Source organism: Pseudomonas sp. R25(2017) (genome assembly GCF_002112565.1).
GTDB lineage: Bacteria > Pseudomonadota > Gammaproteobacteria > Pseudomonadales > Pseudomonadaceae > Aquipseudomonas > Aquipseudomonas ekonensis.
Map to the genome: position 1 here is coordinate 54,997 of NZ_NEHZ01000011.1, position 115,343 is coordinate 170,339.

Consider the following 115,343-nt stretch of genomic DNA (forward strand, 5'->3'; position numbering starts at 1 on the left):
AGCCTTGGCCGAGTAGAGGGCCGAAGTACAACTTAGGAAATGACCTACGTGAAAAGCAGACCGCTTCACTTTGTCGGTCTAGGCAGCGAACTGTTTCACGCGGAAATTGAGAAAAGCCCTACCGGGCCATCCGAATTTTCCACAACGTCAGGAAAACATTCAGATGGCCCGGCAGGGCTGTGCCGTGTCTCAGGAAGACAGGTAGGAGGAGCGGGTCAGGCCCAGGCGCAGGGCATCGAGGAACTGGGTGCGCTCGTTGGCGCTGATGCGGGCACTGGCGCACTTGTCGCGGTAGTGGGTCATCAGTTCCTCCGGCGACAGGTGCACATAGCGCAGCATGTCTTCGATGGTGTCGTGGGTTTCGATGCCGGCGTGGTACACGCTGCCGTCGGCGTTCTGGTAGATGTTCACCGAGTCGGTGTCGCCGAACAGGTTGTGCATGTCGCCGAGGATTTCCTGGTAGGCGCCGACCAGGAACACGCCCAGCAGATAATCCTCGCCGTCGTTCAGTGCGTGCACCGGCAGGCTGGTCTCGATGCTCTGCTCGTCGACGTACTGGTTGATCTTGCCGTCGGAGTCGCAGGTCAGGTCCTGCAGCACGGCGCGGCGCAGCGGCTCTTCATCCAGGCGGTGCAGCGGGATGATCGGCAGCACCTGGTCGATCGCCCAGGTGTCCGGCAGGCTCTGGAACACCGAGAAGTTGCAGATGTACTTGTCGGCCAGCTTGTCGTTGAGTTCGTCCAGCACCTGACGGTGCGAACGCTGACGCGCCTTCAGCGAGTTGTGCAGGCGACGGCACACGGCGAAGTAGCACTGCTCGGCCAGGGCCTTTTCGGCCAGGGTCAGCTTGCCGTCGGCGTACTGGGCCGCCACGTCGCTCATGTAGTGGGTGGCGCGCCAGTAGGTTTCGGTGACCATCTCGATGTCGGTCGGGCCGAGCAGGTCCACCAGCCACTGCACGGTTTCCGGCAGCGCTTCCTTGTTTTCGATCTGCGGCACGTCGTCGTTGTGTTTCTCGACGTCGGTCACCTGCACCACCAGCATGGCGTGGTGGGCGGTCAGCGAACGGCCGCTCTCGGAGAAGATGTGCGGGTGCGGCAGGCTCTGCGCGTCGCAGAACTCCTTGAGCATGCCCACCACCACGCCGGCGTAGTCGTCCATGTCGTAGTTGATCGAGCTGGCGTTGCGCGAGTGGGTGCCGTCGTAGTCCACGCCCAGGCCGCCGCCGACGTCGATGTGATCGACCGGCAGGCCGAGGTTGCGCAGCTCGCCGTAGTAGCGGATCGCTTCCTTGAAGCCGTGCTGGTAGTCGGCCAGGTTGGCGATCTGCGAACCCATGTGAAAGTGCAGCAGGCGGATGCCCTGATCCAGGCCCGCCGCGCGGAAACGCTCGACCACCGACAGCAGCTGCGCCGCCGACAGGCCGAACTTGGACTTCTCACCGCCGGTGTCCGCCCACTTCGACGAGGCCAGCGACGACAGGCGCACGCGCAGGCCGACCTGCGGCTTCACACGCAGGGAGGCGGCCTCTTCGATCACCAGGCCGACTTCCGATTCCTTCTCGATCACGATGAACACGTTGTGGCCGAGCTTCTGGCCCATCAGCGCCAGGCGGATGAACTCGCGGTCCTTGTAGCCGTTGCAGACGATGGTGCCGCCCTTCGGCGCCAGCGCCAGCACCGCCAGCAGCTCAGGCTTGGAGCCGGCCTCAAGGCCGATGGACACGTTCTGGGTGGCGATGATGTTCTCGATCACCGCTTCTTGCTGGTTGACCTTGATCGGGTACAGCGCGGTGTACTTGCTCTGGTATTCCAGACGCTCGATGTTCGCGTCGAAGGCGCCGGTCAGCTGACGGACGCGGTCTTGCAGGATGTCGGGGAAGCGCACCAGCAACGGCAGGGACAAGCCGCTCTTGCGCAGCTGGTCGACCTGTTCGAACAGGTCGATGGGCGAACTGCTCGGGCCGTTCGGACGAACTTCGACGCGACCGGCGTCATTGATCGCGAAATACCCGGCCCCCCAATGGCGGATCCCGTAAACACTGCGGCTGTCCGCAACTGTCCATTGGCTGCCATCGTCTTTGCGTGTGCGTCGTACGGACATCGAAGTCCCCTATAAAGAAGTCATGAAGCGTCGCCTGACAGTCAGGCCGGCGCAGTCTAAAGAATGAAAATGACGGTTCGTCAGCGGGCGGTAGACCGCGCCCGCTGTCACGAGTTTAGAGACCGGTCATGAACAGGCTCTGTGAAAACCAATGAGACGACGCCGGACCTGAAGGGATTCAGGGCCGGATCAAGCCGCGAGTGGCTTTCACAGAGGCTGCTAGCCGCCGGACTTCTTCGCCTTGAAACCTTGCTTGATCAGCTCGGCCAAGAGTAGCTCGACATGATCGCCCTGGATTTCGATGACCCCGTCCTTCAGCGCACCGCCGGTGCCGCAACGTTTCTTCAACGTCGCCGCCAGCTCCTTGAGCGCGTCGATGGCCAGCGGCACGCCGGTGATGGTGGTCACCGTCTTGCCGCCACGGCCCTTGCTCTCGCGTCGCACGCGGGCAATGCCGTCGCCGGCCGGGATTTGCGTCTGTCTGCAGATGCAGGCGTCCACCGGTTTACTGCATTCCGGGCAATGACGACCTGCGTCGGTGGAAAACACCAGGCCGCCCAGGGCGGCGAAGGATGCGGCTTTTTTGGCCACCGGCAATCCTCTCGGGAGGACAAAAGACTGGCCGCCGCCTTGGGCAAGGCGATCGACCGCGAAGCCCCACTCAGGCAGGGGCAGCGCTACTGCATCGACGCTTTCGGGAAAGCGGGCCGGCGCAGCTTGAAAAGGTCGCGCAGTGTAACGGCAAAAAGCCGACTTGCTAAGAGCCAATCGGCGCCAATTTACACCTTCTTTGCGACGTCGTTGCCCCGGGCCTTCAGATAGCGTTCCAACGCCGCCAAGGAGTCCGGGCAGTAAGGCTTTTGCGTGATTTCCAGCATGACCTGTCCGACGGGCATGAAGCATGCCTCCAGCACTTCTTCGGGCTGCAGCTTCAGGGGGCCGTCCCACACCGCCGAGAACGCCGAGCACCACAGGCGGCTTTCGCTGTCCTCGAAGAAGAAATGGTCGTGGGCGGTCAGTTCGACGCCGCTCACGCCCAGCTCCTCTTCCAGCTCGCGGGCCGCCGATTCGGCGTAGGTTTCGCTGGCCAGCACCATGCCGCCGGCCGCCACGTCCCAATACCCGGGATAGATCGCCTTGCTCAAGGTGCGCCGGTGCACGCACAGCTCGCCGGCAGAGTTGAACAGCATGATGTAGGTGCCGCGGCCGATCAGCCCGCGCTCACGCAGCTCGGCCCGCGCCAGGGAGCCGAGCAGGTTGTCCCGCTCGTCGACCCAGGCGATGCGTTCGGCGTCCGAGGCGGCGCGGTGGGCCGCCTCGTCGGGAAGGTCGCTCATGGCTCAACCCTGGTTGAGCAGTTGGCGCAGGTCGATCACGGCGGCGTTGGCCCGGGAGATGTAATTGGCCATCACCAGCGAGTGGTTGGCCAGCACCCCGAAACCGCTGCCGTTGAGGATCATCGGGCTCCACACCGGCTCCTGCGAGGCTTCCAGCTCGCGGATGATCTGGCGCACGCTGACCGTGGCGTTCTTCTTGGCCAGCACGTCGGCGAAGTCCACTTCGATGGCGCGCAGCAGGTGCGACAGCGCCCAGGCCTGGCCGCGGGCTTCATAGAAGACGTTGTCGATCTGCATCCACGGGGTCTCGACCACTTCCTCGTCGACCTGCGGCACTTCGCCCACGGCCGGCACTTCGGTCTTCAGCGCAGTGTTGAGCTTGACCCGGCCGACGCTGGCCGACAGCCGCTGCGACAGCGAACCCAGACGGGTGCCGACATCGCCCAGCCAGTTGTTCAGGTTGTCGGCGCGGGCGTAGAACAGCGCGCTCTTCTGGTCGGGGCTCGCCAGGCGCGCCTGGTAACGGGTCAGGGAATTGATGCCTTCCTGATACTCCGACTCGCTGGACGGCAGGATCCAGCTCTTGTTGTCGAAGTTGAAGCGCGGCTCGGCCTTGGCCAGGTCGGCGTCTTCGGCCGACTGCGACTGCGAACGGGCGAAGTCCTTGCGCAGGGCCCGGGTCAGGTCGCGCACCTGCACCAGCACGCCGTATTCCCAACTCGGCATGTTGTCCATCCACAGGCCCGGCGGGAAGCGGTCGTTGGAAATGTAGCCGCCCGGCTTGGTCAGCAACGTGCCGGCCACGGTCTTGAGGGTCTCGACGGTGGTGTAGCCGACCACCATCTGCTTGCCTTCCTTCTCGGCGGCGACCTGCGCGTTCTGCGCCACGGGAAACAGCGCCGGCTCCTGGCTCCAGTACCAGCCAAGGCCAATGGTCACCAACAGGTAAATGCCCACCAGGGTGGCCAGCGCACGGCTGAACAGCAGGCCGCCCAGATAGCTGCGGGTGGCCGACTTGGGTTCGGCGGCACGTTCAGGCGCGCTGCCCGCGCGGTTCTTCCAGTCCAGCATGGCGATATCCTTTCAGACTTGGGTTCAACGGTTCGACAGCAACCATACAGCAACGTGCCTTGCCCCGGCACCCGCCGTTGCGGGCATCCGGGAAAAACAGCGCTGCCGCGTCCCGAAAAAGGAAGGCTGGGCTGGGATTGGCATGGCGCCGCTCCTTGTTCGTTGAAACATGGGGTCATGACCGGGCAAACGTCTTCTAGGGGTTTCCCTGACCCTATCAACGATAAACGCCCTGAAAACCGATGCTGGAGAAAAGTAGAACGCCCTGTAGGACAACATCCGAAACGCGTCGGGAAATCTCTTCAACCATGAGAGGAAACTTCCTGTAAGCCCAGCCTACGGGCACTTTTCGCAAGCGCATGTCCCGGCCGAAACCGCCAAGTCGAAAACTGAATGGTGCTGCGCCGCAGATTATTGACGTACGACACTCATGTAAGGGAAAAGAGGTGCTAGCATAGAGCCACCAGTCGATCTCAGCATGCACCCTAACTAGTAGTCAGGATATGACCGAGCCAGAAGACCCCAGCCGTGAGCGCCTCAAGCACCACTTTGCCCAGCGGGTAATTCATCAGGCACGTCAGATTCTTGAGATATGGCAGCGCCTGCAACGCAGCGAATGGTCCACCGCCGACCTCGCCGAGCTGAGCGAGGCCAACCTGCGCCTGCTGCGTTTCGCCGAGCGCTTCGAACAGCCTGAGCACACGCAGCTGGCCCGCCACATCAGCCAGTCGCTGGAAGCCGTCGACGCCAACCGCGGCCGGCTGAGCAGCGGCCTGATCACCGACCTCAACCGCTTGATGCAGCGCCTGTCGCGCACTGGCCTGCGCCACGGCGACCAGCTCGACCAGACGTTCCTGCCGCCGCTGCGCAAACCGATCTACGTGCTGCTGCAAGACCATGACCGCGCCGAGCGGCTGGCCAAGCAACTGGAGTTCTTCGGCCTCACCGCCCAGGCGCTGGACAGCGTGTCGGCGTTCCGTTCCTCGATGGTCGAGCGCCTGCCCGCCGCCATCGTCATGGACGTGGACTTCAGCGCCCCCGGCGTCGGCCTGACCCTGGCCGCCGAAGCCCAGCAGGGCCTGGAGGAGCCGCTGCCGCTGCTGTTCTTCAGCCTGCACGAAACCGACACCCCGACCCGCCTGGCCGCCGTGCGCGCCGGCGGCCGGGAGTTCCTCACCGGCACCCTCGAAGCGTCGAGCCTGCTGGAGAAGATCGAGGTGCTGACCTGCGTCGCCCAGTACGAACCCTATAAAGTGCTGATCATCGACGACTCCCGCGCCCAGGCCCTGCACACCGAACGCCTGCTCAACAGCGCGGGCATCGTCACCCGCACCCTGATCGAGCCGATCCAGGCCATGGCCGAACTGGCGGATTTCCAGCCGGACCTGATCATCCTCGACATGTACATGCCGGCCTGCACCGGCACCGAACTGGCCAAAGTCATCCGCCACAATGACCGCTACGTCAGCGTGCCGATCATTTACCTGTCGGCCGAGGACGACCTGGACAAGCAGCTCGACGCCATGAGCGAGGGCGGCGACGACTTCCTGACCAAACCGATCAAACCGCGCCACCTGATCACCACCGTGCGCAACCGCGCCGCCCGGGCGCGCAACCTCAAGGCGCGGATGGTGCGCGACAGTCTCACCGGCCTGTACAACCACACCCACATCCTGCAACTGCTGGAGGACTGCTCGTTCCGCGCCCGCCGCGAGGGCAAGCCGCTGAGCTTCGCCATGCTCGACATCGACCACTTCAAGCGGGTCAACGACAGCCACGGCCACCCGATGGGCGACCGGGTGATCAAGAGCCTGGCGCTGTTCCTCAAGCAGCGCCTGCGCAAGACCGACTTCATCGGCCGCTACGGCGGCGAGGAATTCGCCATCGTCATGCCCGACACCGACCTGACCGCCGCGCACAACGTGCTCGACGAGATCCGCCAGCGCTTCGCCGAGATCCACTACCCGGCGCAGCCGCAGGATCTGTGGTGCACCTTCAGCGCCGGTGTCGTGGAGATGAGCGAGGACTCCGACAGCCTGATGATGGCCACCCAGGCCGACGAGGCCCTGTACCGCGCCAAGGGCGAAGGGCGCAACCGGGTGCAGGTCGCCCGGGACTCAAAGCAAAGTGCCACTTTTTCATCGGAATCCACCGATTCGGTCATAACCCTGTAACAGAACCGCAATAAATTCAGGCGCTTACCATTTCTGCCGTTGGTAGCCGTCATGCGCCTGAAGTTGCTCACCAATCTCAACACGCTGTTGCTGGTCGCCGTGTGCGTGGCCCTCGGCGCCACGCTGTGGTGGTCGCAGAGAGCCCTGGAGCGCCCTTACCTGCTGATGGAGCGCTACCTGGGTCTGTCGCAGCGCTTTCAGAACGATGCGGCACGCAACGTCGAAGACTACCTCGCCAGCGGCGACGCCCTGCGCCTGAGCGGCGCCACCGCCGCCCTCGACGACCTGCAAAAGGAACTCGGCGAACTGCCGCCCGCCCTGGCCGACACCCTGCGGCCGAGCCTTTCGGACCTGGACGATTTCAGCAAGACCGACCTGCTGGCGGCCGGCAAGCTGGCCGGCGACCCGCAAGCGCTGCTGGTGCAGGCCGAACGGGAGCTGAGCGCCAGCCTCGACCAGCTCAGCACCTACGCCAACGGCAATGCGGCGTACCTGGCGCCGCTGCTCAACGCGGCGCAGCACCTGGGCAAGCTGACGCTGGCCCGGGACAAACTGGTCAGCAGCGGCCGCAGCGAACTGGCCGCCGACGTCGAACGGGAAGTCGCCAACCTGCGTGCCCAGGCCCAGGCCATCGATGCCCTGCCGTTGCTCGGCGTGATCAGCCAGAGCGAATCCGGCAGCGACGACTTCGCCGCGATGATGGGCATCGAAAGCACCGAAAAGGCCGCCGCCGAAGACGCCGGCGTCGGCCTCAAGCGTGAACTCAACAGCCTGCTCGGCCGCTACCCGGCGGAGCTTTCGCGCACCCGCGAGCAGATCCAGAAGCGAACCGACCTTGCCGCCGCCACCCACCGGAAGATCGCCGCCGTGCAGCAGGCCATCGCCGGGCTGGAGCCGGCCGTGCGCGCCCAGCACGGCCAGATCCAGGGCGAGGTGCGGCTGATGCAGGGCGTGATGATCGGCCTGATCCTGTTGATCGCGCTGCTGATCGACACCTTGCAGCGGCGCCTGGCCCGCACGCTCACCAACCTCGCGCCGGCGCTGTCGACCTGGGCCGAGGGCGACTTCAGCCGCGACATCCGGCTGGGCAAGACCAACCGCGAACTGCACGACATCGAAGCCTCGCTCAACCGCTTGCGCGCCTACCTGGTGGATCTGGTCGGCACCATCCGCGGCAACGCCGAGCAGGTGGCCGGCAGCAGTCGCACCCTGGCCGAGCTGAGCAACGACCTGCACAGCGGCGCCGAACACCAGGCCGGGGACACCGCGCTGATCCGCGACTCCCTCAGCGAACTGGAAGCGACCATCCAGCAAGTGGCCGGCGACGCCCGCCAGGCCGCCGACGCCAGCCGCCATGCCGGGCAGGCCGTCGAGCACGGCCAGCAGGTGATCGGCCAGAGCCTCACCGGGCTGCATGCGCTGGTCGGCGAGGTGCAGGGCAACGCGCAGATGATCGAACACCTGGCGGAGGAGTCCGCCACCATCGGCGGCGTGCTGACGGTGATCCGCTCGATCGCCGACCAGACCAACCTGCTGGCGCTCAACGCCGCCATCGAAGCGGCCCGGGCCGGCGAGATGGGCCGCGGCTTCGCCGTGGTGGCCGAGGAAGTCCGCTCGCTGGCGCAACGCACCGCCGGGGCCACCGCCGAGATCCAGACGCTGATCGCCGGCCTGCAGACCGCCGCCCGTCAATCGGTCGAAGGCATGCGCACCCAGGTCGAACACGCCGAAGCCACGGCCAACCAGGCCCAGGCGGCGGACGGGGCGCTGGACAAGATCGTCGGCGCGATCCAGACCATCGCCGCCACCGCCGTACGCATCGCCGACGTCACCGCCCAGCAGAGCGGCGCGGTCAGCGAGATCCGCGACCACAGCGAGCGGATCCACCAGTTGGGCGGGGACAACCTGCTGCGCATCGGCCAAGGGCGCGAGCAAGGCGAAAACCTGCTGGAGCTGGGCGGGCAACTGCACACGGCGGTGCAGGCTTTCCGCGTCTGACCGGCGGCATGGGCGGGCTGGGCCTGCGGGAGCAACCGTCTTGCGCTGCCGGGCCCCATCGCCGGCAGGCCGGCGCCCCCAGGCACGATATCGCACACACCATTGCGCTGCGTCAGGCCAATCGCCGCAGCGCGTCCTGCAGTCCCCGGCACCGTCCGCTATCATGCCCTCAATTCCGATACGCGAGATTGTCATGCGCCGCCTGCTTTGCCTCCTGCTCTTGATCCTTGCCCTGCCGGCCGGCGCCGCCGGGCTGTTCGACAGCAAACCCAGCGCCTCCCTGGGCTCGATCAACAACAGCGCCGACTTCCTGCCGGTGCGCGAAGCCTTCCGGCTGAGCCTGGTCGAAACCACGCCGCAGTCGGTCAAGCTGCGCTTCGTCGCCACCGAGGGCTATTACCTCTACCGCCACCGCTTCCAGTTCCGCGCCGACCCGTCCGACGTGACGCTGGGCGCCGCGCAACTGCAGCCGGGCGAGCAGAAGCACGACGAGTTCTTCGGTGACGTGGAGGTCTACCACGGCATCACCGATGTCGAACTGCCGCGCAACGATGCCCGCCCCTTCACGCTCGCCGTCACCTATCAGGGCTGCGCCGACAAGGGCTTGTGCTATCCGCCGGAGACCGAACGGCTGAACATCGAAGGCAGCGCTTCGGCCGGCACGGCGCCGCCCGCCTGGGACTGGCGCGACCTGGCGCTGTTCTTCCTTGCGGGCCTGGGCCTGACGTTCACGCCCTGCGTGCTGCCGATGCTGCCGATCCTTTCCGGCGTGGTGCTGCGCGGCCAGGTCGGCGGGTTACGCGGCTTCAACCTGTCGCTCGCCTATGTGCTGCCGATGGCGGCGTGCTTTGCCCTGCTGGGGGCGCTGATGGGACTGTTCGGTGCGCAGCTCAACCTGCAGGCGCGGCTGCAGTCGGCGTGGGTGCTGGTGCCGTTCGCCCTGTTCTTTGCGGTGTTCGCCCTGGCGATGTTCGGCGTGTTCGAGCTCAAGCTGCCGCACGTCATCAGCAGCCGCCTCGACCGTATCGCCGGACGCACCGAAGGCGGCTCGTTGTGGGGCGCGGCGGTGCTGGGCGTGGTCTCCAGTTTGCTGGTGTCGCCGTGCGTCTCGGCGCCGCTGGCCGGTGCGCTGCTATATATAAGCGCCAGTGGCGATGCGCTGGGCGGCGGGCTGAAGCTGTTCATGCTCGGTCTGGGCATGGGCGCGCCGCTGTTGCTGGTGGCCACCGGCGGCGCCGCATGGCTGCCCAAGAGCGGGCCATGGATGATGTACGTGAAGAACGGCATCGGCGTGCTGTTGCTGGGGCTGTCGATCGGTTTGCTCAGCCGCGTGCTGCCGGGCCAGGTCACGTTGCTGCTGATCGGGCTGCTGGCCGGCGGCGTGGGCCTGTTCCTCGGTGCGCTGGAGTTCGTCTACAAGCCGCCGCGCAAACGCCTCGGCCAGTTGCTGGGGATGTTCCTGCTGTTCTATGCGCTGGCCTGCTGGTACGGCGCGTTCAGCGGCCAGACCGACCCGCTGAACCCCATTGCTCCGCGCATGGCCCAACATGACGCACCGGCCCAGGACAGCGGTCGGTGGCAGACCGTCAGCACCCCGGTGGAACTGGACCGCGTGCTGCTGGAGGCGAAGGCCGCCGGCACCCCGCTGCTGCTCGACTGGTACGCCGACTGGTGCATCAGCTGCAAGGTCATCGAGCACGAAGTGCTCAACGACGCCACGGTCATGGAGCGGCTCAAGGGCTACCGGCTGATCCGCTTCGATATCACCGCAAGCACCGCCGAACAGCGCTCCCTGCTCGACCGCTACACCCTGTTCGGCCCGCCGGCGCTGATGTTCTTCGGCAAGGACGGTAACGAACGCCTTGATGTGCGGGTGATCGGCGAGATCGGCGCGGCCGGCTTCCTTGAGCGGATCCGCCAGGCGAATGACCGGATTTAATCACTCGGTCACATACTTTGCGCAAACATCGGGCATCGTGCTGGCTATTGCAGAGAACTGGACAGTCACAAAGTCTTTGCGGCATAGTCGCCGGGTTCCGACGAAGGCTCACCCCAAACAAGGTACACGCAGATGGCAACGCTATTGGTGCTGCACGGCCCCAACCTGAACCTGCTCGGCACCCGGGAACCGGGCACCTACGGCTCGACCACCCTGGCGCAGATCAACCAGGACCTGGAGCGCCGCGCCCGCGAAGCCGGCCATCACCTGCTGTACCTGCAGAGCAACGCCGAGTACGAACTGATCGACCGGATCCATGCCGCCCGCGACGAGGGCGTGGACTTCATCCTGATCAATCCGGCGGCTTTTACGCACACAAGTGTCGCATTACGTGACGCGCTGCTGGCGGTGAGCATCCCATTCATCGAAGTGCATCTGTCCAACGTGCACAAACGCGAACCTTTCCGCCATCACTCCTACTTCTCCGATGTTGCGGTGGGAGTGATCTGCGGCCTTGGCGCCAGCGGTTACCGACTGGCCCTGGAGGCCGCCCTGGAACAGCTTGAACGACAGGCAACGGCTTGAACAACAAGCGTTAAACGCCCCTGACCGACCCTTGGGAGTTGATGATTCATGGATATCCGTAAAGTTAAGAAACTGATCGAATTGCTGGAAGAGTCCGGCATCGACGAGCTCGAGATCAAGGAAGGCGAAGAGTCCGTACGCATCAGCCGCAACAGCAAAGTTGCGCCGCAGCAGTACTACGCGCCGGCGCCTGCTCCGGTCGCCGCCCCAGCCGCACCGGCCGCCGCCCCAGTGGCTGCAGCCGCCCCGGCCGCCGCTGCCGCTCCAGCGCTGAACGGCACCGTCGCCCGTTCGCCGATGGTCGGCACTTTCTACCGCAAGGCATCGCCGACCTCGCCGGCCTTCGTTGAAGTTGGCCAGACCGTGAAGAAAGGCGACACCCTGTGCATCGTCGAAGCCATGAAGATGATGAACCACATCGAGGCGGAAGCCAGCGGCGTGATCGAATCCATCCTCGTCGAAGACGGTCAGCCGGTTGAGTTCGACCAACCGCTGTTCACCATCGTTTGAACTGCGGAGAGCCTTTGATGACTGCGAAGTTGGAAAAAGTTCTGATCGCTAACCGCGGTGAGATCGCCCTGCGGATTCTGCGTGCCTGCAAAGAGATGGGCATCAAGACCGTCGCCGTTTACTCCAAGGCCGACAAAGAGCTGATGCACCTGGGCCTGGCGGACGAATCCGTCTGCATCGGCCCGGCTTCCGCCGCGCACTCCTACCTGCACATCCCGGCGATCATCGCCGCCGCCGAAGTGACCGGCGCCACCGCCATTCACCCAGGCTACGGCTTCCTCGCGGAAAACGCGGACTTCGCCGAGCAGGTCGAGAACTCCGGCTTCGCCTTCATCGGCCCGAAGGCCGACACCATTCGCCTGATGGGCGACAAGGTCTCGGCCAAGCACGCGATGATCACCGCCGGCGTTCCGACCGTACCGGGCTCCGACGGCCCGCTGCCGGAAGACGAAGAGACGGCGCTGCGCATCGGCCGTGAAGTCGGCTACCCGGTGATCATCAAGGCTGCCGGCGGCGGTGGCGGTCGCGGCATGCGCGTGGTGCACAAGGAAGAAGACCTGATCGCCTCGGCGAAACTGACCCGTTCCGAAGCGGGCGCAGCGTTCGGCAACCCGATGGTCTATCTGGAGAAGTTCCTGACCAACCCGCGCCACGTCGAAGTGCAAGTGCTCTCCGACGGCCAAGGCAACGCCATCCACCTGGGCGACCGCGACTGCTCGCTGCAGCGCCGTCACCAGAAGGTCCTCGAAGAAGCGCCGGCACCGGGCATCGACGAGCAGGCCCGCAAGGAAGTCCTCGCCCGCTGCGTCCAGGCGTGCATCGACATCGGCTACCGCGGTGCCGGCACCTTCGAGTTCCTGTACGAGAACGGCCGGTTCTACTTCATCGAAATGAACACCCGCGTTCAGGTGGAGCACCCGGTTTCGGAGATGGTCACCGGCATCGACATCGTCAAGGAGATGCTCAGCATCGCCGCCGGCAACAAGCTGTCGTTCACCCAGGACGACGTGGTCATCCGCGGCCACTCGCTGGAGTGCCGGATCAACGCCGAAGACCCGAAGACCTTCATGCCGAGCCCTGGCACGGTCAAGCATTTCCATGCACCGGGCGGCAACGGCGTTCGCGTCGATTCGCACCTGTACAGCGGTTATGCGGTTCCGCCGAACTACGACTCGCTGATCGGCAAGCTGATCACCTACGGCGCCACCCGCGACGAGGCCATGGCACGCATGCGCAACGCCCTGGACGAAATCGTGGTGGACGGGATCAAGACCAACATCCCGCTGCACCGTGACCTGACCCGCGACGAAGGCTTCTGCAAAGGGGGCGTGAACATTCACTACCTCGAGCACAAGCTGGCCGGCGACAAGCACTAAACTTCAGCCTGCGCACGACAAGGCCGCCTCCGGGCGGCCTTGTCGTATCCGCACCTCCGCTTCCTTGTGGAAGCGAGCCTGCTCGCGATGACGTCGGCACATTCAACACATACGGTGAATGGCACACCGCCTTCGCGAGCAGGCTCGCTCCTACAGGGGAAAGGCTGCGGTCAACACTGCTCCCACAAACGCCGTGCGCTCGCGTAAACTTGCGCGCTTCGCGCAGACCGCTAGGCTGCACATCAATCTTTTTCACAGGTGCCCGCCATGCCTTGGCTGCAAGTCCGTCTCGCCATCAGCCCAGAACAAGCCGAAACCTACGAAGACGCTTTCCTTGAAGTGGGCGCCGTTTCGGTGACCTTCATGGACGCCGAAGACCAACCGATCTTCGAGCCTGAACTCAACACCACCCCGCTGTGGTCGCACACCCATCTGCTGGCCCTGTTCGAGGGCGGCACCGAAGCCGCCGCCGTGCTGGCCCACCTTGAGCTGCTGACCGGCAGCCCGCTGCCCGAGCACCACAGCGAAGTGATCGAAGACCAGGACTGGGAACGCAGCTGGATGGACAACTTCCAGCCGATGCGCTTCGGCCAGCGCCTGTGGATCGTGCCGAGCTGGCACGCCGCACCCGAGCCCGGCGCGGTCAACCTGCTGCTGGATCCGGGCCTGGCGTTCGGCACCGGCACCCACCCGACCACCGCCCTGTGCCTGGAATGGCTCGACGGCCAGGACCTCAAAGGCTGCAACGTGCTGGACTTCGGCTGCGGCTCGGGGATCCTGGCCATCGCCGCCCTGCTGCTGGGCGCCAAGGAAGCGGTCGGCACCGACATCGACGTGCAGGCGCTGGAAGCCTCCCGCGACAACGCCGGGCGCAACGGCATCGCCGACGAACTGTTCCCGCTCTACCTGCCCCAGGATCTGCCGCAGGAAAAGGCCGACGTGCTGGTGGCCAACATCCTGGCAGGCCCCTTGGTCTCCCTCGCTGCGCAACTGTCCGGCCTGGTCAAGCCCGGCGGACGCCTGGCGTTGTCCGGCATCCTCGCCGAACAGGGCGATGAGGTCGCCGCCGCCTACGCCCAGGACTTCGACCTGGATCCGATCGCCAACCGTGACGGCTGGGTGCGCATCACCGGCCGTCGGCGCTAGAATGGCCGCCTGCACAATCCGGATCCTCGCATGACCGACAGCTTCGTCACCCAGTGCCCGCATTGCCAAACCAGCTTTCGCGTCAGCCACGCCCAATTGAGCGTGGCCCGCGGAGTGGTTCGTTGCGGCTCGTGCCTGCAAGTGTTCAACGCCGCCAAACAGCTGCTTGAACAGCGGGCCGGCAGGGAAACGGCCGTGCAGGCCGCGCCAGCGCCGAGCGAGCCGCCGCGCCCCGCGGAGCCGGCAGCCGCCGTACCGCAGCCTGCCGCCCCTGTCGAACCGGCACCGCCGCGCGCCATCAGCCAGAAGCAATGGAGCGCCGCCGAGCTGGACCTCGACAGCCTGGACCTGGACGAAGAGCTCGCCCGTCTCGAACAGCGGGAAATCCAGCCGATCACCGAGTCCGGCCGGCCCCGCGAAGAGTCCCTGAGCGCCCGCCGCGACAGCCACGAGCCGGACGACGGGGCCTGGCCCGACAGCCTGTTCAGCGAACCGGCGGACGAACGGATGGCCGCGCCGGCGCCGGACGACGAGCCACCGGCCGTCGAGCCGGAGCCGGCCAGGCCGCAGCGCACGGAGCCGTCGCTGTCGCTGGAACCTGTTGATCTGGACGACGAGCCGCCGATCCCGCAACTGCGGCTGCACGACCCGATCGACCCCGCCGCCCGCCAGGAGCGCCTGTCCGCGGACGACGAGCCCGAAGGCGAACTGCCGTCGGTCGAGCCCCTGCGCAAGAAACGCGAACGCGGCGAGCGCGCAGCCCCCGGCGTACGCGCCGAAGTGCTGCAGGACCTGACCGACGACCCGCTGCAGCTGGACTGGCAGAAACGCCGCTCCCCTTGGGGCCGGCGCTTTCTCTGGCTGCTGCTGATCATCCTCGCCGCCGCCGGTTTGGCCGGCCAGTACGTGGCCTACCATTTCGACGAACTGGCCCGCCAGGACCAGTACCGCCCGTGGTTCCAGCAACTGTGCCCGCAGATCGGCTGCACGGTGCCGTCGAAGGTCGACATCGCCAAGATCAAGAGCAGCAACCTGGTGGTGCGCAGCCATCCGGAGTTCAGCGGCGCGCTGGTGGTCGATGCGATCATCTACAACCGCGCTCCGTTCTCCCAACCGTTCCCGTTGCTGGAACTGCGCTTCGCCGACCTCAACGGGCACCTGATCGCCAGCCGTCGCTTCAAGCCCGGCGAGTACCTCAACGGCGACCTCGAAGGCATGGCGGAAATGCCGCCGCAGACGCCGATCCACATCGCGCTGGACATCCTCGACCCCGGGGCCAAAGCGGTGAACTACAGTCTGAGTTTCCACTCCCCCGAGTGAAACGCCCGGCCGCTGCGCGATTGGCGGCGGTTTTCTGACTTTGCCCGGCTCGACCAAACCGCTGGCGATAACAGAATAACTGTTCAGATTTTGTTCAATTCAGCCTTTATCCAGTCATCGAGAGCGGGTATCATGCCAACCCTTTTTCGAACTCTCATGATCCGGCCCCACTTCAGGGAAGTCCTATGTCGGCGGTACGCATCGGCCCATACACATTGCAGAACGGCTTGGTCCTCGCCCCGATGGCGGGGGTCACCGACCAGCCCTTCCGGCAGCTTTGCAAGCGTCTGGGCGCCGGGCTCGTGGTCTCGGAGATGGTCACCAGCGACATGAGCTTGTGGAACACCCGCAAGTCGCGCATGCGCATGATCCACGAAGGCGATCCCGAGCCGCGCTCGGTGCAGATCGCCGGCGGCGATGCGCAGATGCTGGCGGACGCGGCCCGGGCCAACGTCGGGCTGGGCGCGCAGATCATCGACATCAACATGGGTTGCCCGGCCAAGAAGGTCTGCAACAAGGCCGCCGGCTCCGCGTTGCTGAAGGATGAGGCGCTGGTCACCGAGATCCTGCACGCCGTGGTGGCGGCGGTCGATGTGCCGGTGACCCTGAAGATCCGCACCGGATGGGATCGCGAGAACAAGAACGGCCTGACCGTGGCGAAGATCGCCGAACAGGCCGGGATCACGGCGCTGGCGGTGCATGGCCGCACCCGCGCCGACCTGTACACCGGTGAGGCCGAGTACGACACGATCGCCGCGATCAAGCAGGCGGTGTCGATCCCGGTCTTCGCCAACGGCGACATCGATTCGCCGGAAAAGGCCCGGCACGTGCTCGACGCGACCGGCGCCGACGGCCTGCTGATCGGCCGGGCCGCCCAGGGGCGGCCGTGGATTTTCCGTGAGATCGAGCATTTCCTGCGCACCGGCGAAAAGCTGCCGGCGCCGGAGCTGATCGAGGTGGAACGCATTCTGCTTGAGCATCTGGCCGCCCTCCACGCGTTCTATGGGGACGTGATGGGCGTGCGCATCGCCCGCAAGCATGTGGGCTGGTATCTCGCAACCCTGCCGGGCGCCAGGGAGTTCCGCGCCCGCTTCAATCGTTTGGATGGTACGGAAACACAATGCGCCAACGTTCGGGAGTTCTTCGCCGAACGTTACAAGAGCCTGACAGGGGACGGAGAAGGGGTGGCCGCATGACGATGATGACCGAGACTTTAGTGAGTGGAACAACACCCGTGAGCGACAACGTGAATTTGAAACAGCACCTCAATACGCCGAGCGAAGAAGGCCAGACCCTTCGCGGGAGTGTCGAGAAGGCGCTGCACAATTATTTCGCCCACCTCGAGGGCGCAACCGTCACGGACGTGTACAACCTGGTGCTCTCCGAAGTCGAGGCTCCCCTGCTCGAAAGCGTGATGAACTACGTCAAGGGCAACCAGACCAAGGCCAGCGAGCTGCTCGGACTGAACCGCGGCACGCTGCGCAAGAAACTCAAGCAGTACGATTTGCTGTAAGCATTCAATACCAACCAGAAAGGCGCCCGCGTGAAACCGGTCGCCTTTTTTGCTGACTTCCCTTGCTTTTGATGGAAATTGAGATGACCGACCAGACTACCCGCCTGCCGATCCGCCGCGCCTTGATCAGCGTTTCCGACAAGACCGGGATCCTCGAATTCGCCAGGGAGCTGGAAGCCCTGGGCGTGGAAATCCTTTCCACCGGCGGGACCTTCAAGCTGCTGCAGGACAATGGCGTGTCCGCAGTGGAAGTCGCGGACTACACCGGTTTCGCCGAAATGATGGACGGCCGGGTCAAGACCCTGCACCCGAAAATCCACGGCGGCATCCTCGGCCGCCGCGGCACCGACGACGCCATCATGAACGAGCACGGCATCAAGCCGATCGATCTGGTCGCGGTCAACCTCTACCCGTTCGAAGCCACCATCAGCAAGCCCGGCTGCGACCTGCCGACCGCCATCGAGAACATCGACATCGGCGGGCCGACCATGGTGCGTTCGGCGGCGAAAAACCATAAAGACGTCGCCATCGTGGTGAACGCCAGCGACTACGCCAACGTGCTGCAGAACCTCAAGGCCGGCGGCCTGACCTACGCACAGCGCTTCGACCTGATGCTCAAGGCCTTCGAGCACACCGCCGCCTACGACGGCATGATCGCCAACTACATGGGCACCGTGAACCAGGCCACCGACGTGCTGAGCACCGAAGGCCGCAGCGAATTCCCGCGCACCTTCAACAGCCAGTTCATCAAGGCCCAGGAAATGCGCTACGGCGAGAACCCGCACCAGAGCGCGGCGTTCTACGTGGAAGCCAAACCGGCCGAAGCCGGCATCGCCACCGCCACCCAGCTGCAAGGCAAGGAACTGTCGTACAACAACGTGGCCGACACCGACGCCGCGCTGGAATGCGTGAAGAGCTTCGTCAAGCCGGCCTGCGTCATCGTCAAGCACGCCAACCCGTGCGGCGTTGCCGTGAGCCCGGACGCCGAAGGCGGCATCCGCCAGGCCTATGAGCTGGCCTACGCCACCGACACCGAGTCGGCGTTCGGCGGCATCATCGCCTTCAACCGCGAACTCGACGCCGAGACCGCCAAGGCCATCGTCGAGCGTCAGTTCGTCGAAGTGATCATCGCCCCGAGCGTCAGCGAAGAAGCCCGCGCCGTGGTGGCCGCCAAGGCCAACGTGCGCCTGCTGGCCTGCGGCGAGTGGTCGGCCGACCGCAGCCCGGCCTGGGACTACAAGCGCGTCAACGGCGGCCTGCTGGTGCAGAGCCGCGACATCGGCATGATCAGCGCCGACGACCTGAAGGTCGTGACCAAGCGCGCGCCGACCGAGCAGGAAATCAACGACCTGATCTTCGCCTGGAAAGTGGCCAAGTTCGTCAAGTCCAACGCCATCGTCTACGCCAAGAACCGTCAGACCATCGGTGTCGGCGCCGGCCAGATGAGCCGCGTGAACTCCGCCCGCATCGCCGCGATCAAGGCCGAGCACGCCGGTCTGCAGGTGGCCGGCTCGGTCATGGCGTCCGACGCGTTCTTCCCGTTCCGCGACGGCCTGGACAACGCGGCCAAGGTCGGCATCACCGCAGTGATCCAGCCGGGCGGCTCGATGCGTGACGCTGAAGTGATTGCCGCTGCCGATGAAGCCGGCATCGCCATGGTCTTCACCGGCATGCGCCACTTCCGTCACTAAGTACACGACCCACTGTAGGAGCGAGCCCGCTCGCGATAGCAATAGACCAGTCAACGCAGTATTGACTGATACACCGCCATCGCGAGCAGGCTCGCTCCTACAGAAAAGCATCCCAGCGGTGCTCCATAGAATTAGCGTCATCCGAGGTTTCTGAAATGAATGTTTTGATCATCGGCAGCGGTGGCCGTGAACACGCCCTGGCCTGGAAAGTGGCTCAGGATCCGCGCGTGCAGAAGGTTTTCGTGGCGCCGGGCAACGCCGGCACCGCCATTGAGGCCAAGTGCGAAAACGTCGCCATCGACGTGCTGGCCCTGGAGCAACTGGCCGACTTCGCCCAGAAGAACGTTTCCCTGACCATCGTCGGCCCGGAAGTGCCGCTGGTGGCCGGCGTCGTCGACCTGTTCCGCGCCCGTGGCCTGGACTGCTTCGGCCCGACCCAGGGTGCCGCGCAGCTCGAAGGTTCGAAGGCCTTCACCAAGGACTTCCTGGCCCGCCACAAGATCCCGACCGCCGACTATCAGAACTTCACCGAGATCGAGCCGGCCCTGGCCTACCTGCGTGAAAAAGGCGCGCCGATCGTGATCAAGGCCGACGGCCTGGCCGCCGGCAAAGGCGTGATCGTCGCCATGACCCTGGCCGAAGCCGAAGACGCCGTGCGCGACATGCTCGCCGGCAACGCCTTCGGCGACGCCGGTTCGCGCGTGGTCATCGAAGAATTCCTCGACGGCGAGGAAGCCAGCTTCATCGTCATGGTCGACGGCAAGAACGTCCTGCCGATGGCCACCAGCCAAGACCACAAGCGCGTCGGCGACGGCGACAGCGGCCCGAACACCGGCGGCATGGGCGCCTACTCCCCGGCCCCGGTGGTCACCGCCGACGTGCACCAGCGCGTGATGGATCAGGTGATCTGGCCGACCGTGCGCGGCATGGCCGCCGAAGGCAACGTCTACACCGGCTTCCTGTACGCGGGGCTGATGATCGACAAGGCCGGCAACCCCAAGGTCATCGAGTTCAACTGCCGCTTCGGCGACCCGGAGACCCAACCGGTGATGCTGCGCCTGCAGTCGAGCCTGGTGCTGCTGGTCGAGGCCGCCCTGGCCCAGGCGCTGGACAAGGTCGAAGCGCAGTGGGATCCGCGCCCGAGCGTCGGCATCGTGCTGGCCGCCGGCGGCTATCCGGGCGACTACGCCAAGGGCGCCGCGATCAACGGCCTGGACGCCGCCGCCGCGTTGGAAGGCAAGGTCTTCCACGCCGGCACCGCGCAAAAGGATGGCCAGATCGTGACCGCCGGCGGCCGGGTGCTCTGCGCCACCGCCATGGGCGACAGCGTCGGCGCAGCCCAGCAGCAGGCCTACCGCCTGGCGGCGGCGATCGACTGGGAAGGCTGCTTCTACCGCAAGGACATCGGCTACCGCGCCATCGCCCGTGAGCGTGGCGAATCCCGCTGATCGGTTGTCCGTGACGCCCGGCCGGGGGGCCATCCCCCGGTCGGGCTGTTCCGACGCTGCGCATCGTTATATTCTGGCATCAACCTACGAAGGGATTTCGCCGTGCGCTGGCTCAGGATCGCCATAGGCTTCACCGTCACGCTGTTGACCCTGCTCTGCATGCTGCCGGCCCAGGCCGGACAAGGCAGTGGCTGGGCGGTATTGCTCGACGAACAGGGCAACCTGCAACTGAGCGACATCCGCTCGCCCCGCTACACCAACCAATTCAGCCCCATCGACCTCGACCGCCTCACGGCGGCGGAGCCCGATGGTGCACTGTGGCTGCGCTTCAGGCTGGCCGCCGGCAAGCACGAGCAAGTGCTGCGGATCTTCGCCCCTGACCTGTCGCGCCTCAATCTCTACGTGCTGGACGGCGACACGCTGATCGACCAGCGCGAAAGCGGCACCGGCCAACCCCAGGTCGACCGGCCGCTGCCCAGCAGCGACTTCCTGGTGCCGCTGCCCCAGCGCGACAAACCCCTTGAGGTCTACCTGCGGCTGGTCTCCGACCACCAGTTGCGCCCGCACATCACCCTGCAGTCGGCGGTGATGTCGGCGGCCAACCAGAACCAGACCCTGCTCTACGGCCTGCTGTTCGGCTGCCTGGGCATGCTGATCCTGCACAACCTGATCCGCTACGGCTACACCCGCTCGCGCAGTTGCCTGTGGCTGGCGGTCTGCGAGGGCCTGCTGGGGCTCAGCCTGTTGCTGCTGCTCAACCTCGCCGGGCCCTGGCTGCCGGACTGGCACGCGATCCAGACCCCGGGCGCCTATCTGGCCCTGCTGCTGACCGCACCGGCCGGCCTGATGTTCGCCTTCCGGTTCTTCGCCCCGATCGGCCCGCACCCGCTCAACAAGCTGCTGCTGGCCGACATCCTGATCACCGTGATCTGCGGCCTGCTGCTGTTGTTCGTCAACACCCTGCCGCTGAACATCATCACCTACGCCCTGGTGGCCCTGGCCGGCCTGAGCATGCTGCTGGTCGGCGGCTACCACTGGCAGAAGGGCTACCGTCCGGCGCGGCTGTTCGTCGCCGCCATGGTGGTGTTCAACATCGGCACGCTGATCATCCTGCCGGCCCTGCTGGGCCTGACCCTGGTCGCGCCGCAGGGCCTGATCATGACCCTGATGGGGTTCATCTGCATCAGCGGCCTGCTGATGAGCATCGCCCTGGGCGAGCGTCAGCGCAGCATCACCGAAAGCCGGTTCAGCATCAGCCGCGACCTGGCGGCGAGCAACGCCGAGATCAACGCCAAGGCCGAGTTCCTGGCCAAGATCAGTCACGAGATCCGCACGCCGATGAACGGCGTGCTGGGCATGACCGAACTGCTGCTGGGCACGCCGCTGTCGGTCAAGCAGCGCGACTACGTGCAGACCATCCACAGCGCCGGCAACGAACTGCTGACCCTGATCAACGAGATCCTCGACATTTCCCGCCTCGAATCCGGGCAGATCGAGCTCGACGACGTGCAGTTCGACCTCAACGCCCTGATCGAAGACTGCCTGAGCATCTACCGCGCCAAGGCCGAACAGCAGAACGTCGAGCTGATCAGCTTCATCCAGCCCCAGGTGCCGCGGGTCATCAGCGGCGACCCGACCCGCCTGCGCCAGACCCTGCTGAGCCTTCTGGAAAACGCCCTGAAGAAAACCGACGAAGGCGAAGTGCTGATCGTCGTCGCCCTCGACGACCGCAGCGTCAAGCCGCGCCTGCGCATCGCCGTGCAGGACAGCGGCCAGCCGATGGAGCAGGAAGAGCGCGACGCGCTGCTGCACGCGGAACTGCACAGCAAGCACTTCCTGTCGGCCAACCGCCTGGGCGGCAACCTGGGGCTGGTGATCGCACGGCAACTGATCCGGCTCATGCAGGGCGAGTTCGGCATCAAGAGCGGCGCAAGCCAGGGCAGCACCCTGTGGCTGACCCTGCCGCTGGATCCTGACCGCCTCGAACACCCGACCTCCGACCTCGACAGCCCGCTGCAAGGCGCGCGGGTGCTGGTGGTGGACGACAACGACACCTGCCGCAAAGTGCTGGTGCAGCAGTGCAGCGCCTGGGGCCTGAACGTCAGCGCCGTGCCGTCGGGCAAGGAGGCGTTGGCCCTGCTGCGCACCAAGGCGCACCTGCGCGACTACTTCGACGTGGTGCTGCTGGACCAGAACATGCCGGGCATGACCGGCATGCAGCTGGCGGCCAAGATCAAGGAAGACCCGAGCCTGAACCACGACATCCTGCTGATCATGCTCACCGGCATCAGCAATGCGCCGAGCAAGATCATCGCGCGCAATTCCGGGGTCAAGCGCATCCTGGCCAAGCCGGTGGCCGGCTACACCCTCAAGACCACCCTGGCCGACGAGCTGAACCAGCGCAACAAGGGGCAGGCCGTGTTCCAGCCGCAGCCGGCCGTCCCCGGCGCGGCGGTCAAGGTGCCGAGCGACTTCCGCATCCTGGTGGCCGAAGACAACACGATCTCCACCAAGGTGATCCGCGGCATGCTCGGCAAGCTCAACCTGCAGCCGGACACCGCCAGCAACGGCGAGGAAGCCTTGCAGGCCATGAAGGCCCAGCGCTACGACCTGGTGCTGATGGACTGCGAAATGCCGATCCTCGACGGTTTCTCCGCCACCCAGCAACTGCGGGCGTGGGAAGTCGGCAACCAGCGCATCCGCACGCCGATCGTGGCCCTGACCGCGCACATCCTCGCCGAACACAAGGAACGCGCGCGCCAGGCCGGCATGGACGGCCACATGGCCAAGCCGGTGGAACTGTCGCAACTGCGCGAACTGATCGAACACTGGGTGGCCCAGCGCGATCAGCAGAACCGCAACACGGTGCGAACGCCCTGATCAACCGGCCGGTTCGCAGCGAACACTGTCCGGCGGGCTGAAGTCGATCTCCCTGATGAGATCGACATGCGGCTCCAACCGCTTGGCCAGCGTGTCACGGACGGGATCGAACAGCGGCGCGGCGAGGTCAGCCTGAAAGAAGCGTTGCTCCAGCGGCCCATGGAGCGTGTCCGCGGAGAAGACCCAGGCGTACGGATTGCCCTCGGCGGCGGCCGAAGACTTCAGCGTCACATAGGCGGCGTTCAGGCGAGGGCCGGGTTGCGCCACAACCACCATGAAGCGGTAGCGGTCACTTGCGGCTACCTGATCCTCCCCTTCGGCACCCACCGCTTGCCGGATCCTCCCTTGCAGAAACGCGACGGCAGGATCCGAGACCGGCAATGCCGCGATGGCCTGCAGGACCGGCACCCAGTCCCCTGCCTCGGCCAGCGACGGCTGCAGAACGTCGATCATCCCGCCCATCGCCTTGAACCCGACGCCCTGAGCCGGCGTGACCGTGCTCCACTCCACTTTCCTTTGCAGCCATTGGCCCTTCAGAACTTGCTGCCAGATGGAATACCAATCATCCGGATCGGCCGTGAGAGGAAACTTCTTGTTGGCCGCCAACTGCGCAAACAAGATTGAATGTTGAACATCTTGTATTTCTTGCTCAGCCATCCCGTACGGAAACAAAACGATGGCGCCTGAGTTGGCATAAACCGAGTATTGCTCTTTCATCTTTGCCTCCTGCACATGAAAAAGTGGCGACCACTGTGCGGTCGCCACTCAATGACGTCAAATCAGATTTCCCATTCGCTGATTTGCTTGACGGCACGGTCACCCAACTTGCCGGCAATGATGTCGCGGGTCTTTCCGATGATGGCCGGCACCATGGTCATGCTGGATTCGCCCTTGTACAGGTCCACCGAACTGCTGTCCCAATTCACGAAAAGAACCTTGGTCTGGTTGACCCGGTTGATGAAGCGCACCGCGCCCAGGGTCAGGATCACTTCCTGCCCCTCGGTCTCAAGGCAGGAACCTACCGCAAAACCGCCGGTGCCCTTGTTCTTGATGTTCTGGTCGAAGACCTGAAGCGGCTTGTCGCTGGCCTGCAGCGAAGCCATCGCATCGGTCGCCACCTTCAGCAGGAGCGCCGAGGTCGGCCCGGGGACCGCCGCAGCGGCCAGGGCGGAACCCAGGATGGTCAGCGCCAGTTGATCCATCTTGAAACTCTTGCCGGACGCCGAAGTGGAATCGTAGTACTTCTTCAGGATGATCCAGCCGGCGTCCTGCATGACGGTGAGAAAGGTCTGGTACCACTCCTTGCCCTGGCTTTCCAACGGGTACTTCTTGTTGGCGGCCAACGAGGCGAACAGATAGGTGTTCAGTACATCCGCACGGTTCTGCTCGGACATGCCCGACACGAACGCCAGAATGGCATCGCCCACGACAGAAGCGCGGTCAGGCACTTCGATATTGAAGGGCGTCAACCTGTTGAGGCTGCGCGGGGCCAGGGTGATGTCCTGCGGCGTCACATCATAGGCATTCAGTCGTTCCAGGCGGTCGGCTACGGTTACAACAGTGTTTACATTCATGTTTCGTCTTCCTTAGTTAATTAGTTCGACTCTTCCCGAGCCGACAGGACTAACTTACGAAACTCATCAAACCCCCACAAGCCAATGAGTATTTCCAATAAATAACAATAAAAACTTACAACCGCCGACAACTCCTAAATAACGCCAAAAACAACAAAGACAACTAACCAATAAACAAAACACCGAATGCGCCGACAGACCGTCCGGCGCCTGATAGACTCCGCTCAACTTTCGCCGACGCGGGTTTCCATCATGCTCCACGAGTTGTTCAGCGTTTACCTGAAGATGCTGGTGCTCTACAGCCCGTTCTTCGTGCTGTCCTGCTTCATCAGCCTGACCCGCGGCTACTCGCGCAAGGAGCAGCGGCGGCTGGCGTGGAAGGTGGCGATCGCCACGCTGGTCTCCAGCGTCCTGCTGTACCTGTTCGGGCGGGTGATCTTCGATGTGTTCGGCATCACCGTGGACGCGTTCCGCATCGGCGCCGGCAGCGTGCTGTTCATCTCGGCGCTGGGCATGGCCCAGGGCAAACCGGCGGTGCAGGCCGACAACGTGCAGCAGGACGTGACCATCGTGCCGCTGACCATTCCGCTGACCGTCGGTCCCGGCACCATCGGTGCGCTGCTGGTGATGGGCGTCAGCCAGCCGCACTGGGACGACAAGCTCGCGGCGATCATGAGCATCGCCATGGCCAGCTTCACGGTCGGCGTGGTGCTGTTCCTGTCGAACCGCATCGAGCGGATTCTCGGCGACCAGGGGTTGCAGATCGTCAGCCGGTTGATGGGGCTGTTCGTCTGCGCACTGGCGGCGCAGATCATCTTCACGGGGGTAAAGGGTTATCTGGTGCCTTGAGCCGGTCACGCAAAGAGCGCCGCAGGCAATCAGGCCTGCGGCGCTTTCCTTTCGGCGGACCGTCACTCGGGCCCAGCGCTTGCGAGGCGGCTGCGCGAAGGCGCCAGCAACGTCCCCAGCGCGGCACCGCCCGGCGCGCCCTGTGCAGTGCGCATCAGCTGGACAAGGCGCGAAGCCGACATGGTGGGATAGGCCCCGAACGCAAGAAACACTTCGCCGCGCAGCAGGGGATCGTCACTGCACACATCCCTGAGTATCAGGCAATGTTCGCTGTCGGGGTCGATCAGCACCAAATGGCCGTCAACGATCTGCAACTGCAGCCTCTGCGGATCGTCCAGCAGCCAGACCAGCTTCGCCGGAACCGTCACGGCGTCTGCCGGCACGGGCCGACAGTCGACGATGACTGAATCGCGCTCGAGCCAGAGCGCCGTCGGCAAAAAGTAGGTCACCGCGCCCTGCCCCGCCCGCAGAACCACGGTGCCGACGCCGTCAGGCACCAGCGCAGGCAGATCCGTCACCCGGTTCTGCCCTTCGACCACCATCACCTCGGCATCGCGCTGCACATGCGTGAACGGCCCGAGGCGTTTCGCGTCCGGGTAGACGAGCACACACCGGTCCTGCCGGTCATGCAGCAGCACTTGCTCGCGGCGTCGGGTGCCCAGCAGCTCGTCACCGTCGCGCAGGGCCGTGCCGACGACCCGGACCAGGCAAGCGTTCTCCACGTCGTACCATTGCCGCACACCGGGTTCCGCTTCGGTGGACACAAACCCGTCGTGCTCTACGGAGCGCAGCAGGGCTTGAAGGTTCGGGATCAGATGATCCCCTTGGGCAGTCACCCAGGCGTGGTTGACGCCGGTCACACGCTCAGTTTCCCCGAAGCGCAGAACCAGTTCCACACCGTCCACGGTGGTGCCTCTGAGCCCGGCGCCCTCGCGCCTGACGTCACTGAAACGCCAGTCATCCCACTCCTCCTGCGGTGCGGGCAGCAGGCCGCTGCGCAGCAACTGCGCACCGTTGGCGAACGCTTGTTCCAGAAGCCCGGGATCGACAAAGGCCTGAGAAAGAATCCTGCCGCCGGACGGATCGAACAGCCAGGCCTGGCGCCTGTCCGGCGCCAGACCGAGCAAGCGGACCCGATCACCGTTCGCCGACGCGCATAGCAGCAACCGCTGATCGATGTACCAGGCGCCCAGATGCCCATGCCCTCCATGTTCGAGCAAACCGATGAGGGCGAAGCGATCCACCGGATAACGTTGCGCGACCGCCTTGAGCGTCTCCCACCAGCGGGAGCGGCCCTGCAGCCAGTGCTCGGTCAGCCCGCCGAACTGCAGCCGGCCGTCGGTGTTCAGGTTGAAGAAGTGCCCGTCTTCGGTGATGGCGACATAGCCACCCGGCGTCGTGACCACCTGTTTGAGCCGATCAGGCTCGATCCACGCATGCGACCAGCGCCCCTCCCCCGGCATCCGCTGCAACCGGCAAAGGCGTTGGGCCGAGCGGTCGTAAACCACGTACACCTCTTCGTCATTCGCCGGAACCAGCAACGTCAACCGATCCAGGTTCCTGGTCGAGTCGTCCCAGCCCTGCGGTTGCCCCGGCGCCGGCAGAGGGTTGATCAGCAGACGGTCGCGACCGCGGATCCAGACCAGGTCCCGCCGCGCCTCATCCATCTGCCAACACACCGAAACGTAGGGTGCCGGCGCCCATCCGATCGTCGTGTCGCTTTCCTTCGCGGACGAGCCCGCTTGCGGCCAATGCTCCCCCAACACCGACGCCCAGCGCGCCAGCCTCTCCCCGGCAAAGGCCTGTGCCCGCAGCTTGGGGGTTGATCCGCAAGTCACCGAGCAAAGCAGCAATTGCCGGTCATGAATCAGGTAACCCAGTTCTTTGACACGCCCTCGGTCGACGGACATCTGCACCACGTGAATCATCCCTCGGGCATCGGCTTCGATGCGCTGGATCGAACTTTCGCCGGGCATCAGCAGCAATCGGTACTCCGCCTGGGGCAGGCCGCTGACGGCATCGACTTGCCAGACCAGAAAGGATGACGGCTCATAGAAATAGGCCGAGCCGCCGGACACCAGAGCCAACTGCGTCTTGTCGGAACCGCTGATTGCCAGGTCGCGCATGTACAGGAAACGGTCTTCGTGCGCGTCGTACCAAGCCTTGGTGTGACGCGGCGTCTGCGGTGGCTCGAACGGGATCAAGTAGTTGTCGACCGGCGTGTACGGCAGAACCAGGCGATGGTCGTGCGCAAGCGTTTTGTAGCGTTCAAGCAACGCCGTCTCATCGAGGCCGTCGGGTGCCGTGTCCTGCAGCAGATCCAGTTTCGCGGAAACCAGGTCGACGCTGAACACACGCCGGTCGGCCAGAGCCAGCGCGACGTCATGCCGGCCCTTGCCGATGAACTTGACGCGAATGCCGTCGATCAGCAGTCCCCCTTCCACTTTCTTGATCGCCTGCTCGCTGGCCCAATCGGCCCGCAGCACCCAACGGCAATGTGTGAAGCGGGTCGAATGCAATTCGACCGACACCCCCGGGTTGAGCAACAGCGTGCAGGTGCCGCCCGCGCCCTTGAGCGCGTAGGTCAGCAACCCGTGCCATGCCGGCGGCACAATCGGTACCGCCAGCTGCCGCTCGGCCGCATCCAGCCGCACCTCGACGGTCGTGGGGAGGTAGTTGGGGAACAGGCGATGCACGATGTAGTGACTGGGGAAGGAGTAGAAGGAGAACAGGAATTTCCATTGCCCGCTGCCATCCTTGCGCTCAAGACGGCGCGCCGCATCGAAACCGGCGTCATGACGCCATGACGCGAACGGCAAGGCCTGGTATTCATAGCTGTAGTTCGTGTTCGGCGTGCACGGCAGAACGACGCATTGCCCGGCGGGCAACGGTGCCTTGATCCGGCTGGAAATCCCCCACGTCTGACGGATACCGAAGGCTTCCTTGTCATCCGGGTTGATGCCCGGTACGCCGAAGTGGTCGCGCAGCCTGAACAGTTTCGGGCTGCCGAGCGTCAAGGTGCCGGTGCCCAGGTCGACGCACTCGATGATCAGGGAAGACGGATCCACCACCCACGCCTGCAACGCCTCGTCGAAGCGGTAGACGGCGCCGTTCCAGGCCTTTTCCAGATGGTCGAAAAACAGCCCGACGGTTTTCGCCTCTTCGGCGATGATGGCGAAGCCCTGGGCCAGCGCCGCCGCCCCGATCGCCAGGCCACCCAGGATGACGCCCGCCCCGCCGAGTACCGCAGCGGCCGTGCCGGCCCCCGTGGCGGCCGCCGCCAGCCCCCCCAACCCCGCGACGAGACCTGCCGAGTCGAACGCCAACTGCGTGCCGAAACGGGCCACCTCCACCTCGCGCTTCGCGGTCGCCAATTGGTAGATGTCAAAACCCACGTTGGCCAGCCCCAGCAGCGATCCCACCCCTTCATCGGCGACGTGGCCCAGCGCTTCGCCGACCAGCGGGGCACAGGTGCGGGCAATGACCGGCTCCTGGTTGATGGCAGTGGCATACAGTCTCATCAGTCCGGCCGCATCCACGGCCAGGCCATGGGCGAGCTGCGCATAATTCACGTAGCCGTGCAGGCGCACCGCCAAGGTCAGCGTGCGGTCATCCCCTTCACGCTCACGCAAGGCCATCATCAGCGACTGGAGCGCGAAGCCGGCGTTGAGCGTATGGACCGCCCCCGCCTCGACAGACCCCGACGGCAGCGCCGCCCCTTGGGGTTTGCGCACCAGCGTCGAGAATCGCTCGGTCAGCCACTGCCTGATGCGCAGCAACCGGTGATCCTTGCTGGCGACCTGCACCACATGGGTCGCGTCCAGAGGATCGACCAGGGTTATCCGGTAGGCGCTGTCAGGCGTGACTTCAAGCGTTTCGAACAACGGCACCCAAGGTCTGGGCGAGGCGTGCAACGCCTGCAGCCCCACCGTCGCATCGGCGATCTGCCGGGCCCACCAGCGGCTGTCCAGATCCAGCAGGCTACGTCCCAGATGGGCATTGTCGCTCAGTGACCGGCCACGGGCACTGGCCACCCGCCGGCGGATCGGAAGGGCCGAGGGCTGCCCCGGCAAAGTGTCGGACTCCAGCAGGTGCGCCAGCCGCAACCCGGCGGAGAGCGGCAAGGCGGACACCCGCTCGCCCTGAAGCTCGATCACATCGAACATCGGACGGCCGGGCTCACCGAATGCGGCGTAGTGGCCGGCCATGCCTGCGCCGACGAAGAAATCCTCCAGCGCCTGCTGGAACGCGGCGGGCTCCTTGAATCCGAACAGACCGAAGTTGGGATCGAAGAAATGCAGCGTGGCGCCGCCGGCATCCGCAGCCGTCTTCGCCACGAGCAGCACGTGATTGTCGGAGATGAGCATCAGGCCGAGGCGGTCGCCGGAGGCCTCCAGCCTGGTGCGGATCCCGCTCAGGTCCGTCCGCGCCGCAGGCCTGCCCACCTCGCTCAACGGTACATCGCGCAGCGTCTCCAGTCCGTTCAGAAAGGCGATGGAATCACTCTGCTCAGGCTCCAGGACCGCCAGGTAAAAACGCTCGCGCAGACGCCGGGAGGCCTGCTCACCCTGCGCCAAAGCGGCCCCCATCACCAAGGACAACGGATAGCAGCGCCCTGCGAGGTCGTCCCCCGAACCTTGCAGCAGCAGATCCTGCGGCACCAGCTTGACGCTGGCCGCGTCGAAGCGCTGCAGCACCTGTTCCACGCGCTCCTGCACCTGGATCCGGTGTTCCAGCGTGGCAAGCTGTCGGATCTGCGCCACATGACGCCCCCATTGGAACGGAGTGTGCGCATTGAGCATCACGCTCTTCATCAGGTCCAGCGCCCTGCCGGAGGAGAGCACCGGTTCATCAGCGACACTGGCCAGCCCCTCCAGGAAACCGGGTGGACGGCGCTTGAACAGATGCCGTTCGAGGGCGGCGTAACGATTGGAGCTTCCCCGTTCGCCGATGCTGTTGGCCAGGTTGTCCAGCTCGCTGTGCAACTGCACCAGACGCCGGTTGTCCAGCGAGTCCGCGCCCAGCAGAGCGCCCAACGCCAGACGCTGCACCGGGTCGGCCTGCACAACGTGCAGGGTGCCTTTGGCGAGCATGCCCAAGACTTCCTCCACCCCTGCGCCTGCGGTCCCGGTTTCACCCGCAAAGGCCGGCGGGAGGACATCCAGCGGCTGCGCCTTGATGGCCTGCCGATCCTCGAAGCGCAGCGGCAGCGGCTTGTCGAACCTGACCTCACCGTCCAGACCGCTGCGCATGGCCTGCACCAACGGTTCTCCCAAGGCGTCGACCAGCCGTTGCAGGACACCGCTCAGGAGCACAGCCCGTCCTTCGATCACGGGCCAGCCGGACTGGAACTCGACCGTCGAATGCTTGAGCAACTGGGCGATGTCGCCGCCGTAACGGATGGCATACCGACCGTCCCGCCAATGGGCCTGTTCGTCGCTGACCCACTTCAACGAATCGGTTCCGTTGTCCTTCCAGGAATGATCCTGTTCTTCTTCCGTCATGCGGTTGACCGTCGCCGAAGGGACGATGACCAGGTCGTTGCCCAGCGCCGCAGCGCCCTGCGGCGTGAAATGCCGCTTCTGGTAGTTGCGCATGCCGTCACGCATGGCGGCAGGCCCTGTCAGGTAGATGGTGCCCTCGCTTTGCGGGCGAATGCCGTCACGGAAGTAACCGGCAGCGGCGTCGGCCAGCAAACCGGCGAAGATTTCCTCTTCCATCGGCAGTTCGGGCAACGGCCCCAACGCCTGCTCAACGGTCTCGTGCGCAAGCGACACCATGCTCTCGTTGTCGCTGAACGCCACCCCTCGCTCCCGGGCCAGCTTCGCTGCGCCATCGACGACGGCATAGCTCAGGCGCATGCGTTCCAGCACCGCCTCGATCATCCCGGCACCGGGGTGAGCCATGAGGAAAGCATTGCTCAACGAATTGGACTCCGCGACAGCACGCAGTTCGAACGGTCTCGCCGACCGCTCTGCCGGTCGCCGGAAGATGTCTCCCAGCGACGGATGGCTGCTGGCGAACGCATCGAGGGCGGCCCTGGACTGTTCAGGGATACGTTCGAAGTAGGAGATGTAGCGGCCGCGAACGGCCTGCCGGCCCGGCATCCAGTCAGGGTTGCGGTCGAGCAACAGTTGCAAGGCCCCGAGCCGGGCATCGGCGCCCCAGCCGGTGATGTCGACCGCGCCAAGCCGCTCCGCCAGCGGCGGCAAGCCGTCCACATCCGCATAGCTGCCGCCCTCGCTGACCAGCGCATGCAGGCGCACGATGTCGGAGGCCGCCGCCAGGTTGCCGCGCAGGCGGATTTCCCGTTCGTAGAGGTGCTGCAGCGCCATCGGCGCCTCAAGGTCGCCAAGGTCGCGCAGCGTCAGGACGTCGTCCCCGAAGGCCGCGACGCTGAGCAGGTTTTGCGTGATCCGTTCCCGCAACGCATCGGCATCCTGGCCATAGGCACGCACCAGAAGATCGATCCTGGCGTCATCCGCCGACCGGCCGGCGGCGACGGCCGCCTCGATATGGGCCTGCATCTGCTGCTTGAGCACGATCGCCCGCGCTTCATACAGCGTCGCCAGTTCATCCGCTGTGACGCTTCGGCCGTCCACCTGCGCAAGGGCATCGGCCTTCGCGGCCTCGACGATCAGCTTGTTGGTGTGGTGGGCCAGCAGCGCATCGCTGTCGTACCAGAGATTGAGGACATGGCCGGTGCCGGCCATCACCCGTTTCCAGAGATTGAGGTAATCGCGCTGAATCTCGCCGACGCCCCCGCCGAGCCAGACGAAATGCATGATCTTCGGCACTTCGGTGGCTGGCGTTCGCAGTTGTTCTAGGCTGCGCTGCACGCGGGTTTCATAGTCGGCGATCTTTTCGCAGATCGGCGTCAATCCGTCCGCCGGCCCCTTTCCGGCACCGGTCTGACGCATCGGTTCCAGTGTTTGTCTCAGCAGCGCCAGCGGCTCCTGCAACCTGTGCAACTCAAGCTTTGCGATACAGGCGAAGTAGTAACGCAACACCGCGTCGTGTTCCTGACTGCCCTTGAATGGGCTCAATGCCTGTTCCAGCGCGCTCAACTTGAACAGTTCGATGAATTCACAGTACGCCTCATCCTTTTTGATTTTTGCATCCTGCATGGAATGTATGCCTCGACATCACTGATCATTTTTGAAGTACGCAGAATTGCGTCCAACAGGAAACTACTCAGCGCAGGCCCCCGGCTCCATTGACAACGAATGCAATTCTTTTCAAAAACAGAACAACGAAACATGCTCAAACCAAATGATGCCGACAATGTTTATCGGCACTTTTCGAGCCTGTTCCGAGCACTCCTGTTTGCACCACAAAAAAGGCCGTGAAACTTTCCGTTTCACGGCCTTAATTAATACAACGACACGTTTTTCACGTTGTCACGACGTTGGTTTTTCACCGTACCAACGCGGCGTGTAGACCCACTCCCCGCCTTCCGCACGGGGGAACGTGCACGTCGTTGAAGAGCCGATCAGCACCATGGTGCGCATGTCCACCTGATCCGGCGTCAGCGCACCCAGCGTGGTCGTGCGCAGGGTCTGGCCCGGACGGCCGATGTCGCGGCCCAGCACCACCGGCGTCTGCGGCGCGCGGTGCCGGGCGACGATCTCCAGCGCACGGCCCAGTTGCCAGGGACGTGCGCGGGAGATCGGGTTGTAGAACGCCAGGGCCAGGTCCGCTTCGGCGGCCAGATCCAGACGCTTCTCGATGATCGACCACGGTTTGAGGTTGTCCGACAGCGACATCACGCAGAAGTCATGCCCCAACGGCGCGCCGGCCTGGGCAGCCGTCGCGAGGGACGCAGACACCCCCGGCAGGATTTCCAGCTCGACGCTGTGCCACGCCGGATCGTCCGACTCGTGCAACGCCTCAAGCACCGCCGCCGCCATGGCGAACACGCCCGGGTCGCCGGACGACACCACGATCACCGAACGCCCCTCGGCCGCCAGCCGGAACGCATGGCGGGCGCGCTGCATCTCTTCGCGGTTGTCGGTGCAGTGCTGGATCTGATCGTCGCGGAACGGGCCGGCCATGCGCACGTAGGTTTCGTAGCCGAGCACGTCGGTGGCCCGGGCCAGTTCGGCCTTCACCGCCGGCACCATCAGTTCGGCGGCGCCGGGGCCGAGGCCGATCACGGCCAGGCGTCCGCGCGGGCGGCCGATCCTGTCGACCGAAAGCGGCTGATCGGCCACGGCGATGGCAATGCGCGAGGACACTTCGATGACCTTCGCGCCTGGGACGGCCGCGCGGGCCAGCCCGGCGATGTCATTCGCGGCGGCGGCAAAACGCAGCGGCACACCCAGCTCCAGCGCGGTTTCACGCAATGCCGGATCCGTCATTCGGGTGTCGGCGGCGACCAGGCAGGCCAGCGACGGCAACGCCACATCGGCCGCCTGCAGCGCGGCGCGAATGTGCTGCGCACCTTCGGCATTCACCGCCACCGCGACGTTGCGCGGGTAGATCCGCAACTCATCGGCGCTCACCGCCTGCGCATCGCTGCCGACATGGATCGAACGCTGCGCCTGGGGATCCTGCGGCAACTGCGCCTGGTCCAGCCACGGCGCAGCGCCTTCGATGCGCACACGGTGCCCGGCCAACAGATCGGCGACAAAACGTTTACCCGACTCCAGGTCGCTCAGCACGTAGCCTTCCGGCGGATTGAGCAGGCAGGTGCCGAAGCGCAGCTCGCCGCTGGTGGTGATCGCCGCCGTGACCTGCAGGCCGGCCGCGATCTCCCTGGCCATGACGTTGACGCCGCCCAGGCCGCCCAGCAGCGGCACCACGGCGCTGCCGTCCTCGGCGACGGCCAGCACCGCCGGCTCAGCGCCCTTTTCCAGAAGGAGCGGGGCCAGGGTGCGGATGACGATGCCCGCCGCGCACAGGGCGACGATCGGCGTCCCCTGCGCGTACAGCTCACGCAAGGCGGCGCCGAATTCGGCGTAGGTGCGGTCGGCGCCGTCGACCCGTCCGGCCAGGCCCAGGACCTGCGCCGTCGGGTAGACCTGCTGAATGCGGCGGGCCGTGGCCAGGCTGCCCTGGCCGAGGATGACGATGGCTGGAGGCATGGGAGTCATCAGCCTTGCCACCGTTCGCCGGGAACGATGATCAGCGAGAAGTACGGCGACGACATCGGCTCGACCTCATCCAGCGGCACGATCTTCTGGTTGGCCATGGTCGCGCGCTCGACGTAGAGCGCACGCCCGGCCAGGCCGAGCTCGTCCAGCACCTGGCGCACCTTGGGGAAATTGCGTCCCAGCTTCATGACCACCGCCGCGTCGGCATCCGCCAGGCGCCGCTTCAGCTCTTCGTGCGGCAATACGCCGGAGAGCACCGACAGGCTCTGGTTGCGGTACACCAGCGGCGCGCCCAGCACCGAGGCGCCGCCGAGCATCGAGCAGACGCCCGGCACCACTTCGGCTTCGTAGCGGGCGGCGAGGCGGTCGTGCAGGTACATGTAGGAGCCGTAGAAGAACGGATCGCCTTCGCAGATCACCGCCACGTCGCGGCCGGCGTCCAGATGCGCGGCCACCTCTTCGGCGGCGCCGTCGTAGAAGTCGCTGATCACCTGTTCATAGGACAGCGGCGCCGGCAGCGCTTCGGTGGTCACCGGGTAGACCAGCGGCAGCAGGTTCTGCGCGTCCTGCAGGTGCGCCTCGATGATGCCGAAGGCGTTGCCTTTCTTGCCCTTGGCCACGAAGTAGGCCACCACCGGCGACTCGCGCAGCAGGCGCAAGGCCTTCACGGTGATCAGCTCCGGGTCGCCGGGGCCCACGCCCAGGCCGATCAAGCGTCCTTTTGCCTGCATCATTCGATCTCCGTGGCGAGTGCGTTGACGGCGGCGGCGGCCATGGCGCTGCCGCCGAGGCGGCCCTGCATGATCACGAACGGCACGCCGCGGCTGTCGGCGGCCAGCGCGGCCTTGGATTCGGCAGCGCCGACGAAGCCCACCGGGAAGCCCAGGATCAACGCCGGTTTCGGGGCGCCGGCATCGATCATCTCCAGCAGGTAGAACAGGGCGGTCGGCGCGTTGCCGATCACCACCACGCTGCCTTCCAGGTGCTCGCGCCACAGCTCCAGCGCGACGGCGGAACGGGTGTTGCCCAGCTCGCGGGCCAGCGCCGGCACACGCTCGTCGCGCAGGGTGCAGATCACCGGGTTGTCCGCCGGCAGGCGTGCGCGGGTGATGCCCTCGGCCACCATGCGCGCATCGCACAGGATCGGCGCCCCGGCGGCCAGCGCATCGCGCCCGGCCTTGCCCGCGCCTTCGGAAAACTGCAGGCCGTCGACCGCCTCGACCATGCCGCAGGCGTGGATCACCCGCACCGCGAGTTTTTCGAGGTCGGCCGGAATGCGCGCCAGGTCGGCCTCGGCGCGGATGATCGCGAAGGAGTTGCGATAGATCTCCTGACCGTCGCGGATGTAATCAAGCATCAAGGGGGCTCCGTGAGCGGGCGGCGAGCAAGCTCGCGGCCGCGTCGATAGTGAGGTTTTGAGCGTGCAGCGCGCCGAAGCCGGGCAACGCCGCATCGCGCAGATAAAGGTCATAGTGGCCGGGGCCGACGGCCAGCAGCGTCGCCGGGGCACGGTGTGCGGCGGCGCAGGAACGCGGGCAGCCGGACAGGTGCACGGCCTGGGCCTGCGGCAGCAGCGCGGCCAGCCGGCGGGCGTCGGCCTTGGTGTCGGCCAGGCCTTTGCCGCAGCCGCTGGCGCCGGTGCAGGCGATCACGGCAGTGAGCGGATCGCGTGCCTGGGTGCGCAGACCCAATTGCTCAAGCCCGAGCAACACCTGCCCGGCGTCGGCCTCTTCGATGTTCGGCAGCAGCAGGCTTTGCCACGGGGTGAACCGCAGGCTGCCGTCGCCGAACCGTCGCGAAAGGTCCGCGACGCCACGCAGCATCGCCGGATCGAGACGCCCCAGCGGCGGCACCGCGCCGACGTAGACCCGTCCCGGCACGTGCTGCCGGTGAACGCCGATGTGCAGCGCACCGTCAGCCTGCGGGCGCTGCCAGCCGTCGAGGGCCATGAGCGGCACGCGCGCCCCGAGCCGTTCGAGGAAGGCCGGCAGCGGCAGTTCATCCAGCAGATGGCGCATCCGCGTCTGCTCCGGGCGCGCCGACTCGAGGAACAACTCCAGCACCGCGACAATCAACTCATGGCCGTCCTCCAGCGCCACCGCCGCCGACGCAGGTTCCGTCGGGCAACCGGCCAGGCCGAAGGCCAACAACGCCTGCCCGTCGCGATCCCAGGCCGACAGCCACAGGTCATGCGGATGTTCGAGCATCGCCAGGGCTTCGCCGCCGTCCAGCTGCACGGCGAACTTGGCGCTCAGTTCATGAAAGCGCGGATGGCATTGCAGGGTTTCGAGGATCTGCTGCGCCAGCGGACGGGTGTCGAAACGCATCTGCCGGTCGATCCCGGCAGACGGGCTGAGCATCAGGTTGCGCACATCGTCGCCGGCGGCGGTGCGCGGCCCGAGCCCTGCGGCCAGCAGCTGGTCGATCAGGGCTGCGGAGCGGTCGCCGATCCCGCGGATCTGCAGGTTGGCGCGGTTGGTCGCCTCGATGACGCCGCCGGCGAAACGCTCGGCAGCCTCGGCCACCGCCTCGGCCCGATCCGACGTGACCGCCCCCCCGTCGAGCTTGATCCGGCAGATGCCGCCGTCCAGCGCCTGGACAATGCGCAGCAATCCCGGACAGGCCGAGGGGCGAAGGGCGGTGGACATCGGACGTTCGTTCAAGGGTTGACCGGCTGGGTGGGCACGTGGGCGGGCGAAAGGCTGCCATTATGCCTGCTTTGCCCGAGGCCATGAAAAGCCTGACGGTCGGAAACCCTCCACAAGACTGCACGGCACGCCCGAGGAGCGGCTACAGCTCGTAATCCTTGAACCCGAACGACAGTTTTTCCATGGCCTTTGCCACGCTCGGCCGTCGGGCCTCCATGACCCTGCGCGAGATCACCACCCGCCGGGCCCGGATGTCCAGCTGGGTCATGGCCTGCGAGATGTCCCAGAACAGATAGCGGGTGTTCAGGCTGGATTTGATGAACCGCACATGGGTGACGACCAGTTCCATGTCGCCGGCCGCGTTGTAGCTGACCGGCACGATCTTCAGGTCGAAGGCCTTCCCGCTGAGCCCTTTGGTCGCCTCCAGCAGATCGGCCCTGCGCTCGAGCGAGGTCAGCCCGGCCTCCACGCCGGCCACCTGGGCACGGGACAGCAGCGCGGTGGCGACCCTGATCCACGCCTGCTTCACGCTGCCGGAAAACTGCGGCTGAACGTATTCCACGGACGGCTGGTCACGGTTCCAGCCATGGGACCACAAAAGATCGGCGCAATAGTCGATCCACCGACCCGGCTGGGTACTGCTGTTGTAGACGCGGTCGGCCTCTCTCTTGGCCAGATAGGTGCAATCGCGCGCAAAACCATAGTCCGCCATCGGCTGCCCCCGGACACCGGTGAGCAAGACATCGCCCACCAGCGTCGCTTCATGCCCGAACGACCCTGTTCCTTCATTCATTTCCCTATTCCTTGCTGCCAACCCTGGCATGCCTGTTTGTTTAGGCTGCACCCTAGCAAACGCCCCGGGCAGGACAACCGGCTTTCCACGACATGAAGTTTCAGCGGCAACCGGCCGGCGCCAGACGCCGTCAGCCGCGTTATCATGCCGCCTTGACCCATAACCCCGGATTGAGGAGCGGCATGGCGCCCTGGCTGACAGTGGTAGGTATCGGAGAGGACGGCTTCAAGGGACTGGGCAGGAATGCCCGGCGCGCCCTGATGGACGCCTCGCGGATCGTCGGCGGCCAGCGCCAGCTGGATCTGCTGCCGGTGTGCATCCGTGGCGAGCGCCAGCTGTGGCCGAGCCCGTTTTCGCTGGCGCCGGTGCTGGAGCGCCGGGGCGAGGCGGTGTGCGTGCTGGCCAGCGGCGATCCGATGTTCTACGGCGTCGGCGCCAGCCTGGCCCGTCAGGTGCCGGGCGACGAGATGAGCGTCCTGCCGGCGCCGTCCTCCTGCTCGCTGGCCGCCGCACGGCTCGGTTGGCCGTTGCAGGACGTGGTGACGCTGTCCCTGGTCGCCCGCCCCCTGGCGGCGCTCAACGCGCAGCTGTCCAATGGCGTGCGCCTGTTGCTGTTGAGCAACGACGCCCAGAGCCCGGCGGCGGTCGCGGCGCTGCTGCGCGAGCGCGGGTTCGGCCCGAGCCGCCTCACGGTGCTCGAACATCTGGGCGGCAACGCCGAGCGCCGCATCGACGGCACCGCCGACGACTGGAACGACCCGGTCGTCGCCGACCTCAACGTGATCGCCCTCCAATGCCTGGCCGACACCGGCACCCCGCGCCTGTCACGCCTGGCCGGGCTGCCGGACTCGGCGTTCCGCCACGACGGCCAGTTGACCAAGCGCGACGTGCGCGCCGTCACCCTCGCCCGCCTCGCGCCGTGCCCCGGCGAGCTGCTGTGGGACGTCGGCGCCGGCAGCGGCTCCATCGGCATCGAATGGATGCGCGCCCATCCCAGTTGCCGGGCGCTGGCCATCGAGGCCGACGAGGGCCGCCAGCAACTGATCGAACACAACCGCGACGCCTTGGGCGTGCCCGGCCTGCAACTGGTTCGCGGCCGCGCGCCCGAGGCGCTCGCTGGCCTTGAACGTCCGGACGCAGTGTTCATCGGCGGCGGCGTCACCCGCGAGAACGTCTTCGAAACCTGCTGGGCGCAGCTCAAGCCCGGCGGCCGGCTGGTGGCCAACGCGGTGACCCTGCAGAGCGAGACCGCGCTGATGCACTGGCGCGAACGCCACGGCGGCGAACTGACCCGCCTCCATGTCGCCCAGGCGCAGCCGCTGGGCGGTTTCGACACTTGGCGCCAGGCGCTGCCGATCACCCTGCTGGAACTGGTCAAACCCCTCGATGCGTGACGAAACCGCTGAACAACCCGCCCCCCTGCGCAGCGGCCTGACCACCGGCAGCTGCGCCACCGCCACCAGCCTCGCCGCCGCGCGGCTGCTGCTCGGCGGCGCCCCGGCGGACGCGGTGCAGATCACCCTGCCCAAGGGCAAGCAGGTGCAGATGCGCCTGGAGTTCTGCCGCTTGACCGGCGACGGCGCCGAGGCCGGCACGATCAAGGACGCCGGCGACGACCCCGACGTGACCCACGGCGCTCTGCTCTACTCGCAGGTGCGGCTGAGCGCTGAACCCGGGATCCGCTTCAACGCCGGCAAAGGGGTCGGCACCGTGACCCGGCCGGGGCTGGTGCTGGCCGTCGGCGAGCCGGCGATCAACCCGGTGCCGCGCAAGATGATCAGCGACCACCTGACCCTGCTCGCCGAAGAGACCGGCTATGGCGGCGGCTTCGACGTCACCGTCAACGTCGAGGGCGGCGAGGCCCTGGCGCTGAAGACCATGAACCCGCGCCTGGGCATCCTCGGCGGGCTGTCGATCCTCGGCACCAGCGGCATCGTCCGGCCGTTCTCCTGCGCGGCCTACATCGCCTCGATCCATCAGGGCATCGACGTCGCCAAGACCAACGGCTACCTGCACATCGCCGCCTGCACCGGCAACGCCAGCGAGGACACCATGCGCCGGGTCTACGGCCTGCCGGAAATCGCCCTGATCGAAATGGGCGACTTCGTCGGCGCGGTGCTCAAACACCTGCGCAAAGTGCCTGTGGACAAGCTCAGCCTGTGCGGCGGCTTCGGCAAGATCAGCAAACTGGCGGCCGGACACATGGACCTGCATTCGCGCCATTCGAGCATCGACCTGCCGCAACTGGCCGGTTGGGCGGCAGCGGTGGGCGCCGATGCGGCCTTGCAGCAACGCATCCGCGAAGCCAACACCAGCCAGCAGGCGCTGGCGATGGCCAGCGCGGCGGGCATCGCCCTCGGCGACGAGGTTTGCCGCCACGCGCTGGAGTTCGCCCGCAGCGTGGTGCCGGCGCAAGTGCAGGTCGAAGTATTCGCGATCGACCGCCAAGGCGGCATCGTCGGCCATGCGGGAGCGTTTCGATGAAGCGGATCCTGTTGCTCGGCGGCGTCACCGAAGCGCTGGCCATCGCCCGCACCCTGGGGCCGCAACATATCTACAGCCTGGCCGGCATCGGCCGGGTGCCAACCGACCTGACTTGCCGGGTGCGCACCGGCGGCTACGGCGGCGCCGAAGGCCTGGCGCAGTTCATCCGCGACGAGGGCATCGGCCTGCTGCTCGACGCCACCCACCCCTACGCCGCGCAGATCAGCCACAACGCGGCGAGCGCTGCGCAACGGACGGGCATCCCCTGCTGGGCCCTGCGTCGTCCCGCGTGGCAAGCCGAGCCCGGCGACGACTGGCGCGAAGTGGCCGACTGGGCCGAGCTGGTCAAGGCGCTCGAACCCTTCCGCCGCCCGCTGTTCACCCTGGGCCGCGAACCCTTGCAGCACCTGGACGAAATCCCAGCGCACCAGTTCTGGACCCTGCGCGCCCTCGACGTCTACCCCGGCAACGAACGCTGCGAAGTCATCGGCGCCCGTGGGCCGTTCCTGATCGAGGACGAACGGGCGCTGTTCGAGCGGCGGCGGATCGACGTGCTGATCAGCAAGAACAGCGGCAGCGCGGCGACCGAGCCGAAGCTGGCGGTGGCGCGGGAACGTGGGGTGCCGGTGATTGTGTTGGGGCGGCCGGTGTTGCCGGAGGTGGATCGGGTGTTTTTGACGCTTGAAGATACACTTGCCGCATTGGAGACAGGTCGCTGATGAGGCAAGATCCACGCCTTGCATGATAAGTAACCTATTTGTTACCTTCAGGGCCGTCTGTGATCTCACTCGAAGAATATCTACAAGAAAACGATTCAAGCCCTTTTGGCCGGTGGCTTGCCACTCTGAATGCGCAGGCCGCAGCCAAGGTCTCGACTGCCTTGGTTCGATTGGAGATGGGCAACACTTCCAATATCAAGTGGTTAGATGGTCTTGGCGAATACAGAATCAACTGGGGGCCGGGGTACAGGATCTATCTGACGCAAGAAGGAAAACGTCTGATCATTCTTTTCGGTGGAGGGGACAAGTCCACTCAGAAAAAGGACATCAAACAAGCGAAAGCGCTGATAGCGGAATTTCGAACCCGAAAGAAAGCTGAACAGAACCGGAGGTGATGTGATGGTTCTCACTCGAAGCTACAAACATTCAATTGCCGAACGCGCCCAGCGTGACCCGGAATTTGCTCAGGCACTGCTTGACGAGGCTGCGACGCTGTTCCTGAATGGCGAACCCGAAATGGCCAGAATCATACTGCGCGACCTCGTGAACGCGACCGTAGGTTTCGAAGAACTCGCAAGAGAGACTGAAAAGCCAAGTAAAAGCCTGCATCGCATGCTGTCCGCCAAAGGCAATCCGAGCATGGACAATCTGGCGAAAATCTTTTCAGTAATTCGCGCTACGCTTGGTGTAGATATGGAAGTTCATGCGGTACCGGCGAACTGAGCGAAAGACTGATGGATTTGCTGCGACACCAAACCGCACGACGCTTTTTTACTTATCGGCCCTGATCAGGCTAAATAGCCGCGCCTGATCGCCCACCCGACGGATCCGTCCCATGAACCGACACCGGCTTGCCATTGCCTGGATCGCCTGCTTCGCAGTGCTGTTCAACATGCTCGCCATGCCGTTGACGGGTTCGATGGCCCAGGCGGCGCAGTCGCCGGCCGAACAGTTGCTGTGGAGCAGTTTCTGCACCGGCAGCGGGACGAAGATGGTGGCGGTGTCCATCGGCACCGTCGACCAGAAGGCCCCCCAGGGCGGCGACGACCATTCCACCATGCAGCATTGCTGGTGCTGCTCAGGCGCAGCGCCGGTGCTGGCGTTGCCCGGGCATACGCCGCAGCTGTATTTCGCCCGTTACGAAAGCAACCGCAGCGTGGCGCCCGTCACCCTGCAGACGCCTTCACCGCGCCAGCAATGGCCCAACCTCAATCCCCGCGCCTCCCCTCTGGCTTGATTTGTTGCCGCATTTGACCTGCGTTTCAAATCGATCTGGAGAACCGTCATGCTGAACAAATTCATCGTCCTGGCCGCGCTGCTGTTGCCTGCGTGCTTCGCCCATGCCCACGACTACAAGGCCGGCGAGCTGGAAATCGCCCACCCATGGTCGCAGGAACTGCCGCCCAACGCCCCGACCGTCGCCGCCTATTTCGTGATCCACAATGCCGGCAAGACCGACGATCGCCTGCTCGGCGTCGATTCCCCGATCGCCCCCAAGGCCGAACTGCACGAGCATGTGATGCAGGGCGACCTGATGAAGATGCAGCAAGTGCCGAACGTGGCGATCCCGGCGGGCGGCAACGTGACCTTCGCGCCGATGGCGTACCACGTGATGCTGATGAACCCCAGCGACCGCAGCCTGCTCAGCGACGGCAAGCGCTTCCCGCTGACCCTGCACTTCGAGAAGGCCGGTGACGTGACCGTCGAAGTCGCCGTGCAGAAGGAAGCGCCGCAGGCCATGGCGGCCCACGCGCACGCCCAGTAACCGCAACGGCAGACGCCGGCCATGCGCCCGCTGAGCGCCAGGCCCTTCCAGCAACGCCGTCAGGCCAGAGACCTGACCCGCGGCAGCTGGATCGCCCTGTTCGCCATGTTGATGATCTTCATCGGCCCGCTGGTTTCCCAGTCGATGCCGATGGACTCGCACGCCTCCATGAACATGCCGATGAGCATAGACATGGACATGGACATGGACATGGACATGGACATGGACATGGGCATGCCGGGCATGGATCACGCCGCGCCGGACGCGCAACCGGCCGCCGAGCACTGCCCGCCGCAATCGTCCCGCCACGTGATGTGGGAGAAGTGCGGTTACTGCAGCCTGCTGTTCAACTGCCCGGCGCTGACCGGCGGCGGCAGCTTCGCCACGTTCAGCATCCCGCTGGTCAACACCTTCACGCCACCCTCCCCGCGCCTGGGCCATCCCCGGCAGACCTTCTTCCCCGGCGCCCGCACCCGCGCCCCGCCCGTCGCAGCGTAGACACCCACCTCTGATTGCACACGGTCAAGAAGACAGCCCCAGGCTGCCGCCCGTGTCGTTTACGACTGTTTGATGGAAATTGTCATGTCCAGGTTTTCCGCTGTCCCGCGTTTGAGCCCTGCCCGAACGTCCTTTGCCCTGACCGAATCCCGCGTTCGCTTCAGGCACGCCACCGCCGTCCTTTGCGGCGTCCTGCTGTCCCCGCTGGCATTGGCCGATGAACACGCCGGCCACAGCGCCGCCGGAAGTGAAGAACTGAGCCCGACGGTGATCACCGCCCTGGCCCCGAGCTCGCCGCTGACCGTCGTCACCAACCCCAAGGATCCGCGCCAGCCCGTACCCGCCAGCGACGGCGGCGACTACCTCAAGACCATCCCCGGCTTCGCCCTGGTGCGCAACGGCGGCACCAACGGCGACCCGGTGCTGCGCGGCATGTTCGGTTCGCGCCTGAACATCCTCACCAACGGCAGCGTGATGCTCGGCGCCTGCCCCGGCCGGATGGACGCACCGACCTCGTACATCTCCCCCGAGACCTACGACAAGCTCACCGTGATCAAGGGCCCGCAGACCGTGCTCTACGGCCCCGGCGCCTCGGCCGGCACGATCCTGTTCGACCGCGAGCCGGAGCGCTTCGGCGAGCTCGGCACCCGGGTCAACGCCAGTGTGCTGGCGGGCTCCAACGGGCGCTTCGACAAAGTGGTGGATGCCGCCGCCGGCGGCTCGCTGGGCTACGTGCGGGTGATCGGCAACACCGCCCACTCCGACGAATACCGCGACGGCAACAACGACACCGTCGCCTCGCGCTACGACAAGTGGAACGGCGATGTGGCGCTGGGCTGGACGCCGGACGCCGACACCCTGCTGGAACTGACCGCCGGCCGCGGCGACGGCGAAGCGCGCTACGCCGGGCGCGGCATGGACGGCTCGCAGTTCCTGCGCGAAAGCCTGGGCCTGCGTTTCGAGAAGTCCGACATCACCGACGTGCTGGAGAAACTGGAGGCGCAGGTCTACTACAACTACGCCGACCACGTGATGGACAACTACACCCTGCGCACGCCATCCGGCACCGGGATGATGGCCGGGCCGATGGCCTCCAACGTCGACCGGCGCACCCTCGGCGCACGGATCAAGGCGACCTGGCGCTGGGCCGACATCCAGTTGGTCACCGGCCTCGACGCGCAGACCGACGAGCACCGCCAGCGCGCCGCCATGGGCATCGACGCCTACAAGGACGTGCCGCGCAACAAGGACGCCGATTTCCACAACTACGGCGTGTTCAGCGAACTGACCTGGTACGCCGCCGACCGCGACCGACTGATCACCGGCGCCCGGGTGGACCGCGCCTCGGCCAAGGATTACCGCCAGCGCATCGGCTCGGGCATGATGTCCCGCCCCAACCCGACCGCCGACGACACCCGCGCCGACACCCTGCCCAGCGGCTTCGTGCGTTACGAGCATGACTTGGCCGACACCCCGGCCACGCTGTATGCGGGCCTGGGCCACGCCCAGCGCTTCCCGGACTACTGGGAGCTGTTTTCGCCCAAGTCCGGCCCGGCGGGTTCGCTGAACGCGTTCGATTCGATCAAGCCGGAAAAGACCACCCAGCTCGACTTCGGCGTGAACTACAAGAGCGCCGACCTCGACGCCTGGGCCTCGGGCTACATCGGCCAGGTGCGCGACTACATCCTGTTCGACTACACGGGCATGGCCTCCCGCGCCGAGAACATCGACGCCCGGATCATGGGCGGCGAGCTCGGGGCCGCCTACCGGCTCACCGAAAACTGGAAAGCCGACGCGACCCTGGCCTACGCCTGGGGCAAGAACAGCAGCGACGGCACGGCATTGCCGCAGATGCCGCCGCTGGACGCGCGGTTCGGCCTGACCTACAGCGAAGACGACTGGAGCGCCGGCGCCCTGTGGCGGGTGGTGGCCGCGCAGAACCGCATCGACCAGAACAAAGGCAACGTGGTCGGCAAGGACTACGACAAGAGTTCGGGCTTCGGCGTGTTCTCGCTCAACGGTGCCTATCGGATCAACCGGCACTGGAAGGTCAGCACCGGCGTCGACAACCTGTTCGGCAAGGCTTACGCCGAACACCTGAACCTGGCGGGCAACGCCGGGTTCGGCTACCCGGCCAACGACCCGCAAGCGATCAAGGAGCCGGGGCGCACGCTCTGGACCAAGGTGGACATGAGTTTCTAAAGCATCGCGGGTACGTCCGCCCTCCCTGTGGGAGCGGGCTTGCCCGCGAAAGCGGTGCATCAGCCGGCCACGATGCCGACTGTGCCGCCGTCTTCGCGGGCAAGCCCGCTCCCACAAGGGATGCGGCGGTCAAGCCTGAATGAACAACTAAAAGATCCAAGCCAAGCGGAGCACACGTGATGAAACAGCCCAAACCGAATTTCTACAACCTGGCCTGGCGCTGGCATTTCTATGCCGGTCTGTTCGTCGCGCCATTCATGGTGATGCTGGCCCTGACCGGCATCATCTATCTCTTCAAGCCGCAGCTCGACTCGCTGATGTACGGCAGCCTGCTCAACGTCCCGGCCGGGCACCACACCGTGCCGGCCGATGACCTGCTGCAAAGGGTCAAGGGCGCTTACCCGCAAGGCCAGGTCACCCAGTACCTGCCGCCGGCGGCCGCCGGACGCAGCGCGCAGTTCGTGGTCAAGGACGCCGGCCACGAACTGAACGTGTTCGTCGATCCGTACCACGGCGACATCCTCGGCGAGCAGGACGCCAAGCAGAACCTGCAGGCCGTCGCCCGGGCGATCCACGGCGAGCTGATGATCGGCACCGTCGGCGACCGGCTCATCGAGCTCGCCGCCGGCTGGGGCGTGGTGCTGGTGGTGTCCGGGGTGTTCCTGTGGTGGCCGCGGGGCCAGGCCGCCGGGATCCTGTGGCCGCGCCTGAGCAGCCGCGGCCGCGTGCTGTGGCGTGACCTGCACGCGGTCACCGGGTTCTGGGGCGCCGCGCTGCTGCTGGTGATGCTGCTCAGCGGCATGACCTGGACCGGTTTCTGGGGCAAGCAGTACGCCCAGGTGTGGAACGTGTTCCCGGCGGCGATGTGGGACAACGTGCCGACCTCCGACGTCGAGGCCCGCAGCCTCAACACGGCCGCCCGCCAGACCGTGCCGTGGGCCATGGAGAACACGCCGATGCCGATGTCCGGCGACCACGCCGAACACATGGCCCACGGCGGCATGCAGCACGGCCCGGCGGCCCCGGCCGTCAGCCTGCAAGCGGTGCAGGACATCGCCACGCAGCGCAACGTCGAGCCGGGCTACAGCATCACCCTGCCGACCACCGCCACCGGCGTGTTCACCGTCTCCGTGTTCGCCGACGACCCGCGCAACGACGCCACCCTGCACATCGACCAGTACACCGGCAAGGTGCTCGCCGACGTGCGCTTCGAGCACTACGGCGCCGTCGCCCGGGCCACGGAGATCGGCGTGATGCTGCACGAAGGCAAGATGTTCGGCACCTTCAACCAGATCGTCGTGCTGCTGATCTGCCTGATGATCCTGCTCAGCGCGGTCAGCGGCGTGGTGATCTGGTGGAAGCGCCGCCCGCAGGGCAAGTTCGGCGTCCCGCCGCTGCGCCACGACCTGCCGAAATGGAAGACCGGGGTGGCGATCATGCTGGCGCTGGGCGTGGCATTCCCGCTGGTGGGGGCTTCGCTGGTGGTGGTGGGGCTGCTGGACTGGCTGGTGCTGTCGCGGTTGGGGCGGCAAACTGAATCGGCTTCAACTTCATCATGAATCAGGCGAGATGCGTGATTTAGACGCTTCTATACACTTTCGGGGCTTAGCCCCCCGGACATTTTAGTGTTACTGTATAACGCTAAATGACCGCTTTGCCCGCCGTCGAAGGACGGCGGGCTTTCTTTTGAAGAAGCGATTTGAAGCTCAGATGAACAAGTACCTCCTGTCCGGCCTTTGCCTGTTCGCGGCGAACGGCGCCCATGCCGACGCCCCGCCGCTGACGCTGCCCACCGGCACCATCACCGCACCGGCGGTGGATGACGAGGCCGTCAGCCTCGCCACCCCGACCGGCGCCGGCTCGCGCCTGAACCTCAGCGCCCTGGAGACCCCGGCCAGCACCGAAAGCCTCACCGGCGAGCGGATCCGCACCCGGGGCGACCGCAGCGTGCAGGACGCCGTGTCGCGCAGCACCGGCATCAGCCGCACCGGCACCCCCGGCGACGGCGGCACCTCGTTGCAGGCCCGCGGCTTCACCGGGCAGAGCTCGGTGATGCAGTTGTATGACGGCAACCGTATGTACACCGGCATGGGCACCGTGACCTTCCCGGTCGACACCTGGTCGGTGGAGCGCGTCGACGTACTGCGCGGCCCGGCCTCGGTGCTGTACGGCGAAGGCGCCACGGGTGCGGTGGTCAACACGATCCCGAAAAAGCCCTTCGAAGGCGAGATCGAAAACCGCCTGCGCGTCGGCTACGGCTCCTTCGACACCCAGCAGCAGGCGCTCGACAGCGGCGGCTCGCTGAGCGACACCCTGAGCTACCGCCTGAACCTCAACCGCCTGCGCAGCAACGGCTGGATCGACCGCGGCGACTCGTCCGCCGACTTCGTCAGCGCCGCCCTGCGCTGGCAGGCCCGGGACGACCTGACCTTCACCCTGGCCCACGACTACGGCGACCAGCGTCCGCAGAACTATTTCGGCACCCCGCTGATCGGCGGCCGCCTGAAGGACAGCCTGCGCAACAAGAACTACAACGTGCGCGACGACAAGCAGCACTACAACGACCAGTGGACGCGCTTGACCAGCGACTGGCAGATCAACGACACGGTCAGCGCCAGCAACGAACTCTATTACCTCAAGGCCCGACGCCGCTGGCAGAACGCCGAGAACTACAACTTCGACCGCGACAGCCAGCAGTTGAGCCGCAGCGGCTACTTCGGCATCGGCCACAAGCAGGAGCAGGTCGGCGACCGCCAGACCTTCACCTTCAAGCACTCGCTGTTCGGCCTCGACAGCCAGACCGTCACCGGCGTCGACTACAACCGCATCCGCTTCCGCCTCGACAGCAACTCGCCGTTCAACGACGTGTTGCCGGACGGCCAGCCGCTGGACGTGTACCGTCCGCAGCCGGGCCATTTCGAGAGCGCCGATCCTTACCGCGGCCAGTTCCAGAGCACCACGAAGCAAATGTCGGCGTTCGCCGAAAACCGCACGCAACTGAGCGAGCGCTGGTCGCTGGTGACCGGCGTGCGCCGCGACTACGTGCACGTGGACCGCGACAACCTGGTCAACGACAGCCGCAGCGACAAGACCCTGACCGGCAACAACTGGAAGGCCGGACTGGTGTTCGCCCTGACGCCGCAGACGTCGTTCTACGGTCAGGTGGCCACCAGCACCGACGGCGTCGGCGGCCTGATTTCCCTGAGCCCGAGCCAGCAGCAGTACGACCTGGCCACCGCCCGGCAGACCGAGATCGGCATGAAGCAGCTGTTCTGGGACGACCGCGGCGAATTCACCCTGGCGGCCTACCGCATCGTGAAAAAGAAACTGCTGACCGACGATCCGGGCAATCCGACGCTCAAGCAGCAGGTCGGCCAGCAGTCGTCCAACGGCCTGGAAGCCAGCCTCGACCTGCAACTGCCGCACGCCTGGCGGATGCAGGCCAACGCGGCCATCGTCAAGGCCAAGTACGACGACTTCGAAGAGGTGGTCGCAGGCGTCCCGGTCTCGCGCAACGGCAACCGTCCGGTGGACGTTCCGCGGCGCACCGCCAACCTGTGGCTGGACAAGGCCCTCACCGACGATCTGAAGGCCGGCGCCGGCGTGCGTTATGTCGATGCGCGCTACGCCGACATGGCCAACCGCAACGAGCTGCCGAGCTACACCGTGGTCGATGCGACGCTGTCGTGGAAAGCGCTGCGCAACACCACGCTGGGTCTGCAGGTGAACAATCTGTTTGACCGGCAGTACGCGCAAAGCCAATACAATGAGGGCCAGCAGTGGATTCTGGGTGAGCCTCGTTCGTTCTTTGTCACGGCTGACTACACCTTCTAGAACAGGAACGAAATGACCTCACTGTCCCTCACCGATCTTGCCTGGACACCTCTGGGCCACGGCCACTGCCATCACCAGTTCCAGCTGCGTGACGCCTCGTTGCAAGTGGCCGCCGGTGAGTTCGTCGGTCTGATCGGGCCCAATGGCAGCGGCAAGACCAGCCTGTTGCGTTGCGCCTACCGTTTCAGTCAGCCGGAGCACGGTGAGGTCAAGCTCGATCACCACAACGTCTGGAAGCAATCCTCGCGCTGGTGCGCCCAACGCATCGCCGTGGTCTTGCAGGAATTCCCCGATGCCTTCGGCCTGACCGTCGAAGAAGTGGTCGCCATGGGCCGCACGCCGCACAAAGGCCTGTTCGACGGCGACACGCTGGAAGACCGTCACCTCGCCACTCGGGCGCTGCAATCGGTGGGGCTGCACGGCTTCGAAGATCACGCGTTCGCCACCCTTTCCGGCGGCGAAAAGCAACGGGTGATCCTGGCCCGCGCCCTGACCCAGCAACCGCAATTGCTGATCCTCGACGAGCCGACCAACCACCTCGACCCGCGTTATCAGTTGGAGCTGCTGCAACTGGTCAAGCGTTTGCGGATCGGCACCCTGGCGAGCATCCACGACCTGAACCTGGCCGCCGCGTTCTGCGACCGGTTGTATGTGATCAACCACGGCCGCATCGTCGCCAGCGGCACGCCGCAAGCAGTGCTCACCGTTGAATTGCTGCGCGACGTGTTCGGCGTCGAAGCATTGATCGATCCACACCCCCTCCACGGCTACCCGCGAATCACCTGGATTACCCGACCATGACTGTGCGCTCCCTGCTTTGCCTCGCCCTGTTGCTGGGCACCACCCAAGCCTTCGCCGAGGCCACGAAGTACCCGCTGATGATCCACAGCTGCAACCGCGAAGTCACCTTCAAGGAAGCGCCGAAACACGCGGTCAGCCACGACATCAACATGACCCAGATGATGCTCGCCCTCGGCCTCAAGTCGAAGATGGCCGGCTACAGCGGCATCAGTGGCTGGAAATCGGTAACGCCGCAGATGCGGTCGCTTTTGGATGGTTTGCCGGAACTGGCAGCCAAATACCCGTCGGTGGAAACGTTGCTCGACGCCAACGTCGATTTCTTCTTCGCCGGCTGGGATTACGGCATGCGCGTCGGTAGTGATCTCACGCCACAGACCCTGCAACCGCTGGGCATCAACGTCTATGAGCTGACCGAGTCCTGCGCCTTCGTGATGAAGCGCCCGGCCGCCTCGCTGGACGACACTTACAACGACCTGCGCAACCTCGGAAAGATCTTCGACGTGCAGGATCGCGCCAATGCGCTGATCACCGGCATGCAAAGCCAGGTCGCGGAAATCCGCAAAGACCTGCCCGCCGAAAAACCGCGCGTGTTCCTGTACGACAGCGGCGAAGACCGCGCCATGACCTCCGGCCGCCTCGGCATGCCGCAGGCGCTGATCGACGCCGCGGGAGGGCGCAACGTTCTCGACGACGTCGAAGCGAGCTGGACCCGGATCAACTGGGAAACCGTGGTCGAGCGCAATCCGCAGGTAATCGTCATCGTCGACTACAGCGAAATCACCGCCGAGCAGAAGATTGAATTCCTGCTGAAGAACAAGGCCCTGCAATCGGTGGACGCGATCAAGAACCAGCGCTTCATCGTCATCCCCTACGTGCAGGCCACGCCGGGGATCGACAACGTGCTCGCGGTTGAAACCCTGGCCAAAGGGTTCCACGGCGAATGATCAGTCGTCGTTACGGCTGGCTGCTGATCGCCCTCGGCGCGGCGCTGCTGGTGTCATGCGTGGTGTCACTGGGCTTCGGCCCTGCGCGGGTGCCGGTGGACGTGGTGTGGCGGATCCTGCTGCACAAGCTGTTCGCCGTCGGCGTGCCCGACTGGAGCGCCGGCCAGGAGCACATCGTCTGGCTGATCCGCGTGCCGCGCATGTTGCTCGGTGCGCTGGTCGGGGCCGGACTGGCATTGATCGGTGCGGTGCTGCAGGCGGTCACGCGCAATCCGCTGGCCGATCCGCACCTGCTCGGCGTCACTTCCGGTGCAACCCTCGGCGCAGTGATCGTGGTGCTGCACGTCGGTGAAATCGTCGGTCTGCTGACCTTGCCGATCGCCGCGTTCATCGGCGCGTTGTCGAGCATGTTTCTGGTACTGGGCATCGCCAACCGTCAGGGTCGGCTGGACAGTGATCGCCTGCTGCTGTGTGGCGTGGCGGTGTCGTTCGTGATGATGGCGATCGCCAATCTGCTGCTGTTCATGGGCGATCATCGAGCCAGTTCGGCAGTCATGTTCTGGATGCTCGGCGGCCTCGGTCTGGCGCGTTGGGATTTGTTGGCGGTGCCGGCGCTCAGCGCCCTGCTCGGGTTGATCCTGCTGCTGGGCATGGCCCGACCGCTGAACGCCTTGATGGCCGGCGAACAGACGGCCGTCACCCTCGGCCTGAACGCTCGGTCGGTGCGTCTTCGGGTGTTCGTGATTGCTTCGCTGATGACCGGGGTGCTGGTGTCGATCAGCGGCTCCATCGGCTTTGTCGGACTGATGGTGCCGCACATCGCCCGGCGTCTGATCGGTGCAGAACATCGGCGCCTGCTGCCGGTGTGCGTGTTGCTCGGCAGTGTGTTTCTGGTGTGGGTCGACGTCGCCGCACGCACGCTGATCGCCCCCGAAGACCTGCCCATCGGCATCGCCACCGCGGCCCTCGGCGGACTGTTCTTCATCGGCCTGATGCGCCGCCGCTGAGCCTGCCTTAGACTGCGCACCCGATTTTTCTCAGGATGAGCGTCATGTTGAAAACAGCTGTTGTCGCGTTGCTGTTTGTGGGATCCAGCGCGGTGCTGGCCGATACGACCGTCGATGTCTCGAAGGTCTACGGCAAGATCAAATTCGTCGACAGCTTCCCCGATTACAAGGTGAAGGTCGTGGACTCGTTTCCCGATCTCAAAGTGAAGAGAGTCGACTCGTTCCCGGACTCGGCCGGCAAATGGAAAACCGTCGACAGCTTTCCCGACTACAAAATCCAGATCGTTGATTCCTTCCCTGATTTCACCATCAAGTACGTCGATTCGTTCCCCGGCGTGAACTGAGTTGCAACCGACACCGCTGCCGCCTGGCGGCAGCACCACGATGAAGCACTTCCTTGCACCACACCCTGCCGCCTGTCCCCTCCTGGTGCGCCGCCTCTGCGCGCAACCGCTCTAGACCGACATTTTCCTGCCCGATCCAGACCGGGCACAGCCCTTGCAAAACACCCTTCAGTCGTCCGCATCTGCCAACCATAAAAAACTTTAACGTTCATGGAGATCGCACAATGAAGCGTCGCAGTTTGATCAAGGCTTTCACACTCTCGGCAAGCATTGCCGCGATGGGCATGACCTGGACGGCCCAGGCCGCCGAGACCATCAAGGTCGGGATTCTGCATTCGTTGTCCGGCACCATGGCGATCTCCGAGACGTCCCTCAAGGACATGGCGCTGATGACCATCGACGAGATCAACGCCAAGGGCGGCGTCAACGGCAAGCTGCTGGAGCCGGTGGTGGTGGACCCGGCGTCGAACTGGCCGCTGTTCGCCGAGAAGGGCCGGCAGTTGCTGACCCAGGACAAGGTGGCAGTGGTGTTCGGCTGCTGGACCTCGGTGTCGCGCAAATCGGTGCTGCCGGTGTTCGAGGAGCTCAACGGGCTGCTGTTCTACCCGGTGCAGTACGAAGGCGAGGAAATGTCGCCGAACGTGTTCTACACCGGCGCCGCGCCCAACCAACAGGCGATCCCGGCGGTCGAGTACCTGATGAGCGAGGACGGCGGCGGCGCCAAGCGCTTCTTCCTGCTCGGCACCGACTACGTCTACCCGCGCACCACCAACAAGATCCTGCGCGCGTTCCTGCATTCCAAGGGCGTGGCCGACAAGGACATCGAAGAGGTCTACACCCCGTTCGGCCACAGCGACTACCAGACCATCGTGGCCAACATCAAAAAGTTCTCGGCCGGCGGCAAGACCGCGGTCGTCTCCACGGTCAACGGCGACTCCAACGTGCCGTTCTACAAGGAACTGGCCAACCAGGGCCTGAAGGCCACCGACGTACCGGTGGTGGCGTTCTCGGTGGGCGAGGAAGAACTGCGCGGCATCGACACCAAGCCGCTGGTGGGCAACCTTGCGGCGTGGAACTACTTCGAGTCCGTCGAGAACCCGGTGAACAAGAAATTCGTCGATGACTGGAAAGCCTACGCGAAGAAACACAACCTGCCGGGCGCCGACAAGGCCGTGACCAACGACCCGATGGAAGCCACCTACGTCGGCATCCACCTGTGGGCCCAAGCGGTGGAGAAAGCCAAGTCCACCGACGTCGACAAGGTGCGCGAAGCCCTCGCCGGCCAGACCTTCGCCGCGCCGTCGGGCTACACCCTGACCATGGACAAGACCAACCATCACCTGCACAAGCCGGTGATGATCGGCGAGATCCAGCCGGACGGTCAGTTCAACGTGGTCTGGCAGACCGAAGGCCCGGTCCGCGCCCAGCCGTGGAGCCCGTTCATCCCGGGCAACGACAAGAAGCCGGAGTATGCGGTGAAGAGCAACTGACCCCTTGAACGTCAGGCTTGGGCACGACGCCTGAGCCTGACACCGATCCTGTGGGAGCTGGCTTGCCAGCGATGGCATCACCTCGGTTCGCCAGGTGCACCGAGTCGCCTGCATCGCCGGCAAGCCAGCTCCCACACAATCCAAGCAAGGCGCCTCTCTATGCCCACTGCCCTTATCCGCTTGATCCTGGCCGTCGCACTGTTGCTGCCGATGGCCACCCACGCCGGGGATGCCGAAGACTTCGTCGCCGCCAACCCCGCGCAACAGGCCAAACTGCTGGAAGCCTGGGCCGCGCAGCCCGATCCGGCGCGCATCGAACTGCTCGGCGCCCTGCAGCAAGGCGAACTGACCGTCGCCGGCCAGACCAAGACCCTGCGCCTGAACAACCGCCTGCGGGGCCTGACCGACACCGCCCTGGCCAGTCACCAGTTGCTCGCCGCCGACGCGAAGATCCGCCTGGGCGCTGCGCAGCAATTGCAGAAGAGCGCCAAGCCCGCCCAACTGAACTTCCTCGACCGGCAACTGGCCGGCGAAACCGATGAGCATGTCCACGCCGCCCTGAGCCTGGCGTTGGCCAACCTGCAACTGGCGGACGCCGACCCGGCGGTGCGCCTGGCCGCCGTGCGCCTGCTCGGCGAGACCGGCGACCCGCTGGCCCGCACCCGCCTCGAAGGCGTGCTCGAACCCGGCGCCGAAACCGACGCCGGCGTGCGCACGGCGGCCGAAACCAGCCTGGGCCAGGTCAAGCGCAAGCTGCTGGTGGGCGACCTGCTCGGCCAGGCGTTCAGCGGACTGTCCCTGGGCTCGATCCTGCTGCTGGCGGCGCTGGGCCTGGCGATCACCTTCGGCCTGCTCGGCGTGATCAACATGGCCCACGGCGAAATGCTGATGCTCGGCGCCTACTCGACCTACGTGGTGCAACTGCTGATCCAGCGCCACGCGCCGCAGGCCCTGGAGTTCTATCCGCTGATCGCGCTGCCGGTGGCGTTCTTCGTCACCGCCGCCATCGGCATGGCCCTGGAGCGCACGGTGATCCGCCACCTCTACGGCCGGCCGCTGGAAACCCTGCTCGCCACCTGGGGCATCAGCCTGATGCTGATCCAACTGGTGCGCCTGGCGTTCGGCGCGCAGAACGTCGAGGTGGCCAACCCGGCGTGGCTGTCCGGCGGGATCCAGGTGCTGCCGAACCTGGTGCTGCCCTACAGCCGCATCGTGATCATCGCCTTCGCGCTGTTCGTGGTGGCGCTGACCTGGCTGCTGCTGAACAAGACGCGCCTGGGCCTGAACGTGCGCGCCGTCACCCAGAACCGCAGCATGGCCGCCTGCTGCGGCGTGCCCACCGGACGGGTCGACATGCTCGCCTTCGGCCTCGGCTCGGGCATCGCCGGCCTCGGCGGCGTGGCGCTGAGCCAGATCGGCAACGTCGGGCCGGACCTGGGCCAGAGCTACATCATCGACTCGTTCCTGGTAGTGGTGCTCGGCGGCGTCGGCCAACTGGCCGGCAGCGTGTGCGCCGCCTTCGGCCTCGGTGTGGCCAACAAACTGCTCGAACCGCAGATCGGTGCGGTGCTCGGCAAGATCCTGATCCTCGCGCTGATCATTCTGTTCATTCAGAAGCGTCCGCAAGGCCTCTTCGCTCTCAAGGGACGGGTGATCGACTGATGAACCAGCCACTGTTGCTCACGGCCACGCAAAAGGCCGGCCCTACCATCACCCTCGCCGTCGGCGCCGCGGCGTTCGCCCTGCTGATCGCCCTGGCACTGCTGTCGCTGCTGCCGGCGGACAGCGCGCTGCACGTCTCGGCCTACACCCTGACGCTGGTCGGCAAGATCCTCTGCTACGCCATCGTCGCCCTGGCGCTGGACCTGGTCTGGGGCTACGCCGGCCTGCTGTCGTTGGGGCACGGCCTGTTCTTCGCCCTCGGCGGCTACGCCATGGGCATGTACCTGATGCGCCAGGCCGCCGGGGACGGCTTGCCGGCGTTCATGACGTTCCTGTCGTGGAACGAGTTGCCCTGGTACTGGAGCGGCACCGACCACTTCCTCTGGGCCCTGTGCCTGGTGGTGCTGGCGCCGGGGCTGCTGGCGCTGGCGTTCGGCTTCTTCGCCTTCCGTTCGCGGATCAAGGGCGTGTACTTCTCGATCATGACCCAGGCCCTGACCTTCGCCGGCATGCTCCTGTTCTTTCGCAACGAGACCGGGTTCGGCGGCAACAACGGCTTCACCAACTTCCGCACGATCCTGGGCTTCGGCATCACGGAACCCGGCACCCGCGCGGCGCTGTTCCTGGCTACGGTGCTGTTGCTGGCGGCGAGCCTGTTCATCGGCTGGAAGCTGGCCCGGAGCAAGTTCGGCCGGGTGCTGACCGCCCTGCGCGATGCGGAGAACCGCCTGATGTTCTGCGGCTACGACCCGCGCGGCTTCAAGCTGTTCGTCTGGGTGTTGAGCGCAGTGCTGTGCGGATTGGCCGGCGCCCTGTACGTGCCGCAGGTGGGGATCATCAACCCGAGCGAGATGTCGCCGACCAACTCCATCGAAGCCGCGGTGTGGGTCGCCCTCGGCGGGCGCGGCACCCTGATCGGCCCGCTGTTCGGCGCCGGCCTGGTCAACGGCATGAAGAGCTGGTTCACCGTGGCCTTCCCCGAATACTGGCTGTTCTTCCTCGGCGCGCTGTTCATCGGCGTGACCCTGTACCTGCCCAAAGGCGTGATCGGCCTGCTGAAAAAACGAGGTGAGCCATGAGAGTGACCGCCAGCGCCGAGTTCATGCTCGAACCGGCCTTCTTCCCGCCGCTGGATCCGAACCGCGACGCCGGCACCGGCCGCGATGCCCTGGGCCTCGGCCAGCGTGTCGGCCCGGGGCTCGACACCCGCCACGGCACGATCCTGACCCTGGAAGACATCAGCGTCAGCTTCGACGGCTTCAAGGCGCTGAACGACCTGAACCTGTACATCGGCGTCGGCGAGCTGCGCTGCATCATCGGCCCCAACGGCGCGGGCAAGACGACGCTGATGGACGTCATCACCGGCAAGACCCGCCCCACCCGCGGCAAGGCCTGGTTCGGCGAAACCCTGGACCTTGCGCAGATGAGCGAGGTGCGGATCGCCCAGGCCGGCATCGGCCGCAAGTTCCAGAAGCCCACGGTGTTCGAAGCCCTGAGCGTGTTCGAGAACCTGGAGCTGGCGCAGAAGACCGATAAGTCGGTGTGGGCCAGCCTGCGGGCGCGCCTGAGCGGCGAGCAGAAAGACCGCATCGCCGAGGTGCTGGAGACCATCCGCCTGAGCGCCTCGGTCAACCGGCCGGCGGGCCTGCTGTCCCACGGCCAGAAGCAGTTCCTGGAGATCGGCATGCTGCTGATGCAAGACCCGCAGTTGCTGTTGCTCGACGAACCGGTGGCAGGGATGACCGACGCCGAGACCGAGTTCACCGCCGAACTGTTCAAGTCGCTGGCGGGCAAGCATTCGCTGATGGTGGTGGAGCACGACATGGGCTTCGTCGGCGCCATCGCCGACCGCGTCACCGTGCTGCACCAGGGCAGCGTGCTGGCCGAAGGGTCGCTGGAGCAGGTGCAGGACAACGAGCGGGTGATCGAGGTGTACCTCGGTCGCTGAACCTTGCGAATACAAATCCTGTGGGAGCTGGCTTGCCGGCGATAGCGGTGGGTCAGGCACCCGCCATGTCGAATGTGCCGGCCCTATCGCTGGCAAGCCAGCTCCCACAGGGGCAGAGTGATACTCAAGGAACTTGAAGATGCTGCAAGTCGACAAGCTGCACCAGTACTACGGCGGTAGCCACATCCTGCGAGGCCTGAGCTTCGAGACGAAGGTCGGTGAAGTCACCTGCCTGCTCGGGCGCAACGGCGTGGGCAAGACCACGCTGCTCAAGTGCCTGATGGGCCTGTTGCCGGCCAAGGAAGGCACGGTGAGCTGGGAAGGCCGGGCGATCACCGCGCACAAGCCGCACCAGCGGGTGCACGCCGGCATCGCCTACGTGCCCCAGGGCCGGGAGATCTTCGCGCGGCTGACCGTGGAGGAGAACCTGCTGATGGGCCTGTCGCGCTTTCCCGGCCGCGAGGCCAAAGAGGTGCCGGCGTTCATCTACGAGCTGTTCCCGGTGCTGCAGCAGATGAAGCAGCGGCGCGGCGGCGACCTGTCCGGCGGCCAGCAGCAACAGCTGGCCATCGGCCGCGCCCTGGCCAGCCGCCCGCGCCTGCTGATCCTCGATGAGCCCACCGAAGGCATCCAGCCGTCGGTGATCAAGGAAATCGGCGCCGTCATCAAGCGGCTCGCCGCCCGCGGCGACATGGCGATCCTGCTGGTGGAGCAGTTCTACGACTTCGCCGCCGAACTGGCCGACCAGTACCTGGTGATGTCCCGCGGCGAGATCGTGCAGCAGGGCCGCGGAGAAAATATGGAGGCCGAGGGTGTGCGCGGGCTGGTAACGATCTAGTCTGTAGCGTCCCGGCGATCATCGAAGAACATGAACTCACCCGTCCCCACCGCCCTGTTCACCCCGAGCTGGCACGCCGAGCTGGAGCTGGCCTACGCCCGCTTCGGCGACTGCACCCGCCCCACACGGCGCCGCCACCTCGGCCCGCTGCGCGTGCAGAAGCACCTGTACGCCGAAGGGCCCGAGGTCTGCCAGCACATCATCGTGCACCCGCCGGGCGGCATCGCCGGCGGTGACCGGCTGAACATCGGCGCCCATGTCGAACGGGACGCCTGGGCCCAGATCACCAGCCCCGGCGCGGCCAAGTGGTACCGCGCGGCCGGGCCGGCCTTCCAGCGGCTCGACCTGCGCGTCGGCCCCGGGGCGACCCTGGAATGGCTGCCCCAGGAGACCATCGTCTACAGCGCCGCCCAGGCCGAACTCACCACCTCGATCGACCTTGAGGACGACGCCCGCCTGTTCTACTGGGACGTGGTGGCGCTGGGCCGCCCGGCCGCCGGGGAGCGCTTCGACCGCGGCCACTTCCAGGCGCACCTGGACATCCGCCGCGACGGTCGGCCGCTCTGGCACGAACGCCAGCGCATCGCCGGCGGCGACGGCCTGCTGGACTCGCCGATCGGGCTGGACGGCCATCCGGTGTTCGCCACATTGCTGGTCACCGGCGAGATCGACGCCGGGCTGCTGGAGCGCTGCCGCGCCCTGGACCCTGGCGTGCGCGGCGACCTGACCCAACTGCCGGGGTTGCTGGTGGCCCGCTGCCTGGCCGCCGAGGCGCTGCAGGCCCGCGCCTGGCTGATCGGCCTGTGGCGCCTGCTGCGCCCGGTGCTGCTGGGCCGCGAGGCCGTGCCGCCACGGATCTGGAACACCTGAATGAAGCTTTTGTGCGGGAACGGGCTCGCTCCCGCAAGGATCGGCATCCGCCGCTCCGACACCTTTTCGAACTGCCCTGACGGATGTCTACGATGGACCTGACCCCACGCGAAAAAGACAAGCTGCTGATCTTCACCGCCGGCCTCGTCGCCGAGCGGCGCCTGGCCCGCGGCGTGAAGCTCAACTACCCCGAAGCCATGGCCTACATCTCCGCCGCGCTGCTCGAAGGCGCCCGCGACGGCCAGACCGTGGCCGACCTGATGCACTACGGCACCACCCTGCTGACCCGCGAGCAGGTGATGGAAGGCATCCCGGAAATGATTCCGGAGATCCAGATCGAAGCGACATTCCCCGACGGCACCAAACTGGTCACCGTCCACCAACCGATCGCCTGAGGCCGCGCCATGACCTACACCCTGCGCGATGCGCTGCACGCCGACCTGCCGGCGATCCGCGACATCTACAACGACGCCGTGCTCAACACCACGGCGATCTGGAACGAACAGGCGGTGGACCTGGGCAACCGCCAGGCGTGGTTCAGCGCCCGCCAGGCCCAGGCCTACCCGATCCTGGTGATCACCGACGCCGACAACACCGTGCTCGGCTACGCTTCCTTCGGCGACTGGCGGCCGTTCGACGGTTTCCGCCACACCGTCGAGCATTCGGTCTATGTGCGCAGCGACCAGCGCGGCAACGGCCTGGGGCCGAAGTTGATGACGGCGCTGATCGAACGGGCGAAGGCCTGCGGCAAGCACGTGATGGTCGCCGCCATCGAAAGCGGCAACGCGGCGTCGATCCGCCTGCACGAGCGCGCCGGCTTCATCGTCACCGGGCAGATGCCGCAGGTGGGCACCAAGTTCGGCCGCTGGCTCGACCTGACGTTCATGCAACTGACCCTCAATCCCGGCGCGCAGCCACCGGCCGCCCACAAGGAGTGACACCGATGAACCCCGCCCAACTGCGACGCGTCAATGCCGAAAGTTTTGCGCACTACCGCCAGGGCCTGATCGACCTGCTGCTCGACGCGGTGGGTTACGGCGCCAGCGTCGGCTTCATGGCCGGCCTCGACGCCGCCCAGGCCCGTGCCTATTTCGACGATGTGCAGGACAGCGTGAACAAGGGCAGCGTCCTGCTGTGGGTGGTGGTCAAGGACGAGCAGGTGCAGGCCAGCGTGCAACTGAGCCTGTGCCAGAAGGCCAACGGCCTGAACCGCGCCGAGGTGCAGAAGCTGCTGGTGCGCGAAAACGCCCGCCGCCGCGGCCTCGGCCAGCAACTGATGGACGCGCTGGAGCAGACCGCGCGCCAGCACAGGCGCGGCATGCTGTACCTCGACACCGAGGCCGGCTCGCCGGCCGAAGACTTCTACCGGGCGCAGGGCTACACCAAGGCCGGGGAGATTCCCGACTACGCCTGCGGCCCGGACGGCACCTACCGCCCGACGGCCCTCTACTACAAGATCCTGCAAGGAGCGAACGGATGATTCCCGGCGAATACCAGATCCGGCCCGGCGACATCGAACTCAACGCCGGCCGCCGCACCCTCAGCCTGACGGTGGCCAACCGCGGCGACCGGCCGATCCAGGTCGGCTCGCACTACCACTTCTTCGAGACCAACGACGCCCTGGCCTTCGACCGCGCCGCCAGCCGCGGCATGCGCCTGAACATCCCGGCCGGCACCGCCGTGCGCTTCGAGCCTGGGCAGAGCCGCGAGGTGGAGCTCGTCGAGCTCGCCGGGCTGCGCCGGGTGTTCGGGTTCGCCGGCAAAGTCATGGGCGACCTCGACTGAGGCCCTGTGGCGAGGGAGCTTGCTCCCGCCCGGGTGCGCAGCGCCCGCAATCCGGGCAACGCGCAATGGGTGAAGACAATCATCGGCAGGTTTTGGGGCTGCTGCGCAGCCCGACGGGAGCGCGCTCCCTCGCCACAACACATTCGTGCAAGGAACTGGAATGAAGATCTCGCGTCAAGCCTACGCCGACATGTTCGGCCCCACCGTCGGCGACAAGGTGCGCCTGGCCGACACCGAGCTGTGGATCGAAGTCGAGCAGGACTTCACCACCTACGGCGAAGAAGTGAAGTTCGGCGGCGGCAAGGTGATCCGCGACGGCCAGGGCCAGAGCCAGCGGCTGGCCGCCGAGGTGGTCGACACCGTCATCACCAACGCGCTGATCGTCGACCACTGGGGCATCGTCAAGGCCGACGTCGGCCTCAAGGACGGGCGCGTCAACGCCATCGGCAAGGCCGGCAACCCGGACATCCAGCCCGGTGTCACCTTCGCCATCGGCGCCGGCACCGAAGTCATCGCCGGCGAAGGCATGATCCTCACGGCCGGCGGCATCGACACCCACATCCACTTCATCTGCCCGCAGCAGATCGAAGAGGCGCTGATGAGCGGCGTCACCACCATGATCGGCGGCGGCACGGGACCGGCCACCGGCACCAACGCCACCACCTGCACCTCGGGGCCGTGGCACCTGGCGCGGATGCTCCAGGCCGCCGACGCGTTCCCGATGAACATCGGCCTCACCGGCAAGGGCAACGCCAGCCTGCCGGAGCCGCTGATCGAGCAGGTCAGGGCCGGCGCCATCGGCCTCAAGCTGCACGAGGACTGGGGCACGACCCCGGCGAACATCGACAACTGCCTGAGCGTCGCCGACCGGTTCGATGTGCAGGTGGCGATCCACACCGACACCCTCAACGAGTCCGGCTTCGTCGAGACCACCCTCGGCGCGTTCAAGGGCCGCACCATCCACACCTACCACACCGAGGGCGCCGGCGGCGGCCATGCGCCGGACATCATCAAGGCCTGCGGCTTCCCCAACGTGCTGCCGAGCTCGACCAACCCGACCCGGCCGTTCACCCGCAACACCATCGACGAACACCTGGACATGCTGATGGTCTGCCATCACCTGGACCCGAGCATCGCCGAAGACGTGGCGTTCGCCGAAAGCCGCATCCGCCGCGAAACCATCGCCGCCGAAGACATCCTCCACGACCTCGGCGCGTTCTCCATGATCAGTTCCGACAGCCAGGCCATGGGCCGGGTCGGCGAGGTCATCACCCGCACCTGGCAGACCGCCGACAAGATGAAGCGCCAGCGCGGCCCGCTGCCCCAGGACGGCGAAGGCAACGACAACTTCCGCGCCAAGCGCTACATCGCCAAGTACACGATCAACCCGGCGATCACCCACGGCATCAGCCATGAGGTGGGTTCGGTGGAAGTGGGCAAATGGGCCGACCTGGTGCTGTGGCGTCCGGCGTTCTTCGGGGTCAAGCCGACGCTGATCCTCAAGGGCGGCGCCATCGCCGCCAGCCTGATGGGCGACGCCAACGCGTCGATCCCCACGCCGCAGCCGGTGCATTACCGGCCGATGTTCGCCAGCTATGGCGGCTCGCTGCACGCCACCAGCCTGACCTTCATCAGCCAGGCCGCCCACGAGGCCGGATTGCCCGAGGCCCTGGGCCTGAAAAAGGCCATCGGCGTGGTCAAGGGCTGCCGCGACGTGCAAAAGACCGACCTGATCCACAACGACTACCTGCCGGCCATCGACGTGGATCCGCAGACCTACCAGGTCAAGGCCGACGGCGTGCTGCTGTGGTGCGAACCGGCGGACACCCTGCCGATGGCGCAGCGGTATTTCCTGTTCTGATCCGGTGCTCCGCAGGGGCTGTGGCGAGGATCCCGGGGGACGGCTTTGCCGTCCAGCGGGAGCAAGCGCCCTCGCCACAGCAATTCATCCCGTTTTTCGCCAGACGGACTACGCTTCGAGACGCTCCCCTGTGAATCGCATCAGGTAACCGTTCATGCGTCTTTCCGAATTCATCGTGGCCAACGTCGATCCCATCGTCGAAGAGTGGGAGACCTTCGCCCGCACCATCACCCCGGCGGCCGACTACCTGGACAGCCCGGCCCTGCGCGACCACGCCCGCTCGCTCCTGCTGGCCGCCGCCCGGGACATGGACAAACCGCAGACCGCCGACGAACAGGCCGACAAGTCCAAGGGCGAAGGGCCGCCCAAGACCCCGAGCCTGGACCAGGCCGGCGCCAGCCATGGCGAAATGCGCCACTCGGTGGGCTTCGACCTGGTGCAGATGACCTCCGAGTTCCGCCACTTGCGCGCCTGCGTGATCCGCCTGTGGGTCGACAGCCTGCAGACGCCGGACCGCACCGGCCTGCGCGACATGATCCGTTTCAACGAAGCCATCGACGAAGCCCTGGCCGAGTCCACGGCGGCCTACGCCGAACAGGTCAACCGCTCGCGGGACATCTTCCTGGCCATTCTCGGCCACGACCTGCGCGCGCCGCTGCAGGCCGTGACCATCTCCACCGAAATGCTGCTGCGCAAGGCCGCGCTGCAGGACGACGCCCTGCCCTTCGTGCAGAACATCAAGGACGGTTCGCGGCACATGGCGGCCATGGTCAGCGACCTGCTGGAACTGGTGCGCAGCCGCCTGGGCAAGAGCCTGCCGATCGAACCGGCGCCGATGGACCTGGCGGACACCGCGCGGGCGGCCATCGCCGAGGCCTTCGCCGGCAATCCGGACAGCGACACGATCCTGAAGGTCGAGGGCGACACCCACGGGGTGTGGGACGCCGGACGGCTGGCCCAACTGCTGCAGAACCTGATCGGCAACGCCTTGCAGCACGGCACCGGCCCGCAGGGCGTGGTGGTGAGCCTGCACGGGGAAGCCGACAGCGTGCGCCTGACCGTGCACAACCACGGCGAGCCGATCTCAGAGGACGCCATCGGCACGATTTTCGACCCGCTGGTGCGCAGCGCCGACGAAGTGCTCGGCCAGACGTCCACCAGCCTCGGGTTGGGGCTGTTCATCGTCAAGGAAGTGGTGACCGCCCATGGCGGGACGATCGAGGTCAGTTCGAGCGGGGAGGAAGGGACGCTGTTCAGCGTGGTGTTGCCGAGGAAGGCTTAACCTGAGAGTCCGCGTGACCGTTCATCGCGGGCAAGCCCGCTCCCTCAGGGGAATGCGGTCAACAGTGGCATCGGGCTCGCTCAGGGCTGCGAGCCGACGAAGAGGCCGATTAAGTCCGCGCAAGGATCACTCGGCCACCAACCGCGCCAGGCGCTGGCGCAGCATCCGGTTCTCCGCCCGCAGCGCCTTCACCTCCTCCAGCAGCTCCATCGCCAGCGCCACCCCTTCCCACTCAAGCTCCAGGTCGCGCCGCAGCTTGGCCGCGCGCCGGGCCAGGGTCAGTTCGACATCGGTGAAGCGCCACTCCCGGGGCTGCGCGCCCTGAGGTTCGAGGATGCCGTGCTCGACGATCTCGATCACGTAGGCGTCCGTCAGGTCGGTCGCCTCACAGAATTCTGCCATGTCCAGTTGAACGATCAGGGGGCTGCTCATGCCGGGCTACTCCGTCGCTGGGTTCAGAAGTTCTCTCGCGGATTGAAGGCGGCTTTCTTGGCCAGTTCCTGCCACAGGGCCTTGACGTCGTCGCCCGTCGCCTTCGGCATCACGGCCTTGAGCTGGACGAACAGGTAACCGCGCTCGCCGGCCTTGTTCTTCAGGCCGTGGCCCTTGGCGCGCATGCGCTGGCCGTTCTGGCTGCCGGCCGGCACCTTGAGGTTGATCTTGCCGGTCAGGGTCGGCACCGCCACCTCGGCGCCCAGCGCCAGTTCCCACGGCGCCAGCGGCAGGGTGATGATCAGGTTGTCGCCTTCGACGTCGAACTTGGGGTGCGGCGCGAAGCGGATGGTCAGGTACAGGTCGCCGTTGGCCCCGCCGCCGACGCCCGGTGCGCCCTGGCCCTTGAGGCGGATGCGCTCGCCGTCGGTCACCCCCGCCGGGATCTTCACGTTCAGGCTCTTGCTGGTGTTGCTGACGTGCTGGCCCGCCGCGTTGTGCTGCGGCACCTGGAAGGTGACTTTCTTCGACTCGTTCGACAGGGTCTCCTCAAGGAAGATCGGCAGTTCCATTTCCACGTCCTGCCCCCGGCGCCCGGCGCTGCGCGATTGCCGGCCGCCACCGCCGAAGCCGGGGCCGCGGTTGCCGAAGATCGAGCTGAAGAAATCGGAAAAGTCGCCGCCGTCGGATCCGCCGCCGAAGCCGCCGCGGCTCTGCCAGCCCGGAGGGCCCTGGAACGGCTGGCCGTGCTGGCCGTAGCGGCGCAGGTCGTCGTACTCGGCGCGCTTGTCGGCGCTCTTGAGCGCCTCATAGGCTTCCGAGGCGTCCTTGAACTTGGCCTCGGCGTCCTTTTCCTTGCTGACATCGGGGTGGTACTTGCGCGCCAGCTTGCGATAGGCGGCCTTGATCGCCTTGTCGTCCGCCGTCGGCTCCACGCCGAGTATCTTGTAATAGTCTTTGAAGTCCATCTAAGGAGTCACCATCGTCATCGGTTTCGCGCCAGTGTCAGCTTGCGCCGATTCGCGCAGGCCGGTTTGACCGATCTCAACTTTGTGACCGATCGGCGCAGCAGAAGTTTATCGGCAGTGGACGGCGGTTCTTGCGACCGCCGGTGATCTGCCGGCCCATGCCAGCAAGTTTGGGGCGATGCGCAGGCTTTCAAGGCATCCGGGCGGCAAATTGCGGATGACCGGCCTTCGAATCTGCCGCGCACTGGCATACACTGCGCGGCCGTTTTTTTGACCGGAACCGAAAGACATGAAAGACGCCTCTCCAGCCCGTGCCTGCGGCATCGACTTCGGCACGTCCAACTCCACCGTCGGCTGGCTGCGCCCCGGCATGGAAACGATGATCGCGCTGGAAGACGACAAGATCACCCTGCCGTCGGTGGTCTTCTTCAATATCGAAGAACGCCGTCCGGTGTACGGGCGCCTGGCGCTGCACGAGTACCTGGAAGGCTACGAAGGCCGCCTGATGCGCTCGCTCAAGAGCCTGCTCGGTTCCAAGCTGATCAAGCACGACACCAGCGTGCTGGGCACGGCCATGCCGTTCAAGGACTTGCTCGGGCTGTTCATCGGCCAGCTCAAGGGCCGCGCCGAGGCCTCCGCCGGCCGCGAGTTCGAGCAGGTGGTGCTGGGCCGCCCGGTGTTTTTCGTCGACGACGATCCGCTGGCCGACCAGGAAGCCGAAGACACCCTGGCGGAGGTGGCGAAGAAGATCGGCTTCAAGGACGTGTCCTTCCAGTACGAGCCGATCGCGGCGGCGTTCGACTACGAGTCGACCCTGGAACGGGAAGAACTGGTGCTGATCGTCGACATCGGCGGCGGTACGTCGGACTTCTCCTTGGTGCGCCTGTCGCCCGAGCGCCGGGGTGTGGACAACCGTCACGACGACATCCTCGCCACCGGCGGCGTGCACATCGGCGGAACCGACTTCGACAAGCAGTTGAGCCTGCAGGGCCTGATGCCGCTGTTCGGCTACGGCAGCCGGATGAAGAGCGGCGCGTTCATGCCCACCAGCCACCACATGAACCTGGCGACCTGGCACACCATCAACTCGGTGTACTCGCAGAAATCGACCCTGGCCCTGGGCAGCATGCGCTACGACATCGAGGACACCGGCGGCATCGACCGCCTGTTCAAGCTGATCGAGCAGCGCGCCGGCCACTGGCTGGCGATGGAAGTGGAAGAGACCAAGATCCAGCTGACCCACAGCGACAGCCGCCAGGTGGCGCTGGACCGGATCGAGGCCGGGCTCAACGTGGAACTGACCCGGACGCTGTTCGAGTCGGCCATCGACCCCCAGCTTGAGCGCGTGCGCGCCAGCGTCACCCAACTGCTGGCCGACGCCGGCGTGGCGGTGGGCCAGGTCGACACGGTGTTCTTCACCGGCGGCTCCAGCGGCATCCCCGCGCTGCGCAACAGCGTCGCGGCGATGCTGCCCAACGCGCGGCATGTGGAAGGCAACATCTTCGGCAGCATCGGCAGCGGGCTGGCGATCGAGGCGATGAAGCGCTACGGCGCGATGAACTGACCCCACTGCCCTCGCCACAACTGACCGGGCAAGCCAGCCAGGCTCGCCCGGTCAGACCATCCCCGCGAGCTTCAGCTCGCTCTTCAGGTACGCATAGTAGATCGGCCCCGCCACCACCCCCGGCAAGCCGAACGCCGCCTCGAACACCAGCATCGCCAGCAGCAGTTCCCAGGACTTGGCGCTGATCTGCCCGCCGACGATGCGCGCGTTGAGGAAGTATTCCAGCTTGTGGATGAAGATCAGGTAGCCCAGCGCCGCGATCGCCACCCAGATCGACAGCGACAGGCCGACGATAGTGATCAGGGTGTTCGACATCAGGTTGCCGATCACCGGCAGCAGGCCGAGCAGGAAGGTCAGCACGATCAGGGTCTTGGTCAGCGGCAACTTGATGCCGAACAGCGGCAGGATCACCGCCAGGAAGATCCCGGTGAAGAAGGTGTTGAGCAGGGAAATCTTGATCTGCGCGAAGACGATGTTGCGAAACGCCTGGACCAGCAGGTGCAGGCGGTCGAACAGCGCGGCTGCCAGCGGCTTGCGCTTGGTGACGTCCGGCACCCGCTGCAGGGCGATGATCGCGCCGAGCACCATGCCGATCAGCAAGGTCACGAACATGTGCGCCGCGTCCTTGCCCACCAGTTGCAGATCGGCCAGGTGCTTGCTCATCCACTCGCCGATGGCCACCCGGAACTCAGCGGCGCTGGCCGGCAGGTAGGCGTCGACGAAGGGCGGCAACTGGCCCCGCGCGCGGTCGACCACGCCCATGAACTTGTCGAGGGAAGCGCCGGGGTTCTCCGCCTCATGCAGCAGGAAACTGATGGCGCCGGCGAAGATCAGCGCCAGCACGCTCACCACCAGCGTGCCGAGCAGCGCCACCGCCAGCCAGCGGGCGCGCCGGCCTTCGATCAGCCGCTGCAGTTGCGGGGTAAGCATGTTGACCAGTTCGAACACCAGCAGCCCGGCCAGCAGGCTGGGCAGCAGACGCAACGGCAACACCAGCAGCAACCCGCCGAAAATGATGATCCAACTGGCCCACAACACGACATGACGCTCAGAAAACGTTGGCATACAGCCTCAAAACGAACGGCGTAAAAGGATTGGCAGTCTGCCAGCGATCCGGGGTGAGCACTAGGGATATGCACATCGCCAGCAGGCTGGTTCCCACAGGGGGCGGTTGGATGCCAGCCTCTGCGTTCTCCTTGCCACGGGCGGCGATCCGATTAAGTCCGCACGCCCGCCGCAAGCCTCAGCCGATCATTTTTTCTTCAGGCAATCGCTCATGAAGGTCTTGCGCGCATCGCCGGTCAGGGCCTTGGTCGCCGCATCGGCGTTGCAGGTCTTCATCTTCTGCTGCTGCGGGGTCAGGGCCTTGGCGTCGTTGGCCGCCGGCGCCGCTTTCAGGCAGGTGCTCATGAAGGCCTTGCGCTCGTCGCCCTTGAGGCTCTTGGCCGTGGCGTCGGCGTTGCAAGTGGTCATCTTGTTCTGTTGCGCCGTGGCGGCGAACCCTTGGGAGCACAGCAGCAGGCCGATCATCAGCAAAGGGACACGCAACATCTTCATGGAGTTTTCTCCTGGTCGCCGCACCGACGGGTGCGGCCTCTCCGGCAGTGTAGTCAAAGCTTGTTACACCTTCCTGCCGTCCAGGTGGCTACGCCGGTACTGCTCCGGCGTGCACCCGGCCTGGCGGGCGAACATGGCGATGAACGCCGAGCCGCTGCTGTAGCCGAGGTCGAAGGCGATTTCCTGCACGCTGCGCGGGCTCTCCAGCGCTTCGATGGCCGCCAGGTAACGCAGGCGCTGGCGCCATTCGCCGAAACTCATCCCCAATTCGCGCACGAACTGCCGCGCCAGGGTGCGCTCGCTCACATGCACCTGCTGCGCCCAGTGCGCCAGGGTCTGGTTGTTGCCGGGCTCGGCCTGCAGCGCGTCGAGGATCGCCAGCAAGCCCGGGCTGCTGGCGTAGGGCAGGTAGCACTCGTGCACCGGCGCCTGGCGCAACTGGTCCACCAGCACCTGGGCCAGGCGCCGGTCGGCGTCGAGGTCGGGGATCTTCACGTCGCGGGCGGCGAAGTCCTTGAGGATCGCCTTGAGGATGTCGCTGATCGCCAGGGTGCAGGCCCGCGCCGGCAGGTCGGCGCACACCGAAGGGGCCAGGCACACCGCCCGGTAGTTGACCGGCTGATGGCTGTAGAAACTGTGCTCGACCTGCGGCGGCACCCACACCGCGTACTGCGGCGGAGACATGAAGCGGCTGCCGTCGACGTCCATGTGCAGCACGCCATGGGCCGCGTACTCCAGCGTGCCCCAAGGGTGGCGGTGCGGCGCGGCGTATTCGTGGGCGTTGAAGTCGGCGTAACGGAAGTACACCGCCGACGGCAGTTCGCTGAAATCCAGCAGGTCGATGTGTTTGCTGCTCATGCTGTCCGTCATCAGGGGCAGGTTGTCCGGTTCGCAGTATAGGGCTGGATCCGGACAGAGGATAATTGGCCATCCTTCAACGTTTCGGTTTTTCCCCATGCAATACGCGTTTCCCCTGCTGGCGATCTTCATCTGGGCCGGCAACACCGTGGTCAACAAGCTCGCGGTCGGTGCGATCTTCCCCGCCGAGATCGGCTTCTACCGCTGGCTGCTGGCCGGGCTGTTCTTCACGCCTTTCATGCTCAAGGGCGTGATCGCCCACTGGCCGCAGATCCGCCCGAACCTGGGCAAGATCTTCGTGCTCGGCGTGCTGGGCATGGCGGTCTACCAGAGCCTGGCCTACTTCGCCGCGACGATGACCAGCGCCACCAACATGGGCATCATCCTGTCGCTGATGCCGCTGATGTCGCTGGCCATGGCCATCGCCAGCCTCGGCCAGCGCCTGACCGCCGGGGCGCTGGTGGGTGCGGTGCTGTCGTTCGCCGGCGTGCTGGTGGTGGTGTCGTCGGGCAGCCTCGGCGCCCTGCTGCAGCACGGCGTGAACCTGGGCGACGCGATGATGCTGGTCGCCACCCTCGCCTACGCGGTCTACAGCACCTTGCTGAAGAAGTGGCAGCTGCGCCTGCCGCCGCTGGTGCTGCTGTACCTGCAAGTGCTGGTGGCGGTGGTGGTGCTGTTTCCGCTGTACGCCGCCTCGCCGAAGACCGGCCTGACCCTGCACAACCTGCCGCTGGTGCTGTACGCGTGCCTGCTGGCCTCGATGCTCGCGCCGCTTGCTTGGATGCAGGCCGTGCAGCGCCTGGGCCCGAGCCGCACGACCCTGTTCTTCAACCTGCTGCCGTTGATCACGGCCCTGATCGCCGCAGTGGTGCTCAAGGAGCAACTGGCGATGTACCACCTGGTGGGCGGGCTGCTGACGCTGGGCGGGGTGATTCTCTCCGAGCGCTGGACCACCGTGATCGGCAGCAGGGCGAGCCTGGCCTGATCCCTCACCACACATCAGAGCCCGGCGGCCTTCAGGCGCGCCGCATGCTCGACGAACAGCCGCACCGGATCCGCGCCCTTGCCCACCAGCCCCAGCGACTGGTTGACGATGTCGAAGTGATCCATCGGGTAGTCGTCGCCGATCACCGTGCCCAGGTGCGAGCTGCAACGCCCGACCATGCCGTCGCACTGCCCGGCCTCGCGCACGAAGGTTTTGGCGAACAGCCGGCAGCTGCGGTGGGTGCCGTCGAACAGGTTGCCGCCCCGGTCGGTCTTGCCCGGCTGCAAGGTGCCGGACCAGGAATAGTAGCGCACGCCGTCGACGACCTCCGGCCCCTGCCCGCCCCAGGTTTCGGGCAGCCCCTGTGGATAACTCCGGTTGAACAGCGCCACGCCCTCGGTCGTGAGCGACTGGTGCGACGCGTGGATGTCCACCGGCAGCTTCGGCCCGCGGTAGCCGGTCTCCAGCACACCCATCAACCAGCCGACGAACCGCAGCAGCACCTCCAGCAGTCGGCCCCGGGCGCTGTCCGCCGGGTAGTGGCGTTCGAGGTAGTCCGCCAGCTCCGAACCATGGTTGGGCCCGGCCACGGACGTCACCGACGCCACCCGGTCCGGCCGTTTGGCCGCCGCGTAGCGGGCGGTCAGCGAACCCTGGCTGTGGCCGATCAGATTGACCTTCTCGGCGCCGGTGTCGCGCAGGATCTCGTCGATCCGCGCCAGCAACTGCTCGCCGCGCACTTCGGTGGAGTTGAGCGGCGACACCTGCACGGCGATCACCGTGGCGCCGCCCCGGCGCAGCGCAGACACGATCCCGTACCAGTACGGGTACAGCACCAGGCGAATGAACCCGAGCATGCCCGGCACCAGCACCAGGGGATATCGGGTGGCCGAGGCTTGCGACATGGGCGGACTTCCTTGTGAAGGTTGAGGGGATGCGGGGCCAGCAAAACGCCCGCCCAGCATCCGCGCCGAAGATGACAACTCAACCGGCAGCCTACTTCAGCCCCGCCACCCCCGCCACAATCAGCCCCACCGACAGCAGCTTGACCAGGGTCAGGCTCTCGCCCAGCAGCACGACCCCGAGCAGCACCGTGCCCAGCGACCCGATGGCCGTCCAGACCGGGTAGGCGACGCTCACCGGCAGCTCGCGCATCGCCAGCGTCAGGAAATACACCCCGCCCACCGCCGCAGCCACCGTGATCAGCGACGGCCACAAACGGGTGAAGCCGTCGGCGTACTTCATGCCCATGGCGAACGTGACCTCGAACGCCGCCGCGACCGACAACAATAGCCAGGCCACCTAGAACGCCCGGGCCAGGCCGAGCAGGCGCTGCTCGGCCTCGGCCACCGACACCGCGAAGGTGCGTTCGGCGGATTCCTCGCCCTCGGCCGCCACCACCGTGACGTCGTTGATGCCGATGAAGCCCAGCGCTGTGCGCAGCCACGGATCGGCGTGGTTCAGGGCCTCCAGCTCGCCGCCCGGGCCGAAGCCGAAGCCGCCGCGGGTGGTGACGATCAGCGCTTTCTTGCCTTGCAGCAGCGGCGTGTACTGGGCGATGCCGTTGTCCAGCGTGTGGTCGAAGGTCAGGCCCAGCCGCACGATCTGGTCGACCCAGGCCTTGAGGCCGCTGGGCACGTTGAAGTTGTACATGGGCGTGGAGATCAGCAGCAGGTCATGGTCGAACAGCTCGCCGACCAGTTGGTCGCTGAGCGCAAGGTCCGCCTGCATCGTCAACGGCCGCGCCTCGGGCTCCGGATAGAACGCCGCCGCGACGAACGCCTCGTTGACCGCCGGGATCAGCGCCCGGCCGACTTCGCGGCGGGTCACCTGGGCCTGCGGGTGGCGCGCCTGCCAGGCACTGAGAAACCCCTCTGCCAAGCGCCGCGAATGGGAACGCTCGCCCCGTGGGCTGGCATGGATCGCAAGAATTTTGCTCATCTGTATATCCTCCGGACTAGAATCGAACTGCTTGTGGCTTGCAGCTTGAGGTTCGCAGCCGCCTCTCTTCAAATGAGCAAAAATCAGTCTGGATGAATCCATTTCATCCATGGAGTGTTCCCATGTTCGCCTCGTTGCCGTTGACCGCCCTGCGCGCGTTCGAATCCGCCTCGCGCCTGCTGAGCTTCAAGGCCGCCGCCGAAGAGCTGGCGGTGACGCCCACGGCGATCTCGCACCAGATCCGTTCCCTGGAGGACTGGCTGGGCGTCGCCCTGTTCGAGCGCCTGCCGCGCCAGGTGCGCCTGACCGAAGGCGGCGAGCGACTGTTCCGCAGCCTCCACGGCGCCCTGCTGGAGGTGGCGCAGAGCGTCGACACCCTGCGCCCGCAGCGCAGCGGCAGCAGCCTGACGCTGTCCACCACCGCCGCGTTCGCCGCGCTGTGGCTGGTGCCGCGCCTGGGCCGCTTCTATGCCCGCCACCCGAACATCAACGTGCGCCTGGACACTCACTGCGAAGTGATCGACCTGCACCAGGACGCCAGCGTCGACCTGGTGCTGCGCTACAGCCTGGACGACTACCCGAACCTGTACGGCCTGTGCCTGTTCGACGAGTCGTTCGGGGTGTACGGTTCGCCCGAGCAGGTGGCGCTGGCCGCCCGGCGCACCCCCGCGCTGATCAGCGTGCGCTGGCACAACTCGAAGCTGTACGCCCATGGCTGGGAGGCCTGGTGCGCGATGTCCGGCGAAAACTGGCTGAAGCAGCAGCCGGCGATCCGCGAATACGACGAAGAGCATTACGCCCTGCAAGCCGCCATCGCCGGGCAGGGGCTGGTGCTGGCGAGCAACATCCTGGTGTCGGAGAGCGTCGCCGGCGGCCTGCTGGTGCCGTACAAGGGCACCGTGCAGGTCGACGGCGCCGGCTACAGCGCCCTGTGCGTGCCGGGGCGCGAGCGGCATCCGCCGGTGAAGGCATTCTTCGCCTGGCTGCAGGAGGAGGCCCGATTGTCGGGACACCTGCCGCGCTGAAATCCGATAAAACTTTTTGCCTCGCCCGACACTCACAACCTGGGAAGCGACCGCGTCGGCAGAACGCGGCGCACAAACGGATTAGCCTCCAGGAGACCGACATGAGCGACCTGCATTTATCGGATGTGCAAACCCTGCGCGAACGCGCACGGCAACATGTGGAAAACGGCGCCGTCACCGAAACCTACAGCGCCGACCGCCAGGAAGTGCTGCGCCTGCTCAACGAATCGCTGGCCACCGAACTGGTCTGCGTGTTGCGCTACAAGCGCCATTACTTCATGGCCAACGGCCTGAAGGCCAATGTGGCCGCCGACGAATTCCTCGAACACGCCACCCAGGAAGCCGCCCACGCCGACCGCTTGGCCGAACGCATCGTGCAGTTGGGCGGCGAGCCGGAATTCAACCCCGACCTGCTGTCGAAGCTGTCCCACGCCCAGTACGTGGCCGGCAAGACCCTCAAGGAAATGGTCTACGAGGACCTTGTGGCCGAGCGGATCGCCATCGACAGCTACCGCGAAATCATCCAGTACCTGGGCGAGAAAGACCCCACCACCCGGCGCCTCTTCGAAGACATCCTGGCCCAGGAAGAAGAACATGCCGATGACATGGCCGACATCCTGAAAGACCTGTAGCGCCAGCACCGCACCCGAAGACCTGTAGGAGCCAGCCTGCTGGCGACGGCGTCACTCGCAGCACCGCAAGCCACTGTTTTGCCTGGCTATGCGCCGCGCTTGCTGACGTCATCGCCAGCAGGCTGGCTCCTACAGTTTTGAGCTGCAGGCCCTACGGCTTGGTGGGCTTGACGGTGACAGGCGCCTTGCCCGCCTTCATCTGCTCCAGCAACGGCGCGCACTGGTTCGGCTCCCCGCCGCTGGGCGCCACCAGCGCCAGCAGGCCCGCCGCCGGCGCCGCGATCACGCCCAGCGCCACCATCCCCGCCCCGCGCAGCATCAACGGCACGGCCTTGACCCCGGCGTCCGGCTTGATGAACTTGCCTCGCACGTACAGCGGCGAACGCAGCGAGATCAAGCGCCAACCCTTCGACTCCGGCGTGACGGTCAGGTCCAATTGCTCGGTGGCCATGTTCGCCGTGCCGTCGATGTAGACGATGGCGTTCTCGGTGTCGAACACAAACAGCCGCGTGGTGGCCAGGCCGGTCTTGATGTCGAAGTCCGCCGCCGCGCAGTTGATCTTCACTTCCTTGTCGCCGAACACCTTGCCGACCACATAGTTGCCGACGTTGAGTCCCGCCAGCTCCATCAGTTCGCGGCTGATGGCGCCGTCGTTGATCAGCATCTTCAGGTTGCCGTTGGCGCCGCCCAAGAGCTTGGCCACCGAGTTGCCGCGGCCGCTGAGGTCAGCGTCGCCGTTGAGTTCGCCGAAGCTGGTCTTCATCGGCTCGAAGGTCGGGAACAGCTGCTTGAGCTTGAACTTGCGCGCCGTCAGCTTGGCCCGGCCCTCCAGCGGCTCGCTGCGCCCGTTGAGGCGGATCTGCGCGTCCAGGTTGCCGCCGGCCACGCCGAAGCGCAGCGGTTCCAGGCTCAGTTCGCCGTCGTTGAGCTTGAGGTGGGTGTAGAGGTCGCTGAACGGCAGTTTCTCGCTGTGGACGATGCGCTTGCCGGTGAATTCGACGTCCGCGTCCATGTCGCGCCAGCGTTCGGTCTTGAATTCCTCGACCGGCAGCACCTTGTCCGCCGGCTGCTTGCTCTCGCCGCCCCGGGCCTTTTGCTTGGCGTTGGAGTCGGCGCCGATCAGCGGCGCCAGGTCGCTGAACAGCAGTTGATTGGACAGCAGCGCGCCGCTGAGCTTGGGACGCGGCTGGCTGGCGACGTAGGCCAGGTCGCCGTGGATGTCGCTGCTGCCGATCTTGCCGTTGAACTGCTCATAGCGGAACTGCGCGCCGCCGGGCTCGTGCAGCTTGGCGATGAGGTGGCCGTCGGTGGCATAGGGCGGGGTGTCCGGCAGGGTCACGCCGGTCAGCGGGTAAAGGTTGCCGAGGCTGGTGCCGGCCAGTTTCAGCCGCAGGTCCAGGGCGCCGAGGTTGAGCGGGTCGGTGAGGGTGCCCGCCAGCTCGACGCTGGTTTCGCCGATCTTCGCCTGGGCCTGCAGCGGGAACGGCTTGGCGGCGTCCTGCAGGGCCAGCAGTCCGCCGATCTTGCCTTGCCCGGCGAGCGCCTGGCCGTGGTACTGGCCGGTGACTTTCAGGCCGAACGCGTAGTCCTGCGGCGCGGCGCCCTTGTCCTGGGCGGTCTTCGCCGCTTTTTCGCCGACGATGTCGCTGAACGGGATCGGCTTGCCCAGCGGATCGATCAGCACATCCAGCCGGGTCTTCAAGTATTGGTCGTCGAGGGTGACGTGGCCCTTGTCGAAACCGATGGCGCCGATGTCCACCACCCAGTTCGACGGTTCGGCGTCCGGATCCTTCGGATCGAACGTGAATGTCCAGTTGGCGCGGCCGTCGGCCAGCCGCTGCAATTGGGCTTCGGGCTGGGTCAGGTCGATGCGCGGGATCACCACCCGCTGCGCCAGCAACGCCAACGGCGATAGGCGCAGCTCGACGCGCTTGAGGGTGACCATCTGCGGCTGCTTCGACCAGTCCGGGTTGCCCAGGCTCAGGTCCTCGGCCACCACGTGCGGCCACGGCACCCAGGCGCGCCAGCCGCCCTCGTCCGGCTCGCGCCGCCAGACCACCGACAGATCGCCGTTGATGGCGAACGTACGGTGCAGTTCCTCCGAGACCTTGGCGTTGAGCGGCGGCTTGATCCGGTTCCAGTCGAAAAACACGATGATCAGAACCAACACCGCCAGCAGCAAGGCAAGGGTGGCGAAGGTCCAAGTAACGATCTTTTGGGTGCGCGTCATTGCACAAAGCTCCTGAAGACGGCGGCGGGCCACAAGAGGCCCTACATGGAATCTACGACTGGCAAACCGGACGCAGGTTTAATCGAAAGGCTGTCGGCGGCGGAAAAAACGCGCCGATCCTGACCGATCGGTCGAGGAAGCGTTACCGCCCCCGCACTTTTGCGAGGCAAGAGTGGGTGGAAAATACCCACCGCGGTGCAAAACCGATCGGCTGAAAGGCCCGGGCTAGAGCCTCCCGGCCGAACAATCAATTCTGTTGATTATTACCATTGTGTTTATGAACTTTTATATCGACTTATCGAGAGTAGCATTGCCCTCGTACCCACTTTATCGCCCTCCCAAGGAGCAACCCATCATGAAACGCCAATTACTCTTCAGCCTTACCCTGTCCATGCTGGCCAGCACCGCTTTCGCCCTGCCGGCCGCCGACCAAGCCACTCCGCAAGCCAAGGCCAGCCATTCGGTGTTCAGCCAGACCGTGGCCGCCGACGGCTCCGACCGCACCCCGCAAGGCCAGACCCTGGCAGAAAACGGCCGTAACCGCCTGGAAGAGAAAGGCCTGGTGCAAGACGGCTACGACAAGACCCCTCAAGGCCAGTTCGTCGCAGAAGGCGGCCGCGACCGTCTGGAAGAGAAAGGCCTGGTTCAGGACGGCTCCGACCGTACCCCACAAGGTCAAACCCTGGCAGCCGACGGTTCCGACCGCACTCCACAAGGCCAGACCCTGGCAGCTGACGGTTCCGACCGCACCCCACAAGGCCAGACCCTCGCAGCTGACGGCTCCGACCGCACTCCACAAGGCCAGACCCTGGCGGCTGACGGTTCCGACCGCACCCCACAAGGCCAGACCCTCGCCGAAGGCGGTGGTGACCGTGTGATCGAACGCAACGCCGCGCTGAGCTGAGCCCATGACGGCCCGGAAAAAAAGCCCGATCAACCGATCGGGCTTTTGACTTTTCGGCCCCAGGCACCCAAGTCCCTGCCCCTTCCTGCGCAACATCCCCGCCATCGTTCGACGCCGGCAAAGCCGATTTGCTAGAGTGCGGCGCTTGTCCTGCCCAGAACCCACCTTTGATGCTGCCCCGCGCCGAACAGAAACAACAGACCCGCAACGCCCTGATGGACGCTGCCCGCCACCTGATGGAAAGCGGCCGAGGATTCGGCAGCCTGAGCCTGCGCGAAGTCACGAAAACCGCCGGGATCGTGCCCACCGGTTTCTACCGGCATTTCGCCGACATGGACGAACTGGGCCTGGAACTGGTGCGCGAAGTCGGCCAGACCTTCCGTGAGACCATCCGCCTGGTGCGCCACAACGAATTCGTCATGGGCGGCATCATCGATGCGTCGGTGCGCATCTTCCTCGACGTGGTCAGCGCCAACCGTTCGCAGTTCCTGTTCCTGGCCCGCGAGCAGTACGGCGGATCGCTGCCGGTGCGTCAGGCCATCGGCCGCCTGCGCGAAGGCATCAGCTCGGACCTGGCGGCGGACCTTTCGCTGATGCCCAAGCTCCAGCACCTCAACGCCGCGGCGCTGAGCGTGATGGCCGACCTGATCGTCAAATCGGTGTTCGCCACCCTCCCGGACATCATCGACCCGCCGGCCGACGCCTTGCCGGAACACCTGACGCCGCAGGCGAAGATCACCCAGCAGCTGCGCTTCATCTTCATCGGCCTCAAGCACTGGCAAGGCCTGGGCAGCACCGAATAATCCCCGCCGCTCCGCCCTTCTGCTCTGGGAGCCAACCTGCTGGCAATGGCGCCCGCCATGACGCCGTAGCCCGGATCAATACAGTTGCCTCCAAAAACGCGGCATCACGGCCTTCATTTGGTGCATGTAAAAAACTTCACGCACCAAAACGCCTCACATTTCTGCAACATCTTGAAACATCCACTACGCTCCGACAGGGTTTTCCTACGCCTCGGCCGATTGGCAAGCCCCTTGCTCTAGCCTGAGCATTGTCCACTGCCGGAAGCGCTCCAATGCTGGTGATCCATCGCCGAATCGCCCCTCAGCCCGCCTGGGCCGCCGAGCTGCACCTGACCTTCGAGGCCCGCAGCAAGAGCCGCCTGCGCTGTTTCAGTGCCGACGGCGAGGACGTCGGGCTGTTCCTGGAGCGCGGCCAGCCGCCGCTGCACGACGGCGAATGCCTGGAGGCCCAGGACGGCAGGATCGTGCGGGTCTGCGCCCGCCCCGAACAACTGCTGCACGTCACCTGCGCCAGCGCCTTCGAACTGACCCGCGCGGCCTATCACCTGGGCAACCGTCATGTCGCCCTGCAAGTAGGCGACGGCTGGCTGCGCCTGCTCGACGACTACGTGCTCAAGGCCATGCTCGAACAGCTCGGCGCACAGGTCCAGGCCATCGAAGCGCCGTTCCAGCCGGAGCACGGCGCCTACGGCGGCGGCCATCACCATTCGCACCACGGTGACGCGGACTTCAACTACGCGCCGAAACTCCACCAGTTCGGCGTGCGCCTGTGAACCCGGCCTGGGCGCTGCTGCGCCTGGCCAGCCCGCAGTTGCCGATCGGCGGCTACAGCTATTCCCAGGGGCTGGAAATGGCGGTGGACAACGGCCGTGTCGGCAGCCCCGACAGCGCCCGGCGCTGGATCGGCGACCAACTGCTGCTGAACCTCGCCCGGTTCGAGGCGCCGCTGCTGCTCGCCCACTGCGAGGCCGCCGCCGACGAACGCTGGGACGACCTGCTGCACCTTGGCGACGCCCACCGCGCCAGCCGCGAGACTCGCGAGCTGCACCTGGAGAGCCGGCAGATGGGCTATTCGCTGCAGCAATTGCTCAGCGGCCTGCCGGAGCTGGATGCCCCGGCCCGGATCGTGCTCGAGCGCTGCGCCGAACCGCACCTGGCCCTGGGCTGGGCCTTGGCCGCCCGCGCCTGGCGGATCAGCCCCCAGGACGCACTCGCCGCGTGGCTGTGGGCCTGGCTGGAAAACCAGCTGGCGGTATTGATGAAAACCCTGCCGCTGGGCCAGCAAGCCGCCCAGCGCCTGACCAGCGAACTGCTGCCGCTGCTGCAACAGGCCCAGCAGGACGCCACCCGCATCGACCCCGAACGCCTCGGCAGCGCCGCGTTCGGCCTGTCCTTGGCGTGCATGGCCCATGAGCGCCAGTACAGCCGTCTGTTCCGTTCCTAGGGCCTTTCAATTTGGAGAACCGCATGAACACACAACCTTTGCGCGTCGGCATCGGCGGCCCGGTCGGCTCCGGCAAGACCGCCCTGACCCTGGCCCTGTGCCTGGCCCTGCGCGAGCGCTACAACCTGGCCGTGGTCACCAACGACATCTATACCCGCGAAGACGCCGATTTCCTGGTGCGCAACCAGGCGCTGGCACCGGAACGCATCATCGGCGTGGAGACCGGCGGCTGCCCGCACACGGCGATCCGCGAGGACGCCTCGATCAACCTCGAAGCGGTGGATCAGCTGAACCGGCGCTTTCCGGGGCTGGACCTGATCCTGGTGGAATCCGGCGGCGACAACCTGTCCGCCACGTTCAGCCCGGAGCTGTCGGACCTGACTATTTACGTGATCGACGTCTCGGCCGGCGACAAGCTGCCGCGCAAGGGCGGCCCCGGGATCTGCAAGTCCGACCTGCTGGTGATCAACAAGATCGACCTGGCGCCGCTGGTCGGCGCTTCGCTGGAGATGATGAACAGCGACACCCAGCGGATGCGCAACGGCAAGCCGTTCGTGTTCAGCAACCAGAAGACCGGCCAGGGCCTTGAGGAGATCATCGCCTTCATCGAACGCCAAGGGCTGCTGACGGCGGCCTGATTCATTCAACGACAAGGAAGCTTATCCATGACGCTCAAACGCATTTTCGCTGCCGCAGCCCTGCTGCTCGCCCCGGCCCTGGCCTTCGCCCATCCGGGCCACGGCGACAGCGGCCTGGTGGCCGGCATCAGTCACCCGATCGGGGGCCTCGACCATTTGCTCGCGATGCTGGCCGTCGGCCTGTGGGCCGCCCAGCAACGGGGCGCGGCCCGCTGGGCACTGCCGTGCACCTTCGTCGGCACCATGCTGATCGGCGGTCTGCTCGGCTTCGAAGGCCTGGAACTGCCGGCGCTGGAAAGCGGCATCGCCGCCTCGGTGCTGGCGCTCGGCCTGGCCGTGGCGCTGGCGGTGCGTCCGCCGCTGGTGATGGCGGTGGCGGCGACGGCGCTGTTCGCCCTGTTCCATGGCGTGGCCCATGGGCTGGAACTGCCGGACATGTCGAGCCCATGGGCGTATGCCGCCGGCTTCGTCGTGGCGACGGCGGCGCTGCATGCGGCGGGCTATGGCGTGGTGCGCGCGCTGCCTCAGGCCGCGGCGCCGCTGGTGCGGCTGGCGGGTGCGGCGTCGGCGGCGACCGGGGCGTGGCTGTTGGCGGGTTGATCCTAGCGGCCGGATCGGGCCTCATCGCCAGCAGGGCTGGCTCCCACAGGTTTCGGGCTTGCGCTGAACCCATGCGGGAGCCAGCCCTGCTGGCGAAGGCGGCCTGACAGACACCGCGCAACTCAGGCCGAGCTCTCTGCTACCATGTCGCGCAATCGCCCCAGCCGTGACGACGTCCGCCCATGCCGCAAGCTTCCCGTTCCGCCTCCCTGCCTGAATTGACCGCCCTGTTCGGTCAGGTGCAACAGCACTTTCTCGACGTGATCGTGCCGCTCTGGCAAGGCCCTGGCTGGAACGCCGACCTGGCGCTGCCCTTCGAGGCGCTGGACGCCGCGCACAACCCAATGCCGCCGCAGCGCTACCGGGCGATGGCCTGCGCACGGCAGCTGTACCTGTTCGCCGGCCTGATCGGCCAGGTCGAGGGCGCCGAAGCCCGTGCAGCGGCGCTGTTCCGCTCGCTGCAGCGGCACTTCCACGACGCCGAGCACGGCGGCTGGTTCTACAGCATCGACCCGCAGGGCAAACCGCTGGATCGGCGCAAGGACCTCTACACCCACGCGTTCATCCTGTTCGCCTGCGCCCATTACTGGGACAAGGTGCGCGAACCGCTGGTGGAATCGACCCTCGACGCCGCCCTGGAAATCATCGCCCGGCGCTTCGCCACCGGTGACGGCCTCTACGAAGCCTGCCTCGAACCGGACTGGATCACCCTGGAGACCGGCCCGCTGCAGAACCCGCTGATGCACCTGGCCGAAGCGTTCCTCGCCACCTTGGCCGTGCGTGAAGACGCCGCCGTGCGGCAGGCGCTGACCGAGTTGTGCACAGCCATGCACGCGCGCTTCATCGACCCGCAGCAGAGTGTGCTGCTGGAGAAGCCGCTGGGCGCTGTGGATAACTGGTATGAGCCGGGGCATCAGTTCGAGTGGTATTTCCTGCTCGCCTCTTCGCCGCTGCTGCGTGGCTCGAAGCTGCATGGCGCGCTGGAACAGTCGTTCGCGTTCACCGAACGGCACGGCGTGGAACCCGCCACCGGCGCTGTGCTGGCGATGCTGGATCCGCTGCCGGAACGTCCCGCGAAGGACTCGACCCAGCGCATCTGGGCCCAGGCCGAATACCTGCGGGCGCTGACCTTGCGGGCGGACGGCGAAGCGGCGGTGCTGCGCCAGTTGCAGGCATTGCAGCAACGCTTCCTGCATGAGGGCGGCTGGCACGAGTGCCGCGACGCCGACAGCGACGTCAGCCGCAAGGACATGCCGTCCACCACGCCGTATCACCTGGCGACCTGCTACCGCGGGCTGGCCGACTATCTGCGCTGACGTTCAGTCCTCTATCGCAAGCAGGCTCGCTCCCACACCGGATCTTCGCGACACCGAAGACCTCATGTGGGAGCGAGCCTGCTCGCGAAGAACGATGGCGCGGTCTTAAGCCTTGTTGCGCTCGATGGCGAACCCGGCCCAGCTCTGGCTCACCGGCATCAGCTCCAGACGGTTGATGTTGATGTGCGCCGGCGCGTTGAGCACCCAGAAGATGGTCTCGGCGATGTCCTGCGGCTGGATCGGCTCGGCGCCGGCGTAGGTGGCGTCGTAGCGCGCCTGGTCACCGGCGAAGCGCACCAGCGAGAACTCGCTTTCGCACAGGCCCGGCTCGATGTTGCTCACGCGCACGCCGGTGCCTTGCAGGTCGCAGCGCAGGTTCAGGGAAAACTGCTTCACGAACGCCTTGGTCGCGCCGTACACATGGCTGCCCGGGTACGGGTAGTTGCCGGCGATGGAGCCGAGGTTGACGATGCCCGCGCCGCGGCCGTGGGCGATCAGGCGCGGCAGCAGCAGCCGGGTGCTGTACATCAGGCCTTTGACGTTGGTGTCGACCATGGTGTCCCAGTCGTCGAGGTCGCACTTGGGTGCCGGATCCACGCCCAGCGCCAGCCCGGCGTTGTTGATCAGGCCGCGCAGAGTGGCGAAGGACGGCGGCAGGTTGGCGATCGCCTCTTCCATGGCCTTGCGGTCGCGCACGTCCAGCACCAGGCCGTGCACTTCGGTCTGTTTCGACAACTCTGCGCACAGGGCCTTGAGGCGTTCTTCACGACGGCCGGTCAGCACCAGTTTCCAGCCGGCCTCGGCAAAACGTCGGGCGCAGGCTTCGCCGAAACCGGAGGTCGCGCCGGTGATAAACAGGGTGTTGGACATCGTGTTCTCCTTGCTTCGGCCGCCGTGGGCGGCCCTTGGAATGGACAATCAGCGGGCAGCATGCCCGGCCTTTACCCTGTGGGCAACCTCCACTCCCTGTACAAAAAACGCTCAATAGCCTGAACACCCCAGCCGTCGTGGCCTGTAGCCGGATGCCCGCACGTTATCCACAATCCCTTCCACAGTTTCCGGGGGCAACTGATCCGGCGCAAAGCCACGCCGCACAAGGCTTTGCGGGCCAAATGCAAAGTTTTTCCCTTGACCCTGGACAAGCACTTGTGCCGCATCGGGCATCCTGCACGACCGCCCGGTCACCACCATGATTGCGCGAGGCCAGTAACCACGGCCCTCTGCGGCGTCTTTCCAGAGATTGCCCACAGAGTTATCCACAGGCTTGCGCACACCCCGACGGGCCCTTTGCCGGGCTGACAAAAAGGTTGACAAACGGGTCATCGCCCCAGCAAAAAATCGCTGATCAAAAAACACCCATCGAGCTGCAAGCCACGGTTTAAAAGGCTTTCAGCCAGCTACTCCCACGTTATGCACAGCCGGTTCCACAGCCGGTGGGGACAAGTCAAAACTGTGCAAAAACAGCCGTTTGCAGCGTCTTTATGTCGCGCTTCGGGAGGTTGGGATTTTGGTTTTCCACAATTGAGGCGTCATCGAAAGTCAACTGCGGGAGCGAACCTGCTCGCGTCAGCGACCTGCGAGGTTGAATGTGCCGCCGCCATCGCGAGCAGGCTCGCTCCCACAGGGTTCAAGGCACCGTCCGGGCATGAAAAAGCCCCGGGGCTTGCGACCCGGGGCTCTGTCTTGCTGTGGAAAACTCAGTGCCCGCCCAGGTAGGCGTTGCGCACCTCCTCGTTCACCAGCAGTTCCTGGCCGGTGCCGCTGAGGCGGATCTCGCCGTTGACCATCACGTACGCCCGGTCGGACAGCTTCAACGCGTGGTTGGCGTTCTGCTCGACCAGGAAGATGGTCATGCCGGTCTTCGCCAGTTCGCGCAGGGTGGCGAAGATCTGCTTCACCACGATCGGCGCCAGGCCCAGGCTCGGCTCGTCGAGCAGCAACAGCTTGGGCCGGCTCATCAGCGCGCGGGCGATGGCGAGCATCTGCTGCTCGCCGCCGGACATGGTCATGGCCCGCTGGCTGCGCCGCTCCTCGAGCCGCGGGAACAGCTCGAACATGCGCTGCATGTCTTCCTTGGCATGCTTGTCGCCGATCGGGATGGTGCCCATCAGCAGGTTTTCCTCGACGGTCATGTCGGGGAACACCCGCCGCCCTTCCGGCGACTGCGCGATGCCGTTGGAGGCGATGTAGTGGGACGACTTGTGGGTGATGTCCACGCCCTGGTAGAGGATCTGCCCGGACTCCGCCCGGGGCTGGCCGAAGATCGACATCAGCAGGGTGGACTTGCCGGCACCGTTGGAGCCGATCAGGCTGACCGTCTCCCCTTCGTTGATGTGCAGCGAAACGCCCTTGAGGGCCTGGATCGGCCCGTAGTACACGTTCAGGTCCTTGAGTTCGAGGATCGGTCGGCTCATACCACTTCCTCTTCGTCGGCGCCCAGGTAGGCGGCAATCACTTTCGGATCGTGACGGATGTCTTCAGGGCCGCCCTCGGCGATCACCACGCCGTGGTCCAGCACCACAATGTGGTCGGAAATGCTCATCACCATGCCCATGTCGTGTTCGATCAGCACCACGGTCAGATCGTGCTCGTCGCGCAGCAGCCGGATCATCGCGCTCAGCGCTTCGGTTTCCTGAGGGTTGAGGCCGGCGGCCGGTTCGTCGAGGCAGATGATCTGCGGCCGCGTGCACATGGCCCGGGCGATCTCCAGGCGGCGCTGCTGGCCGTAGGACAGCTCGCCGGCCAGGCGGTTGGCGCAGTCCACCAGATCCACCACTTCGAGCCAGTAGAACGCGCAGTCCAGCGCGTCGCTCTCGGCCTTGCGGTAGCCCTTGGTGTTGAGGATGCCGGACAGCATGTTGCGGTTGACCCACATGTGCTGGGCCACCAGCAGGTTCTCCAGCACCGACATCTCCTTGAACAGGCGGATGTTCTGGAAGGTGCGGGCCAGGCCTGCGCGGTTCACCAGGTGGGTGCCGCCGAACATCTTGTAGTACAGGCGGCTGGCGAAGGTCTTCGGCGAGACGAAGTCGGTCGGCTTGAACGACTCGCCCAGCAATTGGATGACGTTGGTCTGCCGCCCGCGCACGTTGAGTTCGATCTTGCCGCCGGAGGCCTTGTAGAACCCGGTCAGGCAGTTGAACACGGTGGTCTTGCCGGCGCCGTTGGGGCCGATCAGGGCGAAGATCGAATTGCGCTTGACCTTCAGGCTGACGTCGTTCAGCGCCTTGATGCCGCCGAAATGCATCATCAGTTTCTCGACAGAGAGCACGACTTCACTCATGGCGCAGCCCTCTCATAGTGAATGGCACCTTTGCGTGGGGTGACGCCGGTGCGGCTGATGCGGATCAGCCCCCGAGGTCGCCAGATCATCATCAACACCATCAGGATGCCGAACAGCAGCACGCGGTATTCGGCGAAGCTGCGCAGCAGTTCCGGGGCGACGGTGAGCACGAACGCGGCGATCACCACGCCGATGGTCGAACCCATGCCGCCCAGCACCACGATGGCGAGGATCAGCGCCGACTCGAAGAAAGTGAACGAGGTCGGGTTGACGAAGCCCTGGTACGTGGCGAAGAACACCCCGGCCAGGCCGGCGGTGGAGGCGCCGATGGTGAACGCCGAGAGCTTGACCAGCACGTGGTTCAGGCCCATCGAGCGGCAGGCGATCTCGTCCTCGCGCAGAGCTTCCCAGGCGCGGCCCACCGGCATCTTGACCAGCCGGTGCTTGATGTACAGCACGGCCAGCACCACCAGGAACAGCACGGCGTAGATGAAGTAGTACTTGATGTCCGGGTTGTAGGCGATGCCGAAGAACTCGTGGAACGGCACCCCGCCGTCCTTCGCCCGCTTGCCGAACTCCAGGCCGAAGAAGGTCGGCAGCGGCGCCGGCATGCCGTTCGGGCCGCCGGTCAGGGACAGCCAGTTGTTGAGGATCAGCCGGATGATCTCACCGAAGCCCAGGGTCACGATCGCCAGGTAGTCGCCGTGCAGGCGCAGCACCGGGAAACCGAGGATGCACCCGGCGAGGCCGGCGGTGATCGCCGCCAGCGGCAGCACGGTCCAGAAGCCCAGCCCCAGGTACTGGTAGCCGAGCGCCAGGCCGTAGGCGCCGATGGCGTAGAACGCCACGTAACCCAGGTCGAGCAAGCCGGCCAGGCCCACCACGATGTTCAGCCCCAGCCCCAGCAGCACGTAGATCAGGCCGAGGATGACCACGCCCAGCAGGTAGGAGTTGGAGAAGAACGGCAGTGCCACGGCGACGACGATCATCAGCGGGATGATCCAGCGCAGCCGCGACTTGTAGTCCGGCGGCAGCACGTGCACGCCGGAGCCGGTGCTCTCGAAGCCGTCGAGGATGCGCAGGCCCCTGGGCGTCTGCAGGAACAGGCTCAGGGCGAAGCGCCCGGCCATGACGATGGCGATGATCCACGCCACGCGGGTGGGTTCCAGGTTGAAGCTGTAGCCGTCGAGCACGACGCCGACGATCGGGCCGAACACGATCAGGGCGATCAGGCCGGCCAGGATGGCCTCGACCACACTCTTTTTCACATCAATGGATTTGGCAGTGGTTGAAGACATCGCTTACACCTTCGACACAAGAGGACGGCCCAGCAGGCCCTGAGGCCGGAAGACCAGGACAAGCACGAGCAGCGAGAAGCTGAACACGTCCTTGTAGTCGGAGTTGACCAGGCCCGAGAACAGCGACTCGGAAATGCCCAGGATGATCCCGCCGAGCATCGCGCCAGGCAGCGAACCGATCCCGCCGAGCACGGCGGCGGTGAACGCCTTGATGCCGATGACGAAGCCTGCGTAGAAGTCGAAGGTGCCGTAGTTCATGGTGATCAGCACGCCGGCCAGGGCCGCCATCGCCGCACCGATGATGAACACGTAGGAAATCACCCGGTCGGTGTTGATCCCCAGGATCGAGGCCATCTTGCGGTCTTGCTGGGTGGCGCGGCACATGCGGCCGAGCTTGGTGTACTTGATCACGTAGGTCAGCAGGCCCATGCCGATGAACGCCGCCACCAGGATGAAGACCTTGGTGTAGGTGAGCTGGACGAAGCCGGTGCCGACGTCGATCCGCCAAGCGCCGGTGAGCAGCGTGGGCACGCCTTGCTGGCGGGCGCCCTGGCTGATCTGGGCGTAGTTCTGCAGGATCAGGGAAATGCCGATGGCGCTGATCAGGGGCGCCAGCCGTGTGGAGTTGCGCAGGGGCTTGTAGGCGATGCGTTCGATGACCCAGCCGTACACCCCGGTGACCACGATGGTGAAGACCAGGGTGCCGAGCATCAGCAGCGGGAAGGATTCGATACCGAAGTAAGCCAGCAGTGCCAGACTGATCGCCGCGAGGTAAGCGGAGATCATGTAAACCTCGCCGTGGGCGAAGTTGATCATGCCGATGATGCCGTAGACCATTGTGTAGCCGATGGCGATCAGGCCGTAGACCGACCCGAGGGTCAGGCCGTTGACCAGTTGCTGCAGGAAAATACCATCCATAACGCAATCTCACGCAGTGAGAACCTGCACGCCCGAGGGCGCGCGGCTCTTCTAGGAAAAATACAGATTTACGTCGGAGCAGGGTCAGCCGCGACCGGTCAGCCCCCGCGCCCCCTGTGGGATCTGGCCTGCCAGCGATGACGGCCTCACATTCGGCACCGTTGGCGCCTGTCGGTCCGTCATCGCGAGCAGGCTCGCTCCCACACGGGATCTGCGCGGATCAGCCGGTCGGGCCGACGCTTATTTCTGTTTTTCCAGCTGGTGGTATTTGCCGGTCGCGTCCCACTGGTAGACCACGTAGTCGGACACTTTCAGGTCGCCCTTCTTGTCCCAGGCCTTCTCGCCCATGACGGTCTTCACCGGGTTGGCCTTCAGCCACTCGGCGGCCTTCTCGCCGCTGTTGGACTTGGCGCCGTTGAACGCGGCGGCCAGGGTCTGGACCGAGGCGTAGGCGTACAGGGTGTAGCCCTCAGGCTCGGTGCCGGCCTTGCGGAAGGCGTCCACGACGGTCTTGCTGTCCGGCAGCAGGCGCGGGTCGGCGCCGAAGGTCATCAGCACGCCGTCGACGTACTGCGGGCCGCCGGCGGTGGTCACCAGTTCGTCGGTCACGATCCCGTCGTCGGACATGAACTTCACGTCCTTCAGGCCTTCGGTGCGCAGTTGCTTGACCAGAGGGCCGGCTTCCGGATGCAGGCCGCCGAAGTAGACCACGTCGGCACCGGCCGCGCGGATCTTGGTGACCACGGCGCTGAAGTCTTTTTCGCCGCGGGTCAGGCCTTCGTACAGCACCGGCTTCACGCCGCGCTTCTCCAGCTGGGCCTTGGTGGCGTCGGCGAGGCCTTGGCCGTAGGTGTCCTTGTCGTGCAGCACGACGACCTTCTTGCCCTTGAGCACGTCGACGATGTAGTCGCCGGCCACGATGCCTTGCTGGTCGTCACGGCCGCACATGCGGAACATGGCGCTCAGGCCGCGCTCGGTGACCTGCGGGTTGGTGGAGCCTGGAGTGATCGCGATGATGCCGGCTTCGTCGTAGATCTCCGAAGCGGGGATGGTGGAGGAGGAGCAGAAGTGACCGACCACGCCGGCGACCTTCTGGTTGGTGAGGTCCTTGGCGACCGTCACGGCCTGCTTCGGCTCGCACGCGTCATCGCCCTTGACCAGCACGATCTTCTCCCCGTTGACGCCGCCCGCCGCGTTGATCGCGTCCGCCGCCGCCTGTGCCCCCTTCATGTACTGCTCGCCGAATGCCGCGTTGGCGCCGGTCATCGGGCCCGCCACACCGATCTTCACATCAGCTTGTGCAAACGCAGAGACACCCAGCGCAGCAGCCACTGCGAGGGCCAGGAAGCCTTTCTTGTAAAACGTCTGGGACATGAGGTGGTGCTCCAAGGTTTTTTTTAGTTGGCACTGCGACTTCACTTCACGAAATGCTCAGAGCAAGGGCCGTGCCATCGGTTTTTTATTCTTCAAAAAGTCGCTGCTTTCTTGTTATTTCGACTGTTTCGTTCCCATTTTCATTGGGCGTGCAACCGTCTAAACCGCGGAAGGTGAAACCAAGGTTTTTTTGAGGCGCAACCTTCGCGCGCCATCATTGCAACCGCGGCGCCAAACGACGTGCAACCCACCTGTAACAGCCCGCGTCACCGAACTGCACACTGCTGGTGCGGGACTGCTACGGCCCGCACCATTACAGGCTAGTCGCTGCGCCGGAAAGCGCCGCGTGGAGCAACAAATTTCAACACTCAGATGACGATGCGCAGGCACTGGCCCGCGTGATACAGCGAGAACCCGGCCTCGTACAGGCAACTGCGCAGGCCCACGCCCGCCAGAGGCTGCATCGGTGCGAAGGGGATCGGCAGGGCCTGAGGATTTCCGTTACACAGATAGTCGGCGAAGGCCTTGCCGACCACGGTGCCGGTGGTGACGCCGCGGCCGTTGTAGCCGGTGACGGCCACGATGCCGGGCGCCGGCTCGAACAGGCGCATCAGGTGATCGGGGGTGAAGGCGATGCGCCCGGTCCAGGTGCATTCCCATTCCACCGGTTTGAGGTTGGGGAAGTAGTGGCGCTGCACCCGGTCGGCCCAGGCCTTGAGGAACCACGCCGGCTTCTGGTTGCCGTTGCCCAGGCTGCCGAGCAGCAGCCGGCCGTCCTTGTCGCGGCGGATGCTGCTCAGCACCTGGCGGGTGTCCCACGAGCCCTGCCCGCCCGGCAGGATTTCCTGGGCGGCGTCCTCGGTCAGCGGCACCGAAGCGACCTGATAGTAGTAGCCGGGGAAGAAATTGCGCTTGAGCTCAGTCCAGTCGCCTTCGGTGTAGGCGTTGGAGGCGATCACCACCTGCTCGGCCAGCACCGAGCCTTGCTCGGTCTGCACCGACCATTTCGGCCCTTGCCGTTCCAGCCGGACGACCGGCGAATGGTCGAACACCTGCCCTCCGAGGCCCGCAACCGCCTTGGCCAGCCCCGTGACATAGCCCATCGGATTGAGCGTGCCGGCGCGGCGGTCGAGCAACGCGGCGGCGATCTTGCGGGTGCCGGTGGCCCGTTCGCAGGCCTGGCCGGTGAGCAGTTCCACCGGCGCGCCCCGGCGCTTCCATTGTTCCTCGCGGCTGCGCAGGTCCGCCTCGCCCCGGGCGTTGTGCGCCATGTGCAGGGTGCCTTCGCGGCGCAGCTGGCAATCGATGGCGTATTTGTCCACCAGGCTGAACACCAGCGCCGGCGCCGCCCCCAACATGCGGTTGAGCTGGCTGCCCACCGCTTCGCCGAAGCCGGCCTCGATCTCGTCCGGCGGGATCCACATGCCGGCGTTGACCAGCCCGACGTTGCGCCCCGAGCCGCCATGGCCGGCGCGGTGGGCTTCGAGCACGCAGACGCGCTTGCCCTTCTCCAGCAGGTGCAGGGCCGCCGACAACCCGGTGAACCCGGCGCCGACCACGCACACATCGACCTTGACCTCACCCTTGAGCGCCGCGTTGTCGGGCCTTTGCGGCGTGAGGGTTTCCCACAGACATTCTTCGCGTAACGGCATTGCCAGACTCCAACAGAAACCCAACAAACACACTGTCCAGAATGTGGGAGCCAGCCTGCCGGCGAAAGCGGCACATCAGCCAACATTGATGTCGACTGACCCGCCGCCGTCGCCGGCAGGCCGGCTCCCACAGGGGATCGTCATCTCACCGACGGTTCAGTCGAAGGTGATGCCCTGGGCCAGCGGCAGCTCCAGCGAATAGTTCACGGTGTTGGTCTGGCGGCGCATGTAGGCGCGCCAGGCGTCGGAACCCGACTCGCGGCCGCCGCCGGTCTCCTTCTCGCCGCCGAACGCGCCGCCGATCTCCGCGCCGCTCGGGCCGATGTTGACGTTGGCGATGCCGCAGTCGCTGCCCACCGCCGACATGAACTTCTCGGCCTCACGCACATCGGTGGTGAAGATGCACGACGACAGGCCTTGCGGCACGGCGTTGTTCAGGCGCAGGGCCTCTTCGAAATCCGTGTAGCCGACCACGTACAGGATCGGCGCGAAGGTCTCGCTGCACACCACGTCGCTCTGCTCCGGCATTTCGACGATGGCCGGCGACACGTAGTAGGCGTTGGGGAACTGCTCCTGCAACTGGCGCTGACCGCCGAACACCCGGCCGCCCTCGCTCAAGGCCTGCTCCAGCGCATCCTGCATGTTGTCGAAGCTGTGCTTGTCGATCAGCGGGCCGATCAGGTTGCCTTCCAGCGGATGGCCGATGCGCACCTTCGAATACGCGGCCTTCAGGCGGGTGACGATTTCCTCTTTCACCGATTCGTGGGCGATCAGCCGGCGCAGGGTGGTGCAGCGCTGGCCGGCGGTGCCGACGGCGCTGAACAGGATGGCGCGCACGGCCATGTCCAGGTCGGCGCTCGGGCCGAGGATCATCGCGTTGTTGCCGCCCAGTTCGAGGATGCTGCGGGCGAACCGCGCCGCGACCTTCGGCGCCACTTCACGGCCCATGCGGGTGCTGCCGGTGGCGCTGATCAGCGCCACGCGCGGGTCGTCCACCAGCGCTTCGCCGGCGTCGCGGCCGCCGATCACCACCTGGCTCAGGTGCGCCGGGGCGTCGCTGAAGTTCTTCGCCACCCGCTCGAACAGTGCCTGGCAGGCCAGCGCGGTGAGCGGGGTCTTCTCCGACGGTTTCCACACCACCGGGTTGCCGCAGACCAGCGCCAGCGTGGTGTTCCACGCCCACACCGCGACCGGGAAGTTGAAGGCGCTGATCACCCCGACCACGCCCAGCGGATGCCAGGTCTCGCGCATGTGGTGGCCCGGACGCTCGGACGCGATGGTCAGGCCGTACAGCTGGCGCGACAGGCCGACGGCGAAGTCGCAGATGTCGATCATCTCCTGCACTTCGCCCAGGCCTTCCTGGGTGATCTTGCCGGCTTCCCACGACACCAGCTCGCCGAGGTCGGCCTTGTGCGCGCGCAGCACTTCGCCGAACTGGCGCACCAGCTCGCCGCGGCGCGGGGCCGGCACCTGGCGCCACAGCGCGAACGCATGATCGGCGCGACTGATGTGCTGCTCGACTTCGGCCGGGCCTTCCCAGTTCACGGCGGCGATGCGGCTGCCGTCGATGGGCGAATGCACCGGCACTTTGCCGTTCTGGTACAGGGCCGGGTTCACACCAAGACGATCAAGCAATGCGGCAACCATGGGTCACTCCTCAAGCGGAAACTGAATGTGGGCGGCTGCGCTGAAGCGGCCGTGCAGGCCTTTAGTTGTAGCCTCAGGGCGGCTGTGCAACAAACGACCTTTACGCGAGATATCATTCCGTTTATTCATGCTGCGTCATGCCAGCCAGAGAATGCCGGCCAGAACACAAGAAAAAGGATTGCCCATGCTCAACAAACGCCACCTGCCGTCGATCACCGCGCTGCAGTGCTTCGAGGCCGTGACCCGGCACCTGAGCTTCACCCGGGCCGCCGAGGAACTGAACCTGACCCAGAGCGCCGTCAGCAAGCAGGTGGCGCAACTGGAGGAATTGCTGCAGCACCTGCTGTTCCGCCGGGTGCGCCGGCGCCTGCAGATGACCCCGGCCGGCGACCTGTACCTGGTGGAGGTGCGCAAGATCCTCACCCAGGTGGAGATGTCCACCCACTACCTGCGTTCCTACGGCGGCGAGACCGAAGTCCTGCGGGTGTCCACCCCCTCGACCTTCGGCGCCCGCTGGCTGGTGCCGCGCCTCAAGGGCTGGCGGCTGCGCCATCCGTCGATCCACCTGGACCTGTGCAACGAACACGAGGCCGACGACCTGCTGCAAGGGCGCAGCGACCTGGCGTTCTACTTCGGCCAGGGCTCGCGGCCCGGCACCGAGTGCCTGAAGTTGTTCGGCGAAGAGCTGGTGCCGGTGTGCGCGCCGGGCAGCCTGTCGGCCACGCCGTTCACCGACCCCACGCAACTGACGGACCTGGTGCTGCTGCAGAACGCCTCGCGCCCCCAGGCCTGGCACGACTGGTTCGACAGCCAGGGCCGCCAGACCGAACACAGCTACCACGGCCCGCGCTTCGAAACCTTCTATATGTGCATCCGCGCCGCCCAGGTCGGCTGCGGCGTGGCGCTGCTGCCGAGGTTCCTGGTGGAGGAAGAGCTGGCCGACGGCAAGCTGGTCATCCCGTGGCCCCACGCGATGCCCAGCACCGACGCCTACTACCTGGCCTACCCGGAGCACGCGGCGGAAGTGCCCAAGGTGCGGGATTTCGTGAAATGGATGCTGGAACAGGTCGACAGCCCGGATCCGCTTGCGCCTTGACCCGCCGCGGCAACGTGCCTCGCCCGGCAAATTTTGCTGGCGTTTCCTGCCGCCGATGTGCGCCACTAGCGCCATCGATTGATGCCGTGCCACCGCACGGCCCGCCCGGAGACCGTTTATGAGCGAGAGTGTGTTTGCCGATCGCATCGTGCAGAACCTGCTCGACACCGACTTCTACAAGCTGACGATGATGCAGGCGGTGCTGCACAACTACCCCAACGTCGAAGTCGAATGGGAGTTCCGCTGCCGCAACGCCGAGGACCTGCGCCCGTACCTGGCGGAGATCCGCTTCCAGATCGAGCGCCTGGCCGAGCTGAGCCTGAGCGCCGACCAGTTGAGCTTCCTGGAGCGCATTTCCTTTCTCAAGCCGGACTTCCTGCGCTTTCTCGGCCTGTTCCGCTTCAACCTGCGCTACCTGCACACCGGCATCGAAAACGGCGAGCTGTTCATCCGCCTGCGCGGGCCGTGGCTGCACGTGATCCTGTTCGAGGTGCCGCTGCTGGCGATCGTCAGCGAAGTGCGCAACCGCTACCGTTACCGCGACATCACCCTGGAGCTGGCACGCGAGCAGCTGTACCGCAAGTTCGACTGGCTCAACGCCAATGCCTCGACCGAGGAGCTTTCGCAGTTGCAGGTGGCCGACTTCGGCACACGCCGCCGGTTCTCGTACCGCGTGCAGGAAGAAGTGGTGAACGTGCTCAAGCACGACTTCCCCGGCCGCTTCGTCGGCACCAGCAACGTGAACCTGTCCCGGGAACTGGACATGAAGCCGCTGGGCACCATGGCCCACGAATGGATCATGGCCCACCAGCAACTCGGCCCGCGGCTGATCGACAGCCAGAGCGCCGCCCTCGACTGCTGGGTGCGCGAATACCGGGGCCTGCTGGGGATCGCCCTGACCGACTGCATCACCACCGACGCGTTCCTCGGCGATTTCGACCTGTACTTCGCCAAGCTCTTCGACGGCCTGCGCCATGACTCCGGGGATCCGGTGCTGTGGGGCGAAAAATGCATCGCCCACTACCACCGGCTCGGCATCGACCCGATGAGCAAGACCCTGGTCTTCTCCGACAGCCTGACCTTGCCCAAGTCGCTGGAGATCTTCCGGGCGCTGCACGGGCGGATCAACGTGAGCTTCGGCATCGGCACCAACCTGACCTGCGACATTCCAGGTGTCGAACCGATGAGCATCGTGCTTAAAATGACCGCCTGCAACGGCCAACCGGTGGCGAAGATCTCCGACGAGCCGGGCAAGACCCACTGCAAAGACCCGAATTTCGTCGCCTACCTGCGACACGTTTTCCAGGTTCCTGCCGTTTCCAGCCTATCTAGCAAGGAGTGAATTCATGCAAGCCGTACAGCGTGAGATTGCTGAACAGCTCAAGGTCCAGCCGCCGTTCGCGGACCACAAGGCCCTCGAGGCGGAAGTCGCGCGCCGCGTCGCCTTCATCCAGGACTGCCTGGTCAACGCCGGCCTCAAGACCCTGGTGCTGGGCATCAGCGGCGGCGTCGATTCCCTGACCGCCGGCCTGCTGGCCCAGCGCGCCATGCGTGAGCTGCGCGAGCGCAGCGGCGACGACGGCTACAGGTTCATCGCCGTGCGCCTACCCTACGACGTGCAGTTTGACGAGCACGACGCCCAGGCCTCGGTGGACTTCATCGACCCCGACGAGCGCCACACGGTCAACATCGGTCCTGCGGTGAAATCCCTGGCCGGTGAAGTGGCGGCGTTCGAAGGCAAGCAAGCGGTGCAGAAAGACTTCGTGCTCGGCAACACCAAGGCGCGCATGCGCATGGTGGCCCAGTACACCATCGCCGGCGCCGCCCATGGCCTGGTGATCGGCACCGACCACGCGGCAGAGGCGGTGATGGGTTTCTTCACCAAGTTCGGCGACGGCGCCTGCGACCTGGCGCCGCTCAGCGGGCTGGTGAAGAACCAGGTGCGGGCGATCGCCCGCAGCTTCGGCGCGCCGGAACCGCTGGTGGAGAAGATCCCGACCGCCGACCTGGAAGACCTGGCGCCGGGCAAGCCGGACGAGGCGTCCCACGGCGTGACCTACGTCGAGATCGACGCCTTCCTGCACGGCGAGCCGGTGCGCCAGGAAGCGTTCGACATCATCGTCAACACGTACAACAAGACCCACCATAAGCGGGTAATGCCGTTTGCCCCGTGAGTGACGAACGATCCGGCTGACTTCATCGCGAGCAGGCTCGCGCCCCCAAGGACAACGCCAAGCCTGTGGGAGCGAGCCTGCTCGCGATGAACGATGACGCGGTCAACGGTCGGACACATTAAAAAGCCCGCCAGGGAGTCGATCCCCGGCGGGCTTTCTTTTGGCCTGAACGTCGGTCGCTGCCGACGGCCCCTGCGCCGTCACTTGACGGTGACGGTGCCCTTCATCATCGAGATGTGGCCCGGGAACGAGCAGAAGAAGCCATAGGCTTCACCGGCGGTCAGCTTGGACACGTCGATGGTCAGCGAATCCTTCTCGCCGGCGCCGATGATCTTGGTGTGGGCGATGACGCGGGCGTCGCCCTCTTTCAGGTAGTTCTTGTCGATGCCGGCGGCCAGGCCGTCGGTGGCGATCGGCTGCATGTCGGCTTCTTTGCTGATCACCAGGTTATGGCCCATCACGTTCTTCGGCAGGCTGCCGGAGTGGGTCAGTTCGACGGTGAAGGTCTTGCAGCTCTTGTCGATTTCAATGGCCTTGGTGTTGAAGGACATCTGGTCGGTGGAATCTACGGTGGTTTTGCACTCTGCAGCCATCAGTTGGCCGCTGGCCAGGGCCAGCAGGGATACCGCAACAACTTTGGAAAACATGGTGAATCTCCAAGGCAGGGTTAACAGAAACAAGAGTGGTTGGAAGACTGCCTGAAATCTTCGCAAGTTCCTATGACCTGAGTCAAAGATTGTATACAACTTTCAGGCTATGACACTCATCGAAACAATCTACCGGCCAGAACCACGGCCCGGGCCTATGATCGGCCCATCCCACTGAAACGGAGTGCCGATCATGTTCTTTAACGGTTTGCTGCGCAGCCTGCTTGCCGCCTACGCCTGCGGTGCCAGCGGTACCTGTGAAACGCCGGAACGCGAAGTCTAGTCCTTGGACTGCGGCCCCGCTGCCGCTACCCTGTGCGACTGATCGACACAGGAGCAAGGCATGTCTCTCACTTCCGTTTGTGTATTTTGCGGCGCCAACGCCGGCACCGACCCGGCGTACACCGAAGCCGCCGTCGCCCTCGGCCGGGCATTGGCCGAGCGCAAGTTGACCCTGGTCTACGGCGGCGGCGCCGTCGGGCTGATGGGCATCGTCGCCGATGCCGCACTGGCGGCCGGCGGTGAAGTGGTCGGGATCATCCCGCAGGCCCTGATGGACAAGGAAATCGGCCACAAGGGGCTCACCCGCCTGGAAGTGGTCGACGGCATGCACGCCCGCAAGGCGCGGATGGCCGAGCTCAGCGACGCGTTCATCGCCCTGCCCGGCGGCCTCGGCACCCTGGAAGAACTGTTCGAGGTCTGGACCTGGGGCCAGCTCGGCTACCACGGCAAGCCGCTGGGCCTGATGGAAGTGAACGGTTTCTACAGCAAGCTCACCGCGTTCCTCGATCACCTCGTCGGCGAAGGCTTCGTCCGCGCGCCGCACCGGGACATGCTGCAGGTCAGCGATTCGCCGCAGGCACTGCTCGACGCCCTCGACCGCTGGCAGCCGACCGTCGCCCCCAAGTGGGTGGACCAGAAGCCGAAGTGAGGCTTCACGCCAGGAGTCGCTCTCCCATGGCCATGCAAGGCGCCGACCCTGTGGGAGCCAGCCTGCTGGCGATAGCGCCAGTGAGGGCGCCGCAAACTGCGGCTCCCGCGCTGGACAGGTGAACCCCACCGCATCGCGGTCAATCCAGCGGCATCACCGTGACCCGCACCTCCGGGTCATGGCTGCCCCCGCCCAGAATCACCCCGCGCAACGGCGACACATCGGAGAAGTCCCGGCCCCAGGCCAGGGTGATGTGCTCCAGCGCCGGCTGCACATTGTTCGTCGGGTCGAAGTCCACCCAGCCCAGCACCGGGCAAAACACCGACACCCAGGCGTGAGACGCGTCGGCGCCGATCAGCCGGGGCTGCCCCGGCGGCGGCCGGGTCAGCAGGTAGCCGCTGACGTAACGCGCCGCCAACCCCCGGGAGCGCAGGCAGGCCAGCATCAGGTGGGCGAAGTCCTGACAGACCCCGCGCCGCCGCTCCAGCACTTCCACCAGCGGCGTCGCGACCTGGGTCGCTTCGGCATCGAAGGTGAACTCGCTGAAGATTTTCTGCATCAAGGCCTGCACCGCCCAGAGCATGGCCCGCCCCGGCGTGAAGCAGCTGTCGGAGAACTCGACGAAGCGGCGCTTGAGGTGCACATAGGGCGATTCGAACCGATAGCGGCAGGCTTCCAGCACGTGGGGCAAGAGCGGCCGGCCGCTGTAGGCCAGCGCGGCGCACGCCGCCTCCCAGGCCGGGGACAGGGCAAAATCCGCCGCCGGCCGCGCCAGCACCTCGACCGTCAGCCGCGCACTGACCTGCAACTCGTCATGGGGCCGCTCGAACGCCAGGCGCGTCAGCGGGTTGCCGAACACGTCCAGCTCGTCCCGGCGGGCGGTCGGCTCCGGACTGATCAGCAGACGCTGTTCGGTGCAGCGCTGCCAGGCACACTCGCGGGGCCACAGATGGGCCAACTGCTGCGCCAGCGAAACCGGGCTGTCGTAGCGGTAGCAGGTGTCGTGGAGGACTTGGTAGCGGGCATTCATCAGACGGACACCGTGCGCTGGCTGACATCGTCGACATGGGCGAAATGGCGCAGGGCCAGGCGATCGGACACCTGCGCGCTGACATCGGCGATCTCTTGCAGCAGGTCGGCCAGCCCGTCGAGCGCGGCGCGCACGCTGGCCTCGCCGAACAGCGGGTTCTCCAGGCAGCCGAGGTCGATGCGCGCCAGACGCTCGGCCAATGGCGCCAACCCGGCTTCCCTCGGTGCACCGAAATCATCGTTCAGCCGCTTGACGGTGCGGGCCACCAGCTTCAGCTGGAACAGCACCGCGTGGGGGTTCTGTTCGTCGAGCAGCAACAGGTCGAGCACCGGGATCAACTGCGCCACCGCCAGGTAGCGTGAACGGTAGGTGATGCTGCTGTTGCCCAGCTCCAGCAACCACTCAAGCCCCGCCTGGTCGAACGCGCCGACGCCCCGCAGGAACGCCGCCAGGCTGGCGCTGAGGAACTGCAGACGCTCGATCCGCCGCCCGATCATCAGGAAGCGCCAACCCTCGTCGCGGGTCATGTCGTCCAGGGCGAATCCGGACAGCGCCGCCAGCGAGGTCACCAGCCGGTTGAGGAAATCCAGCAGCTCGCCGAAGTCCGGCTCGTCGCCGTCCAGTTCGGCGGCCTCGCGCTGCAGCTCCACCAGCGCCTGCCAGTTTTCCCGCGACAGCTTGCCGCGCACCTGGGACGCCGCCCATTGCAGGCGCTGCAGGTTGGCGCGCAGGCTGAACGACCAGTCTTCGCCGAGCAGCGCCGCCAGCAGGCGCTGCGGCAGTTCGCCTTCGTCCGGCAGCAGCATCAGCCGTTCGCCGAGGTCCACGGCGGCCTGCAAGGCCTGCGGATCGTCGCCGTCGATGTAGCGCGCCAGCACGATCCGCAGCAGCCGCGCACTGTCGTCGCAGCGCTCGCAATAGCGGCCGAACCAGAACAGGTTCTCCACCACCCGCGACGGCAGGTAGGGGTCGCGCCGCACCAGGTCGTGCACGCCGATGTTGCGTTGGGCCTTCCACTGTTCGCCGCTCGGCGGCCGGTCGCCCAGCACCCAGGTGTCCTTGCTGGCGCCGCCGCGCTGCATCGACACCACTTCGGCGTCGGCCTCGGCGGCCACCCGGGTCAGCCCGCCCGGCAACACCCGGTAGCCCTCGCGGCTGGCCACCGCGTACAGGCGCATGCCGATGGCCCGCGCCTGCAACTGGCCGTCCTCGGCCTGCCAGACCGGCGCCTGGGACAGCTGCGCCAACTCTTGCGCGACATAGGCATAAGGCCGCGCCTGCATGCGCTCGGCGAGGGCCTGGCGCTGTTTTTCACTCAAATCGCGGCCGAACACGGGCGTGAAGCTCTGTGAAGGAAAGGCCGGCTTGATCAGCAGCTCCGGCAGTTTTTCCAGGGCCTGGGCCAGCACCGGCGCCTCACCGCACCACCAGGTGGCGATGGACGGCAGGATCAGTTCTTCGCCGAACAGGTGCTGGCTGATCTTCGGCAGGAACCCCAGCAACCCCGGCGACTCCAGCACGCCGCTGCCCAGCGCGTTGGCCACCAGCACCCGCCCGCGGCGCACCGCCTCCAGCAGGCCGGGCACGCCGAGGGCAGAGTCGGTGCGCAGCTCCAGCGGGTCGCAGAAATCATCGTCGAGCCGGCGCATGATCGCGTGCACCCGACGCAGGCCGCTGAGGGTCTTGAGGTACACCGTGGTGTCGCGCACGGTGAGGTCGCCGCCCTCCACCAGCGGATAGCCGAGCTGCCGCGCCAGGTACAGGTGTTCGAAATAACTTTCGTTGAAGCGCCCCGGCGTCAGCAGCACCACCAGCGGCGTCTCGCTGTCGCCCGGCGCCTGGCGCACGAGGGTTTCCTGGAGCGTGCGGAAGAAGCCCGCCAGGTGCTGCACCCGCAGGTCCCGGTACAGCTCGGGGAAGGCACGGGACACGATGGTGCGGTTCTCCAGCGCATACCCGGCCCCGGACGGCGCCTGGGTGCGGTCCGCCGTGACCCACCAGCGGCCGTCCGGCGTGCGCGCCAGATCCGCCGCGTACAGATGCAGGAACGCCCCGTCCGGCGGCGAAATGCCCTGACAGGGCCAGAGGAAGTTGTTGTGGCCGAACACCAGCTCCGCCGGCAGCAGCCCTTCGCGGATCAGCCGCTGCGGGCCGTACAGGTCCGCCAGCACCGCATTGAGCAGTCGCGCCCGCTGGGCGATCCCGGCCGACAGCCGCTGCCACTCGTCGGCGGCGATCACATGGGGCAGCAGGTCCAGCTCCCACGGGCGGTCGGCGCCCTTGGGGTCGGCATAGACGTTGTACGTGACGCCGTTCTCCTGGATTTGCCGCGCCAGCAGCGCCTGACGCTGTGCCAGCTGCTGCGGCGTGCTGCGCTGCAGCTGGTCGAACAGCCGGCGCCAGTGCGGACGCACCGCGCCGCTGCCGTCGAGCAGTTCGTGGTAGGTGCCCGCCGTCAGCGGGTAGCGGTCAAGCAGGTCTGGCATGGAGAGCTCGGCAACCGGCAAGGAACGGTCAGACTAACGCAGGCACGTGACACCCGGATATACGAAAAGTCCGAGCGTCGCGTACGGTTCAGAAACGTCGCAAATCGAGAGTCAGCGGAAACTCGTCATCCGTTTCCACCTCCGCTATCGGAATGTTCCCCGGCGTGTGCCCGATGCGGAAGAAACGCGCCAGGCGCCGGCTCTCTGCCTCGTTGGCATTGACCGGCAACGTCTCGAAATTGCGCCCGCCCGGATGGGCGACATGGTACTGGCAGCCGCCGAGGGAACGCTGCGCCCAGGTGTCGACCAGGTCGAACACCAACGGTGCGTGCACGCCGATGGTCGGTTGCAGGCAGTTGGCCGGCTGCCAGGCGCGGAACCGCACCCCGGCCACGTATTCGCCGACCCGCCCGGTGGGGTGCAGCGGCACCGCAACGCCGTTGCAGGTCAACCGATGCCGCTGCGGCATCCATCCGCAGACCTTGACCTGCACGCGCTCCAGCGAAGAGTCGACGTAACGCACCGTACCGCCCGCCCCGCCCTCTTCGCCCAGCACATGCCAGGGTTCGAGGGCCTGTTGCAGCTCCAGTTCGACGCCGTTGACGGCATAGTCGCCGAGCTTGGGGAAGCGGAACGCCTGATGCGCCGCAAACCATTCGGCCCGCAACGGATAGCCGGCCCGGTCGAGGTCGTCGATGACCTCGGCGAAATCCTGCGCGATGAAGTGCGGCAGCATGAAGCGGTCGTGCAGCTCGGTGCCCCAGCGCGCCAGTTTCGGCGGCGCATAGGGCTCGCGCCAGAACCGCGCCACCAGCGCCCGCAGCAGCAGTTGCTGGATCAGGCTCATGCGCGCATGGGGCGGCATCTCGAAGGCGCGCAGCTCCAGCAGGCCCAGGCGTCCGCTGGCGCCGTCCGGCGAATAGAGCTTGTCGATGCAGAACTCGGCGCGGTGGGTGTTGCCCGTGACGTCGATCAGCAGGTTGCGCAGCAACCGGTCCACCCGCCACGGCGGGCATTGCTCACCCGGCGCCGGCATCTGCTTAAAGGCGATCTCCAGTTCGTACAGGGCGTCGTTGCGCGCCTCGTCGACCCGGGGCGCCTGGGACGTCGGGCCGATGAACAGGCCGGAAAACAGGTACGACAGCGACGGGTGGTTGTGCCAGTAACTGATCAGGCTGCGCAGCAGGTCCGGACGGCGCAGGAACGGCGAGTCGGCCGGCGTCGCCCCGCCGAGGACGAAATGGTTGCCGCCGCCGGTGCCGGTGTGCCGCCCGTCGATCATGAATTTCTCGGTGGACAGCCGGGTCAGCCGCGCCTGCTCGTAGAGGAACTCCGTGCGCTCGACCAGTTCGTCCCAGGTGGCGGACGGTTGGACGTTGACTTCGATCACCCCCGGATCCGGGGTGATGCGGAAGTTGGCCAGGCGCGGGTCGGCCGGCGGCTCATAGCCTTCCAGCAACACCGGGCAGTTGAGCTCCTGGGCGGTAGCCTCGATGGTCGCCACCAGTTCCAGATACTCTTCCACCCGCTGCAACGGCGGCATGAACAGGTACAGGCGCCCGCCCCGCGGTTCGGCGCACAGCGCGGTACGGGTCAGCCAGTCGGCGGACGCATCCACCGCCGGCCGGCGCTCGTCAGCCTCGGCGGGCTCGCCGTGCCGGTTGAGCTGCGCGGTGTCCGGAAGGTCGGGGAAGTCCTGGTTCGGGTCGTTGGGATGGACGTACGGATACTCCGCCGCCTTCACCCACGGCTGCGACGCCAGCGGCAGGCGGTAGCCCAGCGGCGAGTCCCCCGGCACCAGCCGGCAGTGGTCGTCGCGCAGGTACCAGCGCCCGCTCTGCCACTGGTCGCCCTTGGCGGTACGCGCCAGCGGCAGCACCTGGCCGATCACCTTGCCCAGCCCCTGGCTGAAGACCTTGCGCAGGCGCGCCCGCTCCAGCGGATCCTCCAGCCGCGGATCCTCGGCGCTGACGTTGACCGGCAAGGCGCCCTCGCGCCACAGGTAATGGAGATGGTCTTCGTAGGCCGCGAACACGAACCGCGCCGGCAACCTCAAGCGTTCGGCGACGCTCGCCAGAAAGCGCCCGGCCAATGCGCTGTCGGCGCCGTAGTCCTGCCGCTCGTCGGCGATCAGCGCGCTGTTGCGCCAGACCGGCACGCCGTCGCGGCGCCAATGGCAGTTCAGCGACCAGCGCGGCAGCTGCTCGCCGGGATACCACTTGCCCTGCCCGAAGTGCACCAGTCCTTCGGGGGCGTAATGTTCGCGCAGGCGCCGGAACAGCTCGGCGGAGAGCCGGCGCTTGTCCGGGCCGAGGGCGGCGGTGTTCCATTCGGCGCCGTCGGGGTCGTCGATGGAGACGAAGGTCGGCTCGCCGCCCATGGTCAGGCGCACATCGCCTGCGAGCAGGTCGGCGTCGACCCGCCGCCCCAGCGCCTGGATCGCCTGCCACTGCCCGTCGGTGTAGGGCTTGGTGACCCGTGGCGTTTCCAGGATCCGCTCCACGGTCATTTCGTGGCTGAACTCGCACCCGCAAGGCTCCACCATCCCGCTGACCGGTGCCGCCGACGACGGATCGGGACTGCACGCCAGCGGAATGTGCCCCTCGCCGGCGAACAGCCCGGACGTGGCGTCCAGGCCGATCCAGCCTGCGCCGGGCAGGTACACCTCGCACCAGGCGTGCAGGTCGGTGAAGTCCGCCTCGGTGCCGGACGGGCCGTCGAGGCTTTTCACATCCGCCGTCAGTTGAATCAGGTAGCCGGAGACGAAGCGCGCCGCCAACCCGAGATGACGCAGCAGCTGCACCAGCAGCCACGCCGAGTCGCGGCAGGAGCCGGAGGCGCGTTCGAGGGTCTCTTCCGGGGTCTGCACGCCCGGCTCCAGGCGGATCAGGTAGTTGATGTCCTGGCTCAGGCGTTGGTTGAGCGCCACCAGGAAATCCACGGCCGGCAGCGGCGTGCGGTCGATGCCGTCGAGGTAGGCCTTGAACGTTGGCGTCAGCGGCAGGGTTTCGAGGTACGGCGCCAGCTCCTTGCCCTCGTCGGCCCCATAGGCGAAGGGGATCCGTTCGGCGTAGGGCTCAAGGAAGAAGTCGAACGGATTGAACACCGCCATCTCCGCCAGCAGGTCGACTTCGACCCGCAACGTGTCGGTCTTTTCCGGGAACACCAGCCGCGCCAGATAGTTGCCCTGGGGATCCTGCTGCCAGTTGATGAAATGCTGCCTGGGCGTGACCTTCAGCGCATAGGACAGGATCCGCGTGCGGCTGTGGGCGGCCGGGCGCAGACGGACGATCTGCGGCCCGAGCTCGACGGCGCGGTCGTAGCGGTAGTGCGTGACGTGGTGCAAGGCGACTTGAATCGACACGGCGTGCCTCCTGCGGGCCTGGGCGTAGTCAACGGCGCGCAAGACTTGTGCCATGCGGGGGCTGGGGCGCCGTTGCGAAAATGCACAGGGCAGTACAGCACCGAAATCGGGCGGCGGGCGGAAATGGGCCGGGGAAATTGCGCCTGAATGTGGCAGGCCTGTGGATAACTGCAGTCTGTACCGGCCTCATCGCCAGCAGGCTGGCTCCCACAGTGTTCGCGTCGGGCACAACATCACTGAACACCGCTGAACCTGTGGGAGCGGACTTGCCCCGGGCGGCGACCCGACGAAGGGGCCGGAACGGCAACAGGTTTCTTGCGGCCGGAATGAAGAACGCCAACCCGAAGGTTGGCGTCCTGTTCAGCTCACATGCGCATCAGCGCGGCACCACCGGCTTGCGCGCAGGCTTGGGCCCCTTGCCCTTGGCGGCGTCCTTGCGCTCCTTGGCCGCCTGCTGGTTGCGGGCGAACGCTTCGGCCTTGGCCTTCTCGCGCTTGTCCCACGGGTTGCCGCCGTCGCTGCCGCGGGGCGGCAGGCCGGTGTGCTGGGTGAGGATCTTGGTGGTCTTGTCCTTGGCGACCTTGTGGCTGCCGGCCGGCGTCGAGTTCTTGCGCCGGGCGCTCTGGTAGCTGTCGGTGGCCGGCTGGTGCGCCGGGATCAGCTGATGCTTGCCCGAACCGATCAGGTCGCCCCGGCCCATGCGCAGCAACGCTTCGCGCAGCATCGGCCAGCCCTTCGGATCGTGGTAGCGCAGGAACGCCTTGTGCAGGCGGCGCTGCTCCTCGCTCTTGACGATGGTCACGCCGTCGCTCTTGTAGGTGACCTTGCGCAGCGGGTTCTTGCCCGAGTGGTACATCGCGGTGGCGGAGGCCATCGGCGACGGGTAGAACGCCTGCACCTGATCGGCGCGGAAGCCGTTGCCCTTGAGCCACAGGGCCAGGTTCATCATGTCTTCGTCGGTGGTGCCCGGGTGGGCGGCGATGAAGTACGGGATCAGGTACTGCTCCTTGCCCGCTTCCTTCGAGAATTTCTCGAACATGCGCTTGAAGCGGTCATAGGTGCCGATGCCCGGCTTCATCATCTGGTTGAGCGGGCCTTCCTCGGTGTGCTCCGGGGCGATCTTCAGGTAGCCGCCGACGTGGTGGGTCACCAGCTCCTTGACGTATTCCGGCGACTCGACCGCCAAGTCGTAGCGCAGGCCGGAGGCGATCAGGATCTTCTTCACGCCCGGCAGCGCACGGGCGCTGCGGTACAGCTGAATGAGCGACGAGTGGTCGGTGTTCAGGTTCGGGCAGATGCCGGGGAACACGCAGGACGGCTTGCGGCACGCGGATTCGATCTCCGGGCTCTTGCAGGCGATGCGGTACATGTTCGCGGTCGGGCCGCCGAGGTCGGAGATGACCCCGGTGAAGCCCGGCACCTTGTCGCGGATCTCTTCGATCTCGCGGATGATCGACTCTTCCGAACGGTTCTGGATGATCCGCCCTTCGTGCTCGGTGATCGAGCAGAAGGTGCAGCCGCCGAAGCAGCCGCGCATGATGTTCACCGAGAAACGGATCATCTCGTAGGCCGGGATCTTTTCCTTGCCGTACGCCGGGTGCGGAATGCGCTGATACGGCATGCCGAACACGTAGTCCATTTCCTCGGTGGTCATCGGAATCGGCGGCGGGTTGAACCAGACGTCGGTGTCGCCGTGGCGCTGCACCAGCGCACGGGCGTTGCCGGGGTTGGTCTCCAGGTGCAGCACGCGGTTGGCGTGGGCGTACAGAACCGGGTCGTTGCGCACCTTCTCCATGGACGGCAGGCGGATCACGGTCTTGTCCCGGGTCATCTTCGGGCTCGCCAGGATCTGCACGACCTTGGCTTCCTGCGGGTCTTCGACCGGGCCCTTCTCCTGCTCGATGGCGCAGGCGGCGGTGTCCTGGGTGTTGACGTACGGGTTGATGATCTTGTCGATCTTGCCCGGACGGTCGATGCGCGTGGAATCGACCTCGTACCAGCCCTGCGGGGTGTCCCGGCGGATGAACGCGGTGCCGCGCACATCGGTGATGTCTTCGATCTTCTGGCCGTAGGACAGGCGCTGGGCGACCTCGACGATGGCCCGCTCGGCGTTGCCGTACAGCAGGATGTCGGCGCTGGCGTCGATCAGGATCGAGTTGCGCACGCGGTCTTGCCAGTAGTCGTAGTGAGCGATGCGGCGCAGCGAGGCTTCGATGCCGCCGAGCACGATCGGCACGTGCTTGTAGGCTTCCTTGCAGCGCTGGCTGTAGACCAGGCTCGCGCGATCCGGACGCATGCCGGCCATGCCGCCGGGCGTGTAGGCGTCGTCGGAGCGGATTTTCTTGTCGGCGGTGTAGCGGTTGATCATCGAGTCCATGTTGCCGGCCGCGACGCCGAAGAACAGGTTCGGCTCGCCCAGCTTCATGAAGTCGTCCTTGGACTGCCAGTTCGGCTGCGCGATGATCCCTACGCGAAAGCCCTGGGCCTCAAGCAAGCGGCCGATGATCGCCATGCCGAACGACGGATGGTCGACGTAGGCATCGCCGGTGACGATGATGATGTCGCAGGAGTCCCAGCCGAGCTGATCCATCTCCTCCCTGCTCATCGGCAGGAACGGCGCCGGCCCGAAACATTCGGCCCAGTACTTCGGATAGTCAAATAACGGCTTGGCTGCTTGCATGTCGATAACCGGTGTTGGCTTTCATGGAATTTCGCGGGCGCGGAATATAGCACAAATTTTGACCAATTCCGACGGCTGCGGTCGGAAATTGGTGCAGCCCCCATCGCCGGCAGGCCGGCTCCCACAGGGAACTGCATTCCAGGGCGGGAGCCAGCCTGCCGGCGATGGGGCCAGATCAGGCGACGGAGGCGTTATTCGTCGTCGTCGAAGTTGTAGCTGCCCGGCGCCAGGTTCTCGAACCGGGTGTACTTGCCGATGAACGCCAGCCGGATGAAACCGATCGGACCGTTACGCTGCTTGCCGATGATGATTTCGGCGATGCCCTTGTGCTCGGTCTCCGGGTGGTACACCTCGTCCCGGTACACGAACATGATCACGTCGGCGTCCTGCTCGATCGCTCCGGATTCCCGGAGGTCGGAGTTCACCGGACGCTTGTTCGGACGTTGCTCCAGGGAGCGGTTGAGCTGCGACAGCGCCACCACCGGGCAGTTGAATTCCTTGGCCAGGGCCTTCAGGGAACGGGAGATCTCGGAAATCTCGTTGGTGCGATTGTCGCCGCTGGAGCCCGGGATCTGCATCAGCTGCAGGTAGTCGATCATGATCAGGCCGATGTCGCCGTGCTCGCGCACCAGGCGCCGGGTGCGGGCGCGCATTTCCGAGGGGCTGATGCCGGCGGTGTCGTCGATGAACAGCTTGCGGTCGTTGAGCAGGTTGACCGCCGAGGTCAGGCGCGGCCAGTCGTCGTCCTCCAACTGGCCGGAACGCACCTTGGTCTGGTCGATGCGGCCCAGGGACGAGAGCATACGCATGATCAGCGATTCGCCTGGCATCTCGAGGGAATACACCAGCACGGCCTTGTCGCTGCGCAGCACGGCGTTTTCCACCAGGTTCATCGCGAAGGTGGTCTTGCCCATCGACGGACGGCCCGCGACGATGATCAGGTCGGCGGGCTGCAAGCCGCTGGTCTTCTCGTCGAGGTCGGTGTAGCCGGTGGACAGGCCGGTGATCGCGTCGGACGTGTTGAACAGGGTGTCGATGCGGTCGATGGCCTTGGTCAGCAGGTCATTGACCCCCACCGGGCCGCCGGTCTTGGGACGCGCCTCGGCGATCTGGAAGATCTGCCGCTCGGCCTCGTCGAGGATCTCTTCGGCGGTGCGGCCTTCGGGGTTGAAGGCGCTGTCGGCGATGTCGTTGCTGATGCCGATCAGCTGACGCAAGGTCGCCCGCTGGCGGACGATCTGCGCATAGGCCTTGATGTTGGCGACGGACGGCGTGTTCTTCGCCAGTTCGCCCAAATAGCCAAGGCCGCCGACCTGGGCGGTCTGGCCTTCCTTGTCCAGTTGCTCGGACAGGGTCACGACGTCGATCGGCAGGTTCTGGTCGGCCAGCCTTGCGATCGCGCGGAAGATCAAACGGTGGTCATGCCGGTAGAAATCGCCGTCGGAGACTTGATCGAGCACGCGTTCCCAGGCGTTGTTGTCCAGCATCAAGCCACCGAGCACGGCCTGTTCGGCCTCGATGGAGTGCGGCGGCACCTTCAGGGCGGCGGTTTGCAGATCGTATTGCTCGGGAGCAGAGATTTCGTTCATGGCCACTTGGTTATTCAGGAAAAGCAGGGGTTTGGAAACGGGTGATGCCAGAAAGACAAAGGGCACGACCTGCGAACAGGATCGTGCCCGATGTTAACCGTCTGACGGACAAGCCGCCAGCCGATCAGGTGTCGCTTAAGCCGCTACCACGACAACGCGTACGGTGGCTTCGACTTCGGCGTGCAGGTGCACGGCCACATCGAATTCACCCACGTTGCGGATGGTGCCGTTCGGCAGACGAACTTCGCTCTTCGCGACTTCAACGCCCGAGGCGGTCAGCGCGTCAGCGATGTCGTGGGTGCCGATCGAACCGAACAGCTTGCCTTCGTCGCCAGCGGTGGCAGTGATGGTCACTTCCAGCTCGGCCAGTTGGGCAGCACGGCTTTCAGCCGAAGCCTTACGGTCTGCAGCGGCTTTTTCCAGCTCGGCGCGACGCTCTTCGAACGCAGCCAGGTTGGCGGCGGTCGCAGCGGTGGCCTTGCCGAAAGGCAGCAGGTAGTTACGACCGTAGCCGGCCTTAACCTTTACTTTGTCGCCCAGGTTGCCCAGGTTGGCGATTTTTTCCAGCAGGATCAGTTCCATTTGGTATTAACCTCTTAACTTTTAACCTTCACCGTTCGCGTTATCGGTGTCTTTCGACACGTGACGACCGCGAAAATCAATCAGGCTGTCGACAATGGCCAGGACCACGAGCAACGGATAGATCAGCTGCATGAACAGCAACAGCGTCACGTACAACCCCACCAGCCAGAAACCGGCCAGTCGCTTTTGCGCCACCAGCCCGTGAATCAGGGCCAGCCCGGCGAACACCAGCGGTACGCTGCACAACGGCGTCAACATGGCCATCTGCGCACCGAGGTTCGGGCCCAGAAGCATCAACGCCAGCAGCAACATCGCCGGCCCCAGCGGGATCCGGATGGCGCGGAACTCGCGACCAAAACCACCCGGGTTGTACAGCATCGCCTGCCAATAACGCCCGACAATCAGGCTCAGCACGCTGACGATCTGCAACAGGGCCGCAATCAGGCCGGTCAGGACCGGTGCGATCAGCGACGCGAAACGCGCCTGCTCGTCCACCGACAGCTGTCGGTAGGCATCACCGAGAAGCGCCGGCATGACCTTTATCAAGGCCTGCGCGAGCATCTCGATCTGGGGCGCGAACGCAGCCCCGAGCACCACTGAAAACACCACGCCCATCGCCACGCTGACCAGCAGCACGCGGAACCAAGACTCGCTTGCGCGCAACACCAGCGCAAGCGTCGAAGAACCCAGCAGCACCAGAAGCGCCCGCGGGTCATCGGCAAACAGCCACCAGAGCAATGCCGGCAGCAGTCCCAGCGACAGAACGCCCAGGGCGTCCGTCAATCCGCGCCGCAGAAGCACCAGGCTCCCGGCGGCGGCACCCAACCAATACAACAACGGCAATGTTGCACATCCGGCCACCACGAGAGTGGCCTGCATACGGCCGCGCATGATGAATTCAGCTAAGGCGCGCATGCATTCAATCCTTTGCTACTTGTCGACTGACCCGGTCTCAGCGGCCGTGGCTGTCGGTGTAGGCCAGCAGGGCCAGGAAGCGGGCGCGCTTGATAGCGGTGGCCAGCTGACGCTGATAACGAGCTTTGGTACCGGTGATGCGGCTTGGAACGATTTTGCCGGTCTCGGATACGTAGGCTTTCAGAGTGTTGAGATCTTTGTAATCGATCTCCTTCACGTCTTCAGCGGTGAAGCGGCAGAATTTACGACGACGGAAGAAACGTGCCATGTAATAGGCTCCTCAAAAGATCCGTGGATTACTCGTCAGCGTTATCGCTGTTGTCGCTGTCGCTATCGCTGTCGTCGCCGTCGGCGTTGACATCGTGCTCAGGACGCTCGCGACGCTCACGGCGCTCACTGCGGTTTTCTTCAGCCTTGAGCATCTCGGACTGGCCGGTGATGGCTTCGTCGCGACGGATGACCAGGTTACGGATCACAGCATCGTTGTAGCGGAAGTTGTCTTCCAGCTCGGCCAGGGCCTTGCCGGTGCACTCAACGTTCAGCATCACGTAGTGAGCCTTGTGAACATTGTTGATTGCGTAGGCCAGTTGACGACGGCCCCAGTCTTCCAGACGGTGGATTTTGCCGCCGTCTTCTTCGATCAGCTTGGTGTAACGCTCAACCATGCCGCCGACTTGCTCGCTCTGGTCAGGGTGGACCAGAAAGATGATTTCGTAATGACGCATGAATGCTCCTTACGGGTTGTAGCCTGCCGCTTGAAAACGGTCAGACAAGGAGTGAATGACACTAGTGGACTTGCCGGCGCGGGGCACATGCGTGCCTGCCGTCACAGCAAGGGGCGCAATTGTAGAGAAGGGGCTGCGCAGGCGCAAGGCAATTGGTGATTATTTGAACAACCCCTGCCCGGCGGCGCAATCACCGGCGACTCCCACAGGGCTGTGGGGCGAATGCAGAATCCGCGGTCACCGAAAAACCTGTGGGAGCGGGCTTGCCCGCGAAAGCGGTCTGTCAGCGACGTGTTTGTCGACTGAACCAACGCATTCGCGGGCAAGCCCGCTCCCACATTTATGGCCGAGTGGCTTAAGGCTTCTTGCCGGCCGCCTTGGCCCGGCGCTGGCGCTGGGCCTCGAACAGGCACACGCCGGTGGCCACGGACACGTTGAGGCTGCTGACGCTGCCGGCCATCGGCAGGTTCACCAGATAGTCGCAGTGCTCGCGGGTCAGGCGACGCATGCCCTTGCCTTCGGCGCCCATGATCAGGATGGTCGGGCCGGTCAGGTCCTGGTCATACAGGCTGGTTTCAGCCTCGCCCGCCGTGCCGACGATCCACAGGCCGCGCTGCTGGAGCTTCTCCAGGGTGCGCGCCAGGTTAGTCACGGCCACCAGCGGAATCACTTCCGCCGCACCGCAGGCGACCTTGCGCACGACAGGGGTCAGGGTCGCGGACTTGTCCTTGGGCACGATCACCGCCAGCGCGCCGGCGGCATCCGCCGAACGCAGGCAGGCGCCGAGGTTGTGCGGATCGGTCACGCCGTCGAGCACCAGCAACAGCGGCGCGCCTTCGGTGCGGTCGAGCAGCTCGTCGAGCATCGCCTCGCCCCAGACCTGGCTCGGGCTGACTTCCGCCACCACGCCTTGGTGAACGCCCTCGACCCAGGCGTCCATTTCGCGGCGTTCGGCCTGGCCGACCGGAACGCGGCTCTCGTTGGCCAGCTCGATCAGCGGCTGCACCCGCGGATCATTGCGGCTTTCGGCCAGCCAGATCTGCTTGACGCGCTTGGGATGGTGACGCAGCAGGGCTTCCACCGCGTGCACACCGTAGATTTTTTCCAGCTGACTCATGACTTGGCCTTGGGTTTACGCGCCCCGCCGCTTTTGGCCGGAGCGGAGCCCGACTTCGGCGGACCCTTGCGGTGTTTGCTTGGCTTGCTGCCCGGTGCCGACCGTCCGGCCTTGCCCCCGGCTGGCGCCTTGCCGCCGCTCTTGGCTTCGGCCAGCAGCGCTTTCTTCATTTCGCGGCTTTTGCGCACTTCGGCGTTCTTGGCCACCGCATCGCTCGGACGGTAGGCATCGGAAGCCTTTTCCTTGGCCGGACGGCGGCTGGCGGTTTTCGCCGGGGCCGGAGCCGGTTCGGCGGCGGCCTTGGCGGCCGGCGCTGCGGTTTCGGTGCTGCGTTTCTTGCGGCCGACCGGTGCGTTGACGGTTTTCTCCGCCATTTCGAAATCGATCTTGCGCTCGTCGAGGTCGACGCGCATGACCCGCACTTCCACGGTGTCGCCCAGGCGGAAGCTGCGACCGGTGCGCTCACCGGCCAGGCGGTGGTGCACAGGATCGAAGTGGTAGTAGTCGCCCGGCAGCGCGGTGACGTGCACCAGGCCTTCGACGTAGATGTCGGTCAGTTCGACGAACAGGCCGAAACCGGTCACGGCGGTGATCACCCCCGGGAACGATTCGCCCACGCGATCCTTCATGAACTCGCACTTGAGCCAGTTCACCACGTCGCGGGTCGCCTCGTCGGCACGGCGCTCGCTCATCGAGCACTGCTCGCCGAGCTGCTCCAGCGCCGCCTCGTCGTACGGATAGATGCGTGCCTTCGGAATGCTCATCGCACCGGCGCGGCGTACGTGCGGGGTGTTCTGCTTCGAATGGATCACGCTGCGGATGGCCCGGTGCGTGAGCAGGTCCGGGTAGCGGCGGATCGGCGACGTGAAGTGGGTGTAGGCTTCGTAGTTCAGGCCGAAGTGGCCGTCGTTCTCGGCGCTGTACACCGCCTGGCTCAGGGAGCGCAGCATCACGGTCTGGATCAGGTGGAAATCCGGACGGTCCTTGATTCCCGCCAACAGGGCCTGGTAGTCCTTCGGCGTCGGGCCTTCCTTGCCTTTGTGCAGGGACAGGCCGAGCTCGCCGAGGAACGCGCGCAGCTTTTCCAGACGCTCCGGCGGCGGGCCGTCGTGGACGCGGTACAGTGCAGGGATCTCATGTTTCTGCAGGAATTCGGCGGTGGCCACGTTGGCCGCCAGCATGCATTCCTCGATCAGCTTGTGCGCGTCGTTGCGGGTGGTCGGACGGATTTCGGCGATCTTGCGCTCGGAACCGAAGATGATCCGGGTTTCCTGGGTCTCGAAATCGATCGCGCCGCGCACGTGACGGGCGGCCAGCAGCACCTTGTACAGCGCATAGAGCTGCTTGAGGTGCGGCACGATGTCGGTGTACTCGCCGCGCAGCTTGCGGCCTTCGGCGGCTTTCGGCGTTTCGAGCATCGCGCTGACCTTGTTGTAGGTCAGGCGCGCGTGGGAGTGGATCACCGCTTCATAGAAGCAGTAGTCGGTCATTTCGCCGGACTTGGAGATGGTCATCTCGCAGACCATGGCCAGGCGGTCGACGTGCGGGTTCAGCGAGCACAGGCCGTTGGACAGTTCTTCCGGCAGCATCGGAACCACGCGCTCGGGGAAGTACACCGAGTTGCCGCGCACCTGGGCCTCGGCGTCCAGCGCCGAGCCGATCTTCACGTAGCTGGAAACGTCGGCGATCGCCACGTACAGCTTCCAGCCGCCGGAGAACAGGCGCAGCTTGCCGGGCTTGGCTTCGCAGTAGACCGCGTCGTCGAAGTCCCGGGCGTCTTCGCCGTCGATGGTGACGAACGGCAGATGGCGCAGGTCGATGCGCTTCTCTTTGTCCTTCTCTTCGACTTCAGGCTTGAGCTTGCGGGCTTCCTTGACCACGGCCTCGGGCCAGACGTGCGGAATGTCGTAGGTGCGCAGGGCGACATCGATCTCCATGCCCGGCGCCATGTAGTTGCCGACGACTTCGATCACATCGCCCTGGGGCTGGAAGCGCGGGGTCGGCCAGTGGGTGATCTTCACCTCGACGAACTGACCGATCTGGGCATTGGCGTTGCGGCCCGGCGTCACCAGCACTTCCTGCTGGATCTTCGGGTTGTCGGCCACGACGAAACCGATGCCGCCTTCTTCGAAGTAACGGCCGACGATGCTTTCGTGGGCGCGGGAGACCACTTCGACGATCACGCCTTCACGGCGGCCGCGACGGTCGACGCCGGACACCCGTGCCAGCGCACGGTCGCCGTCGAACACCAGGCGCATCTGCGCCGGGCTCATGAACAGGTCTTCGGAGCCGTCGTCCGGCACCAGGAAGCCGAAACCGTCGCGGTGACCGCTGATGCGGCCCAGGATCAGGTCGAGCTTGTCCACCGGCGCATAGGTGCCGCGGCGGGTGTAGATCAGCTGGGCGTCGCGCTCCATCGCACGCAGGCGGCGGCGCAGGGCTTCGATCTGGTCTTCGGTGGTCAGACCGAACTCTTCGACCAGCTCTTCGCGGGCAGCGGGCGAACCCCGGTCAGCAAGGTGCTGCAGGATCAGTTCGCGGCTGGGAATGGGGTTTTCGTATTTTTCCGCTTCACGAGCGGCCTCGGGATCGAGGGACTGCCAATCGGCCATTAGAGAGTTTTCACCTTGTCTATATGCGGGCTAGTTTGGCATAGGCGCCATGAAACGGGAAATTTCACGCTATATATGGCCCATCTGAAGCCTTGTATCGACGCCGCCCAAGCGTTTTGAACGCCGCCGGTAAAAAAAACCATTTTTTTGCGCGCCAGGGGTTTACAGTTAAAAAGACGCTCCGTATAGTGCGCGCCATCGACAACGCAGACACGTTGACGAAGCTGCCCAGGTGGTGAAATTGGTAGACACGCCAGCTTCAGGTGCTGGTGACCTTACGGTCGTGGAAGTTCGAGTCTTCTCCTGGGCACCAATTTCGAGTCTCGTGACTCACACAAAAAACCCGCGAAAGCGGGTTTTTTGCATTCTGCCCTCCCGATTCGCAAAAGAAGATTTATTAAAATCAAATCAGGGGTTTACAGATCAAAATGCGCTCCGTATAGTGCGCGACATCAACAGCGACATCGCTGATTGAGAAGCCCAGGTGGTGAAATTGGTAGACACGCCAGCTTCAGGTGCTGGTGACCTTACGGTCGTGGAAGTTCGAGTCTTCTCCTGGGCACCAATTCAGATAAAACCCGCGAAAGCGGGTTTTTTCGTTTCCGGCGTTTGAAAATTCCTGTGGCGAGGGCGCTAGGCTCCCGCTGGCGGACAACCCCCGCCTCGGTTTAGCCACAACGCCGAATGGCGACGGCTTCGCAGCCGAGCGGGAGCAAGCCCCTCACACCGGAATCTGCCCCCTCCTCCGCACATAGCAAACCCTCGCTCCAACCTCAAGGCGCATTTGAGAACCAAACTCGTTTATCATTGTTGCAAGTTTTTGCAATGCGACAGTGAGGAACCCTGCGAATGATGCTTCGAAATACCCTGCGCCGCGGCTTGACCTTCACCCTGCTCGGCCTGGCGCTCGCCACTCCCCTCACCCAGGCTGCCGACCCAGTC

General features: G+C 65.7%; 98 protein-coding genes and 2 tRNA genes (1 of these 100 running past the window's edge). 59 read left to right on the top strand and 41 right to left on the bottom strand.

Annotation, left to right across the window (positions count from 1 at the left end; genetic code table 11):
* Positions 1-189 precede the first annotated feature (189 nt).
* The 4 genes from speA to CAG31_RS15780 form a co-directional block, all read right to left on the bottom strand.
* On the bottom strand, positions 190-2,103 hold the full coding sequence (speA, locus tag CAG31_RS15765; RefSeq protein WP_085582687.1) for an arginine decarboxylase: 1,914 nt from the start codon (positions 2,101-2,103) through the stop codon (positions 190-192).
* Between the two features lie 219 nt (positions 2,104-2,322).
* A complete protein-coding gene (locus CAG31_RS15770; RefSeq protein ID WP_085582968.1) occupies positions 2,323-2,694 on the bottom strand; it encodes a translation initiation factor Sui1 in 372 nt (123 codons plus the stop codon).
* Positions 2,695-2,882: 188 nt separating this feature from the next.
* Positions 2,883-3,440 carry an NUDIX hydrolase gene (locus CAG31_RS15775; protein ID WP_085582689.1) on the bottom strand — a complete coding sequence of 186 codons (558 nt, stop codon included), beginning with the start codon at positions 3,438-3,440 and terminating at the stop codon, positions 2,883-2,885.
* A gap of 3 nt (positions 3,441-3,443) precedes the next feature.
* A complete protein-coding gene (locus tag CAG31_RS15780) occupies positions 3,444-4,511 on the bottom strand; it encodes a DUF2333 family protein (RefSeq protein ID WP_085582691.1) in 1,068 nt (355 codons plus the stop codon).
* A gap of 503 nt (positions 4,512-5,014) precedes the next feature.
* Between CAG31_RS15780 and gcbA the strand changes: the two genes are divergently transcribed.
* The 13 genes from gcbA to CAG31_RS15850 all read left to right on the top strand — a co-directional run bounded on the left by gcbA (position 5,015) and on the right by CAG31_RS15850 (position 23,091).
* On the top strand, positions 5,015-6,685 hold the full coding sequence (gene gcbA / locus CAG31_RS15785; RefSeq protein ID WP_085582693.1) for a diguanylate cyclase GcbA: 1,671 nt from the start codon (positions 5,015-5,017) through the stop codon (positions 6,683-6,685).
* Positions 6,686-6,736: 51 nt separating this feature from the next.
* Positions 6,737-8,683: a methyl-accepting chemotaxis protein gene (locus tag CAG31_RS15790; protein ID WP_085582695.1), complete on the top strand. Its 1,947-nt coding sequence runs from the start codon at positions 6,737-6,739 to the stop codon at positions 8,681-8,683.
* Positions 8,684-8,876: 193 nt separating this feature from the next.
* Entirely contained in the window at positions 8,877-10,622 is a 1,746-nt protein-coding gene (locus tag CAG31_RS15795; protein WP_085582697.1) for a protein-disulfide reductase DsbD, read from the top strand.
* A 132-nt stretch (positions 10,623-10,754) separates the two neighbouring features.
* Complete coding sequence (aroQ, locus tag CAG31_RS15800; RefSeq protein ID WP_085582699.1) at positions 10,755-11,207, top strand: type II 3-dehydroquinate dehydratase; 453 nt, start codon at positions 10,755-10,757, stop codon at positions 11,205-11,207.
* 48 nt (positions 11,208-11,255) lie between these two features.
* Positions 11,256-11,717, top strand: a complete 462-nt coding sequence (accB, locus tag CAG31_RS15805) for an acetyl-CoA carboxylase biotin carboxyl carrier protein (protein ID WP_085582701.1) — start codon at positions 11,256-11,258, stop codon at positions 11,715-11,717.
* 17 nt (positions 11,718-11,734) lie between these two features.
* Positions 11,735-13,093 (top strand): acetyl-CoA carboxylase biotin carboxylase subunit, encoded by a 1,359-nt coding sequence (gene accC, locus CAG31_RS15810; protein WP_085582703.1) that lies wholly within the window; start codon positions 11,735-11,737, stop codon positions 13,091-13,093.
* A gap of 267 nt (positions 13,094-13,360) precedes the next feature.
* Positions 13,361-14,239, top strand: coding sequence for a 50S ribosomal protein L11 methyltransferase (gene prmA, locus CAG31_RS15820; RefSeq protein ID WP_085582707.1), 879 nt, complete (start codon positions 13,361-13,363; stop codon positions 14,237-14,239).
* A 30-nt stretch (positions 14,240-14,269) separates the two neighbouring features.
* A complete protein-coding gene (locus CAG31_RS15825) occupies positions 14,270-15,559 on the top strand; it encodes a DUF3426 domain-containing protein (protein ID WP_085582709.1) in 1,290 nt (429 codons plus the stop codon).
* Positions 15,560-15,744: 185 nt separating this feature from the next.
* Positions 15,745-16,755 carry a tRNA dihydrouridine synthase DusB gene (dusB, locus tag CAG31_RS15830; RefSeq protein ID WP_085582712.1) on the top strand — a complete coding sequence of 337 codons (1,011 nt, stop codon included), beginning with the start codon at positions 15,745-15,747 and terminating at the stop codon, positions 16,753-16,755.
* Positions 16,752-17,072, top strand: coding sequence for a DNA-binding transcriptional regulator Fis (gene fis, locus CAG31_RS15835; protein WP_085582714.1), 321 nt, complete (start codon positions 16,752-16,754; stop codon positions 17,070-17,072). Before dusB ends, fis begins: the two co-directional genes overlap by 4 nt.
* Positions 17,073-17,155: 83 nt before the next feature.
* On the top strand, positions 17,156-18,763 hold the full coding sequence (gene purH / locus CAG31_RS15840; protein ID WP_085582716.1) for a bifunctional phosphoribosylaminoimidazolecarboxamide formyltransferase/IMP cyclohydrolase: 1,608 nt from the start codon (positions 17,156-17,158) through the stop codon (positions 18,761-18,763).
* A 155-nt stretch (positions 18,764-18,918) separates the two neighbouring features.
* Complete coding sequence (gene purD, locus CAG31_RS15845) at positions 18,919-20,211, top strand: phosphoribosylamine--glycine ligase (RefSeq protein WP_085582718.1); 1,293 nt, start codon at positions 18,919-18,921, stop codon at positions 20,209-20,211.
* A gap of 102 nt (positions 20,212-20,313) precedes the next feature.
* Positions 20,314-23,091 (top strand): hybrid sensor histidine kinase/response regulator, encoded by a 2,778-nt coding sequence (locus CAG31_RS15850; RefSeq protein ID WP_085582720.1) that lies wholly within the window; start codon positions 20,314-20,316, stop codon positions 23,089-23,091.
* On the opposite strand, the gene CAG31_RS15855 is transcribed toward CAG31_RS15850, so the two are convergent.
* Both CAG31_RS15855 and CAG31_RS15860 read right to left on the bottom strand, forming a co-directional pair.
* Positions 23,092-23,808 (bottom strand): hypothetical protein, encoded by a 717-nt coding sequence (locus CAG31_RS15855; protein WP_085582722.1) that lies wholly within the window; start codon positions 23,806-23,808, stop codon positions 23,092-23,094. It abuts the gene before it with no gap.
* A 62-nt stretch (positions 23,809-23,870) separates the two neighbouring features.
* Complete coding sequence (locus CAG31_RS15860) at positions 23,871-24,665, bottom strand: hypothetical protein (protein WP_085722051.1); 795 nt, start codon at positions 24,663-24,665, stop codon at positions 23,871-23,873.
* Between the two features lie 252 nt (positions 24,666-24,917).
* On the opposite strand from CAG31_RS15860, the gene CAG31_RS15865 reads away from it, so the two are divergent.
* On the top strand, positions 24,918-25,514 hold the full coding sequence (locus tag CAG31_RS15865) for a MarC family protein (protein ID WP_085582726.1): 597 nt from the start codon (positions 24,918-24,920) through the stop codon (positions 25,512-25,514).
* A 62-nt stretch (positions 25,515-25,576) separates the two neighbouring features.
* On the opposite strand, the gene CAG31_RS15870 is transcribed toward CAG31_RS15865, so the two are convergent.
* From CAG31_RS15870 to CAG31_RS15895, 6 genes are all read right to left on the bottom strand, one after another.
* A complete protein-coding gene (locus CAG31_RS15870) occupies positions 25,577-32,641 on the bottom strand; it encodes a TcdA/TcdB pore-forming domain-containing protein (RefSeq protein WP_085582728.1) in 7,065 nt (2,354 codons plus the stop codon).
* Positions 32,642-32,914: 273 nt separating this feature from the next.
* The gene (gene cobJ / locus CAG31_RS15875) at positions 32,915-34,609 is read right to left on the bottom strand and encodes a precorrin-3B C(17)-methyltransferase (RefSeq protein WP_085582730.1); all 1,695 of its coding nucleotides are present in this window, start codon (positions 34,607-34,609) and stop codon (positions 32,915-32,917) included.
* Complete coding sequence (locus tag CAG31_RS15880) at positions 34,609-35,343, bottom strand: precorrin-2 C(20)-methyltransferase (RefSeq protein WP_371856109.1); 735 nt, start codon at positions 35,341-35,343, stop codon at positions 34,609-34,611. The genes cobJ and CAG31_RS15880 overlap by 1 nt, the downstream gene beginning before the upstream one ends.
* Positions 35,340-35,966 (bottom strand): precorrin-8X methylmutase, encoded by a 627-nt coding sequence (locus CAG31_RS15885; protein ID WP_085582734.1) that lies wholly within the window; start codon positions 35,964-35,966, stop codon positions 35,340-35,342. The genes CAG31_RS15880 and CAG31_RS15885 overlap by 4 nt, the downstream gene beginning before the upstream one ends.
* Complete coding sequence (gene cobG, locus CAG31_RS15890; protein ID WP_085582736.1) at positions 35,959-37,257, bottom strand: precorrin-3B synthase; 1,299 nt, start codon at positions 37,255-37,257, stop codon at positions 35,959-35,961. Before cobG ends, CAG31_RS15885 begins: the two co-directional genes overlap by 8 nt.
* Before the next feature lie 142 nt (positions 37,258-37,399).
* A complete protein-coding gene (locus tag CAG31_RS15895; protein WP_085582738.1) occupies positions 37,400-38,050 on the bottom strand; it encodes a hypothetical protein in 651 nt (216 codons plus the stop codon).
* Between the two features lie 182 nt (positions 38,051-38,232).
* Here CAG31_RS15895 and cbiE point away from each other — a divergent pair, with 182 nt between their 5' ends.
* The 27 genes from cbiE to CAG31_RS16030 all read left to right on the top strand — a co-directional run bounded on the left by cbiE (position 38,233) and on the right by CAG31_RS16030 (position 64,384).
* The gene (cbiE, locus tag CAG31_RS15900) at positions 38,233-39,444 is read left to right on the top strand and encodes a precorrin-6y C5,15-methyltransferase (decarboxylating) subunit CbiE (protein WP_085582740.1); all 1,212 of its coding nucleotides are present in this window, start codon (positions 38,233-38,235) and stop codon (positions 39,442-39,444) included.
* The gene (locus CAG31_RS15905; RefSeq protein WP_085582742.1) at positions 39,437-40,534 is read left to right on the top strand and encodes a cobalt-precorrin-5B (C(1))-methyltransferase; all 1,098 of its coding nucleotides are present in this window, start codon (positions 39,437-39,439) and stop codon (positions 40,532-40,534) included. Before cbiE ends, CAG31_RS15905 begins: the two co-directional genes overlap by 8 nt.
* Entirely contained in the window at positions 40,531-41,253 is a 723-nt protein-coding gene (locus tag CAG31_RS15910) for a cobalt-precorrin-6A reductase (RefSeq protein WP_085582744.1), read from the top strand. Before CAG31_RS15905 ends, CAG31_RS15910 begins: the two co-directional genes overlap by 4 nt.
* Positions 41,254-41,312: 59 nt before the next feature.
* Positions 41,313-41,648 (top strand): type II toxin-antitoxin system RelE/ParE family toxin, encoded by a 336-nt coding sequence (locus CAG31_RS15915; protein WP_085582746.1) that lies wholly within the window; start codon positions 41,313-41,315, stop codon positions 41,646-41,648.
* Positions 41,649-41,652: 4 nt separating this feature from the next.
* Positions 41,653-41,976: a DNA-binding protein gene (locus CAG31_RS15920; protein WP_085582748.1), complete on the top strand. Its 324-nt coding sequence runs from the start codon at positions 41,653-41,655 to the stop codon at positions 41,974-41,976.
* Positions 41,977-42,088: 112 nt separating this feature from the next.
* On the top strand, positions 42,089-42,490 hold the full coding sequence (locus tag CAG31_RS15925; protein WP_085582750.1) for a DUF2946 domain-containing protein: 402 nt from the start codon (positions 42,089-42,091) through the stop codon (positions 42,488-42,490).
* Positions 42,491-42,538: 48 nt separating this feature from the next.
* A complete protein-coding gene (locus tag CAG31_RS15930) occupies positions 42,539-43,018 on the top strand; it encodes a copper chaperone PCu(A)C (RefSeq protein ID WP_085582752.1) in 480 nt (159 codons plus the stop codon).
* A gap of 21 nt (positions 43,019-43,039) precedes the next feature.
* Positions 43,040-43,516: a DUF2946 domain-containing protein gene (locus CAG31_RS15935; RefSeq protein ID WP_085582754.1), complete on the top strand. Its 477-nt coding sequence runs from the start codon at positions 43,040-43,042 to the stop codon at positions 43,514-43,516.
* 84 nt (positions 43,517-43,600) lie between these two features.
* A complete protein-coding gene (locus CAG31_RS15940; RefSeq protein WP_085582756.1) occupies positions 43,601-45,718 on the top strand; it encodes a TonB-dependent copper receptor in 2,118 nt (705 codons plus the stop codon).
* A 179-nt stretch (positions 45,719-45,897) separates the two neighbouring features.
* Positions 45,898-47,277, top strand: a complete 1,380-nt coding sequence (locus CAG31_RS15945) for a PepSY domain-containing protein (RefSeq protein WP_085582758.1) — start codon at positions 45,898-45,900, stop codon at positions 47,275-47,277.
* 151 nt (positions 47,278-47,428) lie between these two features.
* Positions 47,429-49,552: a TonB-dependent siderophore receptor gene (locus tag CAG31_RS15950; RefSeq protein ID WP_085582760.1), complete on the top strand. Its 2,124-nt coding sequence runs from the start codon at positions 47,429-47,431 to the stop codon at positions 49,550-49,552.
* Positions 49,553-49,564: 12 nt separating this feature from the next.
* Entirely contained in the window at positions 49,565-50,353 is a 789-nt protein-coding gene (locus CAG31_RS15955) for an ABC transporter ATP-binding protein (RefSeq protein ID WP_085582762.1), read from the top strand.
* Complete coding sequence (locus CAG31_RS15960) at positions 50,350-51,297, top strand: ABC transporter substrate-binding protein (RefSeq protein WP_085582764.1); 948 nt, start codon at positions 50,350-50,352, stop codon at positions 51,295-51,297. Before CAG31_RS15955 ends, CAG31_RS15960 begins: the two co-directional genes overlap by 4 nt.
* On the top strand, positions 51,294-52,304 hold the full coding sequence (locus CAG31_RS15965; RefSeq protein ID WP_085582766.1) for an iron ABC transporter permease: 1,011 nt from the start codon (positions 51,294-51,296) through the stop codon (positions 52,302-52,304). The genes CAG31_RS15960 and CAG31_RS15965 overlap by 4 nt, the downstream gene beginning before the upstream one ends.
* A 44-nt stretch (positions 52,305-52,348) precedes the next feature.
* On the top strand, positions 52,349-52,648 hold the full coding sequence (locus CAG31_RS15970) for a hypothetical protein (RefSeq protein ID WP_085582768.1): 300 nt from the start codon (positions 52,349-52,351) through the stop codon (positions 52,646-52,648).
* Positions 52,649-52,872: 224 nt separating this feature from the next.
* Positions 52,873-54,138, top strand: coding sequence for an urea ABC transporter substrate-binding protein (gene urtA / locus CAG31_RS15975; protein ID WP_085582770.1), 1,266 nt, complete (start codon positions 52,873-52,875; stop codon positions 54,136-54,138).
* A gap of 159 nt (positions 54,139-54,297) precedes the next feature.
* A complete protein-coding gene (urtB, locus tag CAG31_RS15980) occupies positions 54,298-55,800 on the top strand; it encodes an urea ABC transporter permease subunit UrtB (protein WP_085582772.1) in 1,503 nt (500 codons plus the stop codon).
* Positions 55,800-56,879: an urea ABC transporter permease subunit UrtC gene (gene urtC, locus CAG31_RS15985; RefSeq protein WP_085582774.1), complete on the top strand. Its 1,080-nt coding sequence runs from the start codon at positions 55,800-55,802 to the stop codon at positions 56,877-56,879. The genes urtB and urtC overlap by 1 nt, the downstream gene beginning before the upstream one ends.
* Positions 56,876-57,748 (top strand): urea ABC transporter ATP-binding protein UrtD, encoded by an 873-nt coding sequence (urtD, locus tag CAG31_RS15990; protein ID WP_085582776.1) that lies wholly within the window; start codon positions 56,876-56,878, stop codon positions 57,746-57,748. The genes urtC and urtD overlap by 4 nt, the downstream gene beginning before the upstream one ends.
* 139 nt (positions 57,749-57,887) lie before the next feature.
* Positions 57,888-58,586 carry an urea ABC transporter ATP-binding subunit UrtE gene (gene urtE / locus CAG31_RS15995; RefSeq protein ID WP_085582778.1) on the top strand — a complete coding sequence of 233 codons (699 nt, stop codon included), beginning with the start codon at positions 57,888-57,890 and terminating at the stop codon, positions 58,584-58,586.
* A 30-nt stretch (positions 58,587-58,616) separates the two neighbouring features.
* On the top strand, positions 58,617-59,456 hold the full coding sequence (locus CAG31_RS16000; RefSeq protein WP_085582780.1) for an urease accessory protein UreD: 840 nt from the start codon (positions 58,617-58,619) through the stop codon (positions 59,454-59,456).
* Between the two features lie 92 nt (positions 59,457-59,548).
* A complete protein-coding gene (ureA, locus tag CAG31_RS16005) occupies positions 59,549-59,851 on the top strand; it encodes an urease subunit gamma (RefSeq protein WP_085582782.1) in 303 nt (100 codons plus the stop codon).
* Positions 59,852-59,860: 9 nt separating this feature from the next.
* Positions 59,861-60,394, top strand: coding sequence for a GNAT family N-acetyltransferase (locus CAG31_RS16010; RefSeq protein ID WP_085582784.1), 534 nt, complete (start codon positions 59,861-59,863; stop codon positions 60,392-60,394).
* A 5-nt stretch (positions 60,395-60,399) separates the two neighbouring features.
* Entirely contained in the window at positions 60,400-60,936 is a 537-nt protein-coding gene (locus CAG31_RS16015; protein WP_085582786.1) for a GNAT family N-acetyltransferase, read from the top strand.
* Positions 60,933-61,241 (top strand): urease subunit beta, encoded by a 309-nt coding sequence (locus CAG31_RS16020; protein WP_085582788.1) that lies wholly within the window; start codon positions 60,933-60,935, stop codon positions 61,239-61,241. Before CAG31_RS16015 ends, CAG31_RS16020 begins: the two co-directional genes overlap by 4 nt.
* A 160-nt stretch (positions 61,242-61,401) precedes the next feature.
* Positions 61,402-63,102, top strand: coding sequence for an urease subunit alpha (gene ureC / locus CAG31_RS16025; RefSeq protein WP_085582790.1), 1,701 nt, complete (start codon positions 61,402-61,404; stop codon positions 63,100-63,102).
* Between the two features lie 154 nt (positions 63,103-63,256).
* On the top strand, positions 63,257-64,384 hold the full coding sequence (locus CAG31_RS16030; protein ID WP_085582792.1) for a sensor histidine kinase KdpD: 1,128 nt from the start codon (positions 63,257-63,259) through the stop codon (positions 64,382-64,384).
* A gap of 126 nt (positions 64,385-64,510) precedes the next feature.
* Here CAG31_RS16030 and CAG31_RS16035 read toward each other — a convergent pair whose 3' ends face one another.
* On the bottom strand, positions 64,511-64,816 hold the full coding sequence (locus tag CAG31_RS16035) for a chaperone modulator CbpM (protein WP_085582795.1): 306 nt from the start codon (positions 64,814-64,816) through the stop codon (positions 64,511-64,513).
* A gap of 23 nt (positions 64,817-64,839) precedes the next feature.
* Positions 64,840-65,784, bottom strand: coding sequence for a DnaJ C-terminal domain-containing protein (locus CAG31_RS16040; RefSeq protein WP_085582797.1), 945 nt, complete (start codon positions 65,782-65,784; stop codon positions 64,840-64,842).
* A 289-nt stretch (positions 65,785-66,073) separates the two neighbouring features.
* Between CAG31_RS16040 and CAG31_RS16045 the strand changes: the two genes are divergently transcribed.
* Positions 66,074-67,348 carry an Hsp70 family protein gene (locus CAG31_RS16045; protein WP_085582799.1) on the top strand — a complete coding sequence of 425 codons (1,275 nt, stop codon included), beginning with the start codon at positions 66,074-66,076 and terminating at the stop codon, positions 67,346-67,348.
* A gap of 51 nt (positions 67,349-67,399) precedes the next feature.
* Here the strand turns inward: CAG31_RS16045 and CAG31_RS16050 are convergent, their stop codons facing one another.
* The 3 genes from CAG31_RS16050 to CAG31_RS16060 all read right to left on the bottom strand — a co-directional run bounded on the left by CAG31_RS16050 (position 67,400) and on the right by CAG31_RS16060 (position 69,763).
* Positions 67,400-68,413 carry an AI-2E family transporter gene (locus CAG31_RS16050; RefSeq protein ID WP_085582801.1) on the bottom strand — a complete coding sequence of 338 codons (1,014 nt, stop codon included), beginning with the start codon at positions 68,411-68,413 and terminating at the stop codon, positions 67,400-67,402.
* 186 nt (positions 68,414-68,599) lie between these two features.
* The gene (locus CAG31_RS16055; RefSeq protein WP_011332224.1) at positions 68,600-68,905 is read right to left on the bottom strand and encodes a PsiF family protein; all 306 of its coding nucleotides are present in this window, start codon (positions 68,903-68,905) and stop codon (positions 68,600-68,602) included.
* Between the two features lie 63 nt (positions 68,906-68,968).
* Positions 68,969-69,763: a helix-turn-helix transcriptional regulator gene (locus CAG31_RS16060; protein ID WP_085582803.1), complete on the bottom strand. Its 795-nt coding sequence runs from the start codon at positions 69,761-69,763 to the stop codon at positions 68,969-68,971.
* A 97-nt stretch (positions 69,764-69,860) separates the two neighbouring features.
* On the opposite strand from CAG31_RS16060, the gene CAG31_RS16065 reads away from it, so the two are divergent.
* Complete coding sequence (locus tag CAG31_RS16065; protein ID WP_085582805.1) at positions 69,861-70,748, top strand: DMT family transporter; 888 nt, start codon at positions 69,861-69,863, stop codon at positions 70,746-70,748.
* Positions 70,749-70,762: 14 nt separating this feature from the next.
* Here the strand turns inward: CAG31_RS16065 and CAG31_RS16070 are convergent, their stop codons facing one another.
* From CAG31_RS16070 to CAG31_RS16080, 3 genes are all read right to left on the bottom strand, one after another.
* Positions 70,763-71,653, bottom strand: coding sequence for a triacylglycerol lipase (locus CAG31_RS16070; protein ID WP_085582807.1), 891 nt, complete (start codon positions 71,651-71,653; stop codon positions 70,763-70,765).
* A gap of 91 nt (positions 71,654-71,744) precedes the next feature.
* Positions 71,745-72,050, bottom strand: coding sequence for a multidrug efflux SMR transporter (locus CAG31_RS16075; RefSeq protein WP_085582809.1), 306 nt, complete (start codon positions 72,048-72,050; stop codon positions 71,745-71,747).
* A complete protein-coding gene (locus CAG31_RS16080; RefSeq protein WP_085582811.1) occupies positions 72,051-72,689 on the bottom strand; it encodes an FMN-dependent NADH-azoreductase in 639 nt (212 codons plus the stop codon).
* 92 nt (positions 72,690-72,781) lie between these two features.
* Between CAG31_RS16080 and CAG31_RS16085 the strand changes: the two genes are divergently transcribed.
* Positions 72,782-73,714 (top strand): LysR substrate-binding domain-containing protein, encoded by a 933-nt coding sequence (locus CAG31_RS16085; protein ID WP_170929979.1) that lies wholly within the window; start codon positions 72,782-72,784, stop codon positions 73,712-73,714.
* 101 nt (positions 73,715-73,815) lie between these two features.
* The gene (locus tag CAG31_RS16090) at positions 73,816-74,346 is read left to right on the top strand and encodes a bacterioferritin (RefSeq protein WP_085582815.1); all 531 of its coding nucleotides are present in this window, start codon (positions 73,816-73,818) and stop codon (positions 74,344-74,346) included.
* Positions 74,347-74,497: 151 nt separating this feature from the next.
* On the opposite strand, the gene CAG31_RS16095 is transcribed toward CAG31_RS16090, so the two are convergent.
* The gene (locus tag CAG31_RS16095; RefSeq protein ID WP_085582817.1) at positions 74,498-76,576 is read right to left on the bottom strand and encodes an AsmA family protein; all 2,079 of its coding nucleotides are present in this window, start codon (positions 76,574-76,576) and stop codon (positions 74,498-74,500) included.
* Positions 76,577-76,931: 355 nt separating this feature from the next.
* On the opposite strand from CAG31_RS16095, the gene CAG31_RS16100 reads away from it, so the two are divergent.
* The 7 genes from CAG31_RS16100 (at position 76,932) to CAG31_RS16130 (ending at position 82,281) form a co-directional block, all read left to right on the top strand.
* On the top strand, positions 76,932-77,480 hold the full coding sequence (locus CAG31_RS16100) for a hypothetical protein (protein ID WP_085582819.1): 549 nt from the start codon (positions 76,932-76,934) through the stop codon (positions 77,478-77,480).
* 170 nt (positions 77,481-77,650) lie between these two features.
* Entirely contained in the window at positions 77,651-78,283 is a 633-nt protein-coding gene (locus CAG31_RS16105) for a TetR family transcriptional regulator (RefSeq protein WP_085582970.1), read from the top strand.
* 272 nt (positions 78,284-78,555) lie between these two features.
* Positions 78,556-79,056, top strand: coding sequence for an urease accessory protein UreE (ureE, locus tag CAG31_RS16110; protein WP_085582821.1), 501 nt, complete (start codon positions 78,556-78,558; stop codon positions 79,054-79,056).
* Positions 79,053-79,727 (top strand): urease accessory protein UreF, encoded by a 675-nt coding sequence (locus CAG31_RS16115; protein WP_085582824.1) that lies wholly within the window; start codon positions 79,053-79,055, stop codon positions 79,725-79,727. Before ureE ends, CAG31_RS16115 begins: the two co-directional genes overlap by 4 nt.
* Before the next feature lie 23 nt (positions 79,728-79,750).
* Positions 79,751-80,365: an urease accessory protein UreG gene (gene ureG, locus CAG31_RS16120; RefSeq protein ID WP_085582826.1), complete on the top strand. Its 615-nt coding sequence runs from the start codon at positions 79,751-79,753 to the stop codon at positions 80,363-80,365.
* Between the two features lie 27 nt (positions 80,366-80,392).
* Positions 80,393-80,965, top strand: coding sequence for a HupE/UreJ family protein (locus tag CAG31_RS16125; protein ID WP_085582828.1), 573 nt, complete (start codon positions 80,393-80,395; stop codon positions 80,963-80,965).
* Between the two features lie 182 nt (positions 80,966-81,147).
* Positions 81,148-82,281, top strand: coding sequence for an AGE family epimerase/isomerase (locus CAG31_RS16130; RefSeq protein WP_085582830.1), 1,134 nt, complete (start codon positions 81,148-81,150; stop codon positions 82,279-82,281).
* Positions 82,282-82,386: 105 nt separating this feature from the next.
* Here the strand turns inward: CAG31_RS16130 and CAG31_RS16135 are convergent, their stop codons facing one another.
* The 8 genes from CAG31_RS16135 to CAG31_RS16175 form a co-directional block, all read right to left on the bottom strand.
* Positions 82,387-83,151 carry an SDR family oxidoreductase gene (locus CAG31_RS16135; protein ID WP_085582832.1) on the bottom strand — a complete coding sequence of 255 codons (765 nt, stop codon included), beginning with the start codon at positions 83,149-83,151 and terminating at the stop codon, positions 82,387-82,389.
* Between the two features lie 827 nt (positions 83,152-83,978).
* Positions 83,979-84,695 (bottom strand): ABC transporter ATP-binding protein, encoded by a 717-nt coding sequence (locus tag CAG31_RS16145; protein WP_085582834.1) that lies wholly within the window; start codon positions 84,693-84,695, stop codon positions 83,979-83,981.
* Positions 84,692-85,564, bottom strand: coding sequence for an ATP-binding cassette domain-containing protein (locus CAG31_RS16150; RefSeq protein ID WP_085582836.1), 873 nt, complete (start codon positions 85,562-85,564; stop codon positions 84,692-84,694). The genes CAG31_RS16145 and CAG31_RS16150 overlap by 4 nt, the downstream gene beginning before the upstream one ends.
* Positions 85,561-86,862, bottom strand: coding sequence for a high-affinity branched-chain amino acid ABC transporter permease LivM (livM, locus tag CAG31_RS16155; RefSeq protein WP_085582839.1), 1,302 nt, complete (start codon positions 86,860-86,862; stop codon positions 85,561-85,563). Before livM ends, CAG31_RS16150 begins: the two co-directional genes overlap by 4 nt.
* Before the next feature lie 3 nt (positions 86,863-86,865).
* Positions 86,866-87,780, bottom strand: coding sequence for a branched-chain amino acid ABC transporter permease LivH (locus CAG31_RS16160; RefSeq protein WP_085582841.1), 915 nt, complete (start codon positions 87,778-87,780; stop codon positions 86,866-86,868).
* A 240-nt stretch (positions 87,781-88,020) separates the two neighbouring features.
* On the bottom strand, positions 88,021-89,154 hold the full coding sequence (locus tag CAG31_RS16165) for a branched-chain amino acid ABC transporter substrate-binding protein (RefSeq protein ID WP_085582843.1): 1,134 nt from the start codon (positions 89,152-89,154) through the stop codon (positions 88,021-88,023).
* Positions 89,155-89,522: 368 nt separating this feature from the next.
* Entirely contained in the window at positions 89,523-90,806 is a 1,284-nt protein-coding gene (locus CAG31_RS16170) for an FAD-binding oxidoreductase (protein ID WP_085582845.1), read from the bottom strand.
* Between the two features lie 156 nt (positions 90,807-90,962).
* Entirely contained in the window at positions 90,963-92,453 is a 1,491-nt protein-coding gene (locus CAG31_RS16175; RefSeq protein ID WP_085582847.1) for an aldehyde dehydrogenase family protein, read from the bottom strand.
* 184 nt (positions 92,454-92,637) lie between these two features.
* Between CAG31_RS16175 and CAG31_RS16180 the strand changes: the two genes are divergently transcribed.
* The 3 genes from CAG31_RS16180 (at position 92,638) to nadE (ending at position 95,723) form a co-directional block, all read left to right on the top strand.
* Complete coding sequence (locus CAG31_RS16180) at positions 92,638-93,549, top strand: LysR family transcriptional regulator (protein ID WP_085582849.1); 912 nt, start codon at positions 92,638-92,640, stop codon at positions 93,547-93,549.
* Positions 93,550-93,667: 118 nt separating this feature from the next.
* Positions 93,668-94,891: a nicotinate phosphoribosyltransferase gene (gene pncB, locus CAG31_RS16185; RefSeq protein ID WP_085582851.1), complete on the top strand. Its 1,224-nt coding sequence runs from the start codon at positions 93,668-93,670 to the stop codon at positions 94,889-94,891.
* A 4-nt stretch (positions 94,892-94,895) separates the two neighbouring features.
* Complete coding sequence (gene nadE / locus CAG31_RS16190; RefSeq protein ID WP_085582853.1) at positions 94,896-95,723, top strand: ammonia-dependent NAD(+) synthetase; 828 nt, start codon at positions 94,896-94,898, stop codon at positions 95,721-95,723.
* A 200-nt stretch (positions 95,724-95,923) separates the two neighbouring features.
* Here the strand turns inward: nadE and azu are convergent, their stop codons facing one another.
* Positions 95,924-96,370, bottom strand: coding sequence for an azurin (azu, locus tag CAG31_RS16195; RefSeq protein ID WP_085582855.1), 447 nt, complete (start codon positions 96,368-96,370; stop codon positions 95,924-95,926).
* A gap of 343 nt (positions 96,371-96,713) precedes the next feature.
* Between azu and CAG31_RS16200 the strand changes: the two genes are divergently transcribed.
* Positions 96,714-97,301: a TIGR00730 family Rossman fold protein gene (locus tag CAG31_RS16200; RefSeq protein WP_085582857.1), complete on the top strand. Its 588-nt coding sequence runs from the start codon at positions 96,714-96,716 to the stop codon at positions 97,299-97,301.
* A 139-nt stretch (positions 97,302-97,440) separates the two neighbouring features.
* On the opposite strand, the gene CAG31_RS16205 is transcribed toward CAG31_RS16200, so the two are convergent.
* From CAG31_RS16205 to rnr, 11 genes are all read right to left on the bottom strand, one after another.
* Positions 97,441-98,331, bottom strand: coding sequence for a transglutaminase family protein (locus CAG31_RS16205; protein WP_085582859.1), 891 nt, complete (start codon positions 98,329-98,331; stop codon positions 97,441-97,443).
* Positions 98,331-100,817, bottom strand: coding sequence for a circularly permuted type 2 ATP-grasp protein (locus CAG31_RS16210; protein WP_085582861.1), 2,487 nt, complete (start codon positions 100,815-100,817; stop codon positions 98,331-98,333). The genes CAG31_RS16205 and CAG31_RS16210 overlap by 1 nt, the downstream gene beginning before the upstream one ends.
* A gap of 88 nt (positions 100,818-100,905) precedes the next feature.
* A complete protein-coding gene (locus tag CAG31_RS16215; RefSeq protein WP_085582863.1) occupies positions 100,906-104,181 on the bottom strand; it encodes a DUF2126 domain-containing protein in 3,276 nt (1,091 codons plus the stop codon).
* A gap of 376 nt (positions 104,182-104,557) precedes the next feature.
* Entirely contained in the window at positions 104,558-106,861 is a 2,304-nt protein-coding gene (locus CAG31_RS16220; RefSeq protein ID WP_085582865.1) for a YgiQ family radical SAM protein, read from the bottom strand.
* Between the two features lie 191 nt (positions 106,862-107,052).
* On the bottom strand, positions 107,053-108,450 hold the full coding sequence (dnaB, locus tag CAG31_RS16225) for a replicative DNA helicase (RefSeq protein ID WP_085582867.1): 1,398 nt from the start codon (positions 108,448-108,450) through the stop codon (positions 107,053-107,055).
* A gap of 135 nt (positions 108,451-108,585) precedes the next feature.
* Positions 108,586-109,032: a 50S ribosomal protein L9 gene (gene rplI / locus CAG31_RS16230; RefSeq protein ID WP_085582869.1), complete on the bottom strand. Its 447-nt coding sequence runs from the start codon at positions 109,030-109,032 to the stop codon at positions 108,586-108,588.
* Positions 109,033-109,053: 21 nt separating this feature from the next.
* A complete protein-coding gene (locus CAG31_RS16235; RefSeq protein WP_085582871.1) occupies positions 109,054-109,947 on the bottom strand; it encodes a hypothetical protein in 894 nt (297 codons plus the stop codon).
* Positions 109,948-109,984: 37 nt separating this feature from the next.
* Positions 109,985-110,215, bottom strand: coding sequence for a 30S ribosomal protein S18 (gene rpsR, locus CAG31_RS16240; protein WP_002551829.1), 231 nt, complete (start codon positions 110,213-110,215; stop codon positions 109,985-109,987).
* 28 nt (positions 110,216-110,243) lie between these two features.
* Positions 110,244-110,672, bottom strand: coding sequence for a 30S ribosomal protein S6 (gene rpsF, locus CAG31_RS16245; RefSeq protein WP_085582873.1), 429 nt, complete (start codon positions 110,670-110,672; stop codon positions 110,244-110,246).
* Positions 110,673-111,027: 355 nt separating this feature from the next.
* Entirely contained in the window at positions 111,028-111,789 is a 762-nt protein-coding gene (gene rlmB, locus CAG31_RS16250; protein WP_085582875.1) for a 23S rRNA (guanosine(2251)-2'-O)-methyltransferase RlmB, read from the bottom strand.
* The gene (gene rnr, locus CAG31_RS16255; protein WP_085582877.1) at positions 111,786-114,401 is read right to left on the bottom strand and encodes a ribonuclease R; all 2,616 of its coding nucleotides are present in this window, start codon (positions 114,399-114,401) and stop codon (positions 111,786-111,788) included. The genes rlmB and rnr overlap by 4 nt, the downstream gene beginning before the upstream one ends.
* A 226-nt stretch (positions 114,402-114,627) precedes the next feature.
* On the opposite strand from rnr, the gene CAG31_RS16260 reads away from it, so the two are divergent.
* The 3 genes from CAG31_RS16260 to CAG31_RS16270 form a co-directional block, all read left to right on the top strand.
* Positions 114,628-114,714: transfer RNA gene (locus CAG31_RS16260), tRNA-Leu, on the top strand.
* Positions 114,715-114,879: 165 nt separating this feature from the next.
* Positions 114,880-114,966 (top strand) — tRNA-Leu (locus CAG31_RS16265).
* A gap of 284 nt (positions 114,967-115,250) precedes the next feature.
* On the top strand, positions 115,251-115,343 hold the 5' end (the start) of the coding sequence (locus tag CAG31_RS16270; RefSeq protein ID WP_085582879.1) for an extracellular solute-binding protein. Its footprint extends 918 nt past the window's final position; only the first 93 of its 1,011 coding nucleotides appear in the window; it begins with the start codon at positions 115,251-115,253; the stop codon falls past the right edge of the window.

Excerpts from the sequence above, each read along its gene's own strand:
- ureG (WP_085582826.1), top strand. The coding sequence starts at position 79,751 with ATGAACACACAACCTTTGCGCGTCGGCATCGGCGGCCCGGTCGGCTCC.
- CAG31_RS16030 (WP_085582792.1), top strand. The coding sequence starts at position 63,257 with ATGCGTCTTTCCGAATTCATCGTGGCCAACGTCGATCCCATCGTCGAA.
- CAG31_RS15970 (WP_085582768.1), top strand. The coding sequence starts at position 52,349 with ATGTTGAAAACAGCTGTTGTCGCGTTGCTGTTTGTGGGATCCAGCGCG.
- ureE (WP_085582821.1), top strand. The coding sequence starts at position 78,556 with ATGCTGGTGATCCATCGCCGAATCGCCCCTCAGCCCGCCTGGGCCGCC.
- CAG31_RS16210 (WP_085582861.1), bottom strand. The coding sequence starts at position 100,817 with ATGCCAGACCTGCTTGACCGCTACCCGCTGACGGCGGGCACCTACCAC.
- CAG31_RS15950 (WP_085582760.1), top strand. The coding sequence starts at position 47,429 with ATGAACAAGTACCTCCTGTCCGGCCTTTGCCTGTTCGCGGCGAACGGC.
- pncB (WP_085582851.1), top strand. The coding sequence starts at position 93,668 with ATGAGCGAGAGTGTGTTTGCCGATCGCATCGTGCAGAACCTGCTCGAC.
- CAG31_RS16180 (WP_085582849.1), top strand. The coding sequence starts at position 92,638 with ATGCTCAACAAACGCCACCTGCCGTCGATCACCGCGCTGCAGTGCTTC.
- CAG31_RS16160 (WP_085582841.1), bottom strand. The coding sequence starts at position 87,780 with ATGGATGGTATTTTCCTGCAGCAACTGGTCAACGGCCTGACCCTCGGG.
- urtA (WP_085582770.1), top strand. The coding sequence starts at position 52,873 with ATGAAGCGTCGCAGTTTGATCAAGGCTTTCACACTCTCGGCAAGCATT.
- purD (WP_085582718.1), top strand. The coding sequence starts at position 18,919 with ATGAATGTTTTGATCATCGGCAGCGGTGGCCGTGAACACGCCCTGGCC.
- CAG31_RS15860 (WP_085722051.1), bottom strand. The coding sequence starts at position 24,665 with ATGAATGTAAACACTGTTGTAACCGTAGCCGACCGCCTGGAACGACTG.
- CAG31_RS16080 (WP_085582811.1), bottom strand. The coding sequence starts at position 72,689 with ATGAGCAAAATTCTTGCGATCCATGCCAGCCCACGGGGCGAGCGTTCC.
- CAG31_RS16095 (WP_085582817.1), bottom strand. The coding sequence starts at position 76,576 with ATGACGCGCACCCAAAAGATCGTTACTTGGACCTTCGCCACCCTTGCC.
- urtC (WP_085582774.1), top strand. The coding sequence starts at position 55,800 with ATGAACCAGCCACTGTTGCTCACGGCCACGCAAAAGGCCGGCCCTACC.
- rpsR (WP_002551829.1), bottom strand. The coding sequence starts at position 110,215 with ATGGCACGTTTCTTCCGTCGTCGTAAATTCTGCCGCTTCACCGCTGAA.
- CAG31_RS15925 (WP_085582750.1), top strand. The coding sequence starts at position 42,089 with ATGAACCGACACCGGCTTGCCATTGCCTGGATCGCCTGCTTCGCAGTG.
- CAG31_RS16090 (WP_085582815.1), top strand. The coding sequence starts at position 73,816 with ATGAGCGACCTGCATTTATCGGATGTGCAAACCCTGCGCGAACGCGCA.
- dusB (WP_085582712.1), top strand. The coding sequence starts at position 15,745 with ATGTCGGCGGTACGCATCGGCCCATACACATTGCAGAACGGCTTGGTC.
- CAG31_RS16165 (WP_085582843.1), bottom strand. The coding sequence starts at position 89,154 with ATGTCCCAGACGTTTTACAAGAAAGGCTTCCTGGCCCTCGCAGTGGCT.
- CAG31_RS16065 (WP_085582805.1), top strand. The coding sequence starts at position 69,861 with ATGCAATACGCGTTTCCCCTGCTGGCGATCTTCATCTGGGCCGGCAAC.
- prmA (WP_085582707.1), top strand. The coding sequence starts at position 13,361 with ATGCCTTGGCTGCAAGTCCGTCTCGCCATCAGCCCAGAACAAGCCGAA.
- CAG31_RS15940 (WP_085582756.1), top strand. The coding sequence starts at position 43,601 with ATGTCCAGGTTTTCCGCTGTCCCGCGTTTGAGCCCTGCCCGAACGTCC.
- speA (WP_085582687.1), bottom strand. The coding sequence starts at position 2,103 with ATGTCCGTACGACGCACACGCAAAGACGATGGCAGCCAATGGACAGTT.
- cobG (WP_085582736.1), bottom strand. The coding sequence starts at position 37,257 with ATGTCCACCGCCCTTCGCCCCTCGGCCTGTCCGGGATTGCTGCGCATT.
- CAG31_RS16015 (WP_085582786.1), top strand. The coding sequence starts at position 60,400 with ATGAACCCCGCCCAACTGCGACGCGTCAATGCCGAAAGTTTTGCGCAC.
- CAG31_RS16010 (WP_085582784.1), top strand. The coding sequence starts at position 59,861 with ATGACCTACACCCTGCGCGATGCGCTGCACGCCGACCTGCCGGCGATC.
- CAG31_RS15885 (WP_085582734.1), bottom strand. The coding sequence starts at position 35,966 with ATGCTTGATTACATCCGCGACGGTCAGGAGATCTATCGCAACTCCTTC.
- aroQ (WP_085582699.1), top strand. The coding sequence starts at position 10,755 with ATGGCAACGCTATTGGTGCTGCACGGCCCCAACCTGAACCTGCTCGGC.
- CAG31_RS16235 (WP_085582871.1), bottom strand. The coding sequence starts at position 109,947 with ATGCGCGCCTTAGCTGAATTCATCATGCGCGGCCGTATGCAGGCCACT.
- CAG31_RS15870 (WP_085582728.1), bottom strand. The coding sequence starts at position 32,641 with ATGCAGGATGCAAAAATCAAAAAGGATGAGGCGTACTGTGAATTCATC.
- CAG31_RS16000 (WP_085582780.1), top strand. The coding sequence starts at position 58,617 with ATGAACTCACCCGTCCCCACCGCCCTGTTCACCCCGAGCTGGCACGCC.
- CAG31_RS16060 (WP_085582803.1), bottom strand. The coding sequence starts at position 69,763 with ATGAGCAGCAAACACATCGACCTGCTGGATTTCAGCGAACTGCCGTCG.
- urtB (WP_085582772.1), top strand. The coding sequence starts at position 54,298 with ATGCCCACTGCCCTTATCCGCTTGATCCTGGCCGTCGCACTGTTGCTG.
- CAG31_RS16040 (WP_085582797.1), bottom strand. The coding sequence starts at position 65,784 with ATGGACTTCAAAGACTATTACAAGATACTCGGCGTGGAGCCGACGGCG.
- CAG31_RS16100 (WP_085582819.1), top strand. The coding sequence starts at position 76,932 with ATGAAACGCCAATTACTCTTCAGCCTTACCCTGTCCATGCTGGCCAGC.
- CAG31_RS15960 (WP_085582764.1), top strand. The coding sequence starts at position 50,350 with ATGACTGTGCGCTCCCTGCTTTGCCTCGCCCTGTTGCTGGGCACCACC.
- CAG31_RS16050 (WP_085582801.1), bottom strand. The coding sequence starts at position 68,413 with ATGCCAACGTTTTCTGAGCGTCATGTCGTGTTGTGGGCCAGTTGGATC.
- urtD (WP_085582776.1), top strand. The coding sequence starts at position 56,876 with ATGAGAGTGACCGCCAGCGCCGAGTTCATGCTCGAACCGGCCTTCTTC.
- rpsF (WP_085582873.1), bottom strand. The coding sequence starts at position 110,672 with ATGCGTCATTACGAAATCATCTTTCTGGTCCACCCTGACCAGAGCGAG.
- CAG31_RS15920 (WP_085582748.1), top strand. The coding sequence starts at position 41,653 with ATGGTTCTCACTCGAAGCTACAAACATTCAATTGCCGAACGCGCCCAG.
- CAG31_RS15930 (WP_085582752.1), top strand. The coding sequence starts at position 42,539 with ATGCTGAACAAATTCATCGTCCTGGCCGCGCTGCTGTTGCCTGCGTGC.
- rnr (WP_085582877.1), bottom strand. The coding sequence starts at position 114,401 with ATGGCCGATTGGCAGTCCCTCGATCCCGAGGCCGCTCGTGAAGCGGAA.
- CAG31_RS16105 (WP_085582970.1), top strand. The coding sequence starts at position 77,651 with ATGCTGCCCCGCGCCGAACAGAAACAACAGACCCGCAACGCCCTGATG.
- CAG31_RS16170 (WP_085582845.1), bottom strand. The coding sequence starts at position 90,806 with ATGCCGTTACGCGAAGAATGTCTGTGGGAAACCCTCACGCCGCAAAGG.
- urtE (WP_085582778.1), top strand. The coding sequence starts at position 57,888 with ATGCTGCAAGTCGACAAGCTGCACCAGTACTACGGCGGTAGCCACATC.
- CAG31_RS15945 (WP_085582758.1), top strand. The coding sequence starts at position 45,898 with ATGAAACAGCCCAAACCGAATTTCTACAACCTGGCCTGGCGCTGGCAT.
- CAG31_RS15790 (WP_085582695.1), top strand. The coding sequence starts at position 6,737 with ATGCGCCTGAAGTTGCTCACCAATCTCAACACGCTGTTGCTGGTCGCC.
- cbiE (WP_085582740.1), top strand. The coding sequence starts at position 38,233 with ATGGCGCCCTGGCTGACAGTGGTAGGTATCGGAGAGGACGGCTTCAAG.
- gcbA (WP_085582693.1), top strand. The coding sequence starts at position 5,015 with ATGACCGAGCCAGAAGACCCCAGCCGTGAGCGCCTCAAGCACCACTTT.
- purH (WP_085582716.1), top strand. The coding sequence starts at position 17,156 with ATGACCGACCAGACTACCCGCCTGCCGATCCGCCGCGCCTTGATCAGC.
- CAG31_RS15895 (WP_085582738.1), bottom strand. The coding sequence starts at position 38,050 with ATGAATGAAGGAACAGGGTCGTTCGGGCATGAAGCGACGCTGGTGGGC.
- nadE (WP_085582853.1), top strand. The coding sequence starts at position 94,896 with ATGCAAGCCGTACAGCGTGAGATTGCTGAACAGCTCAAGGTCCAGCCG.
- dnaB (WP_085582867.1), bottom strand. The coding sequence starts at position 108,450 with ATGAACGAAATCTCTGCTCCCGAGCAATACGATCTGCAAACCGCCGCC.
- azu (WP_085582855.1), bottom strand. The coding sequence starts at position 96,370 with ATGTTTTCCAAAGTTGTTGCGGTATCCCTGCTGGCCCTGGCCAGCGGC.
- CAG31_RS15880 (WP_371856109.1), bottom strand. The coding sequence starts at position 35,343 with ATGATGCAGGCAAAAGGACGCTTGATCGGCCTGGGCGTGGGCCCCGGC.
- livM (WP_085582839.1), bottom strand. The coding sequence starts at position 86,862 with ATGTCTTCAACCACTGCCAAATCCATTGATGTGAAAAAGAGTGTGGTC.
- CAG31_RS15780 (WP_085582691.1), bottom strand. The coding sequence starts at position 4,511 with ATGCTGGACTGGAAGAACCGCGCGGGCAGCGCGCCTGAACGTGCCGCC.
- rplI (WP_085582869.1), bottom strand. The coding sequence starts at position 109,032 with ATGGAACTGATCCTGCTGGAAAAAATCGCCAACCTGGGCAACCTGGGC.
- accC (WP_085582703.1), top strand. The coding sequence starts at position 11,735 with ATGACTGCGAAGTTGGAAAAAGTTCTGATCGCTAACCGCGGTGAGATC.
- CAG31_RS15910 (WP_085582744.1), top strand. The coding sequence starts at position 40,531 with ATGAAGCGGATCCTGTTGCTCGGCGGCGTCACCGAAGCGCTGGCCATC.
- rlmB (WP_085582875.1), bottom strand. The coding sequence starts at position 111,789 with ATGAGTCAGCTGGAAAAAATCTACGGTGTGCACGCGGTGGAAGCCCTG.
- CAG31_RS15865 (WP_085582726.1), top strand. The coding sequence starts at position 24,918 with ATGCTCCACGAGTTGTTCAGCGTTTACCTGAAGATGCTGGTGCTCTAC.
- CAG31_RS15955 (WP_085582762.1), top strand. The coding sequence starts at position 49,565 with ATGACCTCACTGTCCCTCACCGATCTTGCCTGGACACCTCTGGGCCAC.
- CAG31_RS16045 (WP_085582799.1), top strand. The coding sequence starts at position 66,074 with ATGAAAGACGCCTCTCCAGCCCGTGCCTGCGGCATCGACTTCGGCACG.
- CAG31_RS16205 (WP_085582859.1), bottom strand. The coding sequence starts at position 98,331 with ATGAATGCCCGCTACCAAGTCCTCCACGACACCTGCTACCGCTACGAC.
- ureC (WP_085582790.1), top strand. The coding sequence starts at position 61,402 with ATGAAGATCTCGCGTCAAGCCTACGCCGACATGTTCGGCCCCACCGTC.
- CAG31_RS16220 (WP_085582865.1), bottom strand. The coding sequence starts at position 106,861 with ATGCAAGCAGCCAAGCCGTTATTTGACTATCCGAAGTACTGGGCCGAA.
- CAG31_RS15825 (WP_085582709.1), top strand. The coding sequence starts at position 14,270 with ATGACCGACAGCTTCGTCACCCAGTGCCCGCATTGCCAAACCAGCTTT.
- accB (WP_085582701.1), top strand. The coding sequence starts at position 11,256 with ATGGATATCCGTAAAGTTAAGAAACTGATCGAATTGCTGGAAGAGTCC.
- CAG31_RS16085 (WP_170929979.1), top strand. The coding sequence starts at position 72,782 with ATGAATCCATTTCATCCATGGAGTGTTCCCATGTTCGCCTCGTTGCCG.
- CAG31_RS15855 (WP_085582722.1), bottom strand. The coding sequence starts at position 23,808 with ATGAAAGAGCAATACTCGGTTTATGCCAACTCAGGCGCCATCGTTTTG.
- fis (WP_085582714.1), top strand. The coding sequence starts at position 16,752 with ATGACGATGATGACCGAGACTTTAGTGAGTGGAACAACACCCGTGAGC.
- CAG31_RS15935 (WP_085582754.1), top strand. The coding sequence starts at position 43,040 with ATGCGCCCGCTGAGCGCCAGGCCCTTCCAGCAACGCCGTCAGGCCAGA.
- CAG31_RS16070 (WP_085582807.1), bottom strand. The coding sequence starts at position 71,653 with ATGTCGCAAGCCTCGGCCACCCGATATCCCCTGGTGCTGGTGCCGGGC.
- CAG31_RS16175 (WP_085582847.1), bottom strand. The coding sequence starts at position 92,453 with ATGGTTGCCGCATTGCTTGATCGTCTTGGTGTGAACCCGGCCCTGTAC.
- CAG31_RS16135 (WP_085582832.1), bottom strand. The coding sequence starts at position 83,151 with ATGTCCAACACCCTGTTTATCACCGGCGCGACCTCCGGTTTCGGCGAA.
- CAG31_RS16020 (WP_085582788.1), top strand. The coding sequence starts at position 60,933 with ATGATTCCCGGCGAATACCAGATCCGGCCCGGCGACATCGAACTCAAC.
- CAG31_RS15775 (WP_085582689.1), bottom strand. The coding sequence starts at position 3,440 with ATGAGCGACCTTCCCGACGAGGCGGCCCACCGCGCCGCCTCGGACGCC.
- cobJ (WP_085582730.1), bottom strand. The coding sequence starts at position 34,609 with ATGACTCCCATGCCTCCAGCCATCGTCATCCTCGGCCAGGGCAGCCTG.
- CAG31_RS16145 (WP_085582834.1), bottom strand. The coding sequence starts at position 84,695 with ATGAGCCGACCGATCCTCGAACTCAAGGACCTGAACGTGTACTACGGG.
- CAG31_RS16150 (WP_085582836.1), bottom strand. The coding sequence starts at position 85,564 with ATGAGTGAAGTCGTGCTCTCTGTCGAGAAACTGATGATGCATTTCGGC.
- ureA (WP_085582782.1), top strand. The coding sequence starts at position 59,549 with ATGGACCTGACCCCACGCGAAAAAGACAAGCTGCTGATCTTCACCGCC.
- CAG31_RS16055 (WP_011332224.1), bottom strand. The coding sequence starts at position 68,905 with ATGAAGATGTTGCGTGTCCCTTTGCTGATGATCGGCCTGCTGCTGTGC.
- CAG31_RS16125 (WP_085582828.1), top strand. The coding sequence starts at position 80,393 with ATGACGCTCAAACGCATTTTCGCTGCCGCAGCCCTGCTGCTCGCCCCG.
- CAG31_RS15965 (WP_085582766.1), top strand. The coding sequence starts at position 51,294 with ATGATCAGTCGTCGTTACGGCTGGCTGCTGATCGCCCTCGGCGCGGCG.
- CAG31_RS16130 (WP_085582830.1), top strand. The coding sequence starts at position 81,148 with ATGCCGCAAGCTTCCCGTTCCGCCTCCCTGCCTGAATTGACCGCCCTG.
- CAG31_RS16035 (WP_085582795.1), bottom strand. The coding sequence starts at position 64,816 with ATGAGCAGCCCCCTGATCGTTCAACTGGACATGGCAGAATTCTGTGAG.
- CAG31_RS15905 (WP_085582742.1), top strand. The coding sequence starts at position 39,437 with ATGCGTGACGAAACCGCTGAACAACCCGCCCCCCTGCGCAGCGGCCTG.
- CAG31_RS15795 (WP_085582697.1), top strand. The coding sequence starts at position 8,877 with ATGCGCCGCCTGCTTTGCCTCCTGCTCTTGATCCTTGCCCTGCCGGCC.
- CAG31_RS16200 (WP_085582857.1), top strand. The coding sequence starts at position 96,714 with ATGTCTCTCACTTCCGTTTGTGTATTTTGCGGCGCCAACGCCGGCACC.